Source organism: Paenibacillus periandrae, from assembly GCF_022458865.1.
GTDB lineage: Bacteria > Bacillota > Bacilli > Paenibacillales > NBRC-103111 > Paenibacillus_S > Paenibacillus_S periandrae.
In genome coordinates this window covers 173,015-262,477 of the sequence record NZ_JAJNMU010000013.1, presented here as the reverse complement: position 1 = coordinate 262,477, position 89,463 = coordinate 173,015, and the positions used below count along the sequence as shown (strand labels likewise).

The following is an 89,463-nucleotide window of genomic DNA, read 5'->3' as shown; positions in this document are numbered from 1 at the left end:
AACGTTGACCTCGACCATAGGAACGGTAAGCACAGGCGGAACAGCGAATGAAACGATAACGAACATTCCCAACGGAACAACCTTAGCAGCGCTCAAGGCAGCGATCACGCCATCGGCGAATGCAACGTTTCAAGTTTACGATGCAGATGGAACGACAGTAGCTGCAACTTTGGTAACAGGCAAGAAGGTCATAGTTATCGCACAAGATGGAACAACGAAGGTCACGTATACCGTGACGGTGAATGCACCACCAAGTACCAATGCGTTGCTGTCTAGCTTGACTGTAAATCAAGGAACGATAACATTTTCGCCATCGCAACTTAATTATTTGGTGAACGTGAGTAACCCCGTTACAAGTCTCAATTTCAACGTAACCAAAGCAGAGGCAAATCAAGCGCTCACGGTTACAGGTGCTGTATACACAACGGTAACGGGCAATGTGTATTCCTATTTAACATCAAGCCTGATTGTAGGGGCTAACCCAATTCAAATTGTGGTAACCGCGCAGGGTGGGCAGAACAGCACGTATAATCTCACAGTGAACCGCGCAGCAACGACATCATCTAACAGTAGCGGTGGTGGCTCATCAACATCAACCAATAATACTGCTTCCACAGATGGTAAACTAACGTTGCCCGCAGGTAGTACAGGTGAGGTCAGTTTGCAACAAGAAGTGACGGTTTCTATTCCGGCTGATGCCACAAAGCAAGAACTGAAATTAACGATAGAAAAATTGTTGGATATTCAAAACCTAGTAACGGATACAAGCGTTCTAGCCAGTCCTGTCTTTGAGATTCTGAAAAACTTCTCGGATAACTTCAGTAAACCGATCACACTGACTTTTGCATTCGATAAGGCAAAATTAAGCGGCAACCAAACCGTAGCTGTATTCTATTTTGATGAAGCGAAGAAAGTATGGGTGGAAGTTCCCGGCGGTAAGATTAACGAAAATCACATCACCGTGGACGTCAATCACTTAACGAAATATGCGGTATTTGCTATAGGTGAAGGGGCGGCTATGCCCACACCAGACACGAAACCAACGATTAACTTTAACGATATTTCCGGACACTGGGCTGAGACTAGCATCAAGCAAGCGGTAAGCAGCGGAATTGTCAGCGGGTATTCGGACGGCACGTTCATGCCTGAGAAATCCGTGACGCGCGCAGAATTTGCGGTCATGCTGATGAATGCGTTGAAGCCGCAAGGAGAAGGAGCGGCACTTATGTTCACCGATAAGACGAAGATCGGCGAATGGGCGCAGAAAGCGGTCGCGCAAGCCGTGCAAGCAGGCATTATTACAGGCTATGAGGACAACACTTTTCGTCAGGATGCCCAAATTACCCGCGCCGAGATGGCCGTGATGATCGCAAGTGCCTTGGGCCAATCTAAAGTAGCAGCCGTGGAAACGAGCTTCTCGGATAACAAGGCCATTCCGGACTGGGCGAAAGGCGCAGTTGATGCTATGAAGAAGCTGGGTATTATCGAAGGCAAGGGTGCGAACGAATTTGCTCCAGTTGGTAAAACGACAAGAGCAGAAGCTGTTACGGTATTACTGAAAATGCTGGCATTCAAGGGCAAGTAAAGGGAACCTTAAGCAAGGATGAAGGGATGGGGTTCTGAATTAAGCCACCTCCCCAAACAAGCGAAGCATCAAGCGCCGACGAATTGTGGATTTGCCACACAGCGGTTCGTCTCCATACTGCTTATCAGAAAGGACGTCCTCGCTGGCGTCCTTTTTGCTGGTTATTCATTCAGGGTGGTTGCTAAAGCCTTGGTATAGTTGAGTTTCTCACCTTCAATAATAGGTGTAATAGGCTTTTCGGAAGCTATTTAATTGTATACCTCCATGTAAATAGTTATGATTTACTAGAAATCCTGCTGTCTGAGTTAGAATTCATAATAGTGGTCATTTTAGTTTTTTGATATGATGATCCTAAGAATATACAAGAGCGGTCAGCTTAATTCTCAAGTGCGGTAGGCGTTGTTCAAGGTGCATTAAGTGAAATTGAAGCAGGGAAAGCGAAGCCTTCATTTGATATGATTCATGAAATAAAGAAAAATTTCGATATCGATTTAATCTGGCTTATTATGGGTGATTTCCTTAATGGGTCAGATAATGATGCTGAGCAGGAATTTTTCAAATATTTGAAAAGCTAGATCCCCGTTAAAAACGAAGTGTTGGAGTTCGTGGAATTTAAAAGAACGCGAGTGACAATTGATTAAAAAAAGAATGTTTATCCCTTTGGTTTAATTACATTTATAGTCTCAAAACCAATTAGGTAAGGACCTTTCGCTTAAAATAGCTTTGTGAAATAACAACTGTTTTCTATACCTCCAATTGTCTAAAGAAAATAAAGTAGTGGGCTGAAAATATAAAGTATTTTCTTAGTGCTTAGGCTAAGGCAAGGATCCTTTTAAAGCATTACATGCTACCAGTTCCACAGCATCGCTTGTTATGCGGGAGCGGCCTAATAATTTCAATTTATAGGGGTGACTTAAAAAACTTACTTGGCCCTAGAAATTATTGGAGAGCGAGTGGGCAGGAGTGTCATTGGGAGGAGCTCCGTGCTTTATTGACCAATAGGTTACTGATGATGGAAACCAAAATAATGATACCAATAACATAAGAATGTCGATATGTGGTGAGTTAGATTATGAAAAAATTGATTAGGCCCTGATATAATGATACAGCACCATAATCAAACAAAGATATGCACAAATTTGAGCATTAACAAAAACGATTGCAAAACTGTTCATATTCATGGAACGAAGTCGAATAGATGTGGATTTGGCCATAAGCGGATTCGTAAGAATGAAGCTTGACCGCGAGCTTTTGATACAGACGATTCGTGTATGGATTCTCCGCCGACGTTGGAATTCTTACTTCTTTCACATCGGGATTCGCGTCACGGATTTGCGCAGCCAGCACCTGCAATCCACGAATAAACATCCGCGTACTCCGAAACTCCTCAACAAAGAAGCTGTTGCCGAGCACAGCAATTTCTTTATGCTGAAAATCGGCTTCCGCCAGTCCAAGCACAAAACTTCCTATGCCGACCACCTCGTCACATTCATTTAAGATAATAGCGGTCCTTCCGTGTTTGACATAGTTTTTAATGTCTCTCAACACGAGAATCACAGGGTAATGCGGGATGATGGAAGCACGATGCGAGATATAAAAATCAGTAAATCGGCTCCATTGCCGATTATTGTCGCATATTTCGAAGCGGAACAAGGAACTCACCTCAAATTGTAAAATAATTAACTTTTTTAAAGATTTTCATTGATTTTAACATAATCATGAAGTATGTTTACTTTGATTCTGTTTAAGGAGGTGAACATACATGGGAGATCCAGGTACTCAAAGCGCAGTTTCGATCTACACAAAAGATTCAAGCGGTAACCCCAGGCAGTAAGAGGGACCAAAACCGGCAGCATGCCGGTTTTTTTATAATATCGCGCCTAGCCAAGTTAGGAACAACTAGACTTTACGGGCTTTACCCGTTGAATGATCTGCAAAACCTTGGAATTCTCTCCAAATCAAGTCCATCAGGACTCGAATTTCAGTTCGCAGAGAAGCGCGCTTTTGAATCTCAGAGCGCCTCGCACGTGTCAATACAAGGGGCTCTCGCTGCACTTATTACTCGAGCGATGCCGATCGACGTATTGGCTTAATCGGTCAGGCGTTGTGGCGTAAAAGCTCAGCATACCACACGGATGCATATCCATATTGATAAGTGTTGCGATTTTGCCAAAAAGCTTTTTATGATCGTCGGTAGGGGTGCAATAAAATCTGATTTCAAGGATCGGCTCATGCAGCTCTATTTCACGCTGGACCAAGGCATCCATGGCATTCAGAAGCGTTCTCCCTCTGCGGTATCCGGCCTCCAGGTAGATAAAATTCACTTCGATTCTGCTGCGATCATCTGCACCGTCATCCCCTACCCAGAACGAATACGCAAGAACGCCCCGAACTTGCCCATCGTCATCCAATGCGATCATAAAGCCTTTATCGTAGATCGAATACTCAAGCAATGTCATGATTGTACTCCACTTATAGGGAACGCCGAGATCCTCAGCGTACCGGCACATAAAACGGATTCCATCCTCACTCGATTGTTCCGTTTCGGCGACAATCCACTGCAGCATTAATCCTCTCTCCTTTGCATCCGCGTTTTAAGTGCTGCCTCAAGCGTTTCCCGAATGGAAGGGAAATTCGTCATCAACGGGTGGAAATGATCATACGACAATGACAGCAGCAAGCAAGGTGTTGTCGTGACGACACTGGCGATTCTCGGTATATGCTTCATGAGCGCAATTTCTCCGAAATAATCTCCGTCTTCTAGCACCGCCACTTTATGCCGATCTCCGGACTCCGAAGTGATGATGATCTTCACTTTCCCTCTTACGATCAAATAAAACTTATCCCCCTGATCGCCTTGCTTGACTACTGTCTCGCCTGCGTCGAATTTCTCTGCGACAAAAAGCTGGGATATTCGAGCCAGCGCTTCTTGTTCAATTCCTTGAAAGAAAGGCAGCTTCTGCAGACGATCCTCCTGCACATGCGCGCTGCCGCCTCCTCTCGACAGTACGAATCCCTGCTGCTTCTCCCACATACGGCGATATAACCCATTTTGTTCCAGCAGCTGCTCATGTGGCCCCAATTCGGCTACCTTCCCATTATCTAGGACAATGATACGATCAGAAAGCGCCGCATAAGCCAATCGATGTGTCACGGAAATAATCGATCTGCTGCGGCTAAGCCTCAGGATCGTTTCGTTGACGGATTGCTCGGTATCCGGATCTAACGCCGAAGTGGCCTCATCCAGGAACAATATGTTCGGACTCCGCAGAAGCGCACGGGCGAGCGCAATCCTCTGCCTCTGTCCGCCGGACAAGTTATCGCCATAATTGCGGACAATAGTATGATAGCCATCCTGAAATGCAGCTATGGTCTCGTGAATCCCAGCCGCTCTGGCAGCTTCCTCAATCTCTTCATCCGTGGCATTCGGATTGCCTACTACAATATTGTCACGGATCGAACCGTGGAATAAAATCGAATCCTGAAAGACGACACCCACCTGCCGCAGCAGTGAAGCATACCGGGCTTCTCTTATATCTTGCCCGTCATACATAACCGCTCCGCTTTCCGGATCGGCGAATCGAAGCATCAGCTGCAGTATCGTACTTTTTCCCGAACCACTTGTCCCGACGATAGATGTATATCCGCTTAAAGGAATGCTTAGATCAAAATGCTGGAGTACCGGCTCGCCGGGAACATAGGCAAAGGTAATATCGCGAAGCTCGATGTGGGAATGGACGGTAGGCAGCTCCTTAACACCGCGTTCCTTCACTTCAGGCTCCCACTCCATCACTTGCTGCAAGCGCTGAAGGCTTGTTTTCGCCGCCAAAAAATATGGCAAGACTGCAGCAATACCGTACATGGATGAGCCGACGATAGCAAAAACAGAGTTGTAAGCGATAAATTCGCCAACCGAAAGCTTTCCCTCGAATGTCAAATAGCTGCCATAAGCAAGTATGATTGCCGTCAAAATCGAAATACCAAGCAAAGGCAGACGGTTCAAGTTGGAATCGACAAAATTTCGTTTGATACCGATAGAAGCCATTGTTTGAAGAATCCCTTCGACTTTCGAAAGCATGCTTTGGCGCAAATCGAACACCCGAATTACCCGATACGCCTTCAAGTTCTCGTCAATGGAACCATTTAACTGCCCTAGTTGCGCATAATATGTATCGGCCAAAGCAAGCGAACGGGATTTCAGCATTCGATAAGGCACGAATAGCAGAATTGAACCGACAAGTGCAATCAGGGTAAGCTTCCACTCCATGGTAAACAGGATGCATAGACCTATTGCGACACTGGAGACGGATAGCAATCCCGTGCCGAATGTTTGGAGCACGACCGATTGGATTTGCGGGATATCATCGGAATACCTAGCAAGAAGGTCGCCAACTTGGAAGCGATCGTAAAACCGATGGGACTGGGCCTGCATGTGCCGAAACAGTGCAATCCGGTAGTCGAACAGCAGCTTGATGCCAAGTCGGGCTTTGGCGTAATCACTGGAAATCCCCGTAATTACATTCAGCACTCCGATGGCAACCAATATTCCGACAATGATCGCAAGAGCCTGTATATCACGAGGCAGCAGCGCGTTATCAATTAAATATTTATAGCTGAGAGAGGAGAGGTAACGGAACAAAAGGTCGACGAACACTCCAAATACGATAACCGAAATAAAAAAAGGTGACGAACGAACGGAAGTAACAATCGTTTTCCATAACATTTCAGCTATTCTCCTTTAAACGTCAAGCAAAAATGAAAGTATGTTTTTGATTAATCATACCATATTGGGAGGAATATCGGGGGCTGAAAACTTCATGAAAAAACCGGAGGCTGCTGCTTTCGATGGTTTCCTCTAAAGTTACGTCGGTCATTGTTAGCGTATGCAACCCGATGCAACCCTGACGGGAGCGACTTCATAGGGCTCGCCATCTTTTCCGTCGACAGAACGATATCCGCCGCGGCGACATTTTCCTTCAGATACTTAATCCGCCTTGTGCCGGGAAGGGGGACGCCGCCCTCTGCGATGGTCCAAGCCAGTTACAATCAAAAAAAGGAGCTTCGCGATCATCTGAAGAAACTCGTGTCGCTTGTCTGATGTCGCCGATTTGGCCCGATCCGCGTAAACTTTGATAAGTTCGAAGCCCTTTTCCTTCCAGTAGATTTCGATGGCCCTCACTTGAGCGTCGATAGATTCATCACGCTGGTTGTCGCTAGGGAATCGGGTGTAGGCAACTTCACGTTTAATGGTCGTGGTTAAGTTCTCCGCTCAATGTAAATGCAGTTTAGGGGAATTTCTTCATTTATTTAGCAACCCTTGATTAGAAATCGGATATAATGAAGAAAAGATTTTAACAGCCAAATTCGAGGTGTCGATCAATGATTCTGAGTACCAAACTTCATATCCCGCAAACGCGGCGCGATGACCTTGTTGAGCGAGCGGCGATCACCGAGCTATTAAATAAAGGATTGAAGAGTAAACTTACAGTCGTAACGGCTCCCGGGGGGTACGGCAAAACAACAGCTTTGAGTCAGTGGCTGCAGCAGTCCGCCATACCTGCCGTATGGATTTCCTGGGGCTCTCAAGATAATGACCTGATTGAGTTTTGGAGCTATACGATCGCTGCAGTCAATAGTAAGAACCCCCATTTTGCGGAAGCAGTCACCCCGTATTTGTCATCCTTAAAGTCGGGAGCGTTTGAGCCATTCATCTCAGCTATAATTCGCGAGCTTGACAGCCATTCGGATGAATTGATCATGATTTGGGACGATTATCATGCGATTGATCTTGCTCCCATTCACGCATCGGTGGCTTACTTTCTTGCGTATTTGCCCGCTCACATCCACCTCTATGTAACAAGTCGGTCTGAAATGCCCTTTCCTACGGCAAGGCTGCAGACGACCGGCCAAATGGTGAAAATCACGATTCAAGAGCTGCGATTTCAACTTGCGGAGGGAATTCGTTACTTTCAGGATTGCATGGGATTGTCACTGTCGGGAGAAAAGATAGCGGTGCTGGTCGACCGCACGGAGGGATGAATCAGCGGACTGTATCTTGCAGCCATTTCGCTGCAAAGAAGTGGCAATTATGCGGATTTTATCCGCGGCTTTAGCGGGGAACACCGCAACATATCTGATTATCTGTTTCAGGAGGTATTTAGTCTCCAGCCGAGCGAGGTTCAGTCCTTTTTATTGGAAACTTCGATCGTAGACAGGATAAACGGCCCGTTGTGCGAGACGGTTACTGGACAAGCGAATTGTCAGGAGCTGCTGGAAATGCTTGAACAGCATAATTTGTTCATTGTATCATTGGATGATCAGCGAGAATGGTATCGTTATCATCATTTGTTTTCCGAGTTTTTACGGAGGTTTTTCCGGCAGAGGTATGCGGGACAATCGAAGGAGCTGCATGTCAAGGCAGCCCATTGGATTGAGGAGCACGGATTTTTGGAAGAAGCGGTAGAACAACTGTTTATGAACGGGCATCATCACGAAGCGCAAGCACTTTGATCGAAAAGCATCTGCAAAACCTTCATGCGAAGAGAGGGGTGCTTTATCGATGGTTGCGCGATCTACCGGAAACCTGTTTTACTGGAAAACCGAGAACTCAGTTTCTTTACGTCAAAGTGATGGTGGAAACCAATGAAATGGAGTTGGCACAAGCCAGACTTCGCCTAATGGAGGACAAGCTATCGGATCCGGAATGGAAACCTTACGCAGGAACCGTTCATTTTTTGTCTGCGGCTGTTTCTTTTTACCGAAGAGACTTTCGACGAGCGAATGAATATTTTGAGATGTTTGATCGGCATACGCCGGAGGGCAGCTACGTCCAGATGATTGAAGCGAACTGGTTGCTAAAGCCTTGGCATGAACTTCTCATATTGAGCTAATAGATGTTGATATGAAAGGCCGTTTGTTTTTAGGGATGAAAAATCCTTAAGAGGCTTCAGGGAAGTTATTGAAAGAATGGTGGAGTTAGAAAAGCAACGAAGGTTCCTGATTGATATTGATGCAATAGGGGATATTTCGCATATGATGCGAATAGCAACGTTAGAAAGTATAGTCTCGTATCTTAAGCAATACGATCTGTCGGAGTTACATAAGACGTTTGATTTTGATTTAGAGTATTTGAAATCAATTCTGCATAGGAAGTAAATGCGGTAACAGATTGGTTACTTTAAGGGAGTGGATTGGAAAAGCGGCTAAGATTAGTAGGGCTAATTGATCGTGGTCGATAGAATCGATTACGGATTTAATATAGTGAGGAAATGAACCAGAACGCAACGGTCGTCTTCTAAGGTGACACCAAAACTGTAGCTGCACCCGTAAAGCATGTGTGCCGTTATCTTCGGACAGGGGCTCAATTCCCTCAGAATCCTGAATCCCTGTCCTAGCAAGGGTTTAATCCGCTTTTGGGGGCAGGCGTTCGACTTAGTGTTAGTGAAATGGACCTGAATCGTACATTGTCCGATCGGGTTTTATATATGATATAATGGGATGGACAGATTCTGCTGGAGGTGGCGAGATGCGTTGGGAAGAAGTGCAAGAGCGGTTCCCGGAAGAATGGGTGGTGTTGGAAGCAACGAAGGCGCATTCAAAAGAAGGACACCGCTATATAGAGGAGGTCATCGTTATTGATGCGTTTGACGATCCGACCAAGGCACGACGAAGGTACAGTGAATTGCACCGAGAAGAGCCTCAGCGGGAGTATTGCTTTTTTCATACCTCTCGCCCCGAGCTAGTAGCGCGTGAACGTTATGTGGGAGTACGTGGACCGAGATGAAGATTCATTTACAGCATGGGCTTTTCTCAAACATTTTTGCCATAATACGATGGAAAATTGTGGATTCGCCACACAACGGTTCATTTCGTATTGGCCTCAATTTTGAAATACAGATAAAACTAGACGTTAGTATGTAGATAGTGTCTCTGCTTTTCTGTGATAATAAAAGCCAGTTTAACCAATGATATTAAAGTACGCTTCAGGAGCTGAAAATCTTTTAACTCTGCGTCCTTATCTGGCCGCTTGTATGAACTGACCCAGTAATATTACTAGTTACGTGGAATCTGAACCAGCTCAGGCAGTGGTGTAATCGGGCTATATTGGGGTACTTATTTACAAAAAATGTTTTTCTATAAACTATGGAGTATTTACTGATTCCAATTAACATAATTATTCATCCGGACGCTGATCTTATTTTCGCGCCTTATCGTGCTTTTGAAAATGATGGAAGGCAATATCCTTTTTACGATTATGAAGGTTTAAAAGAAGTTGATACTGAAGCTTTTTGTGTAAGGATTAGTCGGGTAAAGCGAGAGATCGAAAGCCTATTGGATGAGATTATTGAATTTTTGTGGGAATATGAATGGGAAGCCGAAGTGTATTTTGAACGAGAGAATGATAACAAGGTAAACGTATCAGCATTCCTTTTCGCTGATGAGGATTCCACTGCTGATAAAATTAGCTTGGCTGTATCACTTCAGATTTCCGGTCTGCATAAGTCTGGAGATCTTATTTTTGATACGGAGTATGATTTGTGTACAGGCAGCCTTAGCTTTCAGACGAAAGGGTGCGACTTTGAAATAGATGTTGACGATATTCGGGATATCTTCTTGGAATGCTGGAGCAGTGTTGACCATTACGTTCAAATTCAGAATGAAATTGAATCGGAATTGGAAAATGAGATCTAGGTTAACCAACCTCCCCAAACATCCTCAGTATCACGCGGCGACGAATTGTGGATTTACCACACAACGGTTCGTCTCCAAGAAAGTACGAATGATATCGTACCTTGTTGAAGACGCCAAGAAGTGAATCAGACAGTTAGGAGTTCAATAATATCCCAACTGTCTTTTTCTTTGTGGATCACGATTTTTTGAGTATGGTAACTGTACTCACCATAGTTTTTAGGTTACTTAGTGGTATGACTGTTTCAGAAGTAGTATCCTTGATCTGTTCAAACAATTCCTTGATCCGCTTTTCTTCTGCTCACTCCTCTGGTCTGAAATGGCTAAGGCCAGCTTGGAATGCCAGACGGAGTAAAATAATAAGAAAAGCTTCAAATAAAGCGTAGCACCTACGACGCTAAGGCCTCGTTCGTAATCTTTTCAATATCGATTGGTGATCTTGATCCTTCACTAACGATATCAGGTAAAATATGGTGAAGGAAATAATCAACACAATGGAGTTTGATCCCTTTAATTTTTATAAGAGCAGTTCGATACATGATGATGAATTCTTTTTCTGTATTCCCTAGCTGCAGCTCAGTAAAGGCCTCATAGATCTGATCGAGTTTATCCGCTACTTCCAATATTTTTCCTTCTACTGAATCGTCTTTGCCTTCACGCAGTTGTCTGCGAAATATGTGTTGGAATTCTTGTGGAATATGATCATCAATGAAATGAGCGACCATGCCTTCTTCTACTTTTTGCAGCATGGCTCGAAGTTCCAATGAATAGTGCTTCACAGGTGTTTTAATATCTCCAATAAAAATTTCACCGTAATCATGACTGCTGGTAATTTCGTATAGTTTTTTCCAATCCACAACGACTCCATTACTTTCTTCAATATCAGCTAATGTTTTGGCATATTGAACTACCTTCCAGGAATGGGCAGATACACTGTGCTCCTGAAATTTGAATTTGCCTGGGCAACGGATAATTCTCTCTAAATCAGTTAGTGATTGGAAATAGGTATGAATCCCCATAGTTTAGTTTCCTTTCTTTTGATCTTTGCGTGATGTTATAAGTAAAGTATACAATCTATTTGTTATTGGATAATTAACTCTAATTGGGAGTTGTTTCAATTTAAATACCGAGTTATAAATTTACATTTCCTTGTATAGTAGAATTTGGGCATAAAAATCAAGCGCAAACAGGAAGGCTTGCAGCATTAAATTTTATATTTTCAATGTGATAAGATACAATATAACCATATCAAATGGATAGAAGAAGGGAAATGAGAATGGATTTTGCAAAAGAGCTAGAAGCGTTGAACATCCAGCATGCGATAAAAGGTGAGGTTAGAACAAAGCTGAAGGATAATCTGCAAGTCCTTACAAAGGAGCGATTAAGTGTACTTGCTTCCAGTTACGAGCTTCCAGGTCGATCCAAGATGAAGAAGCAGGACCTTGTAGATGCGCTGTATCACCACATTATGGATGTCAATGGAGTGAGAGCTGCCTTATTAATTGCGAAAGCTAAGGATTGGGAATTAATAAATAGGCTTCTAAAGGCTCCTTATGTTCAAGATGATACGCTGTATCCAGGAATGTATATGTTTTTGATGGAGAAAGGTCTGCTTTATTCCTTTTATAAAGAGGAGAAGATGTACTTCTTAATTCCTGAGGAAATCAAGGAAGCATATCGCAGCATACCTTTGAAAGCCTTCCTTGAAGACCGTGACCGCTTACAGTTAATTTTACAGTATATCAATGCATCAGTTAATTTGTATGGGATCTGTCCACAGGACAAGGTCATCGAAATATTCAATTCACAAAATAAGCGCCAATTGACTGAGACCGAGTTGTATGATGTTTACGCAAAGATTTCAAGCAAGACTCAGACGTGGTATTTAAAAAATGGCGATGTCATTGATGTGTATTTTGATTACGATAACAATGATGAAAAAGAAGCACTTCTTGAGGGGGTTAAGGATAAACCTTACTATATTCCAGACAAACAGGAGTTTCTAAAGTATGCAGAGTCGGATTATTTCGAAAAGACTCCTCAGTTGGCCAGTTTGTATACATATATTTCACAGCACCTATGCAAGGATAAACTGCTTGTAGAGTCCCTTGTGGATGATATTCAGCTTGCTTGCTCTATGGAAGAGCCTTTAGCCGCAATCATGGATGAGTTTGAGCGAAGAAATATTCGTTTCAATAAAAAGGAGCAACTACAGGCGATTGTACCATTGATTATAGATGTCTATAATCACACCAGGATATGGTCTAATCGTGGGCATACACCTGCCGAGTTAGGGTTGAGCTCCAGCCAGACAACAAACAATAACAATGTTATTTATCTTGACCAGCAAGCAGTATCTGTTAAAGTAGGTAGGAATGAGCCCTGCCCATGCGGGAGCGGGAAGAAGTATAAGAAATGCTGCGGCCAATGAGATGCGATGATCGGAAACTATACGGGTTACATCAAAACCGTAATTGCAACGCAGAAGCTTATGTGGTGCTATGGGCACCGTGAAGCCGCAAAATGGAGATAAGGGGAAGCTTACGGAGGTTGGACTCCCCCTTGTCTCCATTCGATAATAGCAAAAAACACTGACCACTCCATTCGGTCGGTGCTTTTTTTGTATTTATACAGATTTCAAGGTAAGAGATCACTGATTACAGGTTCAGTCAGCATATACTGTTGCAAATTACAGACTGCACAGCGCAGTCGTGTACCACTAAGAACGTCATGCCGCCGACTAGGCATTGCGTAGATTTAATTCCTTTTGCTCATATCCCCACACATGAGAGACTACTTCCGGGGGATCAGGTATGGAGCCAATTTCGTTGCAATAACTCGATGCCCCCGATCATTCGGATGAATGGGCAAAAATCCGCTCAACGCATCTTCTATCTTTCCATTTCGATATCCATATATAAGATCTGCCTGTTTTCCTTCAAACCATGCATGAGCGGGAGCTACAGTTGCATCGTAACTACGGGCGAGCTCATTGACCGTACGATTCAATCCGTCCACCCACTCAACTGCAAGAGGGCTGTTTGGAAATGGATTATATTGCGTGCAGCAAATGATTCGGGCGCAGCTTCCTTTTTTTATTCGAGTAAAAATGCCACTTACATTTCGCTTATAGTTGGCCACAATGTGTTTGGCAGCTAATGGTTGCTTGGTTTTAAATGAAATTAGTGCCGCATTAGCTAAATCCACTCCTCCGATCCATACTGAAACTACAGCAGAACGACTGATTATAGAGTCTCCCCGCCATATCACGGCATCCAATAGATCATAGCTGCTCCAACCAGGCCGAGCCAAAACCAACCCACGAACCTTACACGAGCTTGAATTTAAGATAGACGCAGTTAAATGAGGATATGCTTTTGCCAAAGAGGAAGCATTTTCTCCAAATGTAATGGAATCTCCAAGAGCTGTATAGATCATATGACTGTCACCAACTCCAACTTTTAATCATACCTGCAACACAATAACTTATTGGACAATAGGGAAAATCGACTTATGGGTTGCTTGTGTATTTTCTCAAAAACAATCTTATAGGTAGGGTATGTAATCACACACAAATTGTGTCGACGTTAACAACTGTAGGAGGGAAGTTTAAGTTGGGGGAAAGAAGCTAGTATAATCTGCAAGAAAAGATGACTACAATAGCTGCTGCCGGATTAACTATACACAGGTTTATCCACAATACACACAGGCATCAAAGCCTTGCTGTGCATAACTTTATGTGAAGATATGAACATATCCACAGCATTGGATATTCACAAGGGAATTATGTCCTTCCTAAACAAGCTTATCATCATGCGGCGGCATTCAAATTATTCGAAGATACTCTCAGTGAATGAGATCATAGATAGTAAGTGAGTAGTGCTCTCTGATATAATGATTTCTGGCTAAAAATGAAATATGGAATACAGGTGGTACTAATCTAATAATCGAAACCCTTTGAACCGATTAACTTATTTATTACAAGATTTCAAAAAGAGGAGAAAGAAACATTGAGGACATTTATGAAAAGCTTTATGATCTTATTCGTTTGTTTCGGACTTATTGTCTCGTCCTCGCTCGCCGAGGCTGCCAATGTTACGTACATTCGGATTGAGGAAAATCCTGTTAACAACCAGTATTATGGTGCCGGAGGATTGCCTTACAGCATTCCGGTGCGATACAAGGTACTAGCTACAATGGACGATGGTACGGAGAAGGACGTTACGGCATCTGCCAGCTACTCTTCCAGCAACCCGAACGTCGGAACGATGACGGCCGATGGGACCGCTACCGGCAATCTATTTGGCAGTACGATCATCACTGCTGTGTATGGCGGAGTGTCAGGCACGAAGACCTTCGAGGTGTTAAGTCCGATGAATCTGTCGTTTGACACGCCCAATTATTCATTACATACAGGGGAGACGCGTACCTTTACATTAAAGGGTGGATACAATTACCATACGATTACCGTTACAGATAAGGCGACGTATTCCTCCTCTGACCCTGACATCGCCACTGTAAGCCCGAGCGGCATCACAGCCCGTAAGCAGGGGAAAACAACGATTACAGCCGTCTTCGGTACGATGCAAGCTACGGCCACTGTGTTTGTCAGTAACAGTACGGATCCATTCAGCGGCAAAAGCCTGTCTCTTATTAACCAGCAGAAGGAATCAGCGATCCGATACCTTAATGAAATAAGACAAGCTGTTGGAGTCCAACCGCTTCAGCAGAACGACAAGCTCGATAAAGCCTCGCAGGCGCACAGCAATTATTTGAATTCCTTCAGTCAACAGCAAATTCTCGCAATGGGCCTTGATGCTCATAATGAGCAGGCGGGTCAAACGGGCTTTACCGGGATTTCACCGCAAGAGCGGATGCTGGCTTTCGGTTACATTAATTCCCAATGGGGAGCTTTCTTTCAATCAGGGGAAACCATTGCCTTCATGGCCAATGACAATAATGCTGCGGTTCGGTCGCTGCTTGATGCCCCTTATCACCGGATCGTTCTATTGGATCCGAATTATTCAGAAGTAGGAGTCGGTATTAATGTAGAGGGCCCAGGACTCAGTACAGTCATTAATCCGGGCAGTACGAATGTGGATGAGGATAAATACAGCCTGTCTCAGGTCTACTATCCGTATCCGAATCAAACGGATGTTCCGCGGAGCTGGTTCGCAGCTGAATTTCCGAATCCGCTAAGGCCTCATGCCAAAGAAAACACAGTTGTTGGATATCCGATCTCCATCTCGAATGGACCTCTCGCCGGGAATTTGGTATTTAAATCAGCTGCCATTAAGGATAAGAACGGCAATGAAATTCCTTATTACCATACGGATGAATCGAATTTGGCCTCCGGGGACAAAAACTTTATTTTTCTGATTCCGAAGGACCCGCTTGAGGGAAATATGACCTATACCGTACATATTGAGGCTGATGTGGTCCACAATAACATAACGACACCAATCAATAAAACATGGTCTTTTATAACGAAGCAAGCCGGATTCCTTAGTTTGTCTACTGACCCGCAGTCGCTGACGCTCAAGGTTGATGAATCGGTTCGTGTTAAGGCTGCATTGCTTAACGATGATCGTACAACGGAAGATGTGAGTGACAAAGCTCAATGGAGCTCCTCGAATCCGAATCAAGTCAAAGTGGAGGGGGGACGTATTACGGCGATTTCCGCTACAGAGGACACTGAAATCGAAGTCAGCTATCAAGGCTTGAAGGCCACAATCAAAGTAACCGTCCAGGCACCCAACATGGGCACAGGCTCTCAGTCGAGCTCCAATCCTTTGCCGTTCAAGGATGTGGACGTGACGTATTGGGCCGCAGAGACGATTCGGTGGGCAATCCAACAAAATATGATCAATGGATTTGAGGACGGAACCTTTCGGCCTGATCATGATGTGTCAGAAGCCGAGTTTGCGGCCATGCTGTTTCGGGCTTACGGTGTCAGTGTCAAGGAAGAAACAGGCAAGGATATCGAAGGTAAGCATTGGGCCGATCCGTGGTATCTACATGCCAAATCATTGAACGGCGCACTTCAAGGATACACAGATAACAAGCTCAGAAATAAAGCAATGAGTCGTTTAGCTGTAGCCGAACTGATTACAGGGGCAGACGGGTACTACTACTCTAACAATGACGCTATTCAATATTTGCTTGCAAAAGGGTACTCAACCGGCAAAAGCGGGCGCAGTATTGAGGGGTACTTGGGGAATGATAATTTGACGCGAGCGGAAGCATTGCAATTCATTAAAAATATGCGTCCGCTGATGAAGGAGCTAAAGTCCCGTCCGACTGCCCCGAGTCCCAAGGAGCAGCTGCCATCTTTAAACGCTGTACTACCTGTCAAGCCTACTCAGCCCGCCGAAGGAAGCAAACCGGCTGCAGCCCAGACACCGGCAATTCCGCAGGTGGCGGAGCAGCGGAATGTAGCTGTGAATGGAACAATCACCGCGACCTATAATAAGGATAATACGATCACGGTGGAGGGAACGCTTAAGAATTACGAAGGTAAAGACGTGCCGATCCAACTGGATAAAGTGGTTAATTTGGCTGGGGATGGGAAGCTCCTGCAAACCTATACGGTACATGTGGATAGCAGCGGACATTTCAAGCTGGTCTCCGATCCGCTGCAGCCTGATGATATCAACGTATTTGTTAGAACTGATAAGGCTACGTATGCTCTACGAGTCCATTCGCCGAACAGCAAGCCTTAACCTAAACCGAATCGTTACAAAAGGGTCAGTTCCTATTCAGCGGACTGGCCTCTTTTGCGTGGAATGCGGCTGAAGCAAAAGGACAAATAGTCGTGTTTCAAACACTAACATCTTACATTTAATGAAATTAATAATTGATTAAAAGAGGTGAGGTGTAATACAATTAGGTGACAAAGTTTGGAAGCGGCAAAGTAGGAGTGAGATAATTTTGGCAATTATTGATGTCATAAAATTTAATGGAATAGCCAACCGTAACTGGCTGGTTTATCGGTATCCTGGTGAAAGCTTTGTTTATGGTACACAGCTTATTGTCGGTGAAGGCCAAATTGCTGTGTTTGTTAGAGGAGGCAAAGCGCTCGACTATTTTTCAGCAGGTACCTATACGCTTAACGCCCCCAATATCCCCATTTTGCAATCCTTAATTAATATTCCTTTTGGTGGCCGGACTCCTTTCACTGCAGAAGTATTTTTTATAAACAAAACCGTGAAGCTTGACGTTTTCTGGGGAACAAATGATCCGATCAGTTTAATCGACCCCAAATATTCAGTCAGGATGAGAGTACGCGCGTTCGGACAATTTGGAATTAAAATTACGGATTACCGTGTATTTTTAACAGAGCTTATAGGTGCTGTTGGCGATGATCAGATCGTTAAGTACGATACAATAATGAACTTTTTCAAAGGTGTTACTGTGACTAAGGTAAAAACAATTATCGCAGATACCATTATTAACCAAAAAATATCTGTACTTGAAATAGCCCCGCGGTTGGAGGAAATATCAGAGACCTCTCTAGAAAGTCTTTCCGGTGAGTTCGAACGTTATGGAATTCAAATCGTTAATTTCAATTTGTCGTCGATTAATTTTCCAGATGAGGATTTTGATGCGATCAATAAAATATTGGGTGAAAAGGCCGCTTTCGACATTATAGGAGATAATCGTTATCAGGTTAAACGCTCATTTGATGTCATGGAAACTGCGGCTGGCAATGAAGGTGGAGGAAGTATGGCTGCGGCAGGTATGGGCTTAGGTCTTGGTGCTGGAGCGGGTCTGGCGATGGGGAACTTATTTTCCAATACGGCAGGTAATGTGATGAAAAGTCCCGTTAAAGGACTAGCATGTAAAAAGTGCGGGGAAATGAATGAGTCAGGAGCTAAATTCTGCTGCAGCTGTGGAGAAAAGCTTGTAACGGCCCAAATCGACTGCTACTCCTGCGGCACTGCAGTGGATGAGAATGCCAAGTTTTGTTCAAACTGCGGCAAATCGATGCTGCATAAAACTTGTCCCGGATGCCATACCGATAATAAGCCTGGAACCAAGTTCTGTTCAGATTGCGGCACTAAATTGGAGGAATGAGGATGAGTAATTTCAATTTTTCATTGGCCAGATCGCTTAAATTGTTGGGGGTTCTGGTTTTTGGCATTGCGGTTATCGTGATCTTTATTAGGTTGTTCTCCGGTTTGTTGTTTCTTGCGCCTGTAAAACTAGCTTTTATGTCCGTGGTTTTGCTGATAGGACTAAGTTTGTTCAGTGCTTCTGTAATTTTTCCAAGATTATTGTCAAGGGGAACAGGTATTGTTTATCCAATAGCGACTATTACCGTATCCATCATGTATTTGGCTCTTTCTAATCTCATTTCTGTATGGTTTATTGTTGGAAGCACGGTGTGGTACATAGGTTGGGAATTGCTTGCTTTGGCGGCTGTCATCGGTGTGCTTTCCGTTTTATTATTTTTTTCCAAGCGTGAGTCAGATAATGAGTACCAGGTGGAATTGGAGCAGTCGAATAAGACATCCATCCATATGCAGCTAATGTATATTGAAGCCTCGCTTACCGCAGAACAACATGTCGAGGGAATCTTGCCCATTATTCATTCATTCAAAGCGTTAAAAGAGCGGATTCATGCTTCAACTCCTTTTGGAAGAATTACTGGAAACAGCGCAGTTCTTGAACTCGAAAATACAATCCGGAGCAATTTGGATTACTTGCAATTATATATGCGTCCTAATACATTAGTTAAAAATAGGGTTGATATTCAAAGGCTGATTGATGAAACCCGAGCACTTATTGTCAACAGGGAAGTATTAAATGTAAGGTAGTAATAATAGATAGGAGATGTTCTTATGAGCACAAATAACTGCCCAGCATGTGGAGCTCCGGTCGGCCCCAATGTAACAGAGTGTAAATATTGTGGAGAAAACATCTCTGTTAGCCAGCCTCAATTTTCAAATCGGCAGCAAACTCCAAATCCCTCCGGGCAAGTGGAAACCGTGCCGGCTGGGCTCAACATGAACAATATGAATAACCCTAACATGAACAATATGAACAACATGAACAATATGAACAATATGAACAATATGAACAATATGAATAGCAACATATATGTTTCCAACAAAAGCAAGTCAACTGCCGGCATCCTTGCCATTTTACTTGGGGGCTTGGGGGTACACCATTTTTATTTGGATAATGTAGTATTGGGCATCGTGTATTTACTTTTTTGTTGGACAGGAATCCCGTCAATCATCGGTCTAGTTGAAGGGATTGTTTACCTTACGTCGAGTGACCAGTCATTCAACAGGAAATATGGAAAGAGGATCTAAGTCCATTTAATGATAAGCTCCCCAAAAGCCCTGATCATGCTTTCTGAAAAGTACAAATCATATCGTACCTTATTGAAGACGTATACCATGGAATGAATTAGACAGTTAGGAGCTCAACAAGCTCTCATCTGTCTTTTTCTTTGTTGAAAACGACTTCTAGGGAACGTTCAGGTAACTGTTTAATATTACTGTAGTTTTGGCTTGTTGATTATCTTTTTCTGAGTGATTAATCAAATGTATTCTTTCAACAGCAACAATATTAGGAATAGTCTAGAAATTTTTTTGTGATACAATAACCTACTATAAAGAATTATATCCCTAAACAATCATACCTTCATGGGAGGGCGTCATTAGTGAAAACGATCCAAGGAAAGATGTTCACCGCTTTCGGATTGGCTGTTCTTCTTGCAATTATCCCGATTGCCTATAGCTCTTACTACAATTCAGCCAAGGTCATTGAGCGTAACGCGACTTCCTATATTTCAGACCGTATCCAGGGGGCGAATACGAACCTGCAGTCGATGGTCGAGGAGGTCGATAATATGGCCAAAGCCATAGTGATTCGGGATTTAATTCATCAAAGTCTCCTGAGTCAGACGGAGGCACCCACGCTGGAATGGTTTAAGGAAAAGAAAGCAGTAGAGGAGTTTCTAAGCTCCATGACTGCCTTCAAAAATTACGTGCAGCAGATCACCGTTATCGGCAAGGGAGATTTGGTATACTATACCGGCAACCGCAGGGGGAATCCAGAATTTGTAAAATCGCTTTGGGGGGACCCGCGCATCCGCGAGAATCGGAGGCATCTGCTCTTTGATCCATCCGGCAACGGGCGGATCATGCTTGTACGTCCTGTGCTGTCAAATGGGGATCTAATCGGACTATGTATTGTCGATTTTGATCCAAATCTCGTCAAGCAGGTTTACGACATCGAGCCGTTATCGGAAACGGTTGTTTCAGTCATAAATGAAAGCGGAACCATTATTTATGATTCCAGATCTGAGAGAATACGTACTCAGCTTCAGGATAAGGAGCTAATCTCCCTGCTTTCCGGGGCAGTTCCTGGTCAATGGAAAAGCAGCAAGCTCGTAATGGAGAACCGGTCGTATTTGGTCGTGCAGTTCCAATCGGCATATACCGGCTGGTCAACTATTGCGATGGTACCGTTAAATGTGTTATTGAGCGAGGTGAACAGCATCAGAAGTCAGACGATTACAATGGCAGTTGTCGTGCTTATTGCCGTTTTGCTCATCTCCATTTTCCTCTCTAAACAGATGGCCAAAAATATAAAGCGGTTGCATAGCGCCATGAAGCTCGTTAGGGAGGGACATATCAATGCAAGGCCCCGGATCAAGAATGACGACGAAATCGGCCAGCTTAGTGAAATGTTCGTCTCCATGATGGATCATGTTCAGGAGCTGCTGCATAAGGTCAAGTCTGAGGAGCGCGAGCGGCGTGAAGCCGAATATCGAGCACTACAGGCTCAGATCAAGCCGCATTTTTTATATAACACGTTGAATACGATCAAATATTTGGCACGGATACAGCATGCAGCCAATATCGAGGAAATCTCTGGTTCCCTGATTGAGCTGATGCGATTTGCCATCGATCCGAAACGCGAGATGATTCTGGTCCAGGAGGAGCTTGAGCAGGTGGAACGTTATGTGCGCATCCAGCGATATAAATTTTTAGATCGGATTACGGTGAACGTAAAGGTAGAGGACGAGGCATTAGATTGTCTCATCCCGAAGTTGATTGTGCAGCCAATAGTCGAAAATGCGATGAATCATGGTCTCGCGACTACAGATCAGGAAGGCACCATATCGATTCGGGTATATTGCGACGGACCGGAACAACTTAGGCTTAGCGTAACGGATGATGGGATCGGCATATCCGCTGATCTACTTGAAGGGCTATGTAATCATCATGGACATGCAGACCCCGGTCAATCCGGGGGCATAGGACTTAGTAATATAAGGGAGCGGCTGCAGCTTACCTTCGGTGAGCCTTATGGGCTAAAGGTATACAGTCAAGTCGGGGTGTTTACGACAGTAGAAATTACAATTCCCCAAGTGAGAAGGGAGCAAAGCCATGTTATTGAAAGTCATAGCCGTTGATGACGAACTGCTTGTTCGCAACCACCTAAGGTCCATTATTGATTGGGAACAATGTGGTTTTACATTATGCGCTGAAGCGGGAGACGGATTGGAAGCACTTCAGCTCGTTAGGGAAATAAACCCTCATTTGATGATTGTTGATATGAATATGCCCGGGATGGACGGTATCGAGCTAATTCGTCACTTATCCGAGCGCTATCCTCAAATAAGAATCATAGCCCTCAGCAGCTACGATTCCTATGATTACGTTCGAGGATCATTGCATTTTGGTGCCATGGACTATTTACTGAAGCACCGGCTTTCAGCAGACACACTCATTCATGTGCTGGAGAAGGTTAAGGCGAAGCTGCAGGTTGAGCATAAGCAGCACAACGACCGCCAGCGGGAGCGCTTGAAATGGGAGGCTGCTGGTCCTGCGGTTAGTCAAAGCTATCTTAAAGAACTGTTAATCGGTGCCGGTACGACCGCTGAGCAGAATAAATATCATGAGTATTTTAAGGACCTCCCCTATGGAAGGGATGACCAGGTGCACGTACTGCTGTTGATGAAGCTGGTGAATTTCGATGTACTGCATATGCGGATGAACGAGCAGGAGCTGACTTTGTTTATTCGGTCTGTTACTGACATGTCCTTGCAAATTATAGCGGAAGCAGGCTGCGTCGTTTATTTGGAGCGGGGATCCTTCGGTGTGCTGCTATCCAGGGAGAACGAACGAAGTGAAAACGATCTGCTTCAATGGATTGAAGCGAAAAAAGCAAGGCTGGGGAAATCGCTTGAACTGTATTTTAATTCAGCGGCTCTTTTTGTCCAAACCGGCATGTTCCGCTCACTCACATCGGTATCGGCTCAGTATGCCAGCCTGCAGCTTAAGCTGGACGAACTGCAGGGATATACGCCAAAGGCATTACGGGCGGGAGGGATTCCTGTATCCTACGTCTCCATTAGCCAAGAAAAAGAACTGCTTGCAGCCGCGGAAGCCTGCGATACCGAAGAAATGTCACGGATTATCCGGGCTATCGCCAAGACTTGCGCAGCAGATGAGGTCGCTTTCTCTCGCGGGAGTACACGTGCCAGTGCTGAGCTCATACAGCTTGCCGTCAAAATCGCACAAAAAGCGGGTCTGGACTCGGAGTGGATTTTTCAGGAAATGAAAGCCAGCCCGATTGCTCCGAAGAATGCGATGGAGCTCGAACGCGACCTTCAACTATTATTTGGGAAGCTGTTGGCCGAGCTGCGCCTGGTCCAAACGTCTGTCCGTTATTCCCGTTATGTAGCTCAAGCTATTCAGAGAATCCAGCAGAATTACCGGCACGGAGTCACTCTGGAGGAAACGGCCGACCAGCTGACGATCACGCCATCTTATCTCAGCAGACTGTTTAAAGAGGAGACCGAAACGACCTTCACCGAATATTTAACGTCTTACCGGATCGAACGGAGCACACAGCTAATTCGTACGAGAGCCTGCTCGATTAAAGAAATTTATCAAAAGGTCGGCTTTAATAGCTATAGCTACTTTATTAAAGTGTTCAAAGAGCATATCGGAGAAACGCCTCACGTGTATGCGAGCAAGTATGGAAAGTAATATAGCAATAATTTGATGTTTATTATAAAAATGTAGTACGCTGACGCCTTCCTCTACAGTCTATAATGATTTCAGTTAGAAATAGGAAGAGAAAAGGGGCTGAAATTGTATGAGACATTTGAAAATGCTAACAACAACGCTTGCAGCAATAATGGCTGTATCCTCCCTCCTCAGCGCTTGCTCGTCTGGAGACAAAGCTACTAAGGAAGAACCAGCAGCTGCAGGTGACAAGGCCAATTCGGTATTTAATGCAAGCGGTTTCCCAATCGTCAAGTCCGATGTATCCATGCGGGTATTTGGCTGTAAAGATCCCAACCAAGCGGCATGGAAGGATGTCCTGGTGCTGAAGGAGTACGAGAAAAAAAGCGGCATTAAAATGGCTTATGAGGAAACACCAACGCAAGGCTGCCCAGAGAAACGTAACCTGCTGTTCGCCTCCAATGAGCTGCCGGACGTGTTCCTGAGGGCGGATTTAAGCAATACGGACATCTCCAAATACGGGATGCAGGAGCAAATGCTGATCCCCTTAGAAGGTCTTATTGAGAAATATGCGCCTAATCTGAAAAAGCTGTTCGATCAATATCCGGAAGCCAAGAAAACGGTTACAGCTACAGATGGCCACATCTACTCCTTGCCGGTAATTCGCCTTCAGGCCGCAGGACGCGGAGATAAAATATGGATTAATCAAGAGTGGCTGGCAAAGCTGAATCTGAAAGCGCCGACCAATGTCGATGAGCTGTTCACAGTGCTGCGAGCCTTCCGCGATCAAGACCCGAACGGAAACGGCAAAAAGGACGAGATCCCGCTTGGATTGCGCGATCCGGGTATGGTATTTAGCACATTCGCCGGCTCGTTCGGCTTGGATCGCCAACTTGGGACCAACGCCAATATCGATAACAATAAGGTAAAGCTATGGGTTGGTGACGACAGGTATAAGGAGCTTCTGATGTTCCTCAATAAGCTGTATGCCGAAAAGCTGCTTTATGCAGACTTTTATGCCCAGGATCTGCCGAAGTGGCGCAGCAATCTGTCACAAGCGTTATACGGCATGTTCTTTATTTATGCATCTGATCCATTTAGCAAGGTCGAAAACCAATTTGCGGGTATGGCTCCCATTAAAGGGCCTCATGGCGATCAGCTGCTCAGCACAGGCAGCCCACTCGCGTCGCCTATCGGCACTTTTGCCATCACAAGGGTCAATAAAAACCCTGAGGCCGCTATTCGCTGGGTTGATTACTTTTACAGCGAAGAGGGGAGTCAATTTTTCAACTACGGGATTGAAGGACAGAGCTATACGATGAAAAATGGTAAGCCGGTCATCATGGACAGTATTAAGAACGATCCTCGCGGGTTTATGGCCGCATTGGGTCAAGTCAATCTGGTACCGGGCGGCGGGTTCCCGACGATCATTGTTGATGACATTGTGTTAAGCGATAAAACAAAAGAAGTTTCCGCCGTTTCGGAGAAATTCACCTCCAAAGTGATGTATGGTTCGCCTATATTCAATAAAGAAGCTACGGATAAAGTCGTACCGATTAAAGCCGATATTGACAAATTTGTTCAGGAGTCGGCGATCAAATTCATTTTGGGTGAGACCAGCTTCGATAAGTGGGGAGAATATACGGCAACATTGAAAAAGATGAAAATCGACGAGCTTGAGCAAGCGTATCAAACAGCCTTCGATGCAATGAATAAATAAATGTCTGCCGAGATTGGAGGTTTTGCGGGACGGGGTTGCCAACCGGCAATCCTGCCCCATCTAGATTGTGGGGAGTGATCCGTTCATGAACACGCAAATGATAGCGTCGACGGTACGAAATAAACCGCGACATCAGCTTTGGAGGCGGATATTATCCAAATATGAATTTTATATCATGCTGGCAATCCCATTCATTTGGTACATCGTGTTCAAATATGTTCCGATGTACGGGATCCAGATCGCTTTTAAGGATTTCTCGGCAAGCCGGGGTATTAATTCCAGTCCCTGGGTGGGCTTCAAGCATTTTGAACGTTTTTTTGAATCTTCTTATTTCTGGGAGCTGCTGTGGAATACAATATCGCTAAGCCTTTACTCCTTGGTGGTCGGATTTCCGATTCCCATTTTGCTGGCACTGGTGATTTATGAAATCCATAATAAAAGTTTAAAAAAATGGGTGCAAAACGTTACCTATATTCCTCATTTTTTATCCCTGGTGGTTATCGTTGGCATGCTCAATGTGTTTCTCGATTTGAAAACGGGTAAGGTCAATCAACTGCTCGTACTATTTGGTGTCGATCCGATCCCGTTCATGCGCAAGGCGGAATGGTTTCAGACGATATTCGTTTCCTCCGACGTGTGGCAGCATATGGGCTGGAGCTCCATCATCTATTTGGCCGCACTAAGCGGCATTGATCCGACTCAATACGAAGCGGCCAAAATGGACGGGGCGACCCGGCTGCAGCGGGTGCTGCATATTTCATTACCTGGCTTATTGCCGACGATCATGATTATGTTTATTTTACAAATGGGGCATTTGATGGATGTGGGCTTCGAGAAGGCGCTGTTGATGCAAAATCCGGTTAACGCGAGCAAAGGCGAGATATTGGCCACCTTCGTCTACAAAAACGGGATTCAGCAAGGCCAGTTCAGCTATACGGCTGCAGCCAGTCTGTTTAACTCGGTGATCGATTTTGTGCTGCTCATTGCCGTGAACGCTTGGGCGCGTAAAAAAACGGAATCCAGCTTATGGTAGGAGGAGACTAGAATAGTGGTTAATGAATCCAAAGCAGTTCGTTCTCGTGATGATCGGATTTTTGATGCACTCGTCTATACCATTGCCGGGGTTGTGCTTCTGCTTGTACTGTATCCGCTTTTGTTTGTAGTCAGCGCTTCCTTTAGCGATCCGATAAGCGTTATTGATGGCAAGGTGTGGCTGTTGCCTCAAGGGTTTACTTTCACTCCTTATCTGCACGTGTTTGAGAATGAGTCGATCTGGAGCGGTTTTCGCAACACGATCCTGTACACATTGATCGGTACTTTCATTAATATCGTACTGACGATTTTGGCGGCTTATCCGCTCTCGCAAAGAGATTTACCGGGACGCACGGCGTTAATGTTCATCATCACGATTACGATGTTTTTTAGCGGGGGACTGATCCCGACATATCTTCTGATTAAATCGCTCGGAATGATCAATACCGTCTGGGCAATGATTATACCCGGCGCTATCTCAACCTATAATCTTATCGTCATGCGGACTTTTTTTCAGAATGGTATACCCTTCGAGCTTCAGGAATCGGCCTGGATCGATGGGGCATCTAACTTCCGATTGCTGCTGACCATCGTAATCCCTTTATCGATGCCCATTATAGCGGTAATGGTATTGTTTTATGGCGTGGGTCACTGGAATGCGTATTTCAATGCCATGATTTATTTAAAAGACCGGGAGTTGTTTCCGCTTCAGTTGATTTTGCGCGAAATTCTCATCCTTAATCAATCGGATAACATGGGTCTCGACGGAGCGGGCATGACGGAACGGGTTATGATGGCGGAAAGCATTAAATACTCGGTCATCATCGTGTCCAGTATTCCAGTCCTGCTGTTGTATCCTTTTGTTCAAAAATATTTTGTGCAAGGTGTCATGATCGGTTCGATTAAGGGCTAACATCTTAAAGAGCTTAAAACTCACCAAACTCGAAGGGACTTGGAGCATGAAAAAACCTAATATTCTGTTAATCCAAACAGACCAGCAGACGGCGGAAACGTTGAGCTTGTACGGCAATCCGGCATTACGGACACCGGCATTGGAAGGTTTGGCGCAGCGTGGGGTCGTGTTTGAGCAGGCCTTCTGCAACTATCCAGCGTGTTCACCTTCCAGGTCCTCTATGTTTACAGGACGCTACTGCTCGACGTTGAACCTTCATGCTAACCATATGCTTATTAATCCAGCTGAAGTCACACTGCCGCAGGTGCTGAAGCAGCATGGTTATCAGACCGCGATCATCGGTAAAAACCACGCCTTTATGAATAATAACGAATCGTATTATCCGGGAGGAATTCCTGAGCAGCCAAGTACGTTGTACGAAGTATTCGACTACGTCCGGCTTGGTGAGCACGGGCATCTGGTGGACGGGTACCGTGATGATCCTGACGTAAAAGCTGCACATGAATGGGCCGTGAAGCATTGCTGGAACAGTCCGCTTGGCCACGGCACCAATCCAGCTCCCTTGAACAAGTGTGGCACCTTTCTGCTGGGAGAAACGATGCTGGATTATCTGGATAATGTCCGCGATGAAGAGAAGCCTTTTTTTACCTGGCTGTCATTTCCCGATCCGCACACGCCTTATCAAGCGCCAGAGCCGTACGCAAGCATGATTGATCCGGCTGACGTACCGATGCCGCCCGTGGATACTCTGGAGGGCAAACCGGAGAGGGTAAAGGTTGCGCACCTGATGGATGCGATGGATACGGCCGACGAAGCGCTAATTCGCCAAGTGCGCGCTATACATTACGGCATGATCCGTTTTATTGACGATACTCTGGCCAAGGTGTTTGCTAAGATGGATGAACTCGGACTTACGGAGCATACGATTGTCATCTTCACGTCCGACCATGGAGATTCCATGGGAGCGCACGGTATCATTCAAAAGCAAAACTTTTTTTACGACTCGTTTAATCATGTACCGTTTATTATGTCGACCCCAGGGTATGCGGGTCCGAAGCGTACGCCGCATCCGGTCGAGCTCATCGACGTTATGCCGACGCTGCTCGAATTGGCCGGTGTGCCGATACCGCCGGGATGCCAGGGACGAAGCCTTGCGCCATACCTGCAGGGTAACCCTCAATATACCCCCCGTGAGTTTATTGTCATTGAAAGTGGAGAGCACGGAGAGCCTGTGAAAGCGTCGGATATTACGCTTCGACCGCAGCATCCTTTTGACGAGCGGTATTTTGTCTGGTGTGCGTATTTGGATGCTTGGATAGGGAAAGGCAAGGCCATTCGTACGAATGAATGGAAGCTGTGCGTCTATGCAAATGGGGAGGGCGAGCTGTACGATTTGCGGCAGGACCCTCATGAGCTTCACAACCGCATTGATGATCCGGCATGCTCGAGGATCCGAACCATGCTAGAGCGAAAGCTGCTGCAATGGACTATGAATAAAGAAGATCAGCTGCCGTTGAACAACACGATAAAGATCTCCATGCAGTCAATGAGAGAGAAGTATGGAGAACAAACTCAATAAAAAGGGAAGTACTGCAATGTCACTTCATGGCCGCCAACAAAAACGGGCGGCTTTTTTGCAATATCAGACTATTCAGCAGGGCTAAATATTTATAGCATGAACCGTTAATGTGAGTGCTTCCCCTCGTTTTAACCGATTGGGTGAGCTGCGAGACCGCAGTTACTCTCCCTGCTGATTTTCCCATTCATTTAATAAATCCATTGCCTTCAATCGGAGAAGCCATGTTTGCTCCATAATATCTAACATGTTACGGCTCCTCACGTTTTGAGGGAACTGGGCGGCTAACCAAGCTTCTCGGGGTAATCGATACAAGCAAGAAATCATTTTACGTTCGGTCCGGTCTAAAGGACGGATTTCTTCGTACCCTTTTAACAATGCGTGTATGAAAACGGGATTAAAGCGAGTCGTGTTCATGAGGGCTGTTGCTAATTCAGCATAGATCGATCCTAATTTAATGCGGTCCCAATCGATAATGAAGAGCTGTCCGTCATTGGCAATAATAACATTCTGTGAAGTAATATCGCTGTGTATTAATGCGGGACGTATCTTTTCCTGCTCCAAAAAGTTTACAATCTCAGGGCTCTTTATTTCGGTCCAGGTCCGATCCGAAATCTGGTTACAGGATTCCCCGAACTTTTTATACCATCTGCGGGTCCATCTGTTCGTGTAGTTTGATTTTGCCATCCTTCTGCGAAAGAGACGGTCTTTGTATTGCCATAAACGGATAAGATCAAAAAAGAGGCCATGAATAGGAGAGGAAAGGTTGGATGTAGTATGCAAGGAAGCAAGAACTCGTCCAAGCTTTTCAAAATCCTCTTGATTTTCCATACTTCTTCCATGGATCCATGTGGTTACATAGAAGGGCCTTCCTTGGTTTAAAGTCCATAACTTTCCGGAATTGCTCGCGAGCCATTCAGGCATGGAATTGAAGCCATTATTCGTCAGGAGATGTATATAGTTTGCCATTGTTTTTATTTGATCAATTGTACCTGAGCGAAGTAAATTACTTCGGAAAAAGGGCTTCATCGCATAGGTTCCACTTTTCGTCCGTACTCGGACAATGGCATTCTTTCGATAAAGAGACGCGACTGAGTCTGAATGCGACGGAATGAGGCCGAAGCGGCGGACAATTTTGCGTACTCGGTTTTTGGAATAGGCATTTGCCATGGGGCAACATCGCTTCTTTCAATAAAAAAATGTGGTGCATACAGCTATGCTAAGTTATTCATGGAGAGGGGAGCGTGTATGGCCTAGCGCCTAAGAACCATTAAAAAGTTGCCGTTACAGACAGTGCGGTGGACCGTACCATAATTGACGGCGAAATTTTTGGTGTTTCAATCCACGCAACAAAACGAGTGCTCATACAACTCATAAACAGTGAGCAGCTGCTCCGCAAGGCTTTTCTCAGCGCTTTTAATCCATTTAATAAATGCCATGTGAAAAATTTCAACCGCAAATCGCGCGGCAAGCTCCGACAGATCGCTATCATATGTGGCAGATAACGAGTTTGTGACAGACGCAATGAGCACCTGCCCCTTCAACAGCTCCCGTTCCTGCAGATCAGGGTTGCTTTGAATAATTTGATTTCGCGCTAGCACCCTCTCCCGCGAGCCATCGAAAAACTCGGAAATCGACACAAAGCCTTCAACTGCAAGCTTCAGCGGTTTTTTCTCGACGTCAAAATTGTTCGTGATAAAAGCCGCGACTCCCTGCCCCAGCTCATTGTTCGTGTCAAAAAGCACGTCAGACTTGTCCTTGAACTGCCGAAAAAAGGTTCGCTCCGTCACACCCGCAAGACTCGCAATCTCCTGCACAGTTGTGTTTTCATAGCCTTTTTCCATAAATAATTTGGCGGCCGCCGCCTGTAATTTTTCTTTGCTTTTCATTTTTATCATTCCTATTTATGTGATTAATGGAAGAAAAATATAATAGTCAGTTTGTGACATTTTTTCTTGCAATAAAAACCCCTCGGGTATACAATGGTTTCAAATGTCAGTTTGTGACACTATTTTATCAAACAGAAGGAGAATACACAATGAAAATCATAGTACTCGGCTCACTTGGCAATATTAATCGTTACTATCTTCCACGCCTCATCGCTGACGGACACGACGTCACGGTCATTACAAGCTCTAGTGATCGTATCGCCAACATCGAAGCGCTCGGTGCCAAATCAGCAGTCGGCTCAAACCGAGACGTCGACTTTCTTACCCGGGCTTTCACAGGCAACGACGTTGTTTATCTCATGATTTCAGGTATCAATCCAACCTCTGGCATCGACATGTGGCAGAGCGCAATCGAGCTCTCTGAAAATTATAAGACCGCCGTGCAAAATTCGGGCGTGAAAAACGTCGTCAACCTCAGCTCAGTCGGCGCCGACAACCCTAACGCTGGCATCCTTTACAGCTATCATTTTGCAGAAGACGCGCTTAACTCGCTTGAAGGCGTGAACGTTGCTCATATTCGTCCTGTCGGCTTTTACAGCAATCTTTTTGCCGACATGCAAAGCCTCAAAACGATGCAAACCCTCTTTAGTCCAGTTTCGGCTAATATCACGCACGGTTGGGTCAGCCCCATTGATATTGCGGACGTCGCTTACGACCTGATTGATCGCACCCCAGCGGGCAAAAGCGCCAAATTCGTCGTTAGCGACTGGGCCACAGGCAACGACTGGCTCAAGGCTCTTGCCGAGAATGGGATCGAAGCCAAATACCAACAAATCCCTGACTTGGCCCTCGTTGAAAATATGATAAAACTAGGCTTCTACGAAGACACCGCTAACCGCTTCGCCCAAATGAGCCGCGCTGGTGAGAGTCCCGATGAATTTTACGCCAGTCTCCGCGCCACCGACTACCACCTTGGCAAAGTCAAGCTCGTAGAATTCGCTAAAGTTTTTGCTGTTGCATACAGGGAGGAGAGACGATGAACCAAACACTTACGGATATTAAAAACAAAGTGTTTTTAATTTCGGGAGGATCGTCCGGAGTAGGTAAAGCAATCGCAACGGGACTAGCCCGACTTGGCGCCAAGGTCGTGATCATCAGCAGAAGTGCGGAAAGTGGAAAAACTGCATTAAAGGATATTTCAGAAGCTACAGGCAACAGCAGGGGAGATTGGGTGGCGGCGGACCTTTCCCTACAGTCATCGATCCGGGAAGTCAGTGACGTGATCAAGCGGAAATACGATCAATTGCATGTGCTTGTTAATGCTTGTGGTGCAGTCTATTTTAAGAAGGAATTGACGGCAGAGGGGATTGATCGTATGTTCGCGGTCAATGTGCTTAGTCATTATCTGCTGACTAACCGGCTGCTCGACATCCTCCAAGAAAGCGGACCTGCACGCGTTATCACAGTGTCGGGTAACCCTAGATTTATGAAGAATCCCGTCATTAACTTCGAGGATATTCAAATGGAGCATCAGTATAGCGGGATGCGTGCAGCCAACCAGTCGCTGTTCGCCAAGACGCTGTTTGCTTTCGAATTGGCAAAGCGTTTGGAAGGAATGGGAGTGACCTCCAACGCTTTTTATCCGGGGTTTGTGAAATCCAATCTTTCGAGGAACGCGCCTTGGTATCTAAGGCTCGCTGCACCTATCATGAACGCAAGTGTCAAAGCAGAATGCGGGATCGGGGTTTATCTGGCGTCTGCGAAAGAAATAGAGCGCGCAAATGGCGTGTTCTTCGATGATAAGAAGCAGATCGTACCGATTCAGACCAAGTTTGACGAAGGAGCGGGTAACAAACTGTGGACCTTGTGCGAAGGGCTGACAAGTTACTAACCGAGCCGCTTGTCTAGCGATAGAGAATGCTTTGTCAAGAACGGAGTGATATCGAGCAAAGGCCATCCCGCAAAAGGAATTCCTTTGTAGAATAAAGGGTCTGGTTTTTTCATGTAATGAATTGTTTAGCGTACGATTTTTTCCGTTTCGTAAGGTGACCCCTTTAAGTCCCTTTTCCTCACCTGATGTACCGCTTTCTCTATTAAGAAGTGGTGTAAACCACGATATAATTACCGTAAACACAGTTTGCTTTAGTAAGTACGCATGATAGTGCGGGTGGCTATGGGGGAAGATTTCTGAGGATGGATAGGGGATGTGCATAGAGCCTTGTTCTGATTAAGAAACCAACATGAATCAAGCTCCTGATCGGGATGGATTCATGTTTTTTCTGATGTATGGTGCATGATATTGGGATAAAGGAGAGTGAACGTGTGAATTTTAAAAGGCTTGCGGTCTTGTGTCTATTGATCGTGGGAGGGATTTCAGCAATCTTGCTATTTAAGTCGACGGAGACCACACAAACAACTGCTGTTAGCATGGAGGGTACGGGAATGATTGAAAAGCTAAAGGACCTGAAAACCTATACCAATAGTATGACATTGATGGCAACAGCCAAGGAGCAATATGCCAACGATCCCCGCAACGGACAATCTTATCCGGCAGGAGATCCTTATATTTTGAAATACAACGGTATGTATTATTTGTATCCCAGCACTCACTTCGGTCTATCAGACGTCCGCGCATGGAGTTCGGTGGATCTGGTGAACTGGAATTACGAAGGCATTGTGGCTAAGGACGACCGTTTAAAGATGGCGTACGCCCCGGAGGTGATTTATTGGAACGGAGCCTTCTACATGGTGACTTCCCCGGATGGAAAAGGACACTATGTCCTTAAGAGCAGCAGTCCAACAGGTCCATTCACTATACAGACGGACAACCTGGGGATGAGCATCGACGGCTCGATTCATATTGACGATGATGGCAAGTGGTATTTCTATCATGCCGGTTCCAAAGGGATTCGCGGGCGGGAAATGATGGACCCCTACACGTTTGGGCCCGAAATGGTTTTAACGGGAACGAGCATGGATCACTGGACGGAAGGGCCAACGCTGATCAAGAGAAACGGAACCTATTTTATGATGGAATCCGGCAATCACCTTATGAGTGCAGGCTACAGGGTGAACTATGCCATCTCCACGAATGGCCCGCTTGGCGATTTTACAACACCTTATAACAATCCTTTAATCATTAGCACCACCAACGATTTTCACGGGCTGGGGCACAGCACAACAGTCATTGGGCCGAATCTGGATTCGTATTACATCGCTTATCACAATAACAAGAATCCGATTGCCCCAGGTGTAGGACATGATCGGTATCTGAATCTTGACAGGCTGGTTTTTAATGGAGATAAATTGGGTGTGCTGGGTCCTACTCATTTTGCACAGCAGGCGCCTGGAAAAGCTGACTTCTCTACATGGATTCAAAAAGAAGGCATGGAAACGAACTGGAACAAGCAATCACATGGAGATGTACAAATCGTAGCGAGCAAGCAGCAGACGGATGCTAGCTTCACTGCGGAATTTAATTTCAAAGCAGATGCTGCCGGGCAAAATGAAAGGGCTTACGCTGGAGCCGTGTTCGGTTACCGGGATGACAAGCATTACGCCATGGCTATTGTTCATGCTGCAGACATGAAGCTGGAGCTGATTCAAGTGATCAATGGGGAAAGACGCACTATGGGAACCGCTGCGTTACCTTCTACCCTGGATCTGTCCAATCTGCATATGCTTCGCATTGAGCAGGATCCATCACTGACCGTTGTTTATTTCGATGGCATGCACAAGCTGGAGCTAAAGCTCGAGGATCTGGGCGCAGGCGGAATCGGTTATATATATGAGGGGCTGACGCTGCATCCCGATTATACGGCCTTTAGCAATGAAGTCAATGGATCAAGTGACTATGACGCCTACAAGCCGCTGCCGGGAAGTGTTGAAGCGGTGCATTACCTGAAAGGCGAGGGCAGAGGGTACCAGATGACCCATGATACAATGTCTCCAAACCCTATACGCCCCGATGATCAAACTCTTATTGGCAAAGTAAAAGACAATTCGTATTACGTTGAGCTGCGCCACATAGGAGACTGGCTGCAGTACAACATTAATGTTAAGGAAGCCGCGACCTATGGAATGGATGTACGATTGATGAATCAGAAGGAAGCGGCGGTATTGGCTGTCTATTCGGATGATCAATTTTTGGGAAATATCGATGTTCCCCTGCCTGCTCTGTATGAGCCTGCTGTATCGGAATGGACTAAAGTAAAAGGCGGCGGCATCCTTTCTCTCAAGTCTGATTTGCATACCTTCAAGCTTAAATTGGTGAAGGGCAGGGCCGATCTTATGGGCTTTGATCTTTACAGGGTTGAAGACAAGCCCGTCCATTTGGTGTATCCTCTTGGTAAGGGCGGTGACTTGGCAAACGGTTTGTTCAGTGACTGGACCTACAACGACAGATGGACCGTCGGTCAAGGGGGGATGAAGTCGGATTCCGATCAAACCAATATGGCGTTTACAGGAAAGACTACCTGGAGTGATTATTCAGTGGAAGCGGAACTTACACTGGGGCTGCATACACAGCCGAACAGCGAGGGTGGCTTACTGATTCGTGTTAGCAATGAATCGGTTCACAAAGCTCAGGTTATCGATAGCTTAACGGGTTACTATATTTCTCTTACTGGCAATCAAATGTCTTTAAAGAAATTAAACTATAATTCCACTCTGCTTCAAAAAACAGATTTAAAATTAGAAAATAATAAAACCTATCATATTCAGGTCCGTGTTCAAGGCAGCCGTATTCAGGTGTTCCTTGACAAGCAATCCAAGCCCAGCATTGATTATGTGGATTTTAATGTATTTACAACCGGCAAGGCAGGCATTCGGTCGGGTACCAAGGGATCATTTATGTTCGATAATATTAAGATTACAAGTAAGTGAACTGCTCGTACGAATTTGCCAAACAGTCCGTCTTCCTTCAGAAAGCGGGCTGTTTAGGATCAAATCATGAAAGCGTTTGAGATGAAGGGAGCTGCCAGTTAATGAAGTTTTTCTCTGTTAAAAAGTTGATTTCGCCCACAAGAAGCATTCAGGGGAAAATCTTTGTTGCATTTAGTCTGGTTACGCTGCTTGGAATCGTTGCTGTGACGAGTATTGTTTATTTGTATATGAGAGAAACCGTTAAGAACAATGCGTTTTCTTCAGTGCTGGATAGCATACGGCAAGCGGACGAATCCTTAAATATCCGACTGGAGGAAATAGATCACTTAAACACGGTTGTCATAACCAATAAAACGGTGCTTGATACGCTGCTAAGCACTACAGAGGAAGCAAGCTACGAGTGGTTTCAAGAACAAAAGCGGATCGAGGAGTTTATGTCCGCTGTCATTGCCTATAAGGGATATATCTCGCGAATTGCTGTCATTGGCTTGAACGAAAAGGTCTTTTTCGTCGGATCTCCTTGGCTTGACAAAAATGTCATAAAAACACCCATGATGGACTATTTAAAACAAAGTAGTTCTCGTCATGTTTATTTTCATCAAACAGGCTCTAATGATTCCATTGTCACCGGCCGCCAGATTCGCTATAACCGGGAAGCGATCGGTGTTGTGTTGTTTGACCTCAATAGTGAGTTTATTAAGAAGATCTATGATGTTAAACCAACCCCGGATAGCATGCTGTTTGTTGTAGACGAAAACAATGAATTCATATACCAACCCAACAATAGCTCGCTTGAAAGGAAAACGATCATCAGGCTAAATCAAGAAATGGTCGGCCTGGGCGCTACGGTCGAAAAGGTGATTGATCAAAAGTCGTACCTTGTCATTAGCCGGAAATCGGATTATACAGGTTGGTCCACGCTGGCGCTCGTTCCTATGGAATCACTGCTAAGTGAAACGGTACGGATCCGCAATGTATTAGCTGAAGTAGCTATTGTTGTATTTATTATTATCTTATTTAGTTCTTTGCAGGTTTCCTCAAGAATGACAAGAAATATTCGAAGACTTAAATCCATGATGATGCATGTAAGTGAAGGGAACATGACGCTGCTGGCCGTAGAGATTCGTTCCAAGGACGAAATCGGTCAGCTGTACCAGGTGTTCAAGAGTATGGTAGAAGAGCTTAAGCGCTTGCTCGAGGGAATAAAGAGGAGCGAGAAGCAGAAGCATGAGGCAGAGCTGGCTGTTTTACAAGCTCAAATCCGTCCTCATTTTCTGTATAATACACTGAATACAGTCAAATATTTGGCCAAATTAAATGGGGTACCGAACATTGAAGAGGTGTCGGAATCCTTGATTGAGCTCATGCGCGGCGTGCTGGGCAATTCCAATGAGTTTCTTACGCTGCAGGAGGAACTGCACTATGTCCGCAGCTATGTAAATATTGAAAAATACAAATACGTGGAACCTATTGATGTCCATATAGAAATCGAGAATGAACAGTTATTGCAGTACCGTGTTTTAAAGTTAATGCTGCAGCCTATTGTAGAGAACGCCATTATACATGGAATTGCTTCTGCTGAGCATGGAGGCTTGGTATGGATTCGGGTATATGAAGAGCAGAAAGAGCTGAGACTCGAAGTCAGGGATAATGGCAAAGGCATGTCCAATGAACAAATTGAGGCTCTGTTTGATATGAACAAGGGCGAAACCTATACACGCTTTAGCGGCATGGGTGTCCGAAATGTACACGAGCGTATAGTTCGATTGTACGGGGAGCCATACGGCGTATTTGTTAATAGTGAGCCTGAGAAGTATACCAAGGTGGAAATCCGATTTCCGCTGCTGCCAGGTACGGAAAGTGTGTGACAGGAGGGATGAAGTATGTTTAAGGTTGTACTGGTTGACGATGAGGCCTTAGCACGCAACGATGTGAAAAGCTTGATTGATTGGGAGAAGCACGGTTTTACAATATGTGGTGAAGCTCATAACGGAGCTACGGCCATTTCCCTCATAGAGCAGCAGGCTCCACATATCGCGATTCTGGATGTGAGTATGCCGATCATGAATGGTGTAGAATTGAGCAGCATTATCCATAACCGATTTCCAAGGGTTAAAATGATTATGCTTAGCAGCTTTGACGATTACGATTATGTGAGAACTTGCCTGATGAACGGAGCGATGGACTATTTACTCAAGCATCGTTTGAACCCGACAGCACTCTTGTCGTTATTGAATAAAGCGGTTCAACATTTGCAGTACGAAGAACGGGAGACTGAGGCCCGCAGTGTTCAAACGAAAATGATAGAGCGTCTAAGTCCTATTATTCTCCGAGAATATGCTGCAAACCTGGCTAGGGAGATACCAGAGGCAGGGGAAGAGCTGCAGCGTTATGCGCAGGAGAATGAGCTCTTTACCCATTCTGTCAATTACGTAACTGCTGCGGTACAAATCGTCCCCTTTTTACTGTTGACAGAGTCTTATACGGATGTGCAAAAGAACCGATTTGTGCAGCAGGTCACAGATGTTATGCAGATGGCGGTAGGGGACATTCATAAGCGGACGGCAGCCTATGTGGGGGAAGGACGCTTTATTGTCCTGTTTTCCTCACCAGAAAGAAGTGAACACACGGTTTCTGCCCAAATGAATCAAGCCATGAGCAGCCTTTCCCATGCTCTGGAGAAGTTTGTAAATTTACAATGTGTGTATGCAATTGGGCCGATATGCGGGAGTTTGCGGCAGCTTGCCGCCAGCTATAGCAGAGCAAACCAGCAGATGAACGACAAGTACTTTCAGGAATTGGGCGCATCTCCCCAGAGAGATACACTGCTTATCGAGGAACAGAAGCAGTTGCTGCTGTTTTTGGAGCAGTTGGACGGGGAAAAGATTCAACAAGTCATCAGATCGATTTTTGCAACGGTCAGCAATCAGCCTTACTACGCCATGACGGTACAAATTATTGTCAGCGAAATGCTTCGTATTGTGGAAAAGTCGCTGAAGCGGCATTTTCCTCATGTAACCATAGAAGGTAACAGGATAATTACTGCGCGGAGTGAGCTTGTACGTTTAAGAAGCGTTAATGAGCTTGAGCAGTGGTTATCGGATTACTATACAAGTATTGTTGATGCTGTAAAGAAGCAGCATGCAGGAGGACCCTACTCTCGTCATATTTCACAAGCTGTTCAATTTATTATGGATCATTATGCTTCGAACATTTCTCTGGAAATGGCGGCAAGTGCCATTAATCTGAATTCTTCCTATCTAAGCAGACTGTTCAAAGAGGAAACGCAAATGACCTTCACGGAGTATTTAAACCGCGTGCGTATTAAATCCAGCTGCCTGCTGATGGAATCCGGTTCCTATTCCATGAAGCACATTAGCAGTCAAGTCGGCTTTACGAACTACACATATTTTTTTAAAGTTTTTAAGATCATTATGGGTATGACGCCGCAGGTGTACATCGATAGTCGGAAACCGTCAAAAAAGTAGAATGGAAAGTCATATATGTGGAGTCCTTTATAGAAACAGTTTGACTATAATAAAAGCATCCTTTAGAAAACGCTTTCTTGGCGTGAAGGTGAGTAACTAAAATAGGGGGAACGAAAGAATGAAGAGAAATTGGGGAACGGTACTGCTTTCTACTGTAGTCGTTTCTGGCTTAACACTTACGGCTTGCAGCCCGGATAATACGAATAAGAAAAACGAGGATAAATCCAAGGCAGAATCGACAAATACGGTAAGTCCAAGCGGATTTCCGATTGTCAAAGAGCCGATTAAGCTGAAAATGTTCACGAGAATAGCGCCAACCAACGGGCCCTTTAAGGAAATGCCGGTGTTTCAGGATTATGAAAAAATGAGCAATATTCAGGTAGAATTTATCGAGGCGCCAACGGATGGTTTTGCTGAAAAAAAGAACCTGTTGTTTGCTGCCAATGAGCTCCCTGATGTGTTGTATCGCTCAGGCCTTACGCCTTTAGAGGCAACTCGCTATGGTTCAGGCGGTCAATTAATCCCACTCGAGAAGTTGATTGATTCTTATGCCCCAAACCTTAAAAAATTAATGGATACGTATCCCGAGATACGCCCAGCCATAACAACACCCGAGGGCCATATTTATGCCATACCGGGTATTGTGACTGTCAACGCAGCCAGAACCGATAAAAAATGGATGAATCAAGCATGGCTGAAAAAACTAAACCTTAAGGAACCTGAGACTACTGATGATCTGTACGAGGTGCTGAAAGCTTTCCGAGATAAAGATCCTAACGGCAACGGAAAGCAGGACGAAATTCCGATGACAGCGCGCAACGGCTTGAGCATCGTGCCTATAATGGCTGGATCTTTTGGTTTGGATTTCCAGTTGGGTTATAACATTAACCTGGAGAATGACAAGGTTAATATTTGGATGGGAAGCGATCGGAATAAGGAGCTGCTGGTGTACTTGAATAAGCTGTATTCGGAAAAACTGCTGGATCAGGAGTTATTCACCCAGAAGGAAGCTCAATATCTGGCTAAGCAAGGTTCAGGAAATACCGGCTTCTTCTTTGACCAGACGAACAATCCCATGCTGGATACTAAAGTTGCAGATCAATATATCGGCATAGCCCCGGTCAAGGGACCGCATGGCGACCGGCTGCAGCTGGCACAACCGGTACCGAGGGATTTTGGAGCTTTTGCCATCACCTCGGTGAACAAAAATCCGGAGGCCACAATGCGTTGGGTGGATTATTTCTATAGCGACGAAGGATCCACTTTATTGCGCTTCGGTCGTCAAGGTGAAAATTATGAATTGCGAAACGGCATTCCCTATTATACCGATGCTTTTTTGGCGACAGGTAATCAATCCAAAATCACTCCATATGCCGGAGGCGGGGCACCGCATCTGATTAGTGACAAGGTTGCTTCCTATATCAATCCGCCGCAGGTCCAGGAAGCTCAAAAGAAGCTCGATCCGTTCATGCCCAAGGTTCGCTATGCAGCTCCCATGTTCGATGAAGCAACGGCTCAAAAAATAAATGTGCTGCGTAACGATATTGATAAATATTACGAGGAGCAGAGCACAAAGTTTATTGCTGGTGCCCTTAGCTTCGATAAGTGGGGAGAATTCCAGACTACCTTGAAGAAAATGAACGTGGAAGAGCTGCAAAAGCTGTACCAGGAAGCTTACGATAACCTCAAAAAGCAAAAATAAGAACACCATGATGGTTGGAGGGCTACAGATGAAGAGTACAGCAAAACCTGCAGGCGTTGCGTTTCGATCCAAATCGAGGCGCTCCAGCCTCTTAAAATCAATAACCAGTCGATACGATCTTTACCTTATGCTGCTCGTTCCTATCGTATGGTACCTTGTGTTTCATTACGGACCCTTGTATGGTTTGCAAATTGCATTTAAAAACTTTAGTCCGGCCAAAGGAATTCTGGGCAGTGCATGGGTGGGCTTTGATCATTTTGAACGCTTTGTAGAATCTTACTATTTCTGGAGACTGCTGTGGAACACCATTTCGATTAACTTGTTTTCCCTGCTGTTTGCTTTCCCTATTCCGATTGCTTTGGCGCTGCTAATTAATGAAATCCGCAGCAAAGCATTCAGCAAGATTGTGCAGAACATTACTTATATTCCCCATTTTATTTCGGTCGTCGTTATGGCAGGTATGCTGATGTTGTTTTTATCTCCGCGTGGAGGTCCTATTAATACAGTGATTCAAGCATTTGGCGGGATGCCTGTTCGATTTCTGGATATAGCTGCCTGGTTCAAGCCAATTTTTATCGGTTCCAATATATGGCAAAATATGGGTTGGCAATCGATCATCTATATTGCGGCGCTTAGCGGAGTTAACCCGCAGCTGTATGAAGCAGCCAAAATGGACGGGGCGAATCGATTGCAGCGCATTTGGCATGTATCCATTCCAGGCATACTGCCCGTTATTGTCATCCTGCTTATTCTCGATGTAGGACATTTTATGAATGTCGGTTTTGAGAAAATTTTATTGCTGCAAAACAATCTGAACCTGGAATCGAGCGATGTCATATCCACCTTCGTCTACTCCACAGGTATTCTTAAGGGGGAGTACAGCTATACGGCTGCAATTGGCTTATTTAATTCAATTGTCAACCTGACGCTGCTGGTGCTCGTGAATCGTTTTGCCCGTAAAAAGGCTGAGACCAGCTTATGGTGAGGAGTGACCGTATGTTGAAAGAGCACAAATTGAAAAAAACGTTATCGGATGAAACGATATTTAATGCCGTCGTAAATGCATTAGCTGTACTTATTTTAGTCATCGTGCTGTACCCGTTAATTTTCATTGTGAGTGCTTCCTTTAGCAATCCTGCATTGGTACTGAATGGCGAGGTGTACCTGCTGCCCAAGCAGATTACGTTGGAAGCCTATCAAAATGTATTTCATAACGAAAAAATATGGAATGGCTATAGTAAAAGTATTTTGTATACGTTTATAGGCACTTTGATCAATATTTTCATGACCACATTGGCTGCCTACCCGCTTTCGAGACCCGACCTGCCCGGACGGGGAGGCATTATGTTTTTTGTAACACTTACGATGTTTTTCAGCGGGGGACTGATCCCATCCTATTTAATTGTCAAAAATTTAGGAATGGTAGATACGATGTGGGCGCTCATTATTCCGGGTGCAATTGCCACCTATAATTTAATTGTAATGAGAACTTATTTTCAAACCAGTATTCCGTGGGAGCTGCAGGAGGCTGCACATATCGATGGCTGTTCGAATTGGAGGCTGTTAACACATGTCATCCTGCCGCTTTCCAAGCCGATATTAGCTGTTATGGTCCTGTTTTACGCTGTAGGTCACTGGAATTCATACTTTAATGCGTTGATCTATATTCGCACCAAGGAATTGTACCCGCTGCAGCTCGTGCTGCGTGAAATTCTTATGGTCAGTCAGGCGGATGCCGTTGACAGTAATGTGGGGCTCGAATCGAAGGTGCTGCTGGCTGAAAGCATCAAATATGTGGTCATCATTATATCCAGCTTGCCCGTGCTGATCATGTATCCTTTTGTACAGCGGCATTTTGTTAAGGGCGTCATGATAGGTTCTCTAAAAGGATGATAAAAGGAAGGAAGTTGTGAGAGGATGGTACTTGCAAGAGCCAAAATACAAGTGAATGCTGATCAAGTCGCCAGCGATACAATTAATCCTTATATGTTTGGACATTTTGTGGAAGATATTCGTGATCATATGGATGCGATGCTGGCTTATCCGTTGAAGGATATGGATTTTGAAAGCGTGGATGGCATCTATAGGGGGCTTTCCGGCAGCTGGCGTCCTTATACCAATGGAAAAAGCACCCTATATGCTCTTGAGCCTGCTGCCAAGCATCATTCGGGTCATAGTCAGCTGGTACGAATGTATAGCGATGACGAGGGTTACGCAGGAATAAGCCAGACTATTGCCGTGAAACAAGATGGGGATGGCTATGATTTGGCTCTGTATGCAAGAGCCTCTGTTGAAATCAGGTTTGTTGTTGCAGAGATTGTGGATGCCATGAGCGGTGAAGTGCTCGGTTCGATACGTATCGATATCACAAGCCATAACTGGGCGCATTATGAGTCACGTCTCACGGTTGGGCGGGATTGCGAGCATGCGGAGTTCAGATTATATGTGCCAACGGAACATGAGCGATGGCTGGATCACGTATCCACGGGAATGCTGTGGATGGATCATATTTCGCTGCTGCCTTCCGACAGCGTAGGCAATGTTCGTAAGGAAGTTATGGATATGACCCGTGATTTAAACGCCGGTATGATGCGGCTTGCCGGGAATTATATTAGTGCTTATCATTGGCAGCAGGCAATCGGCCCTGTGCATGAACGCCCGTGTGTAGTGAATGAAGCGTGGGGCGGATGGACGAATAAATACTTTGGAACGGATGAATTTATTCAGTTTTGCCGTGATTTAAATGTGGAGCCGCTTATTTGTGTAAATGATGGTTCGGGTACGCCAGCAGAAGCGGCTGAATGGGTTGAATATTGTAACGGAGCTGCCGATACGCCAATGGGAAGCTTAAGAGCGGCCAACGGACATATCGAGCCGTATGGTGTGAGGTATTGGGAGATTGGCAACGAAGTATGGGGACCTTGGCAGGTGGGTCACTGCAGCGCTGAGCAGTTTGCTGAACGTTATGCTTGCTTTGCCCAAGCTATGAAGGCTGTTGATCATGGGATTAAGCTGTTGGCCTGCGGAGACGTTCGAATGGATTGGAACCAGACTCTGATAGAGCGAGCCGCAGAGGATATCGATTATTTGACTTTGCATTTATATCATGGGTACTCGCGTTTTGGGATGAATGAGCGTACGCCAAAGGATGAGCGTTATAAGGCAATGGTTTCCTATCCGGAGTGGACAAGGGCATCCATACAGCAATTAAGAGAAATGTTCAGTTCCAATCAACGGTATTCCCATTTGAAATTGGCTATAACTGAATACAATACGATGTATGCTCCGAATACCATTCGTAAGGGTCTCCCCCATGAGCACACGCTGGAAGCTGCGGTTGCCAATGCGGCGAATTTGAATGAATTTATTCGAAATAGCGATTTGGTGGAGATTGGCAGCTTCTCCGACCTTGTCAATGGCTGGCTGGGTGGATGTATCAGGGTGGGGGATTTCTATGCCGATCAGTATCGCGGTAAGTCGACAGGCTGGAGCGGAAAGTCTATGGCTGTCTATGGCACACCGACTTATCATGCGATGAAAATGTATGCAAACCGTGACTTGGGTCATGTAGTAAACAGTCATACCGAATGCGGTACTTTTAAAGTGGATAGTCTTGTGTCTGCCAAACCACAGCTTGATCACCTGCCGGATCTGGACGTCGTGGCTTGTATCAATCGTAATGGAGATAAGCTGACCGTCTTTATAGTCAACCGAAGTCTCGAAGCTGCGTTGACCGAAGTGCAGCTGGCCGGATTCTCAGATTCAGGCACAGCCCATTTATTTGAGTTAACAGCGAATGATTATGAATCCATCAACAGTGTGCACAATCCGGATCTCCTTGTTTGCGTATCCCATGAATTACAATTTTCGCAAAGTCAAGTGAGCTGTCAACTAAGGGCATCATCCGTCTACGTATTGGAAATAACGCGCTAACAGGATGGCGATTGCCATTAGCATAAACAGAGGAGCGAAACGAACGAAATGACGACAAAGAAATATGTGAAAAATTATCCGAGACCACAGTTTGTCAGGGATAACTGGGTTGATCTGAACGGCGAGTGGAGCTTTGGTTTCGATGATGCCAATGAAGGTGAATCCAAGGGGTGGCAGCGAAGCTTCGGCGGGGACGATAAGATAATCGTTCCTTTCACTTACGAGACGGCGGCAAGCGGCATCGGTGAAGAAGCCCACCATTCTTACGTCTGGTACAACAGATCGCTGCACATCCCGTTGGAAGCTGCCGGCAAGCGAATTCTCCTGCATTTTCAAGCGGTTGATTATATTGCGAAAGTATGGATTAACGGCGAATACGTCGGAAGGCATCAAGGTGGTTATTCGGCATTTTCCTTCGATATCGCACCTTTTGTAACCATCGGAGCTTCCAACGAGCTAACGGTCAAGGTGGAAGACAGTATGGACACGACTCAGCCCCGTGGCAAGCAGCGTTGGGTGGACGATAACTTTGAATGCTTCTATGTACAGACGACGGGTATATGGCAGTCCGTTTGGCTCGAGTATGTAGATCGGGAATACGTCGATTCGGTAAAAATTACGCCGGACGTCGATTCTGCAACCGTTCGCTTTGAGTACCAGGTCAAAGGCGACGTCCACTCTGGCAGCAGGCTTCGGCTGGAAACGATTATTACGATGAAGGACCGTCAGGTCAAGCAGGCAAGCTTGGTGATTGATCGCTCTTGGCTGCAATTGGAGGTCGATCTCGTTCACGAAATGAACGGACCGTGGAAACGTTGCTACTGGGCCCCAGGTCGTCCGAATCTGTACGATGTTGAGTTTATTCTGTACCGTGACGATGTCGTGATTGATCATGTCTACTCGTATTTCGGCATGAGAAAAATATCCATCGAGAAGGGCAAGGTACTGCTTAACAATGTTCCGATCTACCAGCGGTTACTGCTGGATCAGGGCTATTGGCCGGACAGCCATTTGACGCCTCCTTCCGAGGATGCACTGATCGCCGATATCGATCTCCTTCTGCAGATGGGGTATAACGGTGTCCGTAAGCACATGAAGGTGGAGGACGCCCGGTTCCTGTACTGGTGCGATGTCAAAGGCGTGCTTGTATGGTCCGAGATGGCTGCAACCTTCGAATTTAACGATAATGCAGTTCAAAATTTTACATTGGAGTGGATGGAGGTCGTTCGCCAGCAGTATAATCATCCTTCCATCATCACGTGGGTTCCGTTCAACGAATCGTGGGGCATCATGAACATTTTCAAGGATCAGAGGCAGCAGAAATTCACTGAATCGATCTACTATTTAACAAAGGCGTTTGATCCGAATCGCCCGGTCATAACTAACGATGGCTGGGAGCATACGGTGTCCGATATATTGACGCTGCATGATTACGTGGAAACAAAGGAGCGATTCCTTAAACGTTATGCGAACAAGGACGAAATCGTGAACAATGAGAAGACCTTCAACCAATGGAAATACGCTTTTGCCGACGGCTACAGCTACAAGGGGCAGCCGATTATCGTCAGCGAATTTGGCGGCATTGCCTTCAAATCTGACAAAGGCTGGGGCTACGGTGGTCAGGTTGGTTCGGAAGAAACGTTTCTTGAACGCTTCCGCGGCATTCATGAGGCTATCAAGCAGACGGATTACATCGTAGGGTACTGTTATACGCAAATTACCGACGTTCAGCAAGAGGTGAACGGGCTCTTGACCGAGGAGCGCAAGCCTAAGGTGCCGATTGACAAGATTAGGGAGATCAATCTTGCCTGACGACAGCGTCTGTTAAGTATGGAACGGCGTCGCGCTCGTAAACTTCCTCTGCTCCTTACGACGCCCAAATAACCAAGGAGGCTTCAACTTTTACCAGCATGAACTAGTTTCCAAGCAACAAAGAAGCCTTAGTCCGGTATTCACCGAATTAAGGCTTCTTGTCATGGTACGAACACGGATTGAAATGTGGGACGCTTATCGCTTATCTTGGTCTTGATCAGGCGTTTCAGGGAGATCCTCTTGTACCTGACTATTTACAAAAGCCTGCTTGTCTATATTGGCTTGAAACGCGATTTTATCTTCAGCCAATTGTTGTATTTTTGCTATTTGTTGACCTTTGTTCAACAAGATCGCCTCCATTTCATCCATAAGGTTCCCTTAAAGGAAAGGAATCATGCAAATCCGTTTATAAATCGCCTTCGTTTCTTTACTCTAATTTAAATTTATCCTTCCATCACATCCGCACCCAATTCGCCTGCAACCTCGATCATTTTGGGAATCACGGCTTCATTGGTGCCGGACACATAAATATCCCCCTGATAATACCGAAATGGGATCTTTGCATCGCCGCAGCTCCACATGAAAAAATCCCCTTCAATGGACATGCTGGTAGAGCCTGTCACCGTAAATACGGAGGTGTAGGAAAAATCGGGTTTGGATGAAAAGTACTTTTTGCACTCTTCTAATGTTATGGTTTTCGCTGAACTTTCATTGTCCTGTAGTGCTCTTGTGATTCGATAACGTTGACTCATTGATATTCCTCCATTATGACTGGATAGCTGGGTCGTGCGCGAGTTCAACGCAGCAGGTACCCTTGTCCAGACTTATTTCATGACTTAATGTCCTAGCTCCACCTTATGTTGATTCGAAGCGGTAATCATGCAAATCAAAATACTGAATACACCACAGATGATATAAGTATACGTATAGTAAGGTGCTGCTTCACCACGGATGAACATCATAGTTGTCATACCAATGGTCGATCCATCGCCTCCACCAAGTATTAATAAATGACCGATTAAGTATATCAATAAACGCTCACTAATTACAGGAATTATACTGACCCATAGTGCGCCAGAGCGTTTTTTGGTCTACAGTTATCTTTAAGTAAAGACTGATTATGAGGAAATAATGTCATACTGACGTGTATCCTATTAGGATATACTATGATGGATGAACTCCATGAGAAGAAAGAGAGTGTGGAAATTTTGAAAATTAGAGCAGCAAGGGAATCCGACTATCCACAATTAAGACAAATATACCTTGAATCCCGTCGTAACAGTTTTGAGTGGGCCAATAAAGAAGAAATGACCTTGGAAGACTTTGATAAGCATACTGAAGATGAGTATATTATTGTAGCAGAAGAAGACGATCGTGTCTTGGGTTTTACTTCTTTGTATTTGCCGGATAATTTTATTCATAATTTATTTGTGCACCCTGATTGTTCAGGAAAGGGTGTTGGTAGTCAATTACTTCATTCTGCCATAGAAAAAATGAATAAACCAATAACATTGAAATGCGTATCTAAAAATCAAAAGGCAATGCAGTTCTACGAAAATAATGGCTGGAAAAAGGTTGTTGAAGAAGGCAGTCCTGATGAAAGGTATTGGGTAATGGTGTTTGAATAATGTAGGGTATGAAGATGTCCTTTCGCTCTGAATGTTTCCGCTAGTCTGCCCTCTCTAAATGCTTTTATTTTAATAAAACTATCAGAAAAATACCATTTTCCTGAATTTTGTTGTCAAATACAGCCGAAAATATGGTTTTTTTGTCGGATATATATTAAAATAACTAAGCATTTTTGTAAATTCTTCCTTTGGAAGAGTAATCATACATTATAGGAGAGAGAGACTTGGGCACAGAGAGAAAGGGTCGACAGCTGCTGCATGTGCTGGCAGCTATTCTAGCAATCCTGCTTATGATGGGGAATCTAGTAGTCATAGCTTCGGATTCGCAAACAGTGAGCAAGGAGATCGTGGATCCCTATCAGGTGTACACGTATGAATTGATGACGCAACAAATTGATCAGCTGGCAGCTGCTTATCCTGAATTAATTGAGGTAAAGTCGATTGGGACAACAGGTTTTGGCCGGGATATTAAGGCGGTAAAATTCGGGAAAGGGGATGCCTCAATCCTTATAGATGGGTCTCAGCATGCCAGGGAATGGATGGGGACCAATCTGATTTTGTATATGATAGACCGTTACGCATATGCTTATGAGCATAATATGAAATATGATCATTATCCTGTTCGTCAATTGCTGGATCAGTGTTCGATCTGGTTTGTGCCAATGGTCAATCCGGATGGTGTGGCACTCCAGCAGGAAGGGCTGAATGCTTTTCCTGAATCGTACCATTCTTATCTGCTCAGTATGAACGGCGGCAGCAACAATTTCAAACGCTGGAAAGCAAATGCGACTGGAATCGATATTAACCGTCAGTATCCTGCGATGTGGACGGGCATTCGTAACTCGCCTCAGTACCCTACATTTAAAAATTATAAGGGCTCCGAACCTGTGGAAACAGCGGAAGCCCTCAGCATGGTACGATTTACATACGAGAGCGACCCGGAAATTGCCCTTTCCTATCATACCTCAGGCGAAGTGTTATATTGGCATTTCAACACGGCTTCGGAATATGTCGCACGCGATAAGAAAATGGCCGATACGATAAGCGCCATGACAGGCTACAGCCAAATCAAGCCGGAAAAGGACCCTTCGGGTGGCGGCTTCACGGATTGGTTTATTGTGCAATTTGGGCGCCCCGGTTTTACCGCTGAACTAGGACCTTATCAAGAAGAAAACGAGCTGCCCCTGTGGACGTTTACTGACATATGGGAGAAAAATCAGTCGATCGGCCTATATCTGGCTTCAGAAGGGTACAAGCTGTGGCGGGAGCGCTACCCGATTGAAAAGGTCGAGGAAAACATTCAACTGCTCGAGCCGGTGCAGCTGTACAATCGCCCCAGTGATTCGTTTCCTACTGGCGGGGAGTTGAAGGAAGCAAAGGTTACAGCGGATGGCCGCATGGGGGATTGGTACCGTATACCAACTTGGCTTGGTCCGAGGTGGGTTCGATTGAATCAAGCCGCTTATCTTCATGGACACAGTGAGAGTTATCCGAATCGCATCAACCTGAAGGACAAGACAGCTATTTATAAGTATCCCAAAGCGAACGAAACAGAGCTGCTCGGCCAATTGGAGCCGCAGGAGGTTGAGACCTTGGAACGCTGGAACGACTGGATATTAATTCGAACCTGGTCAGGTGATGGCTGGATACAGGAGAAGCCATCCCGATCTCCGTCTGAAGCAGTTGTTCGGTGAGGGGCTATTCGATTAAGCAAATCGAGATCATAATCAATGCTGTATTGGCTTAGGTTATGATGAACGCAAATCAGCCCGGCATCATGTATATGATGCCGGGCTGACCATTAATGAAAGAGGAGGGGTATGGATAGAATACCAGTGGTTAATTAAGTTAACCTTAATCACTCGTGAAGGTTATGTGAATTTTGCTATAATACCCATAGTTGGAGTTTTCAAAAGATCAAAATCCATTACGGAAAATCAGGAATCAGGAGTGATTGCGATGCATACCATTCGGCTAGTTAAACCTTCCATAGAATACCGTGAATCCTACATGTCGTTTTATGACGACTGGATAAGCAGCGGTGAAGATATCGTACCCTGGGTCGTTGAAAAAGACCCCAGCGATTTCACGGCCATGCTGGAGTCTTTATATTCAGAGGATAGTGAGGAGAAATTAACCAATCCCCATTGGGTACCTCACTCGACCTACTGGCTGATAAATGAGGACAACCTGCTCGTGGGCGCGGCGAACATCCGTCATCGATTGAATCTGAAACTCCTGAACAGCGGCGGACATATTGGTTATGGAATACGACCCTCTTGTAGACGCAAAGGGTACGCGAGTGCTTTATTGGCTCACTCCTTACAAATCACAAAGGCGATGGGCCTGGATAAGGTGCTGTTAGTATGTGACAAAGACAACATCGGTTCGGAAAAGACCATTCTGAAGCACGGCGGTGTGTTCGAAACCGAATTTGTGATGGATGATGGCAATATCGTCAAGAGGTTTTGGATTGGATGACTTATTTAACGTAATTACGGCTAACCAGGATGTCAGCAAGCACATCGGTTGGAATAACAAATTTCACAAGCCCCATATACCCTGGAGCCACGTCGTATTTATTAAAAGAGATAACCAGTTTACCTTCATCGTTAATATAAAAGTTTTGATCTTTTGTAATGCTTACAAATTCTTCTGTGGGAACTTCATTATTTTCAGTTGAAATCCAATAGATTTTATTAGGATCTTCCTTTATTTGTGCTCTCATCTGTTCCTTAATATTTTCGCTGATTACACTTATATATCGATCATCTTTAAATAGCATAGGCAGGCTCAATAATAGTTGGTTTTTCTTATCGATCGTGTCATATTTCATAGTTGTTGAGGATGAACCTACAGTATTGACTACGTATCTGCCGATAGACAATAGTTGATCGTTGTCCGTTTTCACCTCATACCCTGTATCTAACCCTAAGTGGCCGCCTCCTTTTTTCTTTAATTCTTCGATTTCAGCTTGAAACTGATCATATAGCTGTTTGTTTTCCTTCAAATATTTTTCGTTGAGCTCAAGCTCTAATGCTTTATTATCGAGATTGGTAATGGCGGGGACCTTGACGTCAACATTATAGTTGGGCTCATCAATCTTATACTCTTTAAAAGTGAGCACCTTGACTATACTCTCAACCCCGGGTATTGCAGAAAAAGCATTCGCTACCGTCGTACTGGTGTTGATTCCGATAACAAAAATCAGTGCCGCCGCACTAACTCCAGCTAGCCATTTAGCGGGAATCCGTTTTTTTCTACTATTACGTAAGGCTCGGTTGACGATAAGGCCCAGTTCCTCAGGAATAGGGACTTGCTTGTATTCATCCTGCAGCTTTTTGAATTGAGTATCCATTTATTGTTCCTCCTTGGCAGATTCGTCATTCATAGTGACTCTCAATATTTGAAGTGCCTGATAGAGCCGGGTTTTGATCGTATTGACGTTTTCATTCAAGATCTCAGCCACTTCCTCAATTTTTAAATCTTCAAAATATCTTAGCACGATGACACTACGATACTTATGGGGAAGATTGTCTAACGTTTTTTCCAAATCAATATCGGGATAAATGTCTGCCGCCCCGGGGCTAAAGGATTCGATCGTTTCTTCATCTGCGATTTGAACCTTTTTTTGTTTCCTCAGAAAATCTAAAGAGGTGTACACCACAATTCTGTAAAACCAGCTCTTGACGGCTTCAGGCTTGTTGAGAAGCTCAATGGACGTCAAAGCTTTGTAAATCGAGTCCTGAACAATATCGAGCGCATCCTCTTTATTCTTGACATAGCTGTAGGCCAGTCGGTATACGTTTTCCTTGTGATCGGTGATGCAGCGAGTAAGTAATTGTTCGGTTTTCCTGTTGGGCATGATCAGCAATACCTTTCTCTTTATTGACTACATGATGTCTGTATACAAGTAAGACGTGTGGGCAGCCCGAAAAAGTTTTAACTTGTTATCATCTTTTGCAAAGTAAGGCTCAAAATTCTTTTCTATATCTGGACGGGGTCATGCCTTCCAGTTTATTAAATATACGTGTGAAATAGCCTGCATCATCAAATCCGACTTGACCGGCAATCCAATCGATAGAAGCGGTTCCTTTTGCCAGCAGAAGCTTGGCATGGTCTATGCGTGTTCGGTTCTGAAAATCGGTCAGAGTCATTCCCGCCTCCTTACTGAATTGTCTCGACAAATGAGCAGGATGCACAAGACATTTAGCGGCCAACTGCTTTAGATTTAACGGTTTGCTGAAGTGAACAAGGATATGCTGTGCCGCTTTCTGTACCACTGGAGAATATCCGGTAATGGTGCGGCGGTTAACCAAATCGCAATACTCCTCATACATCACATCCAGCAGTGCATTCAGGGAGTTGATACTGTCACAGCGTTCAATTTGCTTGGAAAATTTCTCGGAGATGTGATGCAGGAAAAACGGCTGAACCTTTCCTCTGGCTGCTGCCATACGCAACAATGTGTTTAAAACAATGAGCATGTTTTTCATGGCCCTGACAGGCTGATTGGGAAAACGGTCAGAAAAATCAAATAAATTTTTGGTTTCCTTCAGGAGATGCCTCAGCATTTTTTTATCCCCATGCTCAACCGCACTCATAAGCTCTTTCTCCAGCTCATATCTGAGCTCAATAACTTTCGTATCCAACTCATCGGGCTGCGCCAAAATATGCTGGATATCGTTGGCATCTAATCGTTCCGACGTAGGCTGTGTGTTTAATTTTCGATAAGGAACATGTTGAATCGAGCCTGCCTGGTTCAAGATATTAACGGCACTTTGGATTCGGGCATTGCTGAGCAGCTTCAAGGAGCGAACGAACTCGCCCATAGCCCTTTGTTTGTTTTGTTCTGTACGGAATAGCGCATTAATTTTGTCCATATCCGGTATCTGCATGAGAAAAGGTCCAACTACCCAAACCGTGGGTTGCTCCTCCTCCAACTCGAAAAATCTGGATAAATAGGTCAGTCCAAATACATTAGTGTATATGCAGCATTGTGTGGGATCCTGCCTGGATTGCCAGCTAAGTCTTAAAAAGTCCTCCTGCTGTGTCTGGAGTAAAAAATTTGGCAATGGCTCATGAATATGCGCCATCTCTACAGAGCCATCGGGAGTCAATATGCTGGTATTCATATCAAGTACATGAAAAAGGGTTAAGCTTGCAGACGTCAGTTGAAAATGCTTGATCACGATCATCCAATCCTTTACATGTGAAATAAGTCCTGATAATGCAATTTACATCCTTCTCGAATGTTTTGAATTTGATTATACTCTTTTTGTAAGCAGTTTCAAGTTGGCATTTGAATTTACGGAACGATGTTATTCATATATTGGAGGGGGAACAATGGAGCAGCATGTCAGTCTGGGGACCACGAAATCCGTGCATACGATGGTGGAAATCAGAAAATTCGGCTTGAGAGATAAACTGGGTTATTTGTTTGGTGATTTCGGGAATGATTTCTTCTTTATTTTAGTAAGCTCTTTCTTGATGGTTTATTATACAGATATTTTTGGTATTAGCGCTGTGACGGTGGGGATGCTCTTTCTGGTAGCGCGTTTATGGGATGCTGTGGCGGATGTTACCTGGGGCCGGTTTTTGGATTCGAGGAAAGCTGGCAAGCACGGCAAATTTAAGCCATGGATATTCCGAATGTCATTTCCGCTTGTCATCTCGGGTGTACTTATGTTTGTGAAAATTCCAGGAATGTCAGACGGATTTTATTTGGCGTATGCTTTTGTATCCTATCTCATATGGGGAACTTTATACAGCACAGTCAATATTTCTTATGGCTCCATGGCATCTGTCATTACGAGTGATCCTGTTGAACGTACAACCTTATCTACATTTAGAACGATGGGCGGCTCGTTAGCGAGCTTAATCATTAATGTAGCGGGGCCTTTGATCTTGTTTGTAGACAATAAGGCAGATGCAAGCCGGTTTACATTAGGGGCTATTATTTTTGGAATACTGTCTATTTCTTGTTATATGGCGTGTTACAAATTATCTACGGAACGGATTGTGACTTCCGAAATCAAGGATCGCAAATCCCATCTCGGCAAAACCTTAAAAGGATTGTTAAGAAACAAACCACTGCTGGCTATTTTAACCGCATCTCTTATTTTTATGATGTGTAACATGCTCTTGGGTGCAGTCAACGTCTATTTGTTTAAAGATTTTTTTGGTCATGCAGCCGTACTAAGCCTGGTTGGTTTTATCCAGATCGGTACCGTATTTATTGCAATTCCGCTAGCCAAACCGTTGGTAGCCAAATTCGGGAAAAAGGAAACAGCCGCTGTGGGTATGTTAATCGCAGGTTTGGTGTATATACTTCTATACTTCCTGCCTCATTTATCCTCTATCTCGTTTATTGCGATTTCAGCAGTTGGTATGTTTGGATATGCATTTTTTAATCTGGTAGTTTGGGCGTTCGTTACCGACGTAATCGATTATCATGAATACGTAACAGGATTGCGCGAGGATGGTACCGTGTACTCAGTGTACTCATTTTCCCGTAAGGTCGGTCAGGCTATTGCTGGCGGGATCGGAGGGGTAGCGTTAACGGCAGTTGGCTATGATGCCACTCACAAGGTGCAAACGCAAAGCGCGCTGGATGGGATTCATACAATTGCTACTCTGGTGCCTGGCATCGTCTTTTTGGTAGTATTTATCATTTTAGTGTTTTTCTATCCCTTAACCAAGCAGCAATCCAAGCAGCTTACTATTGATTTGACAAGTAAAAGGCAAAATCCGTCTTGAAGCATGGCTTAAAAATGAAATTACAAATATAGAGAGTGAGGTAAAATTAATGAAAAACGTAAAAATGGGAATTATCGGCTTGGGAGCAGAAGGCGGATTATATGCTGGATTTTTGGCAGATGGCAAAGTGAAGGGCATGGTGATCGGTGCGATCTGTGACATAGATCCAGCCAAAAAAGCCTTGTGCGCAGACAAGTACCCGGGCATCCCGTTCTATGACAACTATATCGACATGCTGGAGAGCGGAGATGTTGACGCAATTGTGACGTGTGTACCGCATTATTTGCACCCGGAAATGGGAATCGAGGCGCTCAAGAGAGACATTCATGCCTTGGTGGAAAAGCCGGCAGGTGTGTATACGAAGCAGGTCCAAGAATTAAATGACTTTGCAGCGACCAAACCTGAGCTGACCTTTGCGATTTTCTTCAATCAAAGGACGAATCCGTTGTACCAGAAGCTGAAGGAGTTGATTGATCAGGATGAAATTGGCGAGATTCGCCGGACAAACTGGTTGATTACAACCTGGTGGAGACCGCAGGGCTACTATGAGCAAAGTGAGTGGAGAGCAACCTGGAAAGGCGAGGGCGGAGGTGTGCTTGTCAATCAGGCGCCGCATCAATTGGATTTGCTGCAGTGGATTTGCGGAATGCCAAAGAAGGTATATGCGAATGTAAAATACGGCTACCAAAGAACGATTACCGTTGAAGATGAAGTTACCGCGATGTTTGATTACGAGAATGGAGCGACAGGCGTATTTATTACGTGCACGCATGATGTTCTCGGTACAGACCGTTTTGAAATTTTAGGCGATAAAGGTAAAATCGTCGTGGATGACAGCAAGAAGATTACGATCAAACGTCTCATGAAGCCCGAGCCTGAAATGAGCTCAACGATGAGCATGCAGGATGTAATGAAAATTTTCATGGGTCAAAGCGCATCTGAAATCTACAGCGAAGAAGTGCTTGAATTTGAAAGTGTATGGGGCGCTCAGCATATCGCCGTATTGGAAAACTTCGCTGCCAATATTAATGATGGCACACCTTTAATAGCAGCAGGCAGTGAGGGTATTCATGGAGTCAGGCTGGCGAACGCGATCCATCTGTCGGGATTTTTGGGTCAAGAAGTCGAGATTCCATTCGATGAAGAGCAATACGTAGCTGAATTAAATAAAAAGATTGAAGAAGAACAACAAATGGAGGTATCCAAATGAAAAAGGGTAAAATCGGAGTACAAATGATGATGCTCAAAGGGAAAGTGGAGCAAATCGGTGTTTATGAGACAATGAGAAAAATAAATGAGCTCGGGTATCACTGTGTAGAGATTTCTCAAATTCCGATGACTGCCGACAACGTGTTAGAGCTTAAGAGAGCCAGTGCAGATTTCAACATTACAATCGCTTCACTATCTGCAGCTTTAGAACCGATGATGCCCGGTATGCCCGGAGAGACTTTAGCTGCTGATTTCGATAAAATTGTAAATGACTGCAAAACCTTGAATTGCAACTTTTTACGTATTGGGATGCTGCCATTAACAACTATCGGTAATAAAGATAAAATCATGGAATTTGTCAAAAAAGCAGATGCAGTAGCAGAGAAACTGGCGGCTCATGGTATTGAACTATACTATCACAACCACCATATCGAGTTTCAAAAGTACGATGGCGAATACTTGATGGATATTATCAAAAACAATACAACTCATCTTGGTTTTGAATTTGATATTCACTGGATTCAAAGAGGCGGGGAAAATCCTATCACGTTTATTAAACAATATGCGGGACGAATTGCCTTGATCCATTTGAAGGATTACCGGATCGGCCAGATCGATATGAGCGCTTTAGCAGGCGGATTTGATATGGGTAAATTCATGCAGGCCTTTACGAATGTTGTTGAATTTGCCGAGGTTGGCGAAGGTAATCTTGATATCAAAGGCATTATGGAGGCTGCGCTTGAAAGCGGCTCACAGTATTTCCTGGTAGAGCAGGATGACGTATACGGACGTGATCCGTTTGATTGCTTGAAGACATCTGCGGACAACCTGAGAAAGATGGGCTATGCCGATTGGTTTTAAATTTGCACTAATTTAATTTAGAGGGCTGCCGCAGGGCAGCCTTTTTAGTATGTCGTTCAGCAGAAGCAGTCAGGTGGGGAGGAGTGTTGATCAGTTGGTGATTATTTAATAAATTTTAAATTTATCGTTAGATTTTTTAGTAATGGAACGTTATTTAGATATACAACAAAATTTGGAATTCAAATAATAAGTTTTGTTCTATTGCCCTAATAAACATGCGTACGAGTAAGCTTGGGACAGAGACATGCTGTTATTGAAAGGAGGTAGTGCAAGTTTCTAAATGTATAAATTGTAGTAGCTGCCTGTTACCCTTTCAAAACATGACGAATGTAACTAAAATATCGTTTTGAGTTTTTTCTTAAACTGTTTCCTAATTTTATGTTGACGAATCAATAGGTGTTGTGGATCAATCTAAATATAACAAATAAGGAGTGTTAATATGAAAAAATTTGTCTTGTCCATATTGTCCGCACTTTTCCTTACAACTTCTATAATTACAGGTGGAGCAAGTGCTGCAAGTAATGATACAGGTAGGGATCAAGCACTTCAAACAGCAAATGCCTATTTTCAGGATATAATAAAATCAAGTGCAGATGGGCAGATGGGTATCCCTCTTAAGAGTTTTACAATCGTGGCAACTGATTCCTCTAATGAAGATGATATAAAGTTATCAGTTCAACTTACTTATGATGAATTTGGAACATTACCTGTCGCTCCTTATTCTGTTGTTAAAAAGGATGGTAAATATTCAGTGAAACACGATATCATTACCTTTAATAGTGATCCAAAATCTTCTGAATATGGAACAGTTAAAGTGGGGAATGCTGTAAATAATCAACAAAAAGCCGGAATGAGTATTAATTCAGATATCAGTGGGTCGTTCTATAGTAGTATAGTTAATGGAACACCTGCTGCTGGTTCTTATCTGACTACTTACTTTAGTGGACAGAGTTTCACAAATACTCAAACGAATATAACAATTAACGGTTGGCAAACAAAAAACTCTGGTACTGATATTATTTCATTGGCGTATGGAATAGCAGCAAAACTATCAGGCGGGAACTTTAACAATTTGTCTACGAGTTCATTTTTTGATGGCGATATTCCAAGTAGTGGTACTTGGCTCAGTGCGTACTTGTCAGGTGTAACCACCGGGAGTGATCGTTGTATTTTTGTAAGCAATCGCAGCTACTCTAGAGCTAACGTATCTGGAAATGCTTATCAATAATTTAAGTTAGGTTTATCAAAAATTAAAGAAGCCTGCTTGCAGGCTTCTTTAATCATTATCAATGTTTTTAAAAATAAGTATGGATATGTTACACTGCATTCAATACACATCAAAGTTGAAAGGTGGTTAGGATTGTGTTTAAAAATGGAACTTTTGCTTTCGTTTTGGTTGTTGTTTTGGTTGTTTCATGTATTGGAATTGGGATTGCAAGTGCTGCTAATAATTTCAAAGTAGTTTCTTTAGAAGAGGAAACTAGTAGAATGGTTCAGGAGGTTCAGAAAAACCCCGAAGGGGTCGCAAAAGAAATAGTCACAAATTATTTTACGGAAATAATGAAAAAGGGGGATTCAGAAGGTGTTCCCTTAGATAGCTTTAGAATTGTTAGTGTAGATAATTCCAATCTTAATGACATTAGTGTGTCTGTTATATTGAAATATCATGATTTAGATGAATGGCCCGCTATTGATTATTCTGTTGTGAGGATAAACGATCGATATCAAGTACAAAAACAAATCTGTGTGCATGATTCTGTAGTAAACTCACCAACTAAAGGCACTGTAAATTGCAGTGAAAATATATATTTCGGAAATGATGGTTCAGTAAGTATTACTAATTAAAATTTGATTGACGTTGAGCTCGTTATGAACCCTACTATGTAGACAAAAACCTTATAAGCCTTTTTCATTTTCTTGGTCGAAGATTACTTCGTAAGAAAAGGTTAAAGTGTTTAATAGGGTTTTTCTGTTTGCAAAGCCCCAAAGGCATTGACAAAAGTCTATATATGTCGGTGGACAACAGTATTGTATATCTCGCCAAAATTGAATAAAAGTAAAAAATATCCTATTAAAAACGTTAGATATTAGGTATATAAAACGTTATAAAGATGTAAGGGGTCTAAGGGGAGTGAATAAAATTATCCAAACCCATTTACAAGAGGTATTACCATTGTGTTAAGTCAGGTTTTTTGTAATTAAGTTTACCATATCATTATCGAGGAGGTATAAAATTGAAAATAGCGAAAGTAACAGTATTAGTTGTCTCCATATTTTCTTTATTCCACTCAATTTCTTATGCAGACTATTCAACAGCTCATATTCATAGTGGAAAAAATACTAACGGGGCCGCTCAACAGTATTGGGTCGATAGTTCAGTATCAGCATATGGTTTGGGGGCTACTGTAACAAATGCTGCAACACAATGGAGTGCAGTACCAAATTCAGCTGCTAATCTTTGGGAGATATCCAGCGAGTCTTTAGCTCAAATCAAGTTTTATGGAGTCTATAATGAACTTGGACCTGGTGTCTATGGATCAACTGGTTTCTTTAAATCAAATGGATCACAAATTGCCTATTCCGCTGTTAATAGTGGTACCAACTTTGATATCGCAAGAATAAGGTTAGATAATAAGAGTATGACGGACGACGCTTTTACTAGCTCCGAGAAATATCATAATACTGGGCACGAACTTGGTCATGCACTGAGCTTAAGTCATTTTGAAAATTCACCAGCACATGCGGGCACTCACTGGATGAAGAGTGGGCAAACATCCATGGTTTATCCGTCCTCGGTTGATGCTGATCATTTAGCCAATAAGTGGTAAAAAGAGGGAGGCTATACAATTGAAAAAAACGATTTGTTTTACTTTATCGGCTCTTATCTTAGTGTTTGGTTCGGTCTATTTTGTTGCTGATCAATCTATTAAAGAAGTTACTGCTTCCTCTTTCAATCATAAAATATATGATAGTGTTAACGATTTAACTAATGACTCTGAATTAGTTGTTGAAGTAACTACCACATCAAATTCAAAAGCAGTAGAACTTGTGAAGAATGGTTTTGATGATTCCTATACACTTACTGACGTGAAAATCAATAAAGTTTTTAAGGATTCCCAAAATACAGTAACTGGAAATGTATACAAGTCTATTCCGGTAATTGAAAGATTTATAGTTCGTGATGATGGATTAAAACCTGGTAAAACAAAGTTCATTGCAGATGAATATACGAGCCTACAGGCAGGACAAAAATATTTATTGTTTTTAGTTTGGTCTCCAGAACGTAAGGCTTATTGGATTAACGCTTTGAATCAAGGGAAATTCAATATCGATAACCAAGATTTAAAAGAGCTGAATTTGAAAAAAGTGACGAGGAATTTAAAAAATTAAAAAAAGATACTATCCAAAAATATATTGTAGAGAATTAAACAAATATAATTCTATATCTAGGGTCAGCCCCACTATCGATAAGCGGAAAATTTCAACTAATAGGAGGTAAATTAATTTGAAAGTAAGGTCATTTTCTTTAAGAGGATTGATCCTATTCATGGCTATGGTTGTACTGCTCCTACCCGTACATGTTTTTGCACAGGAACCATCGAACGTACATGTTCTGGCCAAAACTTCTGCACCACCGTCACTATTCACTCCGTTTACGGTATTCGATCCTGCATTCAGTTATCTTGAAAAGGGACAGGGATACATATCTTATAGCGGTAATCAAAAAGTTAGTATTTGGGGAGAAACCTATGGAACCGTAAGGGTTGACAAGATCAGTGTGCAGTTGACCTTGCAACGCTGGACGGGATCAGCATGGATTGATGTTTATTTAGGTACCAATCAGCAAGAGAGCAACGCAGCATATGCATATCAATCACTAAGCAATATATCGGTTTTATCTGGCTACTACTACCAGACAAAATCGTATCATGGGATTCTGCAAGGCTCAACTACTGAATCTGGATACCGCTATTCAGCCTCCTTTTTGGTACCATAACCCCTCGGCATTCGCCGGGGCAGCAAGGTTTCTCTCGTCCTACGAAAAAACCTCCCAATTTGCGGGAGGTTTTTTGTTCCTTAACTTGATATTACCCAACGAGACAAAGCTATTTTAATGCAACGATTCGGCAAACCGTAATATTTCGTTCTCCGTTAGTTTTCCGGAAATAGATACTTTTACATTGTCTTTAGTGAGCCACTCGAGTACGGTAAACCCTTCAGGAATAACTACAAGAATGGCTTGGTAGCCTTGAACGACTGCCTCCTTTATGGTGCCCGCATCTTTGGAAATATCACTTTTTATACTAGCCGATTGGGGTTCCACAAGCCGTTGGCTCACCTTGAAAATGCTTTTGGTTTCACTCAAATATTCCAGATAAACATTGTTGTATTGTCCGCTAGCATCCCGAAATATTCTCACCACATCCAAGTGAAAGCCTTTGGGAATATAGGTCGGGTTGAGAATAGGAAACGCTAGCTTTGCTGTTGCTTCTTCTAGCGTTGCATTTTCTGGAACGGAAGGTTCCGCTGTGCTTTCCACTGACGGAGGACGAGTCTTGGCACTAGAACGGTCTTGATCTTCGTTAGGATATTGAAAGAAGACCCGGACAACATGCTGTTCGACTTCTCTAAAAAGGGAAATAACGTTCGCATAAGTCACTGACACATCAATGTTGAGGCCAATATTAATGAGGAATGAAACAGCTACTATACCAGCTATTATTTTCATCCGGGTGAACCGCGCCTGCTTTTTGCGCCGTTTTTGCAATTGGTCATGAACCTTTCGCCATGATGAAGAAGCATCGGGAATGTCTACATCATTATAAAAGTCCTGCACAGCCTTTTTGATTAAAAGGTCTTGATCTTTTTCTTGTTCAATCATCACGATCAACCCATTTTCCTGAAAAATGTTGAAGCAACTTTTTCCGAGCCCTTGCCAAACGCTGGGTAAATACCGATTCGGTCATGTGGAGTTCTTTGCAGATTTCTTTATATGATTTCCCTTCCATATAGAAAAGTAACAACAAGGTGCGATAGTCGGGTTTGAGTTCATTAAGAGCTTGATAGAGCGTGGCATCTCTCATTTTAATTTCTACTTCTTTGGCTACGCTTATTTCATCCAAAACGGTTTCACTTATACTAACGTAAGAACCGTTCAACATCTGACGGTCTCTTTTCATTTTTCTTAACCAGTCTATTGCTGTATTGCGTGTGACTTGTTTAATCCAGCCAGGAATGTTGGCGTCAGACCGGAGCTTTGGGCCTTGCGATACCGCTTTTAAAAAGGACTCTTGGATAATGTCTTCGGTTATCGAATGATCACGAAGCATAAAATAGGTGTCACGATACACGAATTGATAAAAGGAACGATACACCAGTTCTTGAGTGGTGGTATCCAGGTCATCAATTGAGCTTCGCAACAGATAGAACCACTGTTCCATGAGACTCCTCCGATGATTTGTTATAAAGCATAGCAGAAGCGGGGAATAGGTGTGCCATAATGTCAGAAGGACGAACCGCCTCTGCGGTATGGATGATTTCTCTAACATCGGATGATGGTCCGGTAGAGTGTTCTATAATTATACTATAAAAACATGAAATGGGGAATTTTGTAAATATCATTGCTGTGCAAACGTTAAAAACCATGCCGCTCGACAGGTTGTTCACAGAGCTGGAACGATTGTACCGTCTAGCGCGGGGTTGGAGTTATAAAAAAGGTGCCAGATGGCACCTTTTCTCTTACTTCATAAATATTCCGTAGTCTGGGATAGCCTGCTTGGTTTCACCGTAATCCGAATAAATACTACCTATTGTTTCTGGCTAGGGGTCATGCTCTCTTGCTGCCCAGCGTCTTCACCTTCCGAAGCCACTTTTCCCTTGTTTCCTCAGACGTTGTTTTTACCATTCCCATTTCGGTAATGGCTACAGGATGGATGCCGCAAAATTGCAGGATAGAGCGCTTCATGATATGATGACCTGCTCTTCTTATGAACAGACGGTAATACCAGAGCGGGGAATCCATAGTGACGATAAGACGAGCGGATTTCCCTTTCATCAGCTTCTCGACCATCACAGAATCTGGCTTGGATTTGAAAGCAAAGCCAGGTAAAAACACCCGGTCAATGAAGCCTTTCAGGATTGCTGGCATCGTGCCCCACCAGTTCGGATATACAAATACGAGATGATCAGCCCAGTGGAGCGTCTCCTGAGCAGCTAGCAGATCAGGCTCCAGCTCGGTCCGTTGATGGTAGCCATATTTCAAATTGGGGTCAAAGCTGATCTGGGCGAGATTGAGGATGCGAACGTCTGCGCCGCTGCTGACAGCACCTTTCGTGTAAGCTTGTGCTAAGGCATTGCAATAGCTTTCGGGATAGGGGTGGCCAATGATAACTGCAATATTATTTTTCAAAATAATTCCTCCTCGTTTGTATGTGGATACACGAGACCAGCCGCATCGCTCCACTTTGCAGGATGTCCGTGATAAGATAGCTATGGTGTAATGATAAGCTCGGATGACGTAATTACCCATGATGAAATACGCAAAGATATTGATCTTTTATGCAAAGGAGTAGTGGGCTGGATGAATACACAGGGTGTTTCTGTATCTCTTCTGTTTCCGATCATGAAGTCACTGGCTTTAGGCGGGTATGATTGGGACGCCTTTTGCACCTATGCAGAAATCGATGCGAGTCTGTTGTTGAGGGAGGAGGCGCGTATTGAGCAAGAGGAATTTGAGCGAATGGTGAAGGCGGCTGCCCGATATACGGGAGATGACCTATTTGGACTGCATCAGGGCCAGCGCATGGGGATTTCCGACTTAGGCGTGCTTGGTTATGTCATGCTGCATTCCAAGACCTTGGGTCAAGCGCTGTCGGCCTATCAAAAATATAACTTTATCGTCTGCAGCGGGTTCAATGCTGATATCGACATTGAAGGGGAGGATGTCGTGATTTCGCTATTCCTCAACAATTCTCCAGAAGTGCCAAGCCGTCACTGCATTGAGGATATGACGGTATCCTTTTACCAGATACTGCTCGGATTAAGCTGCAGAGTGATCCCGATTAGAGCGGTTCAATTCATGCACGGCCCACCAGCTGTGATGGATGAGTATGAGGCTGTTTTGGGGGTTGTCCCTCAATTTCATCAGCAAGCAAATACACTGCGGCTCAGTAAAGAGGTGCTGGATTATCCGGTAATAGGCTCGGATGCGCGGCTGCTGGGGGTTTTTAAAGCGATGGCGGAGGAGGTTAGGGTTAAGCTAACTGTGGGCTCCGACCTAAAAGTTAGGCTGAGCAGGTGGATCATTGAGTGCATGCCTTCCCATTTTCCGACCCTGCAGGAGGCTGCCAAGGAAATGCATATGAGTGTAAGAACGCTGCAGTCCCGGTTGAAAGCGGAGGGAACCTCGTATAATCGCTTGGCAAATGAAATCCGCAAAGAGCTCGCTATCCGTTACTTGGCCCAGCATGAATATTCAATTGCAGAGATTGCCTATCTACTGCATTTCTCCGAGCCGAGTGCGTTTCAGACAACCTTCCGTAAATGGACGAATGTGGCGCCCGGGGAATACCGGCAGCGTGCTTAAGTCGTGCTGCGGGAAGCTGCTGAGTGCCTGCTCAAGGCATCACCATAGTTTTCCAAGGTGCCTCCGATTGATAACCCCTTATTTTCCACATGTCGTTATTTTTCACAAGGATAAGATGATCTTCATACGGTTGGTCCGTATTATTTGAATTCCCACCATCCCGAACGCAATAGTTTGTATTCCTTAATACCACCATACAAAATCCCCTGATGATCACTGTGAGTACCAGCAAAACAGATAATCACATTCTCACAAGCATCCCTCAATCCTGTGAAGATTAACTACATAATCGTTGAATCGTTAAAAAAAATGTATGATTACCAATCGTAATTCGAATTCAATGATTTTACAATAGAACCTATAGTGCATAGAGGTAATAACGTGCAGGAGAGGTGTCTAATACATGGATAAGGATTTACGAATTATTGATGTCGATGTGCATAATGACCTGAAGAGCCCGCAGGAGCTTGTACCCTACCTACCTGAACCATGGAGAACCCGGGTAGCTGCATCGGGAATCGGCATGCCAGGTCACGGTTATATGTCCCCTGTTGGAGTCGTACGCAAGGACTGTATGCCACCTTCTGGCGGCCCATCAGCTTCTGATCCCGATTTTCTCGTTCAAGATCTGATGCAGCAGTTCAACATGGAATATGTTATTTTAACAGGCAATATGACCAATATTTCAACGATGCACGATCCTGATTATGCGGCCGCTATCGCTTCGGCCTACAACGATCACATTATTGCCGATTGGTTATCGAAGAATGATGCCTTTCGGGGTTCGATTACCGTAGCGCCGCAGGATCCGCTTCTGGCTGCCAGGGAGATCGACCGTCTGGCCGGGCATCCAAGCATGGTGCAGGTGCTGATGGGCAGTGCCCAGCGCGCGCCGCTCGGTCAGCGCCAATTTCATCCGATCTATGAGGCTGCTTCACGGCATGGTCTCCCGGTTGCGATTCATCCAGGCGGCGAAGGAGCGGGGGGGACTCCGCCTCCAACTCCAGCCGGTTACCCTACACGTTATCTCGAATGGCATACCTGCTTGTCGCAAAATTATATGGCGCATTTGGTCAGCCTGGTCTGCGAAGGTGTGTTCGAGAAATTCCCTAATTTAAAATTCGTCATGCTGGAGGGCGGAGTTGCGTGGCTGCCGCATTTGATGTGGCGTCTGGATAAAAATTATAAAGGGCTGCGTTCCTCCGTGCCTTGGCTGAAGCGAATGCCGAGTGCCTATATCCGCGATCATTGTATGTTCTCAACCCAACCCATTGAGGAGCCTCAAGACCCGCAGGAATTGATTTCCATCTTCGATATGATCGATGCCGAGAACATCCTGATGTTCTCAAGCGATTATCCGCACTGGGACAATGACATGCCGACAGAAATATTGAAACGGCTAAGTCCTGAAGCGCGGATGAAAATATTTAACACCAACGCCAAAACGTTATATAAAATCTAGCAGGAGGGATTTAACTCATATGGCGATCCACTATGTGGCTCAAGCAGATGAAATAGAAGAGGGCAAAAGTAAGATTGTAGATGTCGAAGGTCGGTCAATCGGTATATACCGTGTCGGAGAGGCGTATTATGCACTGCATAACCGTTGTCCGCATGAAGGGGCGCCGCTGTGTAAAGGGCCTGTCTGCGGGACTACGCTGCCCTCGAATGTGTATGAATATGAATTTGGACGCAAGGGAGAGCTGGTACGCTGTCCTTGGCACGGCTGGGAGTTCGACATCAAAACAGGCAAATCGGTTTTCGATGAAAAGGTGCGCACAAGAAGCTATAAAGTCCAAGTCGATGAAGGCAAAATAGGCATTATCTTATAAAACCGGGGGAGCGATTGCATTGAGTTTGGAATCTCCAGATTATTATCCGGCGCGGATCATAAACGCGCCGGACAGATTATTGCCTGAAGGCAAAAGGCTGCCTCACGGATGGTCAGCCGTCCCTGTTGTTAATGAGCCGCTGCAGCTGGAATGGTCAGAAGCCGGAAGCGGTATAGCGCGCAAGCTCCCGGCACCATCCAGGTTTCGTATCACGGTTGCTCTGGATTACAGAGACGCCAGGCTTATAGAAGTATTTTTGCCGGAAACGGGCTTAGTATTAGGCCATATTGATATTCGTTACGCCTATGTATTTCAACCCTTTGAGCTTGCGCTTACTGCCGATCAGACAGAAGCCGTACTGCGTCAGGGTATTGGTATCAGGGTGGATGAGGGAGAATGGCCGTTGTGGATTTTTGATGCGCTGGAGGGCGACATCTCGCGCCAATTGTATGCTCCGCATCTTTTGATTGGCGACGATCAACAGCCCATGAAGCATTATTTGGATAGTGTAGCATCGCTCTCATCCCTGCAGCCCTTCGGCTGGCTTGAAGGCTGTGTGCTGGACGGCATTTATGCGATGCGCAACGTACTGGGCGCGCAGCGTATTGATCAAGTGATCGAGGCTCATCTTGGACAATTTCTGGATAGCGAAGGCAATTTGCATTACGAGGATCTTCACGGCAGGAAGGCAGACGGCTCATTTACAACGATCGAAGCCACATTGCCCTTGGCGGTCATTGTTAAGGTATGGCCAAATCATCGGATTGTCACAGAGGCGCTGGAATTCTGGAGCTCGAGAGGCACGGATACAGCTGCCGGAGGACTCGTCATCGACGGTGACGCGGTGACTGCGGAAGGGGCTTACACTGTGGCCTATCCGCTGGCGGCTATTGCATCAAGGCTGAACCGGCAGGATCTTGCAGAGCAGGCTATACAGCAGCTCCTGCTGCGTCGTGATTGCTTGGCTGATGGCAATCACATTTATTTAAGATATTTTCAGCAATCACAAACCCATACATTCCGCAGCTGGTCGCGCGCATTTGCGTGGTACATGCTGGGCATGACCCAAACATGGATTGAACTGAAGTCGTCTCGTTATGCCTCTCTGCCGGGTGTAAGCGAAATCGTAGAAGAGCTTCGCCGCGTCACCCAAGCAGCACTTTCCTGGCGGCAGCCGCAAGGGCTGTGGACCTGCTTCCTGGATGAGCCGGAAACGGGTATTGAGACATCCGGTTCGGCTGGAATTGCGGCAGCGATTGCCCTTTGTGCCAAGTATGGCCTGCTGCCACAGGCGTATGCGGTCGCGGCAGCTGAGAGCCTAAGCGTGCTGGCAACCTATTTGACACCGGACGGTATTCTGTCGGGTGTGGCCCAGCATAACGCCGGAGGCCTGGAATTGCAGCGCGGCGGTTACCGTGTACTATCACAAATGGGGATGGGCTTGATGGCGCAGCTGTATGCGGCGGTTCATTCTGATGGATCAAGAGGACAGTGATCATCCACTGCCCTTTTTTTATTTTGCCCAAGGTATTTGTACGTGCTGCATTCCTCTTAGGTAGAATTGGGGCTGGACAGCTACCGTGTTATAATTAAGCTAGCGGAGTCACCTGCATGATTTCATTTTGTGGAATGAGAGGGAGGGCGACTATGGACAAGCTGGAGGAATTACAGAGCAGTGCTCTCACGCCGTCTTTTTCGGAGGGTGCTATCCGGACAGCTACGCTCGGTATGGGCTGCTTTTGGAGTCCTGAGGCCTTGTTTGGCCATTTACCAGGAGTTATTCGAACGCGTGTGGGATATGCAGGAGGTACTGCCAAAGCTCCTGTTTACCGTCAGATGGGGGATCATACCGAAACGATTCAAATTGATTTTGATTCGGAGAAAATCACATTTGAGGAGATCCTCGATGTGTTCTGGAACAACCACAATCCGTTCAATATTAACGATTACAAGGGAAACCAGTATAGGTCGCTGCTGTTGTATGCCGACGAGCTGCAGGAAGAGGCGATACAGCGCGTCATCAGGACACGGAAGGCGCTCGGAAAGGGGGAGCCGGCAACCGAGATAGCTCCTTACTCCCGATTTTATCTCGCAGAGGACAAGCATCAAAAATATTATCTGAAAAGATTTCCGAATGCGATTGAAAAGCTGAGTATTCTGTACACCACTCAGGAGGAGCTGAACAATAGCACTCTGACAGCTCGCTTGAACGGATTGGCTAAAGGATATACCAACATGGAACACATCAAGAATGAAATTCGTCAGTGGCCGACAAGCCCGAGCAGCCAAAAGTTGATGATCGATCATATCTCCCAAATTCGCTGGTAAGCCTTTGCCATTGTTACTGCTTGGCATAGGCGTCCGGCGTTTTGCCAATGATCGCTTTGAAATCCTTGATAAAATGCGATTGGTCGTGATAGCCGAGATCAGCCGATAGCTTCAACCTGTCATAGTTTCTATCGTGATCAATGGTTTCGGCAGCATTTTGCAGTCGGTAGAGCTTGATCACCCATTTGGGGCTGATGCCGACGTATTGATCGAATATGCGCTGAAGCTGTCTTTTGTTGATGTCGAAGCTTGCACAAATATCGTCTACTTTCGTAATTTCCTTTTCCTCCACAATTCGGTCTATGATCCGATTAATGAGGGCGACCGTTTCGTCTTTTTCCGGCAGCTTGGGCTTAATAAAGCTTTCTGCCAGTTCTACCATGCTGCCAGCATCGGTTTGGGACAGAATGGCATCCTCTACAGCAAGGGTCTCTACATCAAAAACGCTGGAAATATCCAGGGGCTGGCTAGCTAATTCGGAAACGGACCTCTTAATGAATGGATAAAATCCCCCCGGCTTGAACTTTACACCAAACACAGCTCCTTTACCTTCCAACAGCTTGGAATATTTATACTTGGCCGCTCCGTAGATGCCTGTATGGTTTTTTTGAATGACCAGATTCACACAAGGATTCGGTATGACATCCTGCCAATAAGGCTCCAGCCCTGTTAAATCCCAGCTTACGATCCAATAATGCTTGACGAATAAACCAATCTCCCCGGAGGGAGCATAACGGGTAAGCCGAAATTTATCCTCGCCTTCATTTATGTTCAAGATGCCCATACTGGGCTGAGGGATATTAGCGTTCACATGAATCACTCCTTGTTCTCTTGTCGCGTTTTTACGATACTTGGATTCCGGTATGAATTATAATTATAGTAGCACAGACAGGTATGGTTAGACGAACCCGCAGACCCAGCCAAAGACATTCAAATTGATGAAGGAGTGATACCATGGAACTCAAGTATGAGTTTTATATCGATGCACAGCCTGAAAAAGTCTGGAATACTTTATTTTCACCGGAGGGAACACGTAAAATTTTTTATGGATGCGTGATCAGATCCACCTTCCAGGAGGGTGATCGTTATGAATACGTGGGGCCAGGCAACGATGGTGATGAGACCGTTCATGTGTATGGCAGCATTCTGAAACATGAGCTTTATAAAGAGCTGAGCTGTACCGAGCATCCAGGGCCTTCCTATAGAGCTAATCATGCGGAGCTTGAAACCCGTGTGACCTTTACGTTAGAGAAGGTAGGCAATTGTACAAAGCTGACATTGATCAATGACCAGTGGTCAGACAATCATCCCTCCTACACAGATACGGAAAAGCATTGGTGGATGATCCTGAGCAATGTCAAGACATTGGCGGAAACCGGAAAGACATTAGATTTTGGATGGTAAAAAATTCCTGATTTTTTATAGGTATTACAAAAGGGACGTCCTGATGGACGTTCTTTTTTGTTGCAGCGGAAACGGAACAATATGGGGTATAGCCATTCATCCACAAAGTTATCCACAATGCTCACAGCCAACATCTATTTATTGTATATAAGTTCGCTAACTCGTATGCACATATCCACAGACAGAGATATACACAGGCAGTTTTACTAAACGTGAATAGAGCGGATTTACAACGTAACAATGTTATGTTATATTGTTCTTGAATGGAGGGATTCCCATGGAAGAAGAATTGATATCCAAAAAAGAACTATTAGAGCTAACCGGGATATCCTATGGTCAATTATACCGATGGAAACGTAAAAATCTTGTTCCTGAGGAGTGGTTTATTCGTAAATCGGCATTTACCGGGCAAGAAACATTTTTTCCGAAGCGAAGGATGTTAGATCGCATGGATAAAATCCTGAATATGAAGGAGGATTTATCATTAGATGAGCTGGCGAATATGTTTTCCCCGGTGCCTACAGATCTTTCTTTAAGCAAAACCGATCTAATAGAACGAAACATTGTTTCTTTGATTGCAATTGAATATGCTGAACCGTATATTGGCCGCTCGGATGCATATAGATTTGAACAAATCCTGTCGCTTTTTTTGCTGGATCGTTGCTTGCAATCGGGAGAGCTGAATTTGGATGAGGGGAAGATTTTGCTGCAAACTTTTGGTGAACACTATACGAAGTTTGAAGGTAAAAATTGTGACTTGATGTTTATTCGCAAAATGGGAGTTTCCGCTTGTCTTCTAGTTGCTGCGGGAAGTGAAATTTACTTTGAAAATGGCGTGAAAATCATTCTTCGGGACAATATAGCCAAACGTATTGAAGAGTTAAAGCTCACACTAGGAACGATGTAAAGGAGGCAGGGATCAATGGATACAGCAAGCAAACGTAACCTGATTCTGTCAGGCATAGGTTCTTCCAATGGAGGGACTGTCCGATTAGCCAAAATTGATGGAATCGGCAAGGTGAATGGGGATGTGAGCTGCTCTGATTTTATGGTCAACGGAAAAGCAGACGTCCATGGAAGTGTGCAGTCGTCCAAGGCTGAAATTAACGGAACTGCGCTTGTGGAGGGCAGCCTTCATTCAGAGCGAATTCGAATTCAAGGCAAGCTGACTGTGCAGGGGAACCTGATAGGTGATCATCTTCAATTGAATGGCATGCTTTGCGTTAACGGTGGCTGTGAATCGGAAACATTTGATGCCAACGGAAGGCTGCAGATGGGTACGCTCAATGCAGGGAATATTCAAATCACGCTGCAAGGCCAGAGTCACATCGCGGAAATTGGCGGCGAGCACATCAAGATCCGCAAACAGCCTGGAATCGATTATACCAAGTGGCTGAAACTGCTCCCCATTCCTGTCGGCAACAAACTGACCGTTCAAACTATCGAAGGGGACACTGTATATGTCGAGTATACAACGGCCAAGGCAGTTAGAGGAACTGATGTAGTTATCGGTCCGGGCTGTGAGATTGGCTTGGTTGAATACAAAGGAAAATTTCAACAGGATAAAGGGTCCAAGGTAGAAAGATTAGAGCAATTGTAATTCATGTTAATGAATGGAGGCAATCCCATGGCTACTTCTATAAATGATAAGTTAAAAGTAAAAAATCTATTGATTACAGGCAGCTCTTCCACAACAGGCGGCTTGTATGACAGGGTCTCTATCGTAGGTGAAGGTGCGATTGACGGTGATCTGGAGTGTGCGCGGCTCAAATGTATAGGCACAATGGACATCGAAGGCAGCTTGAAATCCGGAGCAGTCAATGTGGTGGGAACCTGCACCTTATCCGGCAACCTCGATGCGGACAGCATGAAGGTGTCCGGAACCGCAGCCATTGGCGGGGCGGTCAGATTGAAAGAGCTGCGTTGCTCAGGAACCATTGAAACGGCAGGAAATCTGTTCAGTGAACAGCTGCTGCTAAAAGGTGAAATGAAAACGGATGGTGATTGCGAAGCCGAAGTATTCAATGCCCACGGGATGTTTCATATAGGAGGCTTGCTGAATGCCGGCACACTGGACATCAAGCTGCATGGGGATTGCAAAGCCCGGGAAATCGGTGGCGAGCGAATACGGGTCACCCGAGTCAGCACGTTTAATCCCTTCAGTTTCTTTTTTAAGCCATCACCCCAAGCCTTGCTCACCGCTGACGTTATTGAAGGCGATCATGTTCACTTAATGAATACACAAGCCAACGTGGTTCGTGGAAATCACGTGATCATCGGATCGGGCTGCGAAATTGGGCTTATCGAATACAAGGGTCATTTTGAGCAGCAAAAGGGTGCTGTCGTACACGAGAACCGTAAAGTATAATCATTGTATATTGGCCGGCGATGGGCGAACAGGATAAGGGCATGAGGCTTGGGTTACTTCAAAAAGCTTTTGGCCAGACTTTCCGTTTGCATGTCTCTGGTCATTTGTTCATAATTAGGGATGATTTCGATCCGGTAGTCCTCATCTGGCTTATGCGCAACGAACAGGAGCTGGTCTGCATTCTCGATATGCACATCGTGACCGCTTGCCTTCAGACATTGCTCGTAATCCTCAAGCGTAGGCTCCTGATTGCCTTCCAGGTATAGCAAGCCTCGACCCAATCGGGTTGCATCATGATGAATGACTTTAAAATGGATAATGCGCTCTTGTTTCATATAGGGCAAGCTCCTTCTATGTGCGGGAATATGTAGAATTGTATACCAGTTTGAGTGCTGAGAGCAGTGATAAATGTTACAGACAAATGGATTCGACAACGTGGGATGAACATCGGTATTTGGATGCTTGCCATGCAGTTGATTATCGGTACGCCGACTGTCAAACTATCTGCTGAAACAGTGGGCTTGGACACTTAAAATATGTAGATAACTCGCACAATCTTTTCATATTTATAGCTTGCGATTCATATGTCGAATATGTCATAATTGAACCATTACATTATAAACATACGCTATATTTGGGAGCAATGTGCACAGTGGGCCAATTACACTATATTTATCACAAGTACAAACAGTTTGATCTCATTTATATCCTCCCACTTGCCCTACTGTCCTTATGGGTAAGATTACGGTATTTCTTTTATCTCTTATCCTCTGGCAAAGGCTTTCCTCAATCGGACGACACCCAATGGTACTTGGATTATGCTTACTCCTTAATGGAGCATTTTAAAGTTGGACTCGATATGAACGACATTTTGTATTTAGGATACAATGTCCTGCTAACGGTCATGCTCGCTATATTTAGAGACCCTGTTGCCGTCATATTCATACAAGTGGTCGCTGCCGCATTAAGTGTGATTCTGGTCTATAAGATCTCACAGATGATATTCAATCGGACAACGGCGATCATCGCTTCTCTTTTTTATGCATATTCGTGGGACATTACCTTATGGTCTGTGTATATATTGACGGACAGCTTTTTCATCAGCCTAATGCTTCTCTCGATTTATTCCTTATTAAAGTTTTATGAATCACATAAGAACGTTTACAAAATTATTTTTATCGTAACAGCCGTATATATGCTTATATTCAGACCGGCAGGGATTATTACGGTAAGCTTTATTATGATCTATGTGCTTATTAACCTGAACAAGCAAACCATAATGGGCTTTGTCAGAAAATACGGATTGACTCTTGGAAGTCTTGTGCTTGCAGGTATTCTAATAGCCATGATTGTGTTTGCCAGTAATAAATTGGACCCGCTCGTGGCTTCGCTGCAATTTAACGCCAAGAAGGTTTTATATAATATTTATGCAACCGGATGGCTTTTTGACAGAGCTTCGCCATTTGATCATAAATATAAGCCGAACTACACCATAGATATCGGGAACAGCCTCATTATCAGCTTTATTTACCATAACTGGGACAATATTATGATTCTATATGGAAAAAGAACGCTGGCTTTGATGGGCAGATGGGTATTTTATGTAGACTTGACTCATATCAGAGGTATTGTAAAATTCGCCTGGAATGCATTCCCTGTCTTCATGTTCTTGACCGGACTGGTCTACACCATTCGAAATGGCTTGTCCAGAAAGGCATCTATCCTGTGGCTCACCATTCTGGCTTCGTGCGTATTTTGCGTTATTTTCTTCATTGACGGCATGTATAGATATAGAGCCCCTGGGTTGCCATTTGTAGCGATTGTGGCAGCTTATGGCGGGGATAGGATCATCAAGGGAGCCATTATGATTACCAAAAAATATGCGGGGAAGTTGTTATGGAACAAGCAAAAATACTCATTGTAGTTCCAGCTTATAATGAACAAAACAACATCTTGAGGGTAATCTGGGATATCAGAAAGACGCTTCCTTCTGCTGATATCCTGGTCGTGAATGACTGCTCTCTCGATAGCACCTCTATCAATGCTCGCAAAGCCGAGGGTGTCAAAGTTGTGGATCTTCCTTATAATCTGGGTATTGGCGGGGCTGTGCAGACCGGGTTCAAATATGCCTTAACCCATGGCTATGATTATATGGTGCAAATCGATGGGGATGGACAGCATCTTCCGTCAGAGGTAGTCAAGCTGTTCGATACCATGGTGTCGAATAGCTGTGATATGGTGATCGGTTCACGATTTCTAGATATTCAATCCTTTCGGACCACCTGGTTACGGAGAATGGGTATCAAAGTATTTTATCTCATATTCAGAATGCTGATACACGCCAAGATTACGGATGGTACGTCGGGATTTCGGATGTACAATCGAAATGGCATCGCGCTCATGGCCAAATATTATCCTGATGATTATCCCGAGCCGGATGCGATTATTCTGCTCAAAAAGCATGGTCTTCGCATAGCCGAGGTCGGTGTTGAAATGAAGGAGCGAGAGCATGGCGTTTCCTCCATATCTATGATCAAAAGTCCTTATTATATGACTAAGGTCATTGTGTCGATCTTTTTCTCCTATATCAGGACAAGGTGGTGAAAAGGCTACGGGGGGTGGGAATTTGTACAGCGTTCAATTGATGGGTGTTGCTTTCAGTCTGATTATGATAATTTCAGTGTTTTTGATGGTGAGAGCTCGGATGATCAGAGAAAAGTATTCACTGGTCTGGTTTCTTATAGGGTTGTTTACGCTAGTGATGTCGGTATTCAAAGATTTGATGGACTGGTTCTCTGCGCTGATAGGCGTAGACTATGCGCCGTCGGCCTTTTTTGCCATCTTGATCGCTTCAGCCTATTTGCTGCTATTGAATATGAGTGTCAGCATTTCCGGTATGAAGATGCACAACAAAACGCTTACACAGGAACTAGGATTAACCAAGCTCAGGCTCGAGGAGCTTGAGAAGAGAATGAACGGCGGGGAATCACAATCAAATATTTAATTCTTTTTGCAAGCTTAAGCATGACGGTAGCAGCCAGTACATTGCTCAAAATCGGCAGCAGATCCGTTAACTTTGAAGGCTCGCTGTGGGCGATTTTGTTCGGTTATATGACAACACCTTTGATTGTAGCTGGTTTTGCTTTGTATGCAATAGGCGCTTTTCTGTGGATCTATTGCCTGAATCAATTTGATTTGAGCTATGTAACCTTCGTATCGAGTGTACAATATATACTGTTTGTCGCTGTAGCGATATGGGTGTTCAACGAACAGATCAGCATGATGAAATGGACAGGCTGCGGGTTTATTTTGATTGGTGTATTTTTTTGGGTGAAAGGATAGGCTTGGATGTTCAGATGTGTTGCATATACCGAAGCAATGAAGGAAGAATGGGATCGGTTTGCGTTAGCTAAGGGCACGATATTCCATACCATTGCATTGAGACAAGTCTTGATCCAATCTTTTGGATATACCTGCGGCTATCATGCGATTCTGGATGGAGATAACCGGATTTGTGCCATCATCCCTTTGATCATCGGCCGTAATCTTGGCTGGAAGAAAGCCGGTGTATCGCTGCCTTTTGTCAATTACACCGATATTGCCTGTGATAGCGAAGAAGCATTTCAATATGCTGTGAATGCGATTATTGAGTTAAAAGCGAAGTACAAGCTTGACTATGTCGATCTGCGATTAAAGGATCAAAGCTTAGACAGCCCAGACTGGAGCTTGAATCTGCATAACCATACCTTTGTGCTGCCGCTGTGTGAGGATGAGGATAAGGTATTGTCACTTTCCAATGCAAGCAATCGCAACCATGTACGCAAAGTGTATAAGAATAATTGGTTTTCGGTTTCGTTTGATCAAAAGCACATTGATGATTTTCATAAGGTGTATGTTAGGAGAATGAAACAGCTCGGTTCTCCGGCACAGGATATCCGATTTTTCAAATATTTTTTCGAATATTTACCTGAGCATGCACATCTGTTAACCGTACTTGATAATGAATCCGGCAGGGTTGTAGGCGGCATGCTGCTGTTAACGAGTCCGGGAAATGGCAAGCTGTACTATCCATATGGAGCGAACTTATCCGAATATAATAACAAATACCTCAATAATTTTATGTACTGGGAGGCCGTGCGCTTCGGCATCAGGAACGGTCTGCAGCAGCTCGATTTGGGCAGATCCCAGACAGGCTCTGGAACCTACAAGTACAAGCAGCAATGGGGAGCGCAGCCAGAGCAGCTGAAATACTTGCTTTATGATGGAGGCGGCAAAGCAGCAGGACCTCCAGATAAGCAAAGCCTCAGCTTTTTCGTAGAGATGTGGAAGGTAACGCCTGCTTTCATTACCGACGCGGTCGGCAGGAAATTGATTAAATATTTGTTGCCTTAAAGTTTTGCGTAGCAAAACTGGCTTCGAAAGCATGAACTTAAAGTTTTGCGTAGGAAAGCTATATACTAATTGTTTATTTAATCGGAGGATATCAGACAATGAGCAATTCCAATTGGAAGCAGTACTTTGATAAGAAAGCCGAAACACATGGAGCTTCTGTCAAATCTTCCGACTATTTCAATGAAGAAAGCTTTTTCATGCAGAGAGACAATACCTTGCGCTGGCTTGGTGAATTAAAGGGAAAGACCGTATTGGATGCGGGCTGCGGCGTAGGTGCTTTTAGTGAGCCTTTGGTCGCTAACAATACCGTGTATGGTGTTGACTTTTCAGTAAAAAGTCTTGAATTCGCGGCGGGCAGAGGTCTGATCACGATGTCGGAGGATTTGACGGCACTTCCTTTTGAAAAGGGCAAGTTTGATGTGGTTTTATGCATTGGCGTTATCCAACTGATCGAACAATATGTGTCCGTCATTAAAGAGCTGGCCAGAGTGACCAAGCCAGGCGGAACGCTTCTCATAGAAACCTTGAACCGAGGCTCGATACAGCGTAAGCTGTTAAAGCTGTTCGAACGCAGCAATAAATTTGACCGTATGTATGCGATGGACGAGCTGAAGAACGTATTTATCCAGCATGGCTTTGAGCAGATTGAATTTATGAAAATCTACCATCCTTTCAAATTTGTTACCAAGAGCAGCGGACAAGGGGCTTTGTCAGGTACGTTCTGCACTTCGTTTGCGATAAAAGGGAGAAAGAAAAGTGACTAAGCACAAGCAACATGCGACCAATATGCTCACCTTCGATATTGAGGAATGGTTTCATGCCAATTACGATAGTATTGCAGCGCCTGACAGAAGCAGAGGCTCGAATTTCAGGGCACACATGGATACGCTGCTGCGAATATGCCGGGAAACGGACTGCAAGGCGACTTTTTTTGTATTAGGCTGCATTGGTGAGGATTATCCGGATGTGGTCAAAGCGATAGCGCGTGAAGGACATGATGTGGCATCACATGGTTATGCGCATGAGCTGGCCTACAAACAGACGATTGATGAATTCAGGGACGACGTGAAAAAGTCGGTTGACATCCTGGAAAATTTGACGGGTACGAAGGTTCTTGGCTATCGGGCTCCCTCATGGTCTATTGTGGAAGGTAATTTGCATTATCTGGAAGTGCTCGAAGAAATGGGCATGAAATATGATGCCAGTATTTTTCCTGTAAAAACCTTTCTTTATGGGATTCCAACAGCACCTACCGAGATTCATAAGCCGCGGGTGAACGGCAGGGAAATTGATTTGTATGAGGTTCCAATGTCAGTCATGAAGCTGGGCGGTAAAAATATCGGGTACTCGGGCGGTTTTTATTTCCGATTTTTCCCAAGGCTTCTGATTAAAAATGCAATTCGTTCCGCAAATCGTCGTGGTCACAGCTCGATTGTTTATTTGCACCCGAGAGAAATTGATGCTCATGAGCAGAAGCTGGACCTGCCGTTCAAGGAAAATTTTATCCACTATTACAGTGTAGGCCGAACCCAGAATAAGCTGGAGGATATATTGAGGAGCTTTAACTTTACGTCTATTTCCGAGCATCTCAAGAGCAATTATAAGTTGGATGTCTAAGCTTGACTCAAGGCGGTGTAGGAGGATCAGGTTCTGCTGTGCAGGATTTCCCGGATAATCGTCGAATTTTTGGAGATGGGAATCTTCAAGATACATGCAGGGAGAGAAGCACATGCAGCCAAATCGACACTCGTACGTGAGATTGTTTTCTGGTGAGTTCACGATCCTTCAGGAAGCTAGAAACGATTTAATAGAACCACCAGCAAGCCAAGAGGCCTTGATGCAGAGATACTCACTGTTAATTGACCACTATGACAAGCTGCTCAGAACGGCATTGAAGCTGTCCCGGATTAGCGATATTCAAGGGCAAAGTCTGACGAATCAAAATCACAGGCTGAAGCAGCAATCCGAAACGGATTATTTGACGGGCCTGTACAACGTACGTAAGCTGGGTGAATGCATACCGGCATGGATATCCAAAGGGCTTCCTTTTGTACTGCTGCTGCTGGATATCGATTATTTCAAAAGTATTAATGATACCTACGGCCATTTATCGGGGGACGAGGTACTGAAATCGGTTGCCAACATTTTGACTGAACAGACAGGACCTGATGATTTTGTATGCCGCAGCGGCGGTGAGGAATTTTCCATTTTACTGAAAAATACTGGGCTGCTGCAGGCAGAAAGCATCGCACAAAATATTCGTCAAAAGGTCGCAGAGAACCGCTTTTGGCTGCTGGCTGGTGAATCGGTAGGCATTACGGTATCCATTGGTGTGGTTGAATATGCACCTGGTATGAGCAGTGAGGATTTACTGGTATGTGCGGATGACGCTTTGTATTTGTCGAAGGAGCTGGGTCGTAACAAGGTCAGCCTGTTTCCGCCGCTTTCCGATAAAAGACATTTATGATCATAAATAATGCAAAAAAATTCCATCATGTACAGAGCACGAATCGGTTGCGATTAGTGCTCTTTTTTAAAAATTTCAAGTTCATTTGTGTTTAATAAAGTTCATTTGAGTTCGATAACGTGTATTTGATGTTAATTTTCTGAATGTATTGTCTTGAAAACGCTAGTAAAGCAGAGTATATTTTTAGATACATGATAAGAGATCGACAGATAAAACAGGTAGGTAAAGAGAGGGTGGCAAATATGACTGATATATGGACCAGAGTCAATCAGGTCGCAGCACAATTGGGTGAAGAAGGAGTTAAAGCTGAGGATCAATATCCCATTATTGTACAATCAGGTGCTCTTAATCAGGTAGCAGGCTTCTTATTCGATCAATCCTATCAGAGGGTTTCAATAGTCGCTGATGCCAATACGTACGAAATCGCTGGGAAAGCGTTGGAGAAGTCCTTGGCAGACAAAGGCATCTCCACCAGGTTGACGATAATTCAACCTAACGAACAAGGCGATGTAATCGCCGATGAGGTTTCCTTGATTCAACTCATTATGGATTTGCAGCAGTATTCGGCACAGGTCGTGGTGGCTGCAGGATCAGGGACACTGCATGATATTTCGCGATATTCGGCGTATACGGCAGGTATTCCTTTTATATCGGTACCGACGGCACCTTCCGTGGACGGCTTTAATTCCAAGGGGGCGCCGATTATTATTCGAGGTGAAAAGAAAACGATTGCGGCTATCGGACCGGATGCGATATTTGCCGATCTGGATATTTTAGTGAAAGCACCTTCAGCGATGGTGGCCGCGGGTTTTGGCGATATGCTCGGTAAGTACACCTCGTTATTCGATTGGAAGTTCGGCAGTCTTGTAGCCGGTGAACCTTATTCACCACTTGTAGCGGCTTTAACCCGTAATGCTCTCCAAAAATGTGTGGATCATCTGGACAGTATTGCCGAGCGTGGCGAAGAAGGGATTCGAACCTTAATCGAGGCGCTGATTGAATCCGGCATTGCGATGATGATCTTAGGTCAATCTCATCCGGCTTCAGGAGCCGAGCATCATCTTTCCCATTATTGGGAAATGGAGTACATTCGACTTGGCAAGCGGCAGCTGCTGCATGGGGCCAAGGTAGGTGTAGCTTGTGTGCAAATCGCTACTTTGTATCATCAGCTGGCGGAGAGTGGCGTATCCCCGAAACTAGCATCCATGGAGCCAAAGGCAGCTGCTGATGAATCGACCACAGCTCGACAATCAGCGATAATTAACCATTGGCCGGAAATTCAAGAGGAAATTGGACGAATTCCGCAGGGCCATGCGCTGCGTGAGATGCTTCTCAAGTTGGGTGGTCCCACGACGCCGGAACAGCTTGGAGTAGGCTCCGAGCTGTTAGCGAGAAGTCTGCAAGAGGCTCACCACATAAGACTGAATCGGTTTACATTACTCAGAGCGTATAATGAAATTTTGCGCGACCCTTCGGTAACCTCTAAATAAAATAATGCAGGGCATCCAAGAAATAAAGGGTCAGCCGCTTTGCTGAAGCTGATTAGTTCGCAAATGCCTGACCCTGCGCAGGAAGACAGTTCTTGTAAATGGAGATGTTACCCAAAGCCATGCAAATCTCAAACCTATCCCTTAAAAATACGATTAACCGATTTGCAGAAGACCGAGAGGAATATATCAAGGTATTCTGGCTGTTCGGTTATTTGTTCTGCGTAGTATCGGCCTCTACCATGGGTCGAACTGCAGCAGATACCTTATTTCTTAGCCGTTTTGATGCTTCTTACTTATCTACGATGTACTTGCCCCAGGCGGCGACGATGATCCTGATGGGTTTTATATTCCAGAGGTACAGCAGCAAGTTTCGGCTGGATCGTTTGATTCTCGGGTTGATCCCGTTAATTTCGTTTCTCGTGCTTATTTCGCGACTTGGTGTAGGTACAGAAATGCGTTGGGTGTTTCCTGTTATTTATGTCGTGTATGATGTGTTTAATTTTTTGATGATCGTCTGCTTCTGGCAGTTCGCTACCTCAGTGCTCGATCAGCGTAAGGTCAAACGGATGATTGGCTGGGTTGGCAGCGGCGGCATTATGGGAGGCATTTTAAGCGGCTTTGGGTTGAAAGCACTGGTACCGGCTGTCGGCACAGCGAATTTAATTTATTTTTATGCCGGGCTGCAGCTGCTCTGTCTAGTAGCAGTTGTGCAAATTCTACGAATGCTGTCTGCGCCAAAAGAGGTCTTTTCAACCGAAGCGTCTGCGAAGAAACGGCCACCAGCAGCAAGGAAAAAGGTTGAAGCCAAGTCCAGTCTGTTTCAGAACGTGCCTCATTTGAAATACGTGGCGATCATGTCGGCGGCGCTAGTGCTGTCGCTTACCTTAATCGATTATCAATTCAAGGTTATTTTGAAAGAGACGCTGCAAAATGAAGCCTTGGCCGGATTTATGGGCAGCTTTTATGGATATTCGGGACTGTTGGCTTTATTCGTTCAGTTGTTCGTATCGGGTAGGGTGTTAACCCGTTTTGGTGTGATGACGGCACTGCTGGTGTTTCCAATTGCCTTGTTTATGGGCAGCTTTGGTGTGCTGTTGATGCCTGTGCTGGCCATGGCTGTAGCTGTTAAGGGTAGTGATAAGGTTATTGGGGATACAATTTATTCCTCTGTCAGTCAACTGATCATGTTTCCGATTTCACCGGAATGGCGCGGGAAGGCAAAAGGTTTTCTGGACGGTATCGTGCGTAATGGAGCGAAGGGACTGGCTGCGCTCTGCTTGCTTGTTGTCTCCCGGCTGTTTGCTCCAGAGCAGCTTAGTTATATCATTCTGGTGCTGCTTGCCATCTGCATCGCGGCTGCGATCAAGGTAAAGGGTGCATATTTGAAGACACTGCTGTATACGCTGCAAACGGGCAATGATGACCTGGAGAAGGCAGAGCTCAATATGATGGACCCGTCAAGCCGCTTGCTGTTGGTTAATGCTTTATCGAGTCCCGACAAGCAGCAGGTGCTTTATGCACTCCGTCTGCTAAATGGGCTGGATTCGTTTGATATGAAGCCGTTTCTCCCTGCGCTGCTGCAGCACCCTGCGGCCGAGGTTTGTTCCGAGGCATTGATCTATGTAGAGCGAGTGAAGCCGGATGGGCTGGAGCCTATGCTGCAGCAGCTGTTAGTTGAAGGGGGCCAGCAGGTACGAGCGAGAGCCTTGGTAGCACTGGCTGCATATGCGAAGGACGAGTATGTCGATGAAATTACAAGCTATCTGGAGAACCCGGAAGTTCGCATGAGAGCGGCAGCGATTGTCGGACTTGTGAAATATTATGGGGTCGAAGGCATGTTCCGCGCTGTAGGGACACTGAAGCAGCTGCTGGAAAGTATCCATGAGGAAGAACGGATGGCGATGGCTGTATTGTTTGGACAAATCGGAATTGCCAGCTTCTATAAGCCGCTGCTTGCTCTGCTTAAGGACGCTGCCCCACAGGTACGTATTGGTGCGCTGGAATCTGCGGCTGTACTGCAGGTACTGGAGCTGGTTCCTTACATTGTTCCTCTGCTGGACAAAAGCGAGACCCGCAGCTATGCGGTTGCTGCGTTAGCAGCTTATGAGGAAAAGCTAATCCTGCCGCTGCTTGAGCCTTATCTGGCTGAGCATGCTGCTCTGTATTTGCCGCAAGTATACGAACGAATCGGTACCCAGCAGTCATTTGATAGACTGATGTCGTTCTACGTATCTGCTCGTTTTGAACTGCGCGACAAAATTCTGGAAGCCTTGCAGAGAATGAACAAGGACCATTGGCGGGTCGATGAGAAGCAGGTTGAAGAGCTTATTCTTGGGGAAATTCAGCTTTACTGGAAATTTGCCGTGCATGGGGCACGTATATCCGGAGTGGAGGATCGCTCCGAAATGCCGCTGATCATCGAGCAAACGCGTCTTTCGGTGTGCAGGCGTATTTTCCAACTATTATCCTTGATCATTGATGCCAAGACCGTACAAGCGGTGTTAGCCAGCTGGTTGTCGGGCGATAGCAGACAGCAGGCAAATTCGACCGAAGTGATGGATCAGATGCTTCAAGGGAACCTGCGTACTGAACTGGCCAGAATGATGTCGACTCCACGTACTTTAACAGGTACAGCTTCACCTGAAAGGTTAAATGAGGACTCCTTGATTTGGCTGTATGAACAAGGTGATCCTTGGCTTCGTCACTGGATTCGTTATATGACCATGCAGAGTCACTCCAGCAGGGCACATGCTTTTATTGAGGAACATGCAAACGCAGAAGAGCAACAACTGTCCTATGAAAGCCTCGTCGATCAGATCGAACGTGTCCGACTTCTGCACAATGTCACCTTATTCCATGGTTTGGTAGCTCGCGATCTTTCGGCAATAGCACCGCGATTACAGAAGCTTAGTCGGGTACAAGGGATGGATATCATTCGTGAGGGCGACCCGGGAGATTCTTTATTCATCATTCACAGCGGTCAAGCTGGTGTATATGTGAATGGACAGCAGGTAAGCAGGTTGAAGGCTGGCGACTGCTTTGGAGAAATGGCTGTTCTGACTCAAGGACTGCGGACGGCAACGATACGGGCAGAAACCGATATCGAGCTGTGGGAGCTGGATTCTACAGCATTGTATGAAATGATGTTCGATCGTACGAGCATTGCGATTGAGATGATGAAGCTGCTTTCACGCAGACTGCGAACCAAGCTGGAACGGGGTGGGCAGGAAGCCATTGATCAGAACACTGTGCAGGAGATTGCAGCGGTGAGCACAGTATCCTCTCCTGATACTGTGGATCAGTCCAAGGATGCGATCATATTGCGGCGTATTCTGGTTTTGCAGAAAATCAATTTATTTGCCCATCTCAGTCAAGATGACTTCATCCGGCTTGCCCAGATCGTTGAAGAAGTCACCTATGGGCCTGGTGAAGTGATCTGCAAAACCGGGGAATTTGGAGACACGATGTACGGAATCATTGAAGGAACCGTCCGCGTCCATAATGGAAATGAAACGTTTGCGATGCTCGGTCAAGGTGATTGCTTTGGGGAGATGGCGGTTATCGACAGCGGTCCACGTTCGGCCGATTGTACATCAACAGACCGTACCGTGCTGCTTGAGCTCCAGCAGGATCAGGTTTTTGCCTTTTGCTTTCAAAACATCGATGTACTGCGCAGCATGATGCGTGTGCTGACAGAACGGATTAAAGGTATGATGTAGTTATATGTCTATCCTGACTGTATGTTGCGCGTGATTATAATGCATTACAAAAAGAACCTCCATTCCACACAGTCAATCAGTGGATATGAAGGTTCTTTTGCTTAAAATTGGGAAGACTCAATGTTAACTAAACTTTGGGTAGGGACGCGATTATTTGGTTTTAGCTTGAAGCAACTCAACGAGCTGTTGTCCGATATTGCCGCCTTGAGGACGCTGCCCGCCTTGACCATTTGCATTGCCTGAGGGATTGGCACCCTCTTTGTTAGCTGCATCACCCTGAGGACGCTGTCCTCCCTGCTTACGCTGCCCGTCCTGGCCTTGACCGGCACCTGCTTGTCCACCTGCTTGATCACCTTGAGGGGGCTGACCAGCTTGTCCGCCATTTGCTCCGCCTTGTCCATTAGCTCTTTGTTTGCTCTTGGCTTGGGCTTCTTCAATGAACTTCTTCTGGTCGGCAGTCAGTGGCGCTAACAGATTGGTTTGCGCATCTGTGCTCAGCTCGCTTTTGGTCACAGCTTCCTGAACAACAGGCAGCATTTTGGCAGCCTGATCCTTCGTAATGGCAAGCCCATCGGATTTATCCATCATAATGAGGGTTTGGAATGTCATCATCATTGTACGCTGGTTCGAATTGGCTGCTGATCCAGGTGCGCCATTTTGTGGCTTGGTTTGATCTGCTGCCGGACTTGTTGTACTTGCCGCAGGCGCTGCACTTGCTGAACTAGACGCACTTGGTGCTGCCGAATTCGTACCACATCCGCTTAATAGTAGGGCTGTTAAAGCACATGCCGCTATCATTTTGGTTGTCTTCATTTCTACACCATCATCTCCTTTAATACCAAATTATAGAACGGTAAACTGAAGACAGACTTAATGGAGTCTGAATGCCAACTTAAAATGCAGACAAGAAGACCATAGCCATGAACCACTTCAATTATGTGTTTTTGCATAATGAGGCGGGCAGTAGCCACCTGAACATCAGCCATGGTTTTTTATGCAACGGAAATAATGATATCTTCAAATTATTATATCGGGCTTCAAATATTCTGATGGAAATCCATCTGTGAATAAGTTATAACTGAAAATAATACGACTACGATGTACAAGGAGCGATAGTGATGATTCATTTGAACAAGTATTGGGAGGATCTGAACGTTCTGCAGGTGAACAGGGAGCCTTCACGAGCTTACTATATTCCATATCAGGATGAGCAATCAGCTTTGTCGCAAAAGAGAGGGCGTTCCCCTTTTTACCAAACTTTAAATGGCGGCTGGAAATTTAAATATCATACCAGTGTTAAATATGTGGAGGATGGATTCTACGGGACCGAGGCCGATGTTAGCGGCTGGGATGACCTGCTCGTACCTTCCTGCTGGCAGACCAACGGTTACGATCAGCTGCAATACAGCAATGTCAATTACGTAATCCCTTGCGATCCACCTCATGTGCCTAATGAAAATCCGGCAGGACTGTATGTACGGGATTTCAACGTATCGGAATCCTGGAACGATAAAGACGGATATGTGGTGTTCGAAGGGGTGAACTCGTGTTTTTACCTATGGGTTAACGGCAAGTTTGTCGGCTACAGCCAAGGCAGCAGAATCCCTGCGGAATTTAATCTGGCTCCCTACCTGACAAGCGGCAAAAATCGGATCGCCGTGATGGTATTAAAATGGTGCGATGGTACGTATATCGAGGATCAGGATTTGTGGAGATTTTCGGGGATTTTCCGTGATGTGTATTTGCTTGCACGGGACCGCGCACATATCCGCGATGTGTTCAATAAGCAGGAGCTGTCGGATGACTTCGGCAAAGCGGTTTTACGAAGTGAGCTGGTAACCACAGGACCGCTTGAAGTAAAGGCCGATTTAAAAAACGCCCAAGGATATCTGGTAGGCGAAGGCAAAGCGCTTATAGATGGCAAAGGCACTATAGAGATCGAGATTACCGCTCCAGAGCTGTGGAATGCGGAAACACCTTATTTGTACCAGCTGTATATTCATGGCGGGGACGAGGTACTGCGGTTTTCTGTAGGCTTCCGCAAGGTTGAAATCATCGACGGTGTGTTCAAGATCAATGGAGCAGCCGTTAAGCTTAAAGGCGTTAACCGCCACGATTCACATCCAGAGCTTGGCCAGACGATTCCACTGAATCACATGATCAAGGATCTGGACCTGATGAAACGACACAACGTGAATACGGTCCGAACTTCTCATTATCCCAATGATCCGCGGTTTTTGGAGCTGTGCAATGAATACGGGTTTTATGTAGTGGATGAAGCGGATTTGGAATGCCATGGTGTGCATAATGCCGGTGATTACCATATGCTGACGAAAAATCCGGAGTGGGAAGCGGCATTTGTAGATCGGATCGAGCGATTGGTGGAACGGGATAAAAATCAGCCTGCCGTTGTGATCTGGTCATTGGGCAACGAGGCGGGCTACGATAAGAATCATATGGCGATGGGCAAGTGGGCCAAAGAGAGGGATGCATCCAGACCGGTTCATTATGAAGGCGTAGATCCGAGGTACAACGGTCATAAAGACAAGGAATTCATTGATTTGGAAGGCCGGATGTATACGTCCACAACGGACATCGAAATTTATGCTTTGGACCCGGCAAGCACCAAACCAATGTTCCTGTGCGAATACAGCCATGCGATGGGTAATGGACCTGGAGATTTGAAAAATTACTGGGATGTTATCTATAAATATCCGTTGTTAATGGGTGGCTGCGTATGGGAATGGAATGATCACGGGATCAAAACCGAAACGGCGGATGGTGTTCCTTTCTTTGCTTACGGAGGCGATTTTGGGGAGAAGCCCCATGATGGGAACTTCTGCATCGACGGACTGGTAAGTCCTGACAGGAAGCCACACATCGGGCTGCTTGAATTGAAAAAGGTTATAGCTCCTGTACGCATCGAGGCGCAGGATTTACACAAAGGTACGATCGCGATTACCAATTTGTATGATTTTATCGACTTGTCGCAGGTTACGATCTATTGGAAGGTAGAGAAGGATGGGCACACAGTGCAGCAGGGTGAGCTTGCAAGCATCGAAGCGGCTCCTCATACTACGCAAACTGCGGTTGTTCCTTATACGCTGCCGAAGGCTTCATCCAGCCGCTATTTCCTGACATTGTCGGTTAGGTCAAAGCAGGATTACCGTTGGGCGGAAGCAGGCTATGAGCTTACATTCGAACAGTTCGAGCTTCCGGTAGCTGCAGTCGTTGAAGAGAGCAGCAAACGGGAAATTCCTGCGATCCGTGTAGATCAGCAGGGTCATACCCTCGTAATAGACGGTTTTGATTTCCGTCACAGCTTTGATATGTATGATGGTACCTTCGTAAGTGTAACGAAGCAGGGTGTAGAGATGCTGCAGGCGCCGTTCGCCTTTAACATCTGGCGGGCTCCGATCGATAATGACCGGAATATTAAACACGAGTGGATGAAGGAAGGCTATGATCGGGCTAAGATGCACGTATACAGCTCCGAAATTGTTAAGCAGACGGGTAATTCGGTAGAGATCTCCGTACAGTATTCGCTGGGAGGTTATATCAAGCTGCCGCTGCTCCACGGTACCGCGCATTGGACTGTAGATGGCACAGGGGCCATCTCGCTGCAGACGAAAGTAAAGGTAAGAGAGAATTTACCCTTCCTGCCGCGCTTTGGTCTGCAATTGACGATGCCGCAAGGAACAGAGGAAGTCGAATATTTCGGGTTTGGCCCGCATGAAAGCTATTCGGACAAGCGGCAAAGCGCGAAGAAGGGTAAATACCTGCTGACGGTGGACGAAATGTTCCAGAACTATGTGATGCCACAGGAAAACGGCTCGCGTTATGGCACGGAATGGGCCATTGTATCCAATGAGCAGGGTATGGGTCTGAAATTCTCCAGCCGCGGCGGTGAGTTTTCCTTGAATGCAGCGCACTTTACACCAGCGGATTTGACAACTGCCACTCATGCGCATGAGCTTAAAAAGCGTAAAGAAACCATTGTCCATCTGGATTACAAGATGAGTGGTGTTGGCTCCAATTCCTGCGGACCGGAGCTTCTGAAGCAGTATCGTTTGGATGAGAAGGAATTTGAATTTAATCTGACGATTATACCCTTGTTCAAAGAGGACGAATAAGCGAATTGTGGATATGTGTGGATAAATTGTGGATAGAATGTGAATAAGTAATCTGATAAACACGAATTAAAGTTGTATTCCTTAAGCAAACAGGCAGCCCAAGGTTTAATCCTTGAGCTGCCTGTTTGCCGTTCTCCGTCTATAGGAGGGCTGGTGATCACGGTATAGAGCTTCGTGCATCATAGCAGGAATATATGTATGGATGTCGAATATTCGAGTAAAATGCTGAAATGGATCCAACGAAATTCATAACCAGGAGGGGGCATCCGACGAATGAAAGCATTGCAGGATAAGATCAGACAAGATGGCATCGTACTGAGCGATCAAGTATTAAAGGTGGATTCGTTCCTGAACCATATGGTCGATCCACAGCTCATGCTGGAGGTCGGACAGGAATTTGTACGGCGGTTTGAAGGGATTACGTTCGACAAGGTACTTACGCTGGAATCGTCCGGAATCGCTCCCGCAGTCATGACTGCCTTAACGCTGCAAGTGCCTATGGTATTCGCGCGCAAGCATAAATCACTAACGCTTAAGGACGATCTTTATGTGGAGACGGTGTATTCCTTTACCAAGCAGGTGCATAATGAAATTACGATTTCCCGTAAATTTTTGGCGCCAGGTGAACGCATATTGATCATTGATGACTTTTTGGCCTATGGCGAAGCGACCTTTGGAATGGCACGGATCATTGAGTCGGCAGGAGCGACGGTTGCAGGTGTCGGTATCGTGATTGAGAAATCATTTCAGGACGGTGCACGCAAACTGAAGGAAGCCGGATATCGCGTAGAGTCGTTGGCCCGCATTGCTTCGCTCGGTGAACAGAAAGTGACGTTTGTACCCTAGGCGTGGTGGATGAATGAGAAATTTAAAAATCAAGCACAAGCTGTTTATATTCATATCGCTCGGGGCACTTCTGACAAGTCTGCTCGGATGGCTGTTTGTTCAGCAGTCGCAAACGTTGTACGAACAGCTTATTTATCGGGAAACGGTCGATAAGTTCCATTTGTTTTCGCAGCGGATTGAAGAGAAATTCAAGGAAATTGATAAGCTGTCGCTGTCTGTGATGGC

Annotated in this window: 81 protein-coding genes (1 of these 81 running past the window's edge); 61 read left to right on the top strand and 20 right to left on the bottom strand. The window is 44.9% G+C overall.

What is annotated here, in order from left to right:
* A partial coding sequence (locus LRL21_RS22945; RefSeq protein WP_240418111.1) for an S-layer homology domain-containing protein occupies positions 1–1,585 on the top strand: 1,585 nt, incomplete at its 5' end.
* Positions 1,586–2,731: 1,146 nt separating this feature from the next.
* Here LRL21_RS22945 and LRL21_RS22940 read toward each other — a convergent pair.
* The 4 genes from LRL21_RS22940 to LRL21_RS22925 form a co-directional block, all read right to left on the bottom strand.
* Entirely contained in the window at positions 2,732–3,238 is a 507-nt protein-coding gene (locus tag LRL21_RS22940) for a hypothetical protein (RefSeq protein WP_240418110.1), read from the bottom strand.
* A gap of 377 nt (positions 3,239–3,615) precedes the next feature.
* Entirely contained in the window at positions 3,616–4,152 is a 537-nt protein-coding gene (locus tag LRL21_RS22935) for a hypothetical protein (RefSeq protein ID WP_240418109.1), read from the bottom strand.
* Entirely contained in the window at positions 4,152–6,308 is a 2,157-nt protein-coding gene (locus LRL21_RS22930) for an ABC transporter transmembrane domain-containing protein (protein WP_240418108.1), read from the bottom strand. The genes LRL21_RS22935 and LRL21_RS22930 overlap by 1 nt, the downstream gene beginning before the upstream one ends.
* Positions 6,309–6,569: 261 nt before the next feature.
* Complete coding sequence (locus tag LRL21_RS22925) at positions 6,570–6,833, bottom strand: recombinase family protein (RefSeq protein ID WP_338044664.1); 264 nt, start codon at positions 6,831–6,833, stop codon at positions 6,570–6,572.
* Positions 6,834–6,964: 131 nt separating this feature from the next.
* On the opposite strand from LRL21_RS22925, the gene LRL21_RS22920 reads away from it, so the two are divergent.
* From LRL21_RS22920 to LRL21_RS22900, 5 genes are all read left to right on the top strand, one after another.
* Positions 6,965–7,624, top strand: coding sequence for a MalT transcriptional regulator family protein (locus tag LRL21_RS22920; protein ID WP_240418106.1), 660 nt, complete (start codon positions 6,965–6,967; stop codon positions 7,622–7,624).
* A complete protein-coding gene (locus LRL21_RS22915; protein WP_476703986.1) occupies positions 7,625–8,095 on the top strand; it encodes a winged helix-turn-helix domain-containing protein in 471 nt (156 codons plus the stop codon).
* 38 nt (positions 8,096–8,133) lie between these two features.
* Entirely contained in the window at positions 8,134–8,475 is a 342-nt protein-coding gene (locus LRL21_RS22910; RefSeq protein ID WP_240418104.1) for a hypothetical protein, read from the top strand.
* 635 nt (positions 8,476–9,110) lie between these two features.
* Positions 9,111–9,368 (top strand): hypothetical protein, encoded by a 258-nt coding sequence (locus tag LRL21_RS22905; protein WP_240418103.1) that lies wholly within the window; start codon positions 9,111–9,113, stop codon positions 9,366–9,368.
* 359 nt (positions 9,369–9,727) lie between these two features.
* Positions 9,728–10,276 (top strand): hypothetical protein, encoded by a 549-nt coding sequence (locus tag LRL21_RS22900; RefSeq protein ID WP_240418102.1) that lies wholly within the window; start codon positions 9,728–9,730, stop codon positions 10,274–10,276.
* A gap of 386 nt (positions 10,277–10,662) precedes the next feature.
* Here LRL21_RS22900 and LRL21_RS22895 read toward each other — a convergent pair whose 3' ends face one another.
* A complete protein-coding gene (locus tag LRL21_RS22895; RefSeq protein ID WP_240418101.1) occupies positions 10,663–11,292 on the bottom strand; it encodes a YfbR-like 5'-deoxynucleotidase in 630 nt (209 codons plus the stop codon).
* A gap of 407 nt (positions 11,293–11,699) precedes the next feature.
* Between LRL21_RS22895 and LRL21_RS22890 the strand changes: the two genes are divergently transcribed.
* Positions 11,700–12,704, top strand: a complete 1,005-nt coding sequence (locus tag LRL21_RS22890; RefSeq protein ID WP_240418100.1) for a YecA family protein — start codon at positions 11,700–11,702, stop codon at positions 12,702–12,704.
* Between the two features lie 362 nt (positions 12,705–13,066).
* Here the strand turns inward: LRL21_RS22890 and LRL21_RS22885 are convergent, their stop codons facing one another.
* Entirely contained in the window at positions 13,067–13,711 is a 645-nt protein-coding gene (locus tag LRL21_RS22885) for an SGNH/GDSL hydrolase family protein (RefSeq protein WP_240418099.1), read from the bottom strand.
* 572 nt (positions 13,712–14,283) lie between these two features.
* Here LRL21_RS22885 and LRL21_RS22880 point away from each other — a divergent pair.
* The 10 genes from LRL21_RS22880 to LRL21_RS22835 all read left to right on the top strand — a co-directional run bounded on the left by LRL21_RS22880 (position 14,284) and on the right by LRL21_RS22835 (position 28,512).
* Positions 14,284–16,995 carry a CAP domain-containing protein gene (locus LRL21_RS22880; RefSeq protein ID WP_240418098.1) on the top strand — a complete coding sequence of 904 codons (2,712 nt, stop codon included), beginning with the start codon at positions 14,284–14,286 and terminating at the stop codon, positions 16,993–16,995.
* Between the two features lie 208 nt (positions 16,996–17,203).
* Entirely contained in the window at positions 17,204–18,349 is a 1,146-nt protein-coding gene (locus LRL21_RS22875; protein WP_240418097.1) for an SPFH domain-containing protein, read from the top strand.
* 2 nt (positions 18,350–18,351) lie between these two features.
* Entirely contained in the window at positions 18,352–19,092 is a 741-nt protein-coding gene (locus tag LRL21_RS22870) for a hypothetical protein (protein WP_240418096.1), read from the top strand.
* Positions 19,093–19,359: 267 nt separating this feature from the next.
* Positions 19,360–19,593, top strand: a complete 234-nt coding sequence (locus LRL21_RS47350; protein ID WP_240418128.1) for a TM2 domain-containing protein — start codon at positions 19,360–19,362, stop codon at positions 19,591–19,593.
* A 353-nt stretch (positions 19,594–19,946) separates the two neighbouring features.
* Positions 19,947–21,707, top strand: coding sequence for a sensor histidine kinase (locus tag LRL21_RS46345; protein WP_240418095.1), 1,761 nt, complete (start codon positions 19,947–19,949; stop codon positions 21,705–21,707).
* Positions 21,682–23,289 carry a response regulator transcription factor gene (locus LRL21_RS22855; protein WP_240418094.1) on the top strand — a complete coding sequence of 536 codons (1,608 nt, stop codon included), beginning with the start codon at positions 21,682–21,684 and terminating at the stop codon, positions 23,287–23,289. The genes LRL21_RS46345 and LRL21_RS22855 overlap by 26 nt, the downstream gene beginning before the upstream one ends.
* Before the next feature lie 109 nt (positions 23,290–23,398).
* Positions 23,399–24,988 (top strand): extracellular solute-binding protein, encoded by a 1,590-nt coding sequence (locus LRL21_RS22850; RefSeq protein WP_240418093.1) that lies wholly within the window; start codon positions 23,399–23,401, stop codon positions 24,986–24,988.
* An 85-nt stretch (positions 24,989–25,073) separates the two neighbouring features.
* Positions 25,074–26,021: an ABC transporter permease gene (locus LRL21_RS22845; protein ID WP_240418092.1), complete on the top strand. Its 948-nt coding sequence runs from the start codon at positions 25,074–25,076 to the stop codon at positions 26,019–26,021.
* Between the two features lie 15 nt (positions 26,022–26,036).
* Positions 26,037–26,933, top strand: a complete 897-nt coding sequence (locus LRL21_RS22840) for a carbohydrate ABC transporter permease (protein ID WP_240418091.1) — start codon at positions 26,037–26,039, stop codon at positions 26,931–26,933.
* A 46-nt stretch (positions 26,934–26,979) separates the two neighbouring features.
* Complete coding sequence (locus LRL21_RS22835) at positions 26,980–28,512, top strand: sulfatase family protein (protein WP_240418090.1); 1,533 nt, start codon at positions 26,980–26,982, stop codon at positions 28,510–28,512.
* A 159-nt stretch (positions 28,513–28,671) separates the two neighbouring features.
* Here the strand turns inward: LRL21_RS22835 and LRL21_RS22830 are convergent, their stop codons facing one another.
* Complete coding sequence (locus LRL21_RS22830) at positions 28,672–29,679, bottom strand: aminoglycoside phosphotransferase family protein (RefSeq protein ID WP_275900851.1); 1,008 nt, start codon at positions 29,677–29,679, stop codon at positions 28,672–28,674.
* 167 nt (positions 29,680–29,846) lie between these two features.
* The gene (locus tag LRL21_RS22825; protein ID WP_240418089.1) at positions 29,847–30,398 is read right to left on the bottom strand and encodes a TetR/AcrR family transcriptional regulator; all 552 of its coding nucleotides are present in this window, start codon (positions 30,396–30,398) and stop codon (positions 29,847–29,849) included.
* A 149-nt stretch (positions 30,399–30,547) separates the two neighbouring features.
* On the opposite strand from LRL21_RS22825, the gene LRL21_RS22820 reads away from it, so the two are divergent.
* The 10 genes from LRL21_RS22820 (at position 30,548) to LRL21_RS22775 (ending at position 46,217) form a co-directional block, all read left to right on the top strand.
* Entirely contained in the window at positions 30,548–31,438 is an 891-nt protein-coding gene (locus LRL21_RS22820; protein ID WP_240418088.1) for an NAD(P)H-binding protein, read from the top strand.
* Positions 31,435–32,289 carry an SDR family NAD(P)-dependent oxidoreductase gene (locus LRL21_RS22815; protein WP_240418087.1) on the top strand — a complete coding sequence of 285 codons (855 nt, stop codon included), beginning with the start codon at positions 31,435–31,437 and terminating at the stop codon, positions 32,287–32,289. The genes LRL21_RS22820 and LRL21_RS22815 overlap by 4 nt, the downstream gene beginning before the upstream one ends.
* A gap of 551 nt (positions 32,290–32,840) precedes the next feature.
* The gene (locus LRL21_RS22810; protein WP_240418086.1) at positions 32,841–35,282 is read left to right on the top strand and encodes a family 43 glycosylhydrolase; all 2,442 of its coding nucleotides are present in this window, start codon (positions 32,841–32,843) and stop codon (positions 35,280–35,282) included.
* 101 nt (positions 35,283–35,383) lie between these two features.
* Complete coding sequence (locus LRL21_RS22805; protein WP_240418085.1) at positions 35,384–37,150, top strand: cache domain-containing sensor histidine kinase; 1,767 nt, start codon at positions 35,384–35,386, stop codon at positions 37,148–37,150.
* Positions 37,151–37,165: 15 nt separating this feature from the next.
* On the top strand, positions 37,166–38,770 hold the full coding sequence (locus tag LRL21_RS22800) for a response regulator (RefSeq protein WP_240418084.1): 1,605 nt from the start codon (positions 37,166–37,168) through the stop codon (positions 38,768–38,770).
* Between the two features lie 118 nt (positions 38,771–38,888).
* Positions 38,889–40,472, top strand: a complete 1,584-nt coding sequence (locus LRL21_RS22795) for an extracellular solute-binding protein (protein WP_240418083.1) — start codon at positions 38,889–38,891, stop codon at positions 40,470–40,472.
* Positions 40,473–40,500: 28 nt separating this feature from the next.
* Positions 40,501–41,457, top strand: coding sequence for an ABC transporter permease (locus tag LRL21_RS22790; protein WP_240418082.1), 957 nt, complete (start codon positions 40,501–40,503; stop codon positions 41,455–41,457).
* 11 nt (positions 41,458–41,468) lie between these two features.
* On the top strand, positions 41,469–42,365 hold the full coding sequence (locus tag LRL21_RS22785) for a carbohydrate ABC transporter permease (RefSeq protein ID WP_240418081.1): 897 nt from the start codon (positions 41,469–41,471) through the stop codon (positions 42,363–42,365).
* A gap of 24 nt (positions 42,366–42,389) precedes the next feature.
* Positions 42,390–44,405 carry an alpha-L-arabinofuranosidase C-terminal domain-containing protein gene (locus LRL21_RS22780; protein ID WP_240418080.1) on the top strand — a complete coding sequence of 672 codons (2,016 nt, stop codon included), beginning with the start codon at positions 42,390–42,392 and terminating at the stop codon, positions 44,403–44,405.
* 48 nt (positions 44,406–44,453) lie between these two features.
* The gene (locus tag LRL21_RS22775; protein ID WP_240418079.1) at positions 44,454–46,217 is read left to right on the top strand and encodes a glycoside hydrolase family 2 protein; all 1,764 of its coding nucleotides are present in this window, start codon (positions 44,454–44,456) and stop codon (positions 46,215–46,217) included.
* Positions 46,218–46,412: 195 nt separating this feature from the next.
* Here the strand turns inward: LRL21_RS22775 and LRL21_RS22770 are convergent, their stop codons facing one another.
* The 3 genes from LRL21_RS22770 to LRL21_RS45760 all read right to left on the bottom strand — a co-directional run bounded on the left by LRL21_RS22770 (position 46,413) and on the right by LRL21_RS45760 (position 47,188).
* Positions 46,413–46,562 (bottom strand): hypothetical protein, encoded by a 150-nt coding sequence (locus LRL21_RS22770; protein ID WP_240418078.1) that lies wholly within the window; start codon positions 46,560–46,562, stop codon positions 46,413–46,415.
* Between the two features lie 98 nt (positions 46,563–46,660).
* The gene (locus tag LRL21_RS22765) at positions 46,661–46,969 is read right to left on the bottom strand and encodes a hypothetical protein (RefSeq protein ID WP_240418077.1); all 309 of its coding nucleotides are present in this window, start codon (positions 46,967–46,969) and stop codon (positions 46,661–46,663) included.
* 84 nt (positions 46,970–47,053) lie between these two features.
* The gene (locus tag LRL21_RS45760) at positions 47,054–47,188 is read right to left on the bottom strand and encodes a hypothetical protein (protein WP_275900850.1); all 135 of its coding nucleotides are present in this window, start codon (positions 47,186–47,188) and stop codon (positions 47,054–47,056) included.
* Between the two features lie 237 nt (positions 47,189–47,425).
* Between LRL21_RS45760 and LRL21_RS22760 the strand changes: the two genes are divergently transcribed.
* From LRL21_RS22760 to LRL21_RS22750, 3 genes are all read left to right on the top strand, one after another.
* A complete protein-coding gene (locus tag LRL21_RS22760; RefSeq protein ID WP_420832480.1) occupies positions 47,426–47,845 on the top strand; it encodes a GNAT family N-acetyltransferase in 420 nt (139 codons plus the stop codon).
* A 224-nt stretch (positions 47,846–48,069) separates the two neighbouring features.
* On the top strand, positions 48,070–49,539 hold the full coding sequence (locus LRL21_RS22755) for a M14 family zinc carboxypeptidase (RefSeq protein WP_240418075.1): 1,470 nt from the start codon (positions 48,070–48,072) through the stop codon (positions 49,537–49,539).
* Between the two features lie 265 nt (positions 49,540–49,804).
* Positions 49,805–50,326 (top strand): GNAT family N-acetyltransferase, encoded by a 522-nt coding sequence (locus LRL21_RS22750; RefSeq protein WP_240418074.1) that lies wholly within the window; start codon positions 49,805–49,807, stop codon positions 50,324–50,326.
* A gap of 1 nt (position 50,327) precedes the next feature.
* Here the strand turns inward: LRL21_RS22750 and rsiV are convergent, their stop codons facing one another.
* From rsiV to LRL21_RS46340, 3 genes are all read right to left on the bottom strand, one after another.
* A complete protein-coding gene (gene rsiV / locus LRL21_RS22745) occupies positions 50,328–51,203 on the bottom strand; it encodes an anti-sigma-V factor RsiV (RefSeq protein ID WP_240418073.1) in 876 nt (291 codons plus the stop codon).
* The gene (locus LRL21_RS22740; protein ID WP_275900849.1) at positions 51,204–51,710 is read right to left on the bottom strand and encodes an RNA polymerase sigma factor; all 507 of its coding nucleotides are present in this window, start codon (positions 51,708–51,710) and stop codon (positions 51,204–51,206) included. It abuts the gene before it with no gap.
* A 109-nt stretch (positions 51,711–51,819) separates the two neighbouring features.
* Positions 51,820–53,037: a helix-turn-helix transcriptional regulator gene (locus tag LRL21_RS46340; protein WP_240418072.1), complete on the bottom strand. Its 1,218-nt coding sequence runs from the start codon at positions 53,035–53,037 to the stop codon at positions 51,820–51,822.
* Between the two features lie 154 nt (positions 53,038–53,191).
* Between LRL21_RS46340 and LRL21_RS22730 the strand changes: the two genes are divergently transcribed.
* The 8 genes from LRL21_RS22730 to LRL21_RS22695 all read left to right on the top strand — a co-directional run bounded on the left by LRL21_RS22730 (position 53,192) and on the right by LRL21_RS22695 (position 60,671).
* Positions 53,192–54,604 (top strand): MFS transporter, encoded by a 1,413-nt coding sequence (locus tag LRL21_RS22730; RefSeq protein ID WP_240418071.1) that lies wholly within the window; start codon positions 53,192–53,194, stop codon positions 54,602–54,604.
* Positions 54,605–54,653: 49 nt separating this feature from the next.
* Positions 54,654–55,814: a Gfo/Idh/MocA family protein gene (locus LRL21_RS22725; RefSeq protein ID WP_240418070.1), complete on the top strand. Its 1,161-nt coding sequence runs from the start codon at positions 54,654–54,656 to the stop codon at positions 55,812–55,814.
* Entirely contained in the window at positions 55,811–56,674 is an 864-nt protein-coding gene (locus LRL21_RS22720) for a sugar phosphate isomerase/epimerase family protein (protein WP_240418069.1), read from the top strand. Before LRL21_RS22725 ends, LRL21_RS22720 begins: the two co-directional genes overlap by 4 nt.
* 439 nt (positions 56,675–57,113) lie before the next feature.
* Positions 57,114–57,902, top strand: a complete 789-nt coding sequence (locus LRL21_RS22715; protein ID WP_240418068.1) for a hypothetical protein — start codon at positions 57,114–57,116, stop codon at positions 57,900–57,902.
* A 134-nt stretch (positions 57,903–58,036) separates the two neighbouring features.
* A complete protein-coding gene (locus LRL21_RS22710) occupies positions 58,037–58,519 on the top strand; it encodes a hypothetical protein (RefSeq protein ID WP_240418067.1) in 483 nt (160 codons plus the stop codon).
* 389 nt (positions 58,520–58,908) lie between these two features.
* Positions 58,909–59,502 (top strand): hypothetical protein, encoded by a 594-nt coding sequence (locus LRL21_RS22705; protein ID WP_240418066.1) that lies wholly within the window; start codon positions 58,909–58,911, stop codon positions 59,500–59,502.
* 19 nt (positions 59,503–59,521) lie between these two features.
* Complete coding sequence (locus LRL21_RS22700; RefSeq protein WP_240418065.1) at positions 59,522–60,064, top strand: hypothetical protein; 543 nt, start codon at positions 59,522–59,524, stop codon at positions 60,062–60,064.
* 115 nt (positions 60,065–60,179) lie between these two features.
* Positions 60,180–60,671, top strand: a complete 492-nt coding sequence (locus LRL21_RS22695) for a hypothetical protein (RefSeq protein ID WP_240418064.1) — start codon at positions 60,180–60,182, stop codon at positions 60,669–60,671.
* Positions 60,672–60,785: 114 nt separating this feature from the next.
* Here LRL21_RS22695 and LRL21_RS22690 read toward each other — a convergent pair whose 3' ends face one another.
* The 3 genes from LRL21_RS22690 to LRL21_RS22680 all read right to left on the bottom strand — a co-directional run bounded on the left by LRL21_RS22690 (position 60,786) and on the right by LRL21_RS22680 (position 63,083).
* Positions 60,786–61,556, bottom strand: coding sequence for a DUF4367 domain-containing protein (locus LRL21_RS22690; protein WP_240418063.1), 771 nt, complete (start codon positions 61,554–61,556; stop codon positions 60,786–60,788).
* Positions 61,549–62,115 (bottom strand): RNA polymerase sigma factor, encoded by a 567-nt coding sequence (locus tag LRL21_RS22685; RefSeq protein WP_240418062.1) that lies wholly within the window; start codon positions 62,113–62,115, stop codon positions 61,549–61,551. The genes LRL21_RS22690 and LRL21_RS22685 overlap by 8 nt, the downstream gene beginning before the upstream one ends.
* A 386-nt stretch (positions 62,116–62,501) precedes the next feature.
* Positions 62,502–63,083, bottom strand: coding sequence for an NAD(P)H-dependent oxidoreductase (locus LRL21_RS22680; protein ID WP_240418061.1), 582 nt, complete (start codon positions 63,081–63,083; stop codon positions 62,502–62,504).
* Between the two features lie 171 nt (positions 63,084–63,254).
* Here LRL21_RS22680 and LRL21_RS22675 point away from each other — a divergent pair, with 171 nt between their 5' ends.
* The 5 genes from LRL21_RS22675 to msrA all read left to right on the top strand — a co-directional run bounded on the left by LRL21_RS22675 (position 63,255) and on the right by msrA (position 68,419).
* A complete protein-coding gene (locus LRL21_RS22675; RefSeq protein WP_240418060.1) occupies positions 63,255–64,259 on the top strand; it encodes an AraC family transcriptional regulator in 1,005 nt (334 codons plus the stop codon).
* A gap of 403 nt (positions 64,260–64,662) precedes the next feature.
* The gene (locus LRL21_RS22670; protein ID WP_240418059.1) at positions 64,663–65,721 is read left to right on the top strand and encodes an amidohydrolase family protein; all 1,059 of its coding nucleotides are present in this window, start codon (positions 64,663–64,665) and stop codon (positions 65,719–65,721) included.
* A 19-nt stretch (positions 65,722–65,740) separates the two neighbouring features.
* A complete protein-coding gene (locus LRL21_RS22665; RefSeq protein ID WP_240418058.1) occupies positions 65,741–66,091 on the top strand; it encodes a Rieske (2Fe-2S) protein in 351 nt (116 codons plus the stop codon).
* Between the two features lie 19 nt (positions 66,092–66,110).
* Positions 66,111–67,586 (top strand): glycoside hydrolase family 88 protein, encoded by a 1,476-nt coding sequence (locus LRL21_RS22660; protein ID WP_240418057.1) that lies wholly within the window; start codon positions 66,111–66,113, stop codon positions 67,584–67,586.
* A gap of 152 nt (positions 67,587–67,738) precedes the next feature.
* Positions 67,739–68,419: a peptide-methionine (S)-S-oxide reductase MsrA gene (gene msrA / locus LRL21_RS22655; RefSeq protein ID WP_240418056.1), complete on the top strand. Its 681-nt coding sequence runs from the start codon at positions 67,739–67,741 to the stop codon at positions 68,417–68,419.
* Positions 68,420–68,432: 13 nt separating this feature from the next.
* On the opposite strand, the gene LRL21_RS22650 is transcribed toward msrA, so the two are convergent.
* Positions 68,433–69,230 carry a DUF6597 domain-containing transcriptional factor gene (locus LRL21_RS22650; protein ID WP_240418055.1) on the bottom strand — a complete coding sequence of 266 codons (798 nt, stop codon included), beginning with the start codon at positions 69,228–69,230 and terminating at the stop codon, positions 68,433–68,435.
* A 143-nt stretch (positions 69,231–69,373) separates the two neighbouring features.
* Between LRL21_RS22650 and LRL21_RS22645 the strand changes: the two genes are divergently transcribed.
* The 4 genes from LRL21_RS22645 (at position 69,374) to LRL21_RS22630 (ending at position 72,191) form a co-directional block, all read left to right on the top strand.
* Positions 69,374–69,823 carry an SRPBCC domain-containing protein gene (locus LRL21_RS22645; RefSeq protein WP_240418054.1) on the top strand — a complete coding sequence of 150 codons (450 nt, stop codon included), beginning with the start codon at positions 69,374–69,376 and terminating at the stop codon, positions 69,821–69,823.
* Between the two features lie 277 nt (positions 69,824–70,100).
* Positions 70,101–70,730 carry a YhbD family protein gene (locus tag LRL21_RS22640; protein ID WP_240418053.1) on the top strand — a complete coding sequence of 210 codons (630 nt, stop codon included), beginning with the start codon at positions 70,101–70,103 and terminating at the stop codon, positions 70,728–70,730.
* Positions 70,731–70,745: 15 nt separating this feature from the next.
* Positions 70,746–71,423, top strand: coding sequence for a polymer-forming cytoskeletal protein (locus tag LRL21_RS22635; RefSeq protein ID WP_240418052.1), 678 nt, complete (start codon positions 70,746–70,748; stop codon positions 71,421–71,423).
* Positions 71,424–71,450: 27 nt separating this feature from the next.
* Positions 71,451–72,191, top strand: coding sequence for a hypothetical protein (locus LRL21_RS22630; protein WP_240418051.1), 741 nt, complete (start codon positions 71,451–71,453; stop codon positions 72,189–72,191).
* Between the two features lie 53 nt (positions 72,192–72,244).
* On the opposite strand, the gene LRL21_RS22625 is transcribed toward LRL21_RS22630, so the two are convergent.
* A complete protein-coding gene (locus LRL21_RS22625; protein WP_240418050.1) occupies positions 72,245–72,526 on the bottom strand; it encodes a hypothetical protein in 282 nt (93 codons plus the stop codon).
* Between the two features lie 66 nt (positions 72,527–72,592).
* On the opposite strand from LRL21_RS22625, the gene LRL21_RS45750 reads away from it, so the two are divergent.
* From LRL21_RS45750 to LRL21_RS22575, 11 genes are all read left to right on the top strand, one after another.
* Entirely contained in the window at positions 72,593–72,724 is a 132-nt protein-coding gene (locus LRL21_RS45750) for a hypothetical protein (RefSeq protein ID WP_275900848.1), read from the top strand.
* Between the two features lie 299 nt (positions 72,725–73,023).
* Positions 73,024–74,115 (top strand): glycosyltransferase family 39 protein, encoded by a 1,092-nt coding sequence (locus LRL21_RS22620; RefSeq protein WP_240418049.1) that lies wholly within the window; start codon positions 73,024–73,026, stop codon positions 74,113–74,115.
* Positions 74,088–74,795 (top strand): glycosyltransferase family 2 protein, encoded by a 708-nt coding sequence (locus tag LRL21_RS22615; RefSeq protein WP_240418048.1) that lies wholly within the window; start codon positions 74,088–74,090, stop codon positions 74,793–74,795. The genes LRL21_RS22620 and LRL21_RS22615 overlap by 28 nt, the downstream gene beginning before the upstream one ends.
* A 22-nt stretch (positions 74,796–74,817) precedes the next feature.
* Positions 74,818–75,195 (top strand): DUF2304 domain-containing protein, encoded by a 378-nt coding sequence (locus LRL21_RS22610; protein ID WP_076230450.1) that lies wholly within the window; start codon positions 74,818–74,820, stop codon positions 75,193–75,195.
* A 20-nt stretch (positions 75,196–75,215) separates the two neighbouring features.
* Positions 75,216–75,533: a hypothetical protein gene (locus tag LRL21_RS22605; RefSeq protein ID WP_076230449.1), complete on the top strand. Its 318-nt coding sequence runs from the start codon at positions 75,216–75,218 to the stop codon at positions 75,531–75,533.
* A 6-nt stretch (positions 75,534–75,539) separates the two neighbouring features.
* Complete coding sequence (locus LRL21_RS22600; RefSeq protein WP_240418047.1) at positions 75,540–76,583, top strand: GNAT family N-acetyltransferase; 1,044 nt, start codon at positions 75,540–75,542, stop codon at positions 76,581–76,583.
* Between the two features lie 98 nt (positions 76,584–76,681).
* The gene (locus tag LRL21_RS22595) at positions 76,682–77,347 is read left to right on the top strand and encodes a class I SAM-dependent methyltransferase (protein WP_240418046.1); all 666 of its coding nucleotides are present in this window, start codon (positions 76,682–76,684) and stop codon (positions 77,345–77,347) included.
* The gene (locus LRL21_RS22590; protein ID WP_240418045.1) at positions 77,340–78,200 is read left to right on the top strand and encodes a polysaccharide deacetylase family protein; all 861 of its coding nucleotides are present in this window, start codon (positions 77,340–77,342) and stop codon (positions 78,198–78,200) included. The genes LRL21_RS22595 and LRL21_RS22590 overlap by 8 nt, the downstream gene beginning before the upstream one ends.
* A gap of 112 nt (positions 78,201–78,312) precedes the next feature.
* Entirely contained in the window at positions 78,313–79,050 is a 738-nt protein-coding gene (locus LRL21_RS22585) for a GGDEF domain-containing protein (protein WP_240418044.1), read from the top strand.
* Positions 79,051–79,292: 242 nt separating this feature from the next.
* Complete coding sequence (locus LRL21_RS22580) at positions 79,293–80,540, top strand: sn-glycerol-1-phosphate dehydrogenase (protein ID WP_240418043.1); 1,248 nt, start codon at positions 79,293–79,295, stop codon at positions 80,538–80,540.
* A 119-nt stretch (positions 80,541–80,659) separates the two neighbouring features.
* A complete protein-coding gene (locus LRL21_RS22575) occupies positions 80,660–84,259 on the top strand; it encodes an Npt1/Npt2 family nucleotide transporter (protein ID WP_240418042.1) in 3,600 nt (1,199 codons plus the stop codon).
* Between the two features lie 150 nt (positions 84,260–84,409).
* Here the strand turns inward: LRL21_RS22575 and LRL21_RS22570 are convergent, their stop codons facing one another.
* A complete protein-coding gene (locus LRL21_RS22570; RefSeq protein ID WP_240418041.1) occupies positions 84,410–85,072 on the bottom strand; it encodes a hypothetical protein in 663 nt (220 codons plus the stop codon).
* A 305-nt stretch (positions 85,073–85,377) separates the two neighbouring features.
* On the opposite strand from LRL21_RS22570, the gene LRL21_RS22565 reads away from it, so the two are divergent.
* The 3 genes from LRL21_RS22565 to LRL21_RS22555 form a co-directional block, all read left to right on the top strand.
* Entirely contained in the window at positions 85,378–88,392 is a 3,015-nt protein-coding gene (locus tag LRL21_RS22565) for a glycoside hydrolase family 2 TIM barrel-domain containing protein (protein ID WP_240418040.1), read from the top strand.
* A gap of 273 nt (positions 88,393–88,665) precedes the next feature.
* The gene (locus LRL21_RS22560; protein WP_240418039.1) at positions 88,666–89,238 is read left to right on the top strand and encodes a xanthine phosphoribosyltransferase; all 573 of its coding nucleotides are present in this window, start codon (positions 88,666–88,668) and stop codon (positions 89,236–89,238) included.
* A gap of 13 nt (positions 89,239–89,251) precedes the next feature.
* A protein-coding gene (locus LRL21_RS22555; RefSeq protein WP_240418038.1) for a sensor histidine kinase crosses the window boundary here: on the top strand, positions 89,252–89,463 show its start. Its footprint extends 1,516 nt past the window's final position; only the first 212 of its 1,728 coding nucleotides appear in the window; the start codon lies at positions 89,252–89,254; the stop codon falls past the right edge of the window.

What these genes read in the sequence shown, in the direction of transcription:
- LRL21_RS22935 (WP_240418109.1), bottom strand. Translation starts at nt 4,152, where the DNA reads ATGCTGCAGTGGATTGTCGCCGAAACGGAACAATCGAGTGAGGATGGA.
- LRL21_RS22930 (WP_240418108.1), bottom strand. Translation starts at nt 6,308, where the DNA reads ATGTTATGGAAAACGATTGTTACTTCCGTTCGTTCGTCACCTTTTTTT.
- LRL21_RS22920 (WP_240418106.1), top strand. Translation starts at nt 6,965, where the DNA reads ATGATTCTGAGTACCAAACTTCATATCCCGCAAACGCGGCGCGATGAC.
- LRL21_RS22905 (WP_240418103.1), top strand. Translation starts at nt 9,111, where the DNA reads ATGCGTTGGGAAGAAGTGCAAGAGCGGTTCCCGGAAGAATGGGTGGTG.
- LRL21_RS22900 (WP_240418102.1), top strand. Translation starts at nt 9,728, where the DNA reads ATGGAGTATTTACTGATTCCAATTAACATAATTATTCATCCGGACGCT.
- LRL21_RS22895 (WP_240418101.1), bottom strand. Translation starts at nt 11,292, where the DNA reads ATGGGGATTCATACCTATTTCCAATCACTAACTGATTTAGAGAGAATT.
- LRL21_RS22890 (WP_240418100.1), top strand. Translation starts at nt 11,700, where the DNA reads ATGAAGAAGCAGGACCTTGTAGATGCGCTGTATCACCACATTATGGAT.
- LRL21_RS22885 (WP_240418099.1), bottom strand. Translation starts at nt 13,711, where the DNA reads ATGATCTATACAGCTCTTGGAGATTCCATTACATTTGGAGAAAATGCT.
- LRL21_RS22870 (WP_240418096.1), top strand. Translation starts at nt 18,352, where the DNA reads ATGAGTAATTTCAATTTTTCATTGGCCAGATCGCTTAAATTGTTGGGG.
- LRL21_RS47350 (WP_240418128.1), top strand. Translation starts at nt 19,360, where the DNA reads ATGAATAGCAACATATATGTTTCCAACAAAAGCAAGTCAACTGCCGGC.
- LRL21_RS22855 (WP_240418094.1), top strand. Translation starts at nt 21,682, where the DNA reads ATGTTATTGAAAGTCATAGCCGTTGATGACGAACTGCTTGTTCGCAAC.
- LRL21_RS22850 (WP_240418093.1), top strand. Translation starts at nt 23,399, where the DNA reads ATGAGACATTTGAAAATGCTAACAACAACGCTTGCAGCAATAATGGCT.
- LRL21_RS22845 (WP_240418092.1), top strand. Translation starts at nt 25,074, where the DNA reads ATGAACACGCAAATGATAGCGTCGACGGTACGAAATAAACCGCGACAT.
- LRL21_RS22835 (WP_240418090.1), top strand. Translation starts at nt 26,980, where the DNA reads ATGAAAAAACCTAATATTCTGTTAATCCAAACAGACCAGCAGACGGCG.
- LRL21_RS22830 (WP_275900851.1), bottom strand. Translation starts at nt 29,679, where the DNA reads ATGGCAAATGCCTATTCCAAAAACCGAGTACGCAAAATTGTCCGCCGC.
- LRL21_RS22825 (WP_240418089.1), bottom strand. Translation starts at nt 30,398, where the DNA reads ATGAAAAGCAAAGAAAAATTACAGGCGGCGGCCGCCAAATTATTTATG.
- LRL21_RS22820 (WP_240418088.1), top strand. Translation starts at nt 30,548, where the DNA reads ATGAAAATCATAGTACTCGGCTCACTTGGCAATATTAATCGTTACTAT.
- LRL21_RS22815 (WP_240418087.1), top strand. Translation starts at nt 31,435, where the DNA reads ATGAACCAAACACTTACGGATATTAAAAACAAAGTGTTTTTAATTTCG.
- LRL21_RS22810 (WP_240418086.1), top strand. Translation starts at nt 32,841, where the DNA reads ATGATTGAAAAGCTAAAGGACCTGAAAACCTATACCAATAGTATGACA.
- LRL21_RS22805 (WP_240418085.1), top strand. Translation starts at nt 35,384, where the DNA reads ATGAAGTTTTTCTCTGTTAAAAAGTTGATTTCGCCCACAAGAAGCATT.
- LRL21_RS22800 (WP_240418084.1), top strand. Translation starts at nt 37,166, where the DNA reads ATGTTTAAGGTTGTACTGGTTGACGATGAGGCCTTAGCACGCAACGAT.
- LRL21_RS22795 (WP_240418083.1), top strand. Translation starts at nt 38,889, where the DNA reads ATGAAGAGAAATTGGGGAACGGTACTGCTTTCTACTGTAGTCGTTTCT.
- LRL21_RS22790 (WP_240418082.1), top strand. Translation starts at nt 40,501, where the DNA reads ATGAAGAGTACAGCAAAACCTGCAGGCGTTGCGTTTCGATCCAAATCG.
- LRL21_RS22785 (WP_240418081.1), top strand. Translation starts at nt 41,469, where the DNA reads ATGTTGAAAGAGCACAAATTGAAAAAAACGTTATCGGATGAAACGATA.
- LRL21_RS22780 (WP_240418080.1), top strand. Translation starts at nt 42,390, where the DNA reads ATGGTACTTGCAAGAGCCAAAATACAAGTGAATGCTGATCAAGTCGCC.
- LRL21_RS22775 (WP_240418079.1), top strand. Translation starts at nt 44,454, where the DNA reads ATGACGACAAAGAAATATGTGAAAAATTATCCGAGACCACAGTTTGTC.
- LRL21_RS22765 (WP_240418077.1), bottom strand. Translation starts at nt 46,969, where the DNA reads ATGAGTCAACGTTATCGAATCACAAGAGCACTACAGGACAATGAAAGT.
- LRL21_RS45760 (WP_275900850.1), bottom strand. Translation starts at nt 47,188, where the DNA reads ATGACAACTATGATGTTCATCCGTGGTGAAGCAGCACCTTACTATACG.
- LRL21_RS22750 (WP_240418074.1), top strand. Translation starts at nt 49,805, where the DNA reads ATGCATACCATTCGGCTAGTTAAACCTTCCATAGAATACCGTGAATCC.
- rsiV (WP_240418073.1), bottom strand. Translation starts at nt 51,203, where the DNA reads ATGGATACTCAATTCAAAAAGCTGCAGGATGAATACAAGCAAGTCCCT.
- LRL21_RS22740 (WP_275900849.1), bottom strand. Translation starts at nt 51,710, where the DNA reads ATGCCCAACAGGAAAACCGAACAATTACTTACTCGCTGCATCACCGAT.
- LRL21_RS22730 (WP_240418071.1), top strand. Translation starts at nt 53,192, where the DNA reads ATGGAGCAGCATGTCAGTCTGGGGACCACGAAATCCGTGCATACGATG.
- LRL21_RS22725 (WP_240418070.1), top strand. Translation starts at nt 54,654, where the DNA reads ATGAAAAACGTAAAAATGGGAATTATCGGCTTGGGAGCAGAAGGCGGA.
- LRL21_RS22720 (WP_240418069.1), top strand. Translation starts at nt 55,811, where the DNA reads ATGAAAAAGGGTAAAATCGGAGTACAAATGATGATGCTCAAAGGGAAA.
- LRL21_RS22715 (WP_240418068.1), top strand. Translation starts at nt 57,114, where the DNA reads ATGAAAAAATTTGTCTTGTCCATATTGTCCGCACTTTTCCTTACAACT.
- LRL21_RS22690 (WP_240418063.1), bottom strand. Translation starts at nt 61,556, where the DNA reads ATGATTGAACAAGAAAAAGATCAAGACCTTTTAATCAAAAAGGCTGTG.
- LRL21_RS22685 (WP_240418062.1), bottom strand. Translation starts at nt 62,115, where the DNA reads ATGGAACAGTGGTTCTATCTGTTGCGAAGCTCAATTGATGACCTGGAT.
- LRL21_RS22675 (WP_240418060.1), top strand. Translation starts at nt 63,255, where the DNA reads ATGAATACACAGGGTGTTTCTGTATCTCTTCTGTTTCCGATCATGAAG.
- LRL21_RS22670 (WP_240418059.1), top strand. Translation starts at nt 64,663, where the DNA reads ATGGATAAGGATTTACGAATTATTGATGTCGATGTGCATAATGACCTG.
- LRL21_RS22665 (WP_240418058.1), top strand. Translation starts at nt 65,741, where the DNA reads ATGGCGATCCACTATGTGGCTCAAGCAGATGAAATAGAAGAGGGCAAA.
- msrA (WP_240418056.1), top strand. Translation starts at nt 67,739, where the DNA reads ATGGACAAGCTGGAGGAATTACAGAGCAGTGCTCTCACGCCGTCTTTT.
- LRL21_RS22645 (WP_240418054.1), top strand. Translation starts at nt 69,374, where the DNA reads ATGGAACTCAAGTATGAGTTTTATATCGATGCACAGCCTGAAAAAGTC.
- LRL21_RS22640 (WP_240418053.1), top strand. Translation starts at nt 70,101, where the DNA reads ATGGAAGAAGAATTGATATCCAAAAAAGAACTATTAGAGCTAACCGGG.
- LRL21_RS22635 (WP_240418052.1), top strand. Translation starts at nt 70,746, where the DNA reads ATGGATACAGCAAGCAAACGTAACCTGATTCTGTCAGGCATAGGTTCT.
- LRL21_RS22630 (WP_240418051.1), top strand. Translation starts at nt 71,451, where the DNA reads ATGGCTACTTCTATAAATGATAAGTTAAAAGTAAAAAATCTATTGATT.
- LRL21_RS22625 (WP_240418050.1), bottom strand. Translation starts at nt 72,526, where the DNA reads ATGAAACAAGAGCGCATTATCCATTTTAAAGTCATTCATCATGATGCA.
- LRL21_RS22620 (WP_240418049.1), top strand. Translation starts at nt 73,024, where the DNA reads ATGGAGCATTTTAAAGTTGGACTCGATATGAACGACATTTTGTATTTA.
- LRL21_RS22615 (WP_240418048.1), top strand. Translation starts at nt 74,088, where the DNA reads ATGGAACAAGCAAAAATACTCATTGTAGTTCCAGCTTATAATGAACAA.
- LRL21_RS22605 (WP_076230449.1), top strand. Translation starts at nt 75,216, where the DNA reads ATGACGGTAGCAGCCAGTACATTGCTCAAAATCGGCAGCAGATCCGTT.
- LRL21_RS22600 (WP_240418047.1), top strand. Translation starts at nt 75,540, where the DNA reads ATGTTCAGATGTGTTGCATATACCGAAGCAATGAAGGAAGAATGGGAT.
- LRL21_RS22595 (WP_240418046.1), top strand. Translation starts at nt 76,682, where the DNA reads ATGAGCAATTCCAATTGGAAGCAGTACTTTGATAAGAAAGCCGAAACA.
- LRL21_RS22585 (WP_240418044.1), top strand. Translation starts at nt 78,313, where the DNA reads ATGCAGCCAAATCGACACTCGTACGTGAGATTGTTTTCTGGTGAGTTC.
- LRL21_RS22580 (WP_240418043.1), top strand. Translation starts at nt 79,293, where the DNA reads ATGACTGATATATGGACCAGAGTCAATCAGGTCGCAGCACAATTGGGT.
- LRL21_RS22575 (WP_240418042.1), top strand. Translation starts at nt 80,660, where the DNA reads ATGCAAATCTCAAACCTATCCCTTAAAAATACGATTAACCGATTTGCA.
- LRL21_RS22570 (WP_240418041.1), bottom strand. Translation starts at nt 85,072, where the DNA reads ATGAAGACAACCAAAATGATAGCGGCATGTGCTTTAACAGCCCTACTA.
- LRL21_RS22565 (WP_240418040.1), top strand. Translation starts at nt 85,378, where the DNA reads ATGATTCATTTGAACAAGTATTGGGAGGATCTGAACGTTCTGCAGGTG.
- LRL21_RS22560 (WP_240418039.1), top strand. Translation starts at nt 88,666, where the DNA reads ATGAAAGCATTGCAGGATAAGATCAGACAAGATGGCATCGTACTGAGC.